This window comes from Streptomyces sp. LARHCF249, from assembly GCF_052871255.1.
In genome coordinates this window covers 148,092-263,434 of sequence record NZ_JBIXJQ010000008.1, presented here as the reverse complement: position 1 = coordinate 263,434, position 115,343 = coordinate 148,092, and the positions used below count along the sequence as shown (strand labels likewise).

Here is a 115,343-nt window from a genome sequence, read left to right as displayed (position 1 = left end):
CTGCGGGGCCAGCGACACGGCCCCGGCCGCGACCCCCGCCGACGGTGCGTCCGCGGGGCCGCCCTCGTGACCGCTGTCACCAGGGGGCAGCTCCAGACCTCCCGAGCTCACCCGTGCACCGCCTTCTGCGTCTGGACGCCCGTCTCCAGTGATCACGGAAGGGTACTCCGCGCGCGCGGCCCGATGCAGCCCGATGGCCCGTACACCGGCTGCCCGTTGACCCATTATCCGATGGCCGCACAGTCGTCCGACCCGCATATCAGCTCTCCGGGTCACCCGGAGGGAGCAACCCAAGTCCACGCGTGAGGCCCCTCTTTCGGGGAAGATCTGGCAGTGACGTGGTCCAGCCGGATCAGCCGGAGCAGGATGGGAAGAGTCGTTATCTATGCAGGTCTGGCCGGGACAGGCGTATCCGCTCGGCGCCACTTACGACGGCGCCGGGACCAACTTCGCGGTCTACTCCGAGGCCGCCCGACGCATCGAGCTGTGCCTCCTCCACGACGACGGCTCGGAGACCGCCGTGGAACTGCGCGAGACGGACGCCTTCGTCCGGCACGCGTACCTGCCGGGGGTCATGCCGGGCCAGCGCTACGGGTTCCGCGTCCACGGACCGTACGAGCCCGACCGCGGCCAGCGCTGCAACGCGGCGAAGCTGCTGCTGGACCCGTACGCGCGGGCCATCAGCGGCCAGGTCAACTGGAACGAGGCGGTGTACGGCTACCACTTCGGCCGGCCCGACTCCCGCAACGACCTGGACTCCGCACCGCACACCATGAGCTCGGTCGTGGTGAACCCGTACTTCGACTGGGCCAACGACCGGCCGCCGCGACACGAGTACCACCACACCGTGCTGTACGAGGCCCACGTCAAGGGTCTGACGATGAACCATCCCGACCTCCCCGAGGAGCTGCGCGGCACGTACGGGGCGCTCGCGCACCCGGCGGTCATCGGGCACCTGGCCAAGCTCGGGGTGACGGCGCTGGAGCTGATGCCGGTGCACCAGTTCGTCAACGACCACCGGCTGGTCAACGACGGGCTGAGCAACTACTGGGGCTACAACACCATCGGCTTCTTCGCCCCGCACAACGGCTACGCCTCGGGTGACCGCGGCCAGCAGGTGCTGGAGTTCAAGTCGGCCGTGCGGGCCCTGCACGAGGCGGGGATCGAGGTGATCCTGGACGTGGTCTACAACCACACGGCCGAGGGCAACCACCTGGGCCCGACGCTGTCCTTCCGCGGGCTGGACAACGCCTCGTACTACCGGCTGGCGGACGATCCCCGGCACTACATGGACACCACCGGCACGGGAAACTCGCTGCTGATGCGGTCCCCGCACGTGCTCCAGCTGATCATGGACTCGCTGCGGTACTGGGTCACCGAGATGCACGTGGACGGCTTCCGCTTCGACCTGGCGGCGACGCTGGCCCGCCAGTTCCACGAGGTGGACCGGCTGTCCTCGTTCTTCGACCTGGTCCAGCAGGACCCGGTGGTCAGCCAGGTGAAGCTGATCGCGGAGCCCTGGGACCTGGGCGAGGGCGGCTACCAGGTGGGCAACTTCCCGCCGCTGTGGACCGAGTGGAACGGCAAGTACCGGGACACCGTACGGGATCTGTGGCGCGGGCAGCCGCGCACGCTGGCGGAGTTCGCGGGGCGGCTGACCGGCTCCTCGGACCTCTACCAGGACGACGGTCGGCGCCCGCTGGCATCGATCAACTTCACCACCTGCCACGACGGTTTCACCCTGCACGACCTCGTCTCCTACAACGAGAAGCACAACGAGGCCAACCGGGAGGGCAACCGCGACGGCGAGACCCACAACCGGTCCTGGAACTGCGGGGTCGAGGGGCCGACCGAGGACCCCGAGGTGCTGGAGCTGCGCGAACGGCAGATGCGCAACTTCACGGCGACGCTGATGCTGTCCCAGGGCGTGCCGATGCTCAGCCACGGCGACGAGTTCGGCCGCACGCAGGGCGGCAACAACAACGCGTACTGCCAGGACAACGACCTGTCCTGGGTGCGCTGGCCGGAGCCCGGCAAACAGGCGCCCTCGCTGCTGGAGTTCACCCGGCGGATGGTGTGGCTGCGCCGCGACCACCCGGTGTTCCGGCGGCGCCGGTTCTTCCACGGGCGGCCGGTGGAGGGCACGCACGACGAGCTCTCCGACATCGCCTGGTTCACCCCGCACGGCGAGGAGATGCGGGCCCGCGACTGGCAGGCGCAGCACGCGCGGGCGCTGACGGTGTTCCTCAACGGGGAGGCGATCTCCGAGCCGGGGACCCGCGGGGAGCGGATCACCGACGACTCGTTCCTGCTGATGTTCAACGCGGGCGCCGATCCGCAGGAGTTCACCGTTCCGGCGGGGCACGGTGCGCAGTGGCGGCTGGTGGTGGACACGGCGCGGCCGGAGGTACTGCCACCCGGAACCGGACCGCAGTACGCGGCCGGGGACCGGGTGGCGCTGACAGGACGGTGCCTGGTGGTCCTTCAGCGCCCGGCGTAGGCGGAGCTCTCGCCCCCGGCCGGGAAGCCGGTCGGCCGCGCCGGGGAGCCGGTCGGCCGCGCCGGGGAGCCGGTCTGCCGCGCCGGGATGACGGCCTTGCCGTGGGTGCGTGCGGCCGGCACCCGGGTGAGGAGGGCGAGGGCCAGGCAGAGCGCGGCAGCCCCCACGGCCACGGCGAAGGCCGCGGCGGGCCCGTAGGACTCGGCGAGGCGTCCGGAGAGCGGCAGCGCGAGGGCCTGCCCGGCGACCAGGGAGCTGGCGGCGAAGGCCATCGACTCGGCGAGCCGGGCGGGCTCCACGACCCGCTCGGTGAGCGCGAACGCGGTGATCAGGTGCGGTGCGTAGGCCGCGCCGAGGATCGTGACGACCAGGTACAGCGGCCACAGCGTGTCGGTGAACAGCAGCGGCACGGAGAACACCAGTGCGGCGCCGGTGGCCACCCGCCAGCGCAGCCGCAGCCCGATGCGGGCCGGCAGCGCGCCGAGCGAGATGCCGACGACGGCGCTGACGACGCCCATGGCGGCGTACACGACGGCGGCCTGCTCGGGAACGCCCAGCCGCAGGGTGAGCGCGGCGATCCCGGCCTGGCAGGCGCCGAACATGGCGCCCTGGAGGGCGAGGGAGCCGCGGACGGCGTGCACCACGATCGGCCGGCGGACCCGGCGGTCCTTCGTACGGGCCCGCGCGGGGCCTCCGGCCGTGACGGCGGCGGTCGGGTGCAGCGCGAAGGCGGTACCGAAGACGGCGACGAGGACGGCGGCCCCGCCGAGGGCGGCCGCCGGGTGCGCGACGATCGAGGCCAGTCCGACGAGGGCCGGGCCGAGGACGAAGGAGACCTCGTCCAGGGTGCCTTCGAGCGAGTGGACGGCGCCCACCACGCCCTCCCCGGACTCGGCCCGGTGCGCCAGGGCCACGGAGCGGGTCCTGGCGAGCGGCCCGATCAGCGGGATGGAGGCACCGGCGACGGCTCCGACGGCGGCGAGCGGTGCGGTGGCGAGGTGGCCGAGGGCCCCGGCCACCAGGGCGGCGGTCGCGACGGCGTTGACCGCGGCGGCGGCCAGTACGACGGGCCGCTGGCCGTGCCGGTCGGCGAGCCGGCCCAGCACGGGTCCGAAGACCACCTGGCCGGCGGAGAGGGTGCCGCCGACGATGGCGCCGGCGGCGATCGAGCCGCTGGTCTGGGCGACCAGCACCACGCTGCCGAACTGGGACATCGCCACGGGCAGTCGGGCGAAGAAGGAGACGAGGGGGAGAAGGGGCCCGGTCAGGGCGATGACTCTTCGATAGGTGTTGACGGTTCCAACCACTTGAGGAACGCTAACCTGGCGCAGTCACTCGTATGCATGGGGTAATGGCACGGAATCCGCCTGGCTGGGTACGTACGTTCTCATGAGCCTGCCGCGGTCAGTCATCCAATCGGAATCTGATGTTCCGACACCTGTCACTCCGGCGTCGACCTACCGTCTCCAGCTGCGTCCGGAATTCCCCTTCGCGGCGGCCGAGGCAGCCGTACCGTACCTCTCCTCGCTCGGCGTGTCGCACCTGCACCTGTCCCCCGTGCTGGAGGCGGTGCCCGGCTCGGCGCACGGGTACGACGTCACCGACCACTCCCGGGTGCGCGAGGAGCTGGGCGGCGAGGGCGGCCTGCGGTCGCTGGGCGCGGCCGCCCGGGCGCACGGACTGGGGCTGGTGCTCGACATCGTGCCGAACCACATGGCGGTGCCGGCGCCGCTGCGGCTGAACCGGCCGCTGTGGGAGGTCCTGCGGGAGGGGCCGGGCTCGCCGTTCGCCCGCTGGTTCGACATCGACTGGGAGGCGGGCGGCGGGCAGGTGCTGCTGCCGGTCCTGGCCGGGCCGGTGGAGTCCTGCGAGCTGGCGGTCGACGGGCACGTGCTGCGCTACGGGGAGCAGGAGTTCCCGCTGCGGGAGGGGACGTCGGGGCTGGAGCTGCCCGAGCTGCTGGCCGCGCAGTGGTACCGGCCGGCCTGGTGGCGGGAGGCCCGGACCGGCCTCAACTACCGGCGCTTCTTCACCATTTCGGACCTGATCGGGGTCCGTGTGGAGGACCCGGAGGTGTTCACGGCCACCCACGCCAAGGTACTGGAGCTGGTCCGGGACGGGGTGGCGCAGGGGCTGCGGATCGACCACGTGGACGGGCTGGCGGACCCCGAGGAGTACCTGCGGCGGCTGCGGGCGGCGGCGGGGCCGCACTGCTGGGTGGTGGTGGAGAAGATCCTGGCGCGGGAGGAGCGGCTGCCGTCCGCCTGGCCGGTGGCGGGGACCACCGGGTACGACGCGCTGCAGCGGGTGGACGGGGTGTTCACCGACCCGGACGGGTCGGCCGAACTGGCTGACCGCTACCGCGAGTTCACCGGACTACCGGAGTGGGAGCGGACGGCGGAGGCGTGCGCGCGGGAGGTACTGACCGGCGACCTGGCCGCCGAGCTGGCCACGCTGGAACGCCTCGCCGGGGCGGAACTCGCGCCCGCCGTACGCGAGTTGCTGATCGCCTATCCGGTCTACCGGCCCTACCCCGGCGGGGCCGGACCGGATCCGCGGGCCGTGGAGCGGGCCGCTGCGGCGGCCGGTCCGGGGGCGGTGGCCGGCGTACGGGAACTGCTGCTGCGGGACCCCGCCTTCGCGGCCCGCTTCGCCCAGACCTCGGCCGCGCTGCGCGCCAAGTCCCTGGAGGACCGGGCCTTCTACCGGTACGCGCCGCTGCTGTCGGCCACCGAGGTCGGCGGGGACCCCGGGCAACCGGCGGTGTCGGCCGCGGAGTTCCACGCGTACTGCGACCGCCTGGAGCGGGAGTGGCCGCGGTCCGGGACGGTGCTGTCCACGCACGACACCAAGCGCAGCGCGGACGTCCGGGCCAGGATCTCGGTGCTGTCGCAGGCCCCGGAGCCGATGGACGGCACCGGCGGCCCCGACCCGGCGCTGGCGTGGGCGGCCCGGCAGACGGCGCTGGGGCTCGGTGAGGTCCCGCAGGCCGTGCCGCGGCTGGCGGACGCCCTGCTCAAGGGGGTCCGCGAGGCGGCCCTGCGGACCAGCTGGACGGAGCGGGACGAGGCGTACGAGGCGACCGTGGCGGGCTACGCGCCGCGCCCCCTGGAGCTGCCGCCGGAGCTGGCGGAGGCGGCCCGGGCCAACCTGCTCGGCATGACCCTGCTGCACCTGGCGATGCCGGGCGTGCCGGAGGTCTACCAGGGCGCCGAGACGGAGTACCGCGCCCTGGTCGATCCGGACAACCGGCGCCCGGTCCGCTTCCCCCGGGAGGCGCTGGCCCGGCTGGACGCGGGAGCCGCCCCGCACGGCGCGGCGGAGGAGAAACTGGCCCTCACGGCCGCCGTGCTCCGGCTGCGCCGGGACCGGCCGGGACTGTTCGCCGGGTACACCCCCCTCTCCGCCCGGGGCCCGGCGGCGGACCACTGCCTGGCCTTCGCCCGCTCCCCGGGCCTGCTGGTGGTCGCCACCCGCCTCTCGCACCGCCTGGCCCGCTCGGGCGGCTGGCGCGGCACGGCCCTGCCCCTCCCCCCGGGCCGCTGGACCCCCCACGTGGGCCGCCTGCCCGCAAGCCCGTACGAAACCGAGGCGGACCTCGCCCTCCTCCTGTCCGCCTCCCCCGTAACGCTCCTGCTCAGCGCCCCCTGACCCGGGCTCCGCGCGGCCCCCTCAGACTCCGCCCCGGGGTTTGGGGCGGGGCCGGGCCGGGGTCCGGGGAACTGCGGGGGCTGCGCAGCAGTAGGGGCCCGGCGCTGCGGGCATGGCATCCCTTGTGACCCTCCTCCGAGACATGTGCTACCCCACGCCGCACGAGCTCGCACTGGCCGCCCGCGCCCTGGCGGACGAGCACCCCGCCGAGGTCCGCCTCCGCCAGGCCGGCACCTCCCGGGCCGGGCAGCCCCTCTGGGTGCTCTCCGTCACGGCCACCAGCCGGACCACGGCGGGCCGGGACGTCCTCGTGGTCGCCGGGGCCCACGCCAACGAACCCGTCGGCGGCGCCACCGTCCTCTCCCTCGCCCGGCGGCTCCTGCGCACCCCGGCCCCGCGCACCGGCTGCGGCTGGCACTTCCTGCTCTGCGCCGATCCCGACGGCGCGGACCTGCACCGCACGCCCCGCCCGTACTCGCTCCTCGACTACCACCGGCACTTCTTCCGGCCCCCCGGCCCCGAACAACCCGAGTGGGCGCCGTCCTTACTGCCCCCGGACCGGCTGCCGCCCGAGACCCTGGCCCTGACCGCGCTCATCGACGAGCTGCGGCCCGTCCTCCAGGTGTCCCTGCACGCCACCGACCTCGGCGGCTCCTGGGTCCAGCTCACGCGGGACATACCCGGCCTCGCCGAGCCCTTCGGCAAATCGGCCGCCGAGCTGCGCATCCCGGTGGAGAACGGGGCCTCTGACGCCGCGGGCTGGCCCTCCCCCGGGCCCGGGATCTTCGTCATCCCGCAGCCGGGGAGCGAGGCCGCCGGGGCCTTCCACCCCGAGGACACCCGGCTCAGCACCTGGTACCACGCCCACCGGTACGCCGGCACCACCGCGATCGTCGAAGTGCCCATGTGGGCCTCCGACCTGGTGGACGACCCGACCCCGCACCCCGACCCGCGCGGCGCCCTGCGCATGCTGGCCGCGCGGCTCGGCGAGGACACCGCGCGCGTGGCCGCCGCACGGGACGGGATCCGCCGCGGCCCCCTGCCGTACGAGGACGCGGCTGCGGCGCCCCTGCTGCGCGCGGTGGACTGGACGCTCGCGCTGATCCCCCGGATCACCGCCGAGTGGACCGGCGACGAGGCCCCCGCCGAGGCCACCTCGGCGTACGTCGCCAGCATCGACGCATTCGGGCGGCGCCTGTCGCTGCGCGCCGCCGCGATGCTGCTGCGGGTGCTGCGCACCCAGGGCCACCCGTCGGCGCCCGGTCTGGACCGGCTGGTCACCGGCTGGTGCGAGGACTTCGCGGGCCGCTTCCGGGCCCGCTGGGTCCCGGTCGCCACCCAGGTGGAACACCAGTCCCGGACCGTCCTGGCGGCCTACGAGCGGCTCGTGGCGGCCGAGCGGTAGTCCGGCGGGGACCGATGGGGCGCCCGGGCTCGGACAGCCCCGCTCACGACCCGGCGGGGGCCACGGGCAGGCCGTACCGGCGCTTGGGCAGGCCGGTGGCGCCGAGCCGGTCGTAGAACCGGATCGCACCCTCGTTCCAGTCGGGGGTCTGCCACTGGACCTGCCCCAGGCCGAGCTCGCGCGCCAGTCCCCGCACGCCGTCCATCAGGGCCGCGCCCAGCCCGTGGCCGCGGGCGTCCTCGGTCAGGTACAGGCAGTCCATGTGCAGGTAGTGGCCGGCGTCCCAGAAGGAGAACTCGGCCGAGCAGGCGGCGTATCCGGCGACCTCGCCGTCCGGGGTCTCGGCGAGGAGCACCCACAGTCCCCCGGCCACCGCCGGGGCTGCCCCCGGGGTGTCCTCGGCGAACAGCTGCGGCCCGAGCCGCTCGGCGAGGCCGGGCGGCCGGGGCGCCGACTTCTCGTACGCGATGTGCTCCCGCATGAGTTCGACCAGGCGGGGCAGGTCCCCGGCGCGTGCGCGGCGCACGACAGGCATGTGTTCCATGCCCGCCACCCTGCACCACGACAGGGCGCGCCGGCGGGCCGGGTTCAGCTCGAGGACAGCCGGAAGGTCATCTTCCCGAAGCCGACCTGGTCGCCGTCGCGGACCACCGCGGAGCCGGTCACGCGGTGCCCGTTGACCGTGGTCCCGTTGGTGGAGCCGAGGTCCTTGAGCACCCACACCCCGTCGCGCAGGCTGAGTTCCGCGTGGGCGCGGGAGACGGTCTCGTGGCTCAGCCGCAGCCCGTTGCCGGGATCGCGGCCGATCCGCAGGCCGCCCGCGCCGGGGTGCGGCAGCAGCAGCTTGGGCAGCTTCTCGGCGGCCCAGGCGCGCCGGACACCGACCGACACGGCGGACACCCGCCCCACCCAGCCGAACAGCCGACGGGTCCAGGGGCTTTCGGGGCCCGCCCGCGTCTGGAGGTCGGCGGTGAGGACGGCGAGGTCCTCGGAACGGCGCGCCACCAGGGCGAGTTCCATCCGGCGCAGGAACGTGTCATGGGACAGCTTGCCGAGGGCAGCGCCCTCTCTGAGCTGGCCCAGCGCCCGGTCGCGCTCGGCGTCGGAGAGCCGCGGCACGGGATAGGCGGGGAACTCGAAACTCGACGTCACAGGGTGATTGTCGGCCCGTCGGGGCCGGAGTGTCCAGAACACCCCCGCCGGGCCCGGAATGATGGGCAGGATACGCATGCTGAACAGCGCCGCAGACGAGGGGAACGTCCGTGCAGTTCGAGGTGTGGGCACCGCTGACAGGTCATGTCGCCATGCGACTCGACGACGCGACGTACGACATGGCGCGCGACCCGGAGCGCGACGGCTGGTGGACCGCGCAGGCCCCGGCCGCCGACGGGAGCCGGTACGGATTCCTGCTGGACGGCGCCTCCGTCCCGCGGCCCGACCCGCGCGGCCGGCGGCTGCCGGACGGCCCCGACGGCCTGTCCGCGGTGGTCGACTTCACGGCCCTCCCCGAGCCGGGAGCCCCGGCCCGGCGGATCCCGCTCCAGGACGCGGTCCTGTACGAGCTGCACATCGGCACCTTCACCCCCGAGGGCACCTTCGACGCCGCCGCCGCCCGCCTGGGCCACCTCACCGGCCTCGGCGTCACCCACGTGGAGCTGATGCCCGTCTGCCCCTTCCCCGGCCGGCACGGCTGGGGGTACGACGGGGTCGCCCCCTGGGCGGTGCACGAGCCGTACGGCGGCCCGGCCGGGCTGGCCCGGTTCGTGGAGGCGGCCCACGCCGCCGGGCTGGGCGTGGTCCTGGACGTGGTCCACAACCATCTCGGCCCCTCCGGGAACCACCTGCCCGCCTACGGCCCGTACTTCACCGACACCCACCACACGCCCTGGGGCGCGGCGGTGAACCTGGACGCACCCGGATCCGACGAGGTGCGCGCGTACCTCCTGGGCAGCGCGCTGGCCTGGCTGCGCGACTACGGGATCGACGGGCTGCGGCTCGACGCCGTGCACGCGCTCGCCGACGGGCGGGCCCTGACCTTCCTGGAGGAACTGGCCGCCGCCGTGGACGGGCTGGCGGCCGAGACCGGCCGGCCGCTGTTCCTGATCGCCGAGTCCGACCGGTGCGACCCGCGCACCGTCACCCCGCGCGCCGACGGGGGCCTGGGGCTGCACGCCCAGTGGAACGACGACTTCCACCACGCCCTGCACTGTGCGCTGACCGGTGAATCCCAGGCGTACTACGCCGACTTCGCCCAGGCCCCGCTGGCCGCCCTCGGCAAGACCCTGACGCGCGGCTTCTTCCACGACGGGACCTGGTCCTCCTTCCGGGGCCGCAGCCACGGCCGTCCGGTGGACCGCCGCCGGACCCCGGCCCACCGCTTCCTCGGCTACACCCAGACCCACGACCAGATCGGCAACCGGGCGCTCGGCGACCGGCTCGCCGCCTCGCTCTCCCCCGGGCTGCTGGCGTGCGCCGCGACCGTCGCGCTGACCGGGCCGTTCGTGCCGATGCTGTTCATGGGCGAGGAGTGGGGTGCGGGCACGCCGTGGCAGTACTTCACCGACCATCCCGACCCGGAGCTCGCCGAGGCCGTACGGACGGGCCGCAGGCGGGAGTTCGCGGCGCACGGCTGGAAGGCCGAAGAGATCCCCGACCCGCAGGACCCCGCGACCCGCGACCGCTCCTGCCTGGACTGGGCGGAGCCGGATCAGGCGGACCACGCCCGCCTGCTGGCCTGGTACCGCACCCTCGTCGCGCTGCGCCGCTCGCACCCGGACCTGCGCGACCCGGACCTGGCGGCGGTCCGGGTCGCCCACGACGAGGAGCGCCGCTGGCTCACCTTCCGGCGGGGCGACGTACGGGTGGCCGTGAACCTCTCCCCGGAGCCGGTGACGATCGCGCTCGGGCGCAACGGGGTACGGGTGCTGGCCGCCTGGGAGCCGCTCGGACACCCGGGCCCGGACGGGCGGATCCACGTACCGGGCGAATCGGCGGTCGTCCTCGGCCCGTGACCGTGGCCCCACCCCGGCTATTCGACGATCGCGAGCTCGCGCGGGGCCTGGTTGAGGCGGCGCACGCCGTCCCCGGTGACGGTCACGATGTCCTCGATGCGGACGCCGAACCGGCCGGGCAGGTAGATGCCCGGCTCCACGGAGAAGCACATGCCGGGGACCAGGGGCTGCTCCTCGCCCTCGACCATGTACGGGGGCTCGTGAGTGGTGACGCCGATGCCGTGGCCGGTGCGGTGGATGAAGCGGTCGCCGTAGCCGAACTCGGTGATCACCGCGCGGGCCGCGCGGTCCACCTCCTGGCAGGAGACCCCCGGCCGGACCGCGGCCACCCCGGCCTGCTGGGCCTCGCGGACGATGTCGTGGACGCGCTGCTCCTCGGCGGTCGGCTCGCCCACGTGCACGGTGCGGGAGATGTCGGAGCCGTAGCCGTACCGCAGGCCGCCGAAGTCGAGGACGATCATGTCGCCGTGCCGGATGACGCGTTCACCGGCCTCGTGGTGCGGGTTGGCCCCGTTGGGTCCGGAACCGACGACGGTGAAGTCGACCTGCGAGTGGCCGTGTGCGCGCAGCAGCGCGGCCAGGTCCTCGGCGACCTCGGTCTCCCGGCGGCCCGCGAAGGGCAGGTGGACGACCTGCGCGTAGGCGGCGTCGGCCGCGGCGCCCGCCGCCGCGAGGCACTCCAGCTCCCGGTCGTCCTTCACCGCGCGCAGCATGGGCAGCGCGTCGGTGAGCGGGGCGTAGGAGGTGGTGGGCAACTCCCGCTGCAGACCGAGGAGGTGCAGGGCCCAGGTGTTGTCGCTCACCCCGAAGCGTCCGGCCGCGTCCAGCAGCGGGGCGGTGACCGCGTACGGGTCCTTCCCGTCGGTCCAGTCGCGCAGGGTCAGCGCGGCGGCGCCGGGTGCCTTGGCGGCGTCGGGGGCCTCCAGCGCGGGCACCACGAGCACCGGTTCCTGCCCGGCGGCCAGGACCAGCAGGGTGAGCCGCTCGGTCTCGGCGGTGGGGCGGTAGCCGGTGAGGTGCGTCAGGTCGGGCCCGGGTGCGATCAGCAGCCCGGCCAGTCCGGCGTCGGCGGCGGTCTGCGCGGCGGCGGCCATCCGGGCGGCGTAGTCCTCGGACGTGAAGGGTGCGGGTTCGTGGGTCATACGGGTGATCCTGCCGTGAGCCGTGCGGCGAGCGCAGCGGCCGCGCCGGTCGGAGTTCCTGGTGAGAGCAGCTCCGTACGGTGCACCAGGCGCGGCACGGACAGCGGTACGGCGACCCCCGCGGCGGCCTCGGCGACCCGGCGCGGCAGCAGGACCAGGCCGTGCCCGGCGGTGGCGAGCGCGCACAGGGCGAGCAGGTCGGTGCCGTCGTAGCGCAGGGCGGAGCGGGCGGCGGTGAGCGGGAGCCCGATGCCGGGGGCGTCGATCCAGCGCGCGTCGGCGAGGTCGTCCAGCCGGACGGCGGTCCGCCCGGCGAAGGGGTGCCCGGCGGGCAGCAGCACGGCCAGGCCCTCCTCCGCCACGCCCGTCACGGTGAGCGGGGCCACGTCGGGCAGCCGCAGCGGGTCGCTGGGCGCGGCGAGGCCGTCGACGAGGCCGAGGTCGCAGCCGCCGGTGGCGACCGCGGCGGGCACCTCCGCCGGGGGCAGCACCCGCAGGGTGACCCCGGTCGCGGGCAGCGCCGCGAGCAGCGCGGGGCCGACGGCCAGCGGGGAGGCGGCGAGCGTGACCCGGCCGGGCGGCGCGGCGGCCAGCCGCAGCACGTCGGCCCGCGCGGCGTCGAGCCGCAGCAGCAGCGGTCCGGCGTGCTCCAGCAGCCGCGTCCCGGCCGGGGTCGGCGCGACGGGCCGGCGGGTGAGCAGCTCGGTGCGGAGGTCGCCTTCGAGGGCGGCGATGTGCTGGGAGACGGCGGACTGGGTGTAGCCGAGCTCGCGGGCGGCCGCGGAGAAGGAGGAGAGCCGGGCCACGGTGACGAAGGTGCGGAGCAGGTGCGGGTCCATGGTCATCAGCGTTGCTTATCGAGCCACCAAGAACAATCGTTGGCGCTGAACCGGACCCGCCCGCCAGGATGATCCACATGACCACCGCACAGACCGCACGGCCCGCCCAGACCGCCCAGACCGCACGGATCGCGCTCGTCGGCGACCGCTCCCCGCACGTGAAGTCCCACACCCGGATCCCGCACCTCCTCGACGCCCTGGCCCACCGCGACGGGCTCGTCCTCGACGCCTACTGGATCCCCACCGGCGAGGCCGAGGCGGAGGCCGCCGCCGGGACACTGGCCCGCTTCGACGCCGTGTGGGTGCTGCCCGGGAGTCCGTACGCCAGCGAGGCCGGGGCGCTGGCCGCGGTCCGGGTGGCCCGCGAGGAGGGCATCCCCTTCCTCGGCACCTGCGGCGGCTTCCAGCACGCCCTGCTGGAGTACGCGCGTACGGTCTGCGGGCTGCCGGATGCCGCGCACGCCGAGAACGACCCGGAGGCCGCGGACCTGCTGATCGCGCCGCTCGCGTGCTCGCTCGTCGGACACGAGGGCCTCGTACGGGCCGAGCCCGGCTCGCTCGCCGAGTCCGCGCTCGGCGCCGAGCGGTCGATGGAGCGCTACCACTGCAACTACGGGCCGTCGGCCCGGCACCTGCCGGCGCTCACCGCGCACGGGCTGCGGCTGTCGGGGCACGACGAGGACGGCCAGGTGCGCATCGCGGAGCTGCCCGGGCACCCCTTCTTCCTGGCGACGCTGTTCCAGCCCGAGCTGCAGGGGGACGGGACGCGGCCGCACCCGATCCTCCGGGCCCTCGCCTCGGCCGCCGTCGCCCACGCCGCCGGGCGCGCGGACGGCCCCCCGGCCGAGCCCGCCGCCACCCCGGCCGAGCCCGCCGCCACCCCGGCCGGCAGCCGGTCCGCCGGATAACGCGTCGCGGGACCACCCTTCTGATCGGCTATGCTGTGCTTGCACATCGAACGGGTGGTCCGCCGCCCTTCGTGGTGGGTGTAGCTCAGTTGGTAGAGCACCTGGTTGTGGTCCAGGTGGCCGCGGGTTCAAGTCCCGTCACTCACCCTGTTGGTCCCGTGAGGGGTACGAGGTTTCCTCGTACCCCTCACGGGCTTTTCGCTTCCTACGCGCGCAGGAAGGCCTCGACCTCGGTCGCGAGGGCCACCGGGGTCTCGTGCGGCGGGTAGTGCCCGGCACCGGGGACGGGGTGGACGCGGCAGTTCGGGTACGAGACCTGCCAGGTGGCGCGCATCACATCGGCGGTGAGCGCGAGGTCGTACTCGCCGACCAGGACCAGCACCGGGACGGTGTTGCCCTTCACGGCGGAGGACAGGTCGAGCGGCTGCCAGCTCGCGAGGTAGCCGGCGAAGGCCTCGGGCCGGGAGGCTTCCAGGGAGTGGGCGACCATGCGGTCCAGCCAGTGGCGGCTCGCCCGGTGCCCGGTGACCAGGTCGAGGATGGTCCGGCGCTTGGCCGGGTCCTCGGCTGCGCCGTAGAAGAGGGCGTGGGTCGCGTCGTCCATCTCGTAGGGCCCGGCGGGGACCGGGTTGATCCCGACGATCTTCTCGATCCGCTCGGGGGCCCGGACGAGCACCTGCTGGGCGGCCTTGCCTCCCATGGAGTGGCCGAGGAGGGAGAAGGTGTCCCAGCCGAGCTGGTCGGCGAGTTCCAGGACGTCGTCGGCGATCTCGGGCAGGCTGTGGCGGCCGGCCACGTCCCGGCGCTCGCCGTAGCCGCGGTAGTCGAGGAAGGCGTACGAGAACCCTTCGGGGTCCAAGTAGTCCAGCACCGAGCCCCAGTTGGCACAGGTACCGAACCAGTCGTGCAGGACGATGACGCGGACGGGTCCGGTGCCGATCCTGCGGTGGGCGATGGCCATGCGCTCTCCCTCGGTGACGGGGCGGAGAAAACCGACGCCGTACCTCTGCCCAGCGGGCCTACCATCACACCGTGAAACCGACACCGGGTGCCGAGCCGTTGGCCATGGGGGACTTCTCGCGGGCCGACGGGGCGCGACACCCCCATCACCCGCGGAGCTACGCGATCAGCGACCCCGCGGAGATCGCCGAGGTGCGGGCCGCACGTCCGCCCGAACGGCACACCGATTTCGCCGGCGGCGGCGCGGTCGAGTGCATGTGCCACGGGGAATGGGACCCGCCGCCGGCCACACCCGAACTGAAGCGCCTGCTCGACCCGCTGTCCCCCGACGGGATCCCGGCCCGCCACCGCGCCCGGTGGGCGGCGGCGGCGCCCGAGGGGCTGCGGGAGTATGCCGCGGCCCTGGCCGGAGGTGAGGAAGAGCCGGACCTCCCGCGCGGGGTGCCGTTGGGCGTGGTGTTCAGCTGGCTGGGCACCGTACGCCAGGAGCCTCGGGACGCAGCGTGGCTGCTCGCGGAGCGGGGTCCGCAGCGGGTGCTGGCCGGAGTGGCCACGGAGGAACTGGCCTGGGCGGTACGGGAGACGGATCGGACGGGGCTGGACGGCGCCGTACGGTTCTTCGCGAGCGAGGAGTTCACCACCCGCCACCCCAAGCGCCGCCGGGTCCCCGACACTGCCCGTGACCTGCTGCTCCGGCACGCGCGCGGCCACCGCCCCAAGGACCTTCCGGTCCTGGAGCGGCGGCTGCTGCGCGGGGCGGAGGACCGGGTCAGACGGTCTTGATCGCCGGGTCGGAGATGCCCGGGGCGCCCGTTTCCACGTGGCCGGCGAAGCGGCGCAGGAACGTGGTGTCGGCGTCGGAGACCACCGTGATGTCGTACCAGCGGCCCGTCGTGCTCAGGTCCGCCGTGTACGCGGCCGTGCCGCCGGCCGCGACCCGCAGGGTCTGGGCCGCGCCGTTGTAGGCGTTGGCCACCGTGAGGTTGACCGCCGCCGCACCGGAGTTGGCCAGGGTCAGCTTGAGGTTTCCGGTGGTCCCGTCGTGGCGGGCCGTGACCTCGGGGCCGGCCTTCTTCGCCGGACCCTTCCAGGTGCGCAGGAAGCCGTTGGGGCCCCAGACCGAGAGGTTGATCTGGTTTCCGGTGGAGCTGCTGGTGCTCCAGGTGTCCGAGAGGGTCTTGCCCGCCTCGACCGTGTAGGGCCAGGGGCCGTCCGTGCGGTTGCCCGAGGTGCTGTGGAAGTGGGCGCCGAGGGTGGGGCCGGAGGCGAAGGTCAGGGTGAACTTGCCGGTGGAGGGGGTCGCCCGGCCGTCCACGTACGGGCTGTAGCCGAGCGCCCGGGTCGGCTTGGAGCCGGCCTCCTGCTTCGGCAGGGTGCCCGTGGCCGGCGGGGCCGGGTAGTAGGAGGGGTGGCGGTTCTTGTCCGGCGGGACGTACCCGGCCGTGGACGGCAGCGCGGCGGGCGCGGCGTCCGCCCGGGTGAAGTCGAACGCCGAGGTCAGGTCACCGCAGACCGCGCGGCGCCACGGCGAGATGTTGGGCTCCTGCACGCCGAAGCGCTTCTCCATGAAGCGGATCACCGAGGTGTGGTCGAAGGTCTCGGAGCAGACGTAGCCGCCCTTGCTCCACGGCGAGACCACGATCATCGGGACGCGCGGGCCGAGCCCGTACACACCGGCCGCGTAGCCGCCGCCGCCGCTGTAGAGGTCGCCGGTCACGCTCGCGGTGGACAGGCCCCAGGCCGAGGAGGCGGGCGGGTACGGCGGCACCACGTGGTCGAAGAAGCCGTCGTTCTCGTCGTAGGTGACGAACAGGGCGGTCTTCGCCCACACCGCCGGGTTCGCGGTCAGCGCGTCCAGGACCTGCGAGATGTACCAGGCGCCGAAGTTCGTCGGCCAGTTGGAGTGCTCGCTGAACGCCTCGGGCGCGGCGATGTACGAGACCTGCGGCAGGGTGCCGTTCACCACGTCGGCGCGCAGCCGGTCGAAGTACCCGTCGCCCGCCTTGGCGTTGGTGCCCGTGCGGGCCTTCTCGTAGAGGGGGCTGCCCGGCTGGGCGTTGCGGTAGGTGTTGAAGTACAGCAGCGAGTTGTCGCCGTAGTTGCCGCGGAAGGCGTCGTTGATCCAGCCCCAGTGGCCGGCCGCGTTCAGGCCGTCGCCGATGTCCTGGTAGACCTTCCAGGAGACGCCGGCCGCCTCCAGGCGCTCGGGGTAGGTCTTCCAGCCGTAGCCGGCCTCCTGGTTGCCGAGGACCGGGCCGCCGCCGGTGCCGTCGTTGCCCGTGTAACCCGTCCACATGTAATAGCGGTTGGGGTCGGTGGCGCCGATGAAGGAGCAGTGGTAGGCGTCGCACACCGTGAAGGCGTCGGCGAGGGCGTAGTGGAACGGGATGTCGTTCCGGGTCATGTACGACATGGTCGTGGCCGTCTTGGCCGGGACCCACTTGTCGTACTTGCCGTTGTTGTACGCCTGGTGACCGCCGGCCCAGTCGTGGTCCAGGCCCGTGAGGAACTGCATCCCGAGGTCTTCCACCTGCGGGTTGAAGGGGAGGATGTCCTTCGTGCCGTTGGACTGGTGGAAGACGGACTTGCCGTTGTCCTGGAGGACGGGCCGCGGGTCACCGAAGCCCCGGACCCCCTTCATCGCGCCGAAGTAGTGGTCGAAGGACCGGTTCTCCTGCATCAGGACGACGACGTGCTCGATGTCCTGGATCGTGCCGGTGGTGCCCTGCGCCTGGATGGCGGCGGCCCGCGCGATGCTGTCGTTCAGCATCGTCAGCGCGGCGGTGCCGCCGGCTATCTGCAGGAACCTGCGGCGGTTGAGTTCTGCCATGGGGTGACGACCTCTGCGGGTGAGGGGTGGCTTGGGGGCGCCCCAAGGACAGCGCCCCCGGTGTACCGGACGGAGATCCTTGTCTGACACCTGGCCGTACAGCCGGAGAACGGAAAGGTCACTGCCGACGGCCCGCGCGTCTGGCGAAGACGGTAAGGGAACCACCTGCCGCGCAACAGCCCCCTGAACCACTCCGCTTCGAGGTCAGCGCGCCGGCCGGGGATACTCATCCGGCCTGTGCACCGATCTGAGCATCCCTACTCAGGCCCGGGAGATGGCCGGTTGTCATGATGTGGGCATGCCCTTTCAGCCAAGTGACCCACGGCCGCGCGCCGGGATAACCGCCGTCGGCAGCCTGCTGCCCGCCGAGGCGCTCTCCTCTGACTCCCTCCAGCGGGAGGTGTCCCTGCGCAGCGGCCTCACGCTGCCGCCGACGCTGCTGAGGCAGGCCACCGGGATCGACTCCCGCCGCGTCGCGGGCGCGGACGTGTACGCCTCCACGCTCGCCGTGGGCGCCGCCCGCCGGGCGCTGGACGCCGCCGGACTGGGTCCGCTCGACATCGACCTGCTGCTCTTCGCCTCCGCCTCCCGCGACATGGTCGAGCCCGCCACCGCGCACATCGTGCAGGCGGAACTGGGGTCGCGGGCCCACGCCCTCGACGTCACCAACGCCTGCAACAGCTTCGTGAACGCGATCGACCTCGCCCGTTCGATGATCCTGGCCGGGCGGGCGCGGCGGGCCCTGGTGGTCACCGGGGAGACCCCGAGCCGGGCGGTGCGCAAGGATCCCGCCGACGTCGCCGAGTTCCGCAGCGGCTTCGCGGGGTACACGTTCGGCGACGCGGGCGCCGCCGTGGTCGTGGAGGCCGTGGAGCGCGGCGGGATCCTCGACGTGGACACCGAGACCCACTCGGAGCACTGGGAGGTCGGGGGCATCCCGGGCGGCGGTTCGCGCCACCCGCGCGGGGACGAGTACACCTACTTCCGCGGCGACGGGCACGAACTGCGCGGGGTGTTCGAGAAGGTGGGCACCGCCGTCATCGACCGGACGCTGCACCGCACGGGGATGGACTGGGACGGCTTCGCCAAGGTGCTGGTGCACCAGGTGACCGTGCCGTACCTGGAGCGGTTCGCGGAGCTGACCGGGGTGCCGGCCGGGAAGCTGGTGGTGACCGTGCCCGAGCTCGGCAACGTGGCGAGCGCGAGCATCGGGGTCCAGCTGGACCGGGTGTTCGCCGAACTGGAGCCCGGTCAGCGGGTGTTGTTCGTCGGACTCGGCGGCGGTATCAGCATCATGACGATGGTCTGGGAGAAGTCGTGAGCCAGTCGCTGTGGGTGGTCGTACCCGCGCACGAGGAGGAGGCCCGCCTCGGGCAGACCCTGCGCGCCCTCGCCGCGCAGCGGGACCGGGACTTCACCCTGCTGGTCGTCGACAACGCCTCGGCGGACCGGACGGCCGCGATCGCCCGGGAGTTCGCGGCGGGCGCGCCGTTCCCGGTCGAGGTGATCGAGGAGCCGGAGAAGGGGGTCGGCTCGGCCGTGGACACCGGCTTCCGGTACGCGATCGACCGCGGCGCGGCCCTGCTCGCCCGCACCGACGCCGACTGCCTGCCCCGGCCCGGCTGGACGCGCGCCGCACGGGCCGCCCTCACGGAGCGGCCCGGGCTGGTGTGCGGGCGGATCACCGCCCGGCGCGACGAGCACGGCCCGCTGGGCCGGGCCGGCTTCGGCCTGCTCGTGGCGCTCGCCGCGCTGTTCGGGCGGCTGCGGCCCGGGCACGCGCGCCGCAAGGGCTTCCGGGCCCCGTACCGCATGCACGCCGGGAACAACATGGCCATCACCGCCGAGCTGTACCTGGCCGTCGGCGGCATGCCCCGGCGCCCCTCGCCCACCGACCGGCTCTTCCTCAACGCCGTACGCCGCCACACCGACCGGATCGCGCACTGCCGGCAGATGGTCGTGGAGAACTCCACGCGGCGCCTGCGGGCCTACGGGATCGCGGGCACCGCCCGCTGGTACCTGGACCAGGGCAGCGGCACCCACGGAACGGATCCCCGCTGATGCTCGACCGCCTCGACCACGCGCTGCGCAGCCGCCCCGAGCGGCCGGCCGTCCTCACCGCCACCCGCACGGGCGCTGCCCGGGTCCGGGCCACCCGCGGGGAACTCGCCGAGCTGTCCGACGCGTTCGCCGCCGCCCTGCACGCGCGCGGACTGCGCGCCGGGGACACCGTCGGCGTCGCCGTACGGCCCGGGCCGCGGGCCCTTGCCGTCCTGCTCGCCCTGTGGCGGCTCGGGCTGCGCGGGGCCGTGCTCGACCCGGGTGCCGGGCCGGACGTGCTGCGCGCCCGGCTGTCCCTGGCCCGGCCCTCGCTGGTGCTGGCCGACGCGGCCGCGCAGGCGGTGGCGGGCTGGGCCCGGCCGCTGGCCCGCCGGGCCGGGCTCGCGCTGCCCGACCTGGCCGAGCTGGGTCCGGTGGCCACCGTCGGGCCCCGACTGCCGGGCTGCGCGCCCGCGCTGGACCTGGCGGCCCCCCGGGCGGGGGTCCCCGTGCACGGGGACGACGACGGGGACGGGGACGCGGTGATCGTGTTCACCTCGGGGACCACCTCCCGGCCGCGCGCCGTGGTGCACACCCGCTCGAGCCTGGCCGCCGGGATGGCCTCGGTCGCCTCCCTCTTCGACGCGGCCCCGGACCAGCCCGTGCTCGGGGGCACCTTCTTCGTCCTGGTCCCCTCGCTGACCTGCGGCGCCCCCGTCGCACTCCCGGCCCGCGACCCACGGGTGCTGGCCCGCCAGCTGCACCGGCTGCGCCCCCAGGACACCTATCTGACCCCGCCCGGGCTGCGGGACGCACTGGATGCCGGCGCCCGTTTCCACGGCCGGGTCTGGACGGGCTCGGCGCCTGCCGACGCCGCCCTGCTGGAGCGGGTACGGGGTGCGGGCGCGGCCCGGGCATGGGGGGTGTACGCGCTCACCGAACTGTTCCCGGCCGCCGCGGTCGAGGCCCGGGAGAAGTCCGCTTTCGAGGGCCCCGGCGACCTGGTCGGCACCCCGCTGCCGGGCGTCCTGGCCGAGACCGACGCGGAGGGCCAGCTGCTGCTGGCCGGGGCCGCGGCCCGCCACCGCTACCTCGGCGAGGAGCCCGACCCGTGGGTGCGTACGGGCGACCGGGCGCGGCTGGACGGCGCCGGCCGGATCGTCCTGGAGGGCCGGTGCAAGGACATGGTGCTGCGCCGGGCGGAGAACATCTATCCGGGGCTGTACGAGCCCGCCCTGCACGTGCCGGGCGTGGAACTGGCCGTGCTCGTCGGAGTCCCGGCGGGTGACGGCGACGAACAGCTCGTCGCCGTCGTACAGCCGGGGCGCGGTGTGGACGAACCCGCCCTGCGCAGCGCCCTGTCGGGCCCGCTCCACCGGATGGGCGCGGCGCGCCCCGACGCCCTCCTCTTCGCCCGCATCCCCCTGTCGGGGCGCTCGCGCAAGCCGGACCGGGCGGCGACCTCCGCCATGGCGGCACAACGCCTCGGCCCGACGGCCTGACCCGCGCCCCGGAACGCTCCCTGGCCTCCGGGCCCTCCCGGCAGACGGCTCGGGCGGCCCGCCCGCCTCCGGTTCCCGTAGTCCCGATCCCCACGAAGGTACGTACCCGATGAGCCACACGTCCCACGCCCGGGCCCGGCGGCGCGACCGCCGGGTCTACCTGGGCAGCCATCCCGTGCTGTTCGGACTGCTCGCCGCGACGCGCGGCCGGCCCGTGCGCCGGCTCGGCGGCACCCTGCTGGTGCACGGGGCGGAGGCCTACCGGGAGGCGCTGACCCGGCTGCCGCTGGACCGTACGGCGGCCGGGACGACGGGCGCCGCCGCGCGGGCCGCCCTGCCGGACGGCGCCGGCGGCGTGCTGTTCGACCAGGAGGGCGGGGCCCACCGGGCGGAGCGGCGCGGCCTCGCGGCCGGGCTCGGCGCGGCCGGGGTGGAGGAACTGCGCGCGGTGTGGCGGCCGTTGCTCGTACGAGGCGTCGCGCCGCTGGCACAAGGCGGCGAGGTGGACCTGGTCGAGCTGGCCCGGGAGCTGTCCGGGGCGGTGGTGTGCGCCCTGCTGGGCTCGCACGCCGACCCGCGGGCCCTGGCGGAAGCCGCCGCCGAGGCCGCGGCCGCCTCCGTACGCAGCCACCTGCCGGGCCCGCGCCGCCCGCGCGCCGAGGCCGCCGCGGCCCGGGCGGCGGACCGCCTGCGCCTGCTGCTGGGGCCCGGCACGGTCCCGGGCCCCGGAGCCGGAGCCGGAGCCGGCTTCGCTGAGGAAGGCCTGGCCGCGATGCTGGCGGTGGCCGCGGTCAACACCACCGTGGCCGCGCTGCCGCGGGCGGTGGCGTGGTGCGCCGATGCCGGGCTGTGGGACCAGGCCGCCGACGAGGCGCTGCGGCCGGCGCTGGCCGCCGAGCTGCTGCGGGTCACGGCCGCCTCGCCGCTGCTGCCGCGGGTGGCCGCCGCGGACGGCGCCGTCGGCGGCTGCCCGGTGCGCGGCGGCGACCGGCTGCTGCTGGTCGCCCGGCACGCCGCCGGGGCGCACCGGCGCGACCCCGATGCCCGGCGGCCGGCGGGGCCCGGGACCGCCCGGCTGGTGTTCGGCGCCGGGCCGCACGCCTGCCCCGGAGCCCGGCTGGCCGAAGTGCAGCTGGCCGACGTACTGGCGGCGCTGGCCCCCGCGCGGCCGGTGGTGACACGGGCCCGGGTGGACCGGCGGGCAGCCCTGCCGGGCTGGCGGACGCTGCTGGTGGAGGCCCGCGCATGAGCGTCCGTATCGCGGTCACGGGGGCGAGCGGCTTCTGCGGCGGGCACGTGGCCCGGGCGGCCGCCGCGGGCGGGGCGGAGGTGGTGTGCGTGGGCCGCAGGCCCGGACCGCTGGGCGAGCACCGCTTCTGGGACGCCGCCCGGGCCGAGCCGGATCTGACCGGGGTGGACCTGGTGGTGCACTGCGCGGCCGCGGTCGGCGATCCGGCACCCGGCTCGCGGGCAGAGGCGCTCATGCACGCGGTCAACGTGACCGGCACGCAGCGGCTGCTGAGGGCGGCGGGCGGCCGGCCCGTGGTCTGGGTGAGCAGTGCCAGCGTCTACGACCCGCGCCTCGACCGGGGCCTGGTCACCGAGGACCATCCGCGTGCGGGCCAGCTGAACGCGTACGGCCGCACCAAGGCGGCGGGCGAGGCCCTCGCGCTGGCCGGCGGTGCGGTGGTGCTGCGGCCGAGGGCGGTCTACGGCCCCGGCGACACCCAGCTGCTGCCCCGGCTGCTCTCCCGGGTCCGGGCCGGGACCCTGCTGCTGCCGGGCCCGGACGTGACGCTGAGCCTGACGGCGGTGGAGAACCTGGCCGAGGCCTGCCTGGCGGCGGCCGGCTGGCCCCCCGGCGCGTACAACGTGGCGGACGCCGAGCCGTACGCCCGCGACCTGGCCGTACGGGAGGTCCTGCGGGCCCACGGCGTCCGGGCCCGGATCCGGCACCTGCCGCTGCCGGTGGCGCGTGCGGCGGCCCGGTTCGCGGAGTCCCTGCCGACCGCCGAACCGGCGCTGAGCCGCTACGCGGTGGACCAGCTGGCCCACTCCGTGGTCCTGGACACGGCCAGGGCCCGGTCCCGGGGCTGGACCCCGGGCCGGACCCTGGCGGACTACCTGGCTTCGGTGGCCTGAGACGGCCCGGGGGCGGCCCGGGTCGTGCGGGGCGCCCCGGGCGGCCGGAGCGGGCGGGTCAGACCGTCGTCGCCACGGCTCCCGCCTGGGCGATGAGCCGGTCGAGGAGCGCGAGCAGGCAGGCGCGGACGTCGGTGCGGGAACGGGCGTCCAGCATGAGGACGGGGGTGTTCGGGTCGCGCAGGTGCAGCGCCGCCCCGATCTCCTCGGCGGTGTAGGACTGCTCGCCGTGGAAGCAGTTCGCGCCGACCACGAACGGCAGTCCGCGGCTCTCGAAGAAGTCGACCGCGGGGAAACTGCGGTCCAGGCGGCGCGTGTCGACCAGCACGATCGCCCCGAGGGCCCCGTTCAGCAGGTCGTCCCACATGAACCAGAAGCGCTCCTGGCCCGGCGTGCCGAACAGGTAGAGGACGACTCCGGCGTCGGTGAGGGTGAGGCGGCCGAAGTCCATCGCCACGGTGGTCACGGTCTTGGACTCGATGCCGTCGAGGTCGTCGACGCCGACACCGGCGGCCGTCAGCCGCTCCTCCGTCCGCAGGGGCTCGATCTCGGAGATCGTCTCGACCAGGGTCGTCTTGCCGACTCCGAATCCCCCGGCGACGAGGATCTTGACGGGGGCCGCTTCCCGCGGGGCGGGAATGTCATATCCGGGCAAGGTTGTCCCTGATTCTCATGAGCAGGTGGACGTCGGTGGTCTCGGCCCCGTCCAGGGGCGACCGGTGGTGGATCAGCCCGCGGTCCGCGAGTTCGCCCAGGAGCAGCGTCATCGGGGTGAGCCGGATGCGCATCCGGGCCGCTATCTCGGCGACCGCCAGGCCGCCCGGCGGCGCGCACATGGCGAGGATGGCCCGCCACTCGGTGGGCAGGCCGCCCTGCGCGTCCCCGCCGACCGCCGCCGTGATCGTGGTGTCCATGGTGAGGACGGTGTGCGGCGCGGCCGTACGCCCGTCGGTCAGGGCGTACAGCCGCGTACGGCGGCGGCGCGCGGGCTGGGGCTGGTCCTCCGGCATTACGCGGTCGGCACCTGGCCGCGCTCCGGGGTGCCCAGCCACTCGCCGAGCGCCTGGGCGGTCCGTACGGCCTCGCCGCCCAGCTCCCCGAGGCGCGCCTTGCGGGAGGTCACCACGATGAGCGTGCTGCCGTCCCCGCAGCCGACGATGCACAGGTAGCGGTCGTCCATCTCGACCAGCTGGCGGATGACGCGGCCGCCGTCGACCTCCCGGGATATCGCCTTCATCGTGGCCGCGATGCCGGAGGCCGCGGCCGCCATGCGCTCGGCCTGGGGCTCGTCCAGCAGGTAGGCGCTGAGCTTGATGCCGTCGTTGGACAGCAGCACCGCTCCCTGGATGCCGGCGATCCGGTTCAGGTTGTTGTCCAGGACGCTGTAGATCATGTCTTGCGATGAGGTAGTCATGGCCGATCCCGTCGGAGCTCTTCTTCCACTGTCTGGGTCCCGCGTTCGTAGTCCGACCAGGCGTCGGCCACTTCTTCGGGTGTCGCCGTGTCCGGCCGGAGGGCCGCCTCCGGGGCGCGGGGCGCCCGCAGCTGCTCGGCGATGTGGGTCTGCGGGACGCGCTCGGGCAGCGCCGGCCGTGTGGGGGCGGCCGCCAGGGCCGGCCGGGCCTCGGGCTCGGGCTCGGATACGGGCACGCGCGCGGGCAGCTTCGCGGGGCGGCTCGGCAGCCCGGCGGCCGTGTGCTCGACCGGCTCGGGCCCCCGTTCCACGGAAGGTCGCGGCGCCGGGAGGGCACTGGCCGGCTCCGGGGCGGCGGGTGCGGGCGGGAGCGCGGCCGCGGCCGCCGGCCGGGGCTCGCGCGGTGCTTCCCCTTCCGTCGCCACCAGCAGTTCCGCGGGGAAGATCACCACCGCGGAGGTGCCTCCGTACACCGAGCGGCGTAGGGTGACGGTCGCCCCGAGCTGGTCGGCGAGGTGGCCGACCACGAAGAGCCCGAGCCGGTGCGCGTTCTGCGCCAGGACGGAGTACGGCGGCGCCTGGTGCAGGCGGCCGTTCATCTCCTCGTACCGCTCGGGGGTCACCCGCGGTCCCCGGTCCTCGATCTCGACCGACAGCCCGTCCGCGACCATTTCGGCCCGGATGACCACCTTCGACCGCGGCGGGGAGAACCGGGTGGCGTTGTCCAGCAGCTCCGCGAGCAGATGGCTGACCTGGCTGATCGCCTGCGGTTCCACGCTGGTCTCGTCCAGGGCCTGGCGCTCGATGCGCCGGAAGTCCTCGACCTCCGCGGCGGCTTCGCGCAGCAGGTCGGCGATGCGCATGGGCTCGGTGTGCGGGTCGGGGACCTCGCCGCCCGCCAGGATGAGGAGGTTCTCGATCTGCCGCCGCATGCCCACCGTCAACTGGTCTGCGCGCATCAACTGCGCGAGCAGCGCCTCGTCGTGGCCGAAGGCGTCCTGGAGGTCCTCGGTGAGGCTCAGCTGGCGGCTGACCAGGTTTCCGGTGCGCGAGGCGATGCCCGTGGCGAACAGGCCGAACCCGTGGCGCTCGGCCGCGAGCTGCCGGTGCCCGTCGACGGATACGGCGACGGCCCGGGCGAACGCGTCGCTGATGCGTCCGACCTCGTCCCGGTCCCCGCGCACCGCCGGCAGGATCTCGTCGTCGACGGACTGCCCGCGCTGCAGCCGGGCCACGACGTCGGGGAGGGTTTCCTCGGCGACGGTCACGGTGCGTTCGTGCAGGTCGTGCAGCCGGCGGAGCAGCGAGCGCGTGGTGAGCACGACGATCACCACGACGAGCAGCAGCCCGCCGCCGCTTCCCCCGACGAGCCAGGCGACCTCGGTCTCCAGCGCCGCGGCCTTGGCCTCGCCGCGCGTGAGCACCTGCCGCGCCCGGTCGATGGTGAGGGTGGCCATCTGAACGGAGACGTTGGCGTGCGCGGACCGCCAGCCGGCCACCTCGGCGGGCATCTTGACACCGGAATCGACGTCCGTGTGATCGGAGAGGACCGCGTTCTCGATGCGTATCTTCGTCTGCCAGTCCGGCGAGGCGACGATCCGCTCGTAGAACCGCCGGTCCCGCTCGGGCAGATGCGGCGCGATCGCTGTCTCGTGCAGGTAGCGCTGGGCTCCCACGGCACTGATGAACTGGTCGAAGCCGGCCGCGCTCAGTTGTCTGGACGGCCCGGCCAGGGCCAGGATCGTGTCCTCGCGCGCCACCATCTCGCCGGCCGAGAGCATCGACACCACGGGCCGGCTCTCCTGGACGAGTTCGGCGTCCTCCGCGTGGCTGAATTCCAGCTGGTACGTCTGGATGACCGCGCCGATCACGCCGGTGTAGTAGGAGAGCGTGCTGTCGGCGCCGCCGGTACGGGCATCCGCGCGCTGGCGGTACGCGGCCAGGCCGTCGAGCCGCCGGTTCACCTCGGCGAACGCCGCGGAACCGCCCGCCAGCCCACGGAACACGGCAGCGCCCTTGTCCGTGGCCTCCCGCCGGTTGCGCAGCTCTTCCTCGGCCCCGGCGGTGCCCGCCCACAGTGCGGCGGTCACCGTCCGCTCGGCCTGCATGTCGACCATGAGCGTGTACAGCGGGGCGCCGAGCCGCTCGGAGGCGGCGACATCGGCCCGCAGGTGCTCCGACTGCGCCAGCAAACGCTGGGCGCTCACCGTCACTTGGGTGCCCATCGCCAGGGTGGGGAGCACTGCCAGCCAGATGAGCAGGGTGCGCAGGCGCACGGGGCGCCTGCGCCGGGCCTTCGACTGCCCGGGTATGCCTTCGGGTTCTACGGGAGACATCGGACCTCGGGAACGGGGCGGCGGGGGCAGCCGGGCGGCCGGACCGGGCACAACCAGTCCTGCTGCGGCGGGATGTGAGGGTGCCGATCATAACCAGCCATCCCGAGGAAACAGATAGGTGTCTTCCGCGGCCAAAGCGTGCTATTGGCGGCGGATCACCGCAGGTGGGAGACCTGATCGGAACCCAACCGCGATGTCCCCGACACCAAGGCGGGCCCTCCCGGCCGGCACAGGGGCCGGCCGGGAGGGCCCGCCAGGGGTCGCGCGGGGTCAGCCTTCGCCGGAGGCCGGGGTCAGCCGCAGCGAGATCGAGTTGATGCAGTACCGCTGGTCCGTGGGCGTCGGGTAGCCCTCGCCCTCGAAGACGTGGCCCAGGTGGGAGCCGCACGTCGCGCAGCGGACCTCGGTACGGACCATGCCGTGCGAGGTGTCGGCGATCAGCTCGACCGCTTCGGTGTCCTTCGGGTCGTAGAAGGACGGCCAGCCGCAGTGCGACTCGAACTTCTCCGTGGAACGGAAGAGCTCGGCGCCGCAGCCGCGACAGGAGTAGACGCCTTCCGTCTTGGTGTCGGTGTACTCACCGCGGAAGGCCGGCTCGGTGCCCGCGAGGCGCAGCACCTGGTATTCGGACGGGGTCAGCTCCGCCTGCCACTGCTCGTCCGTCTTCTCGACCTCGTACGACATGACTCTCCCTCCCTCTAGTTCGACAGGCGGGCGAGGATGGCCGGACCGAGGTCCGTGACGTCGCCCGCGCCCATCGTGAGAACGAGATCACCGGGCTTGGCCATTCCCGCGATGACGTCGGCGACGGCGCCCTTGTCGTGCTCGGCGGTGACGTCGGCGCCCGCGGAGCGGGCGGCGGCGATGATGAGCTCGCTGGTGACGCCGGGGAGCGGGTCCTCGCGGGCCGGGTAGATGTCCAGGACCACGGAGGCGTCGGCGAGGGCCAGGGCCTGGCCCATCTCCTTGCCGAGCTCCTGGGTGCGGGAGAACAGGTGCGGCTGGAAGACGACCAGGATCCGGGAGTCCCCGGCGGCGCCGCGGATGGCCTCCAGGTCGGCGGTCATCTCGGTGGGGTGGTGCGCGTAGGAGTCGATGACCTGGACGCCGGCCGCCTCGCCCTTGAGCTGGAGGCGGCGCTTGACCCCGGTGTACTTGCCGAGCGCGGAGGCCAGGTTGTGCGCCGGGATGCCGAGGGCGACACCGGCGGCGAGGGCCGCGACGGCGTTGTGCGCGTAGTGGCGGCCGGGCACGGAGACGGTGAAGGTGAGCATCCGCCCGTCCAGGACCACCGTGACCTCGCTGGTCAGACCGCGCGGGGTGATCTTGGTGATGCGGACGTCGGCCTCGGGCTCCTCGCCGTACGTGACGACGTTGAGGCCCTCGCGGCCGGCGACCCGGCGGGCGATCTCGGCCGCGCCCTCCTGGCCGTGGGCGACGACCAGGGTGCCGCCGGGCACGATCTTGGAGACGAAGGTCTCGAAGGACTCGTAGATCTCTTCGATCGACGCGTAGTTCGCGTGGTGGTCGAGCTCGGCGTTGAGGATGATCGCGACCTGCGGGGTGTACTTGTGGAAGGTGCGGTCGCTTTCGTCCGCCTCGGCCACGAAGATGTCGCCCTCGCCGTGGTGGGCGTTGGAGCCGGGGGCGTCCAGGTCGCCGCCGATGGCGTACGAGGGGTCCAGGCCCAGGGCCGACAGGGAGACCGCCAGCATCGAGGTGGTGGTGGTCTTGCCGTGCGTGCCGGCGACGGCGATCGGGCGCAGGCCGTCCATCAGGGCGGCGAGGGCGTCGGAGCGGTGCACGACGGGGATGCCCAGGTCGGCGGCGCGGGCCAGCTCCGGGTTGTCGGCGCGGATGGCGCTGGAGACGACGACGCAGGTGGAGTCGTCGGCGAGGTTGCCGGGGGCGTGGCCGCCGTGGACGGTGGCGCCGTGGGCGCGCAGCGCCTGGGCGGTCTCGGAGTCCCCCCGGCTGTCGCTGCCGGCCACCTGCGCGCCGCGCTGGGCGAGGATCTTCGCGATGCCGGACATGCCGGCGCCGCCGATGCCGATGAAGTGGGGCCGTTCCATGGCGGTCGGCAGGCCGGGCTTCATTCAGGTCGCTCCAGGATCGAGGGGGGTGCTTCGAGCTCTGACCGCCCCAGCCTATTCGTTGTGGGCGAAGAGCTTGAGCACCGGAACGCCGACCTTGTGGCGGGCCCGGGAGGCCCAGTCCCGGTGGAAGAACTCCTCCACGAAGTGCGGGGCGGTCAGGACGATCACCTCGTCGGCGCCGGTCTCCTCCACGACGGCCTTCAGTTTGTCGAGCGGGTGGTCCTCGATGATCTGCCCGATGACATTGGCGCCCTTGTTGCGCAGGGCCTCCATGGAATGCTCGAGGGCCCGCTCGGCGGGGCCGCGGGCGGCCTCGCCCTCGGGTACGTCGGCCTCGCGAATGGCCTCGGGGAGCTCACCGAGCGCTACGTCGTCGATGGCGCGCAGCAGTCGGTCCTGGTCGCCGCGGGGTTGCATGAGGACGACGAAGGAGACCGAGTCGTCTCCGTGCAGGGTGGTGACGAAGTCCACGTCCACCGCGGTCAGGGGCTGCTCGATCATCAATACGCTCGTGAACACGGACGCCCTCTCCTTCATGGGCCGAGGCCGGCTGGCCGGCCCCCTGCGGAAACCATCCTGCCCCGCGCTCGCGCGGGACCTTGCGCAGATATATGTGCCCAGGTTTGTGCCCGGCGGAAGCTAAGCGGAACGAGAAATTCCGCCTCCTGCTCAGATCCGACGGTAGCTGGTGAAGAGGAACCCGGCCTCTTCCAGTACGGAGGCCGGCGCGAGCCGGTGCGGAACCGTGACGGAGGGCCCGCCCGCGATCCGCTGGGCGTCACCGGCCGTGAGCACCGGCGAGATCGTCAGGCACAGCTCGTCCAGCGCGTCGGCGGCCACGATCTGGCCCAGCAGCCGGGGCCCGCCCTCGGTGAGCTGGCGGCGCAGCCCCCGCGCGGCGAGTTCCCGCAGGGCGCGGGCCGGGTCCACGGCGGCCCCGTCGCCCGCCACCACGACCTCGGCCCCGGCCGCGGCGGCCTCGGCGACCTTGCCGGCGGGCGCCGCGGCCCCGGTGACCACCAGGGTCGGCACGAGCGGGGAGGTGAACAGGGGCAGGGTGAAGTCCAGGTCCAGGCTCGCCGTGACCACGGCGATGGCGGCGGCGGGGCCCTGTCCGGCGGCTGCCCGGCGGGCGGCGAAGGCCTCACGGGCCCGGGCCGGGCGGTACCCCTCCTGGCGAACCGTTTCCGCTCCGACGACCACCACATCGGCCAGGCCCCGCAGGGTGCCGAAGATCCGCATGTCGGCCTCTCCGGAGATGGGCTGCGAGCGGCCCTCGTGCTGGGCGGCGCCGTCCAGGGTGGAGACCATGTTGGCCCGCAGCCAGTGCGCCCCGTCCTCGAGGGCGGGGTACGCGTAGGCCTCCGCGAGCTCGTCCAGCGACCACTCCCGGCCGGTCAGGGCCTGGGAAGGGGCTGATGTCTGATCGGTCACAGGGAACAGGCGTCGCATCGGTGCAGTGTGCCACGACCCGTAGAGTTGAGTGCTGTGTCAACATCACTCTCCACCTCCGGTGCCACGTCCAGTCGGCCTCAGATAGCCGACGCGGGGCCCCAGGCCCTGTGCGCCCGCGAGCCCCGGGTACCCGCCGAACGGCTGGTGGCCGAGATGGTGCCGCCGCCGCGTTTCGACTCGGTGCGCTTCGACACGTACAACCCGGACCCGGCCCAGCCGAGCCAGTCCGAGGCGGTCACCGTCCTCAGCGGCTTCGCGGCCGGCCTGGGCGGGGCGCACGCGAGCGGCGCCGGCAAGCGGCGCTGGTTCAGCAAGAAGCCGGCGCCCGCGGCCGGCCCGCGCGGGGTCTACCTCGACGGCGGCTACGGCGTCGGCAAGACCCACCTGCTCGCCTCCCTGTGGCACGCCACCCCGGCCGAGCCCGCGCTCAAGGCCTTCGGCACCTTCGTGGAGCTGACCAACCTGGTCGGCGCGCTCGGCTTCCAGCAGACCGTGCAGACCCTGGGCGGGCACCGGCTGCTGTGCATCGACGAGTTCGAACTGGACGACCCGGGCGACACCGTGCTGGTGTCCTCGCTGCTCAGCCGCCTGGTCGAGCAGGGCGTGGCGCTGGCCGCCACCTCCAACACGCTGCCCGGCAAGCTCGGCGAGGGCCGTTTCGCGGCCGCCGACTTCCTGCGGGAGATCCAGGGGCTGTCGGCGCACTTCCGGCCGCTGCGGATCGACGGGCAGGACTACCGCCACCGCGGGCTGCCGGAGGCTCCGGCTCCGTTCTCCGACGAGCAGGTCGCCAAGGCCGCGTACGCGACCGAGGGCGCGAGCCTGGACGACTTCCCCGGCCTGCTGGAACACCTGGCCCGGGTGCACCCGAGCCGCTACGGAGCGCTGACCGACGGGATAACGGCGGTCTGCCTGACCGACGTCGGCCCGGTGCCGGACCAGTCGACGGCCCTGCGGCTGGTGGTGCTCGCCGACCGGCTCTACGACCGCGAGGTCCCCGTACTGGCCTCCGGGGTCCCCTTCGACAAGCTGTTCAGTGAAGAAATGCTCAACGGCGGCTATCGGAAGAAGTACTTCCGCGCCATATCGCGGCTCACCGCGCTCGCCCGCGACGCAAAGCCCCTGGTGTCGCAGTAGGTTTGGCAGCGCCGCGCCCTTCCGGGGGCCCGGCCGTTTCCACTTCTGCGAAGGGATCCCCCATGGCCGCCACACGCAACGCACACGCCGTCTGGGAAGGCGACCTGTTCGAGGGCAAGGGCGTCGTCACCCTCGACTCGTCCGGCCTCGGCAGCTACCCGGTCTCCTGGCCCGCGCGCACCGACGAGGAGGCGAACGGGCGGACCAGCCCGGAAGAGCTCATCGCCGCCGCGCACTCCAGCTGCTTCAACATGGCCTTCTCGAACGGACTGGCGAAGGCGGGCAACCCGCCCGCCAAGCTGACCACCTCGGCCGCCGTCACCTTCGTGCCCGGCAAGGGCATCACGGGCATCCACCTCACGGTGGAGGGCGAGGTGCCGGGTCTGGACAACGACGCCTTCGTCGCCGCCGCCGAGGACGCGAAGAAGAACTGCCCCGTCAGCCAGGCCCTGACCGGCACGACGATCACCCTGAGCGCCAAGCTCGCCTGACGGCTCGCGCCGAGCTCGACGATGCGGGGCTCCGCCCCGTACCCCGCTCCTCAAACGCCGGAGGGGCTGGATTCGGTTGCGGGCCGGGTTGCCCGCAGGGCAAGTTCAGCCTCGCCGGCGTTTGAGGCGCGGGGCACGTCCCCCGCCGGGGCCGTCCGTGGGCACCCCGGCGCGGGACGCCCACGGCGGGCAGCCGGTGTGATACCACGGGCCGATGTCCGTCACCCGACGCAGCCTGGTCGCCGCCGGCGCGATCGCCTTCAGCGGCGCGCTCGGCGCCCTGTTCACCGGCCGGGCCGCCGGTGCCGCCCCGCCGACGCGCGGGTACGGGCCGCTCCTGCCCGACCCGCGCGGACTGCTCGACCTGCCCGCGGGGTTCTCGTACCGGGTGCTCTCGCGCGCGGGCGGCCCGCTGCGCTCCGGTGAGGGCGCCGTCCCGGCCAACTGCGACGGCATGGCCGCCTTCGGCGCGGGCGGCGGCCGCGTGCGGCTGGTCCGCAACCACGAGAACCGCGCCACGGCCGCCCTGCGCGTGCCCGCCGTCGCCGGGCTGACGTACGACCCCGGGGCCCTGGGCGGCTGTACCGCCCTGGAGCTCGGCCCGGACGGGCGGGTCGACGGCGAGCGGGTCGCCCTCGCCGGTACCGCCGTCAACTGCGCGGGCGGCCGGACCCCTTGGAACACCTGGCTGAGCTGCGAGGAGACCGAGGACCGGGCGGGCACCTCCGGTTACACGCGGGACCACGGCTACGTCTTCGAGGTGGACCCCGCGGATCCGCGGCGCTCGGGGGCGGTCCCGCTCACCGCGCTGGGCCGCTTCGCGCACGAGGCCGTCGCCGTGGACCCGTTCCGCGGGGTCGTCTACGAGACCGAGGACGCCTTCACCCGGCCCTTCGGGCTGTTCTACCGCTTCCTGCCCGCACGGCCGCTCGGCGGCCCGGGCTCGCTGGGGGCCGGCGGCGTGCTGGAGGCGCTGCGCGTGCCGGGGCTGGCGGACCTGGCCGTGGTGGACCGGCCCGGGGCGGAGTTCCCGGTGGAGTGGGTCCGCGTACCCGACCCCTCGGCGGACGGGACCGCGATCCGGTTCCAGGACTTCGGGCGCGGCGGGATCACCCACGCGCAGAAACTGGAGGGCTGCTACTGGGGCGGCGCCGGCGTCCACTTCGTCTCCAGCTACGCCCGCCGCGGCGAGGGCGCCGGCGCCGACCACCACGGGCAGGTGTGGTTCTACGACCCGCTGCGCGCCCGGCTGCGGCTCGACGTGCTGTTCGGCCCGGCCGCCGGCATCGAGCTGCCCGGGGACTCCCCCGACAACATCTGCCTGGCCCCGGACGGCGGGCTGATGGTGTGCGAGGACGGCGGCGGGGCCCAGTACGTCTTCGGCGTGACGGCCGGCGGCGAGGTGTACCCGGTGGCCCGCAACGCCGAGGACATCGGGCGGCCGGGCGCGCCGGAGTGGGGCGAGTTCGCCGGGGTCACCTTCTCCCCCGACGGACGCACCCTGTACGTCAACGCCTACGCGCCGGGCACCACGTTCGCGGTGACGGGGCCCTGGCAGTGACCGCGCGGCCGCTCCGCGAGCTGCTGCGCGTCCCCGCCGGCCAGCGGCTGGACCTCGGCCGCCGCGATCCGGCCGCGACCCCGGCGGGCCCCGCGGACAAGGCGGCCGGGCGCGCGGCCACCGCCGCGATGGCGCAGCCGCTCGGCTCGTTCCAGGAGCGGCTCTACGCGGCGAGCACCGCGGGCGACCGGCGCCGCTTGCTGCTCGTCCTGCAGGGGATGGACACCAGCGGCAAGGGCGGCACCGTCAAGCACGTGGCCGGCCTGTTCAACCCGTCCGGCTGCCGCATCAAGGCCTTCAAGGCGCCCACCGCCGAGGAACGCGAACACCCCTTCCTGTGGCGCGTCAGGAAGGCCCTCCCCCAGCCGGGCGAGATCGGCGTCTTCGACCGTTCGCACTACGAGGACGTGCTCATCGCCCGCGTCCGCGAGCTGGTGCCGCCCGACCGGGTCGAGCGGCGCTACGCGGAGATCAACCGCTTCGAGGAGTCCCTCGCGGACGACGGCGTGACCGTGGTGAAGGCCTTCCTGCACATCAGTTACGAGGAGCAGCGCGCGCGGCTCCTGGCGCGGCTCGACAACCCCGACAAGCACTGGAAGTTCAGCCCGGACGACATCGACGAGCGCGCCCTGTGGCCCGCGTACCAGGAGGCGTACGAGCTGGCCCTGGAGCGCTGCTCCACCGGCGCCGCGCCCTGGTTCGTCGTCCCCGCGGACCACAAGTGGTACCGCAACTGGGCGATCAGCAAGCTGCTGCTGGAGCACCTGGAGGAGATCGGTCCGCGGTATCCCCCGGGTGACTTCGACGTCGGGGAGTGCCGCGCACGCCTACTTGCCACATAGTCATATAACTTGCCCATGTGACCATTTCCGTGCGCAAAGCGGCGTCCGCCGCCGTGCTCAGTGCCGCCCTCGGCGCCGCCCTCGCGGGATGCGGGGGCGGCGCCGCTCCGCCGGACGCCGGCCGCGAGGCCCGTCTGGGGACGCCCGCGGCGTCCGCGTCCGCCGCCGCGTCCGGCCCCGCCTCCGCCCCGCCGTCCGCGGCCGGGGCCGGGGCCGCCCCGCAGGCCGGCGCCCCCGCCAAGCCCCCGACCATGGCGCCCGGCCCGAACGGCCTGACCCCGGTCTTCGAGCGGGCCAAGCAGCAGACCGACAAGACCGTGGCGCTGACCTTCGACGCCGACATGACCTCCGACCAGGGGCCGCGCGCCGCGGGCGGGGAGCGCTTCGACAACCCCCGGCTGATCACGGCCCTGCGGACCCTCCAGGTGCCGTCGACGATCTTCATGACGGGCCGCTGGGCCGAGGAGTACCCGGACCAGGCGAAGGCGATCGGCACCGACCCGAACTTCGAGGTCGCGAACCACTCGTACAGCCACCACGCCTTCACCTCCCCCTGCTACGGGCTGCCCGCGCTCGACGCCGCCGCCGCCCGCGCCGACGTGGACCGGGCCTTCGCCGCCTTCCGTACGGCGGGCGCGGTCAACACCGTCCCCTATTTCCGCTTCCCCGGCGGCTGCTACGACGACCAGGCGCTGCGCGCCCTGTCCACGGCCAAGGTCACGGCCGTCCAGTGGGACGTGGTGAGCGGGGACGCCTTCGCCACGGATCCGGACGCGGTGGCCGAGCAGGTGCTGGCGGGGGTCAAGCCCGGCTCGGTGGTGGTCATGCACTGCACGCGCAGCGCGGCGCCGGTCACCGAGGAGGCCGTCCGCAAGATCGTCCCGGAGCTGCGCAAGCGCGGCTACCGGTTCGTGAAGGTCTCCGAGCTCATCGGGAAGTAGCCGCCGGATTCAGCCGGAGCAGGCCGTGCGCTGGGCGTCCTGCCACTCGCATACCGGGCAGAGCACCCTGCCCGGGGTGGCGACCCCGTACTCCGTGGGCTTTCCGCACTCCAGGCAGTCGGCGTACGGCGGCCCCGCCACCCGCCCGGCCGGGGCGGCGGGAGCGGGGCAGTACGACGGGTTCGACGACGGGTTCGCGTCCGGCTGGTCCATGCGTACGAGCCTACCGAGAGGCCTTGCGCGCGTACTAGTAGGAAACTTTCCTTCCTGTTAGTCTCCCGGGCGGCGGCTTGGCGCGGTGCCCGACCCCTGGGCATGACGCGCTCAGCGAGAGCTCTGACCCGGCCGCCGTGCACCGCCCCCTGCCCGCCCGCGGGCCGGGGCGCGCTGCTCCGCGCCAGAGTCCAGCTCTCGCCGCCCCCAAGGCCAGGGAGTCCAGGTATGCGCCTGAACCCTTCCGCTCCGTCCCCCTTCTTCCGCAGCAGACTCCGCACCCTGCTCCTCGCAGGCGCTGCCGTACTCGTCCTCGTCGGCGGGCTCCTGCTCGCCTGGCCCGAACGGGCCGGGGCCGCCGCCGACCCCCTCATATCGCGCGGGAAGCCGGCCACGGCCTCCTCCGTCGAAACCTCGTCCCTGACCGCGAAGAACGCCTTCGACGGCGACCCGGCCACCCGCTGGGCCAGCGCCGAAGGCCAGGACCCGCAGTGGATCCGGGTCGACCTCGGCGCTTCCGCCACCGTCTCGCGGGTGAAGCTGACCTGGGAGGCGGCCTACGCGAAGGCGTACCGCGTCGAGATGTCCGCCGACGGCGCCTCCTGGACCCCCCTCGCCACCGAGGCCGCGGGCAACGGCGGCGTCGACGACTGGACCGGCCTGTCCGGCAAGGGCCGGTACCTGCGCGTCCACGGAACCGCCCGCGGCACCGCGTACGGCTACTCGCTGTTCGAGACGGAGGTGTACGGCACGCTCGACGGCGGGCCGCCGCCCGGCGGTGCCTTCACGGTGGTCGCGGCCGGTGACATCGCCGCGCAGTGCACCGCATCCGACAGCGGCTGCGCGCACCCCAAGACCGCCGCGCTCGCCCAGCAGATCGACCCGAAGTTCTATCTGACGATGGGCGACAACCAGTACGACGACGCCCGGCTCTCCGACTTCCGGAACTACTACGACAAGAGCTGGGGCGCCTTCAAGGCCAAGACCCGGCCGGTCCCGGGCAACCACGAGACCTACGACCCGGCCGGCTCCCTCGCCGGGTACAAGGCGTACTTCGGGAGCATCGCCTTCCCGCAGGGCAAGAGCTGGTACAGCTACGACGAGGGCAACTGGCACTTCGTCGCCCTCGACTCCAACGCCTTCGACCGGGCCGCCCAGACCGACTGGCTCAAGGCCGATCTCGCCGCCAACACCAAGAAGTGCGTCGCCGCCTACTGGCACCACCCGCTGTTCTCGTCCGGCGGGCACGGCAACGACCCGGTCTCCAAGCCGGTGTGGAAGATCCTCTACGCCGCCAGGGCCGACCTCGTCCTGAACGGCCACGACCACCACTACGAGCGGTTCGCGCCGCAGGACCCCGACGGCCGGGCCACGGCCGACGGGATCGTGGAGGTCGTCGGCGGGATGGGCGGCGCCGAGCCCTACCCGATCGAGCAGGTCCAGCCCAACAGCCAGAAGCGGGTCAGCGGCCCGTACGGCGTGGTGAAGCTGGAGTTCACCGACTCCGGCTACGGATGGACGTACGTCGCCACGGACGGCCAGGTCAAGGACACGAGCCCGAAGTACAGCTGCCACTGATGTACCTGGCCGCCAACGGCCGCCCGGACGCGCCGCCCCGCACCCCAGGGGCCCGGCGGCGCGTCCCCGCCGCCGTCCTCGCGCTCGGCGCGGTCAGCCTCGTCACCGACGTCTCCTCGGAGATGGTCACGGCGGTGCTGCCGCTCTACCTCGTCCTCGGCCTCGGCCTCTCCCCACTCCAGTTCGGCTTCCTCGACGGCCTCTTCAACGGCGCGACCGCACTCGTACGCCTGCTCGGCGGACGCCTCGCCGACCGCGGCGGCCGCCACAAGCGCGTCGCCGGAACCGGCTACCTGCTGTCCGCCCTGTCCCGGCTCGGGCTGCTCCTGGCCGGGGGCGCCACCGCCGGGATCGCCGCCGCGCTCGCCGCCGACCGGCTCGGCAAGGGCATCCGCACCGCCCCGCGCGACGCGCTGATCTCGCTCAGCGGGCCGCCGGAGGCACTCGGCCGGTCCTTCGGCGTGCACCGCGCCATGGACACCATGGGCGCCCTGCTGGGCCCGCTCGCCGCGTTCGCCGTGCTGTGGGCCACCGCCGACGCCTACGACGCGGTGTTCGCGGTCAGCTTCTGCGTCGGCCTGCTCGGTGTGCTCCTGCTCGTCGCGTACGTCCCCGGCGCGCCCGCGGCCGGCACCGGGCGGGCGGCTCCGGCCCGGCCCGCGGCCCGCGTCCGGACCACGGCCCTGCGCGACCCCGCCTTCCGCCGCATCCTGTACGCCGCGGCCCTGCTCGGCGCCACCACCATCGGCGACGCCTTCCTCTACCTGCTGCTCCTGCGCGGCCTCGACCTGCCGCCCGCCCTGTTCACGCTGCTGCCGCTCGGCGCCGCCGCCGTCTACCTCCTGCTCGCGGTCCCTGCGGGCCGGATCGCCGACCGGTCCGGGCGGCGGCCGGCCTTCCTGCTCGGGCACGGCGCCCTGCTCTGCGCGTACGCCGTGCTGCTCGCGCCCGTCTCCTGGCCGACCGTCGTCGCCGTACTGGCCCTGCTGGGGGTCTTCTACGCCGGCACGGACGGCGTCCTGATGGCACTGGCCGCGCCCGTGCTGCCCGCGCACGGCCGGGCGGGCGGACTCGCGGTGCTGCAGACCGGCCAGGCGCTGGCCCGGCTCCTCGGCGCCGCCGGGTTCGGGGCGGCGTGGACCCTGTGGGGGCAGCGGCCGGCCCTGTGGGCGGCGGCCCTCGCGCTGGCCGCGGCCCTCGCGGCCGCCTGGCGCGTCCTGCCCGCCCCCGATGCCTCCGCGGAGCCGTCATGAACCTCCGTCACGGGCGGCTCCGCCTCGCCCTCGTCATCGCCGCCGTACTCCTCCTCACGGGCGGCTCGCTGGGCTACGTACTCCACGCGAGGCACCGCGACCGGCCGGCCGGCGAGGCCCACCGGGCCGGAGCCGACGCCTCGTTCGGCCTTGCCGAGCCCGGCCTCTACTTCCGGGACGCGGCGACCGGGCGGGTCGCGCGCCGGCCCGGGCCCGACGCGCCCCGTGTCCCCGGCGGCCCGTCCTGCGACCGCTTCCACGCCGCCGGGGGACACGCCCTGTGCCTGCGCATGCTGCCCGGCGCCCCGGCCCGCACCGAGGCCCTCGTACTCGACCGGCAGCTGCGCGAGATCCGCCGGGTGACCGTGCCCGGCATCCCCAACCGGGCCCGCGTCTCCGCCTCGGGCCGGCTGCTGTCCTGGACGACCTTCACGACCGGCGACTCGTACAACACCTCCGCGTTCTCGACCCGCACCTCGATCCTGGACCTGCGCACCGGCTATCTGATCAAGTCGATGGAGCAGATTCCGCTGACCGTCGACGGGGCCCGGCACCACGACTCCGACGTCAACTACTGGGGCGTGAGCTTCGCCGGCGACGACAACCGCTTCTACGCCACCGTCTCCACCCGGGGCCGCACCCACCTCGTCGAGGGCGACCTGCGGAACTGGTCGGCGAAGGCGCTGCGGGAGAACGCCGAATGCCCCTCGCTGTCACCGGACGGCACCCGCGTCGCCTTCAAGAAGAAGGTCTCCGACGACCCCCGGGCACCGTGGCGGCTGTACGTCCTGGACCTGGCGACCATGCGGGAACACCCGCTGGCCGAGCCGCACAGCGTCGACGACCAGCCCGCCTGGCTGGACGAGGCGACCGTCGGCTACGGCCTCGACGGCGACATCCGCTCGGTCCCGGCGGACGGCACGGGACCGGCCCGCCTCCTGGAACCGGGCGCCTCCTCACCCGCGTACGTCCGCTGAACCGGTCAGCCTCGCCGCGCGGCGACCAGGCACGCCGCCGCGCCCGCGCCGCCCGCCAGCAGCAGCGCCCCCGCCAGGGCGTTCAGCGGCAGCGGTACGGCGCCCGAGCGCGCCCCGGTGACCAGGGCGGACAGCACGCCGCGGGCCGGGGAGCCCGGGAGGACCAGGGCCAGCAGGGAACCGAGGCCGCCCGCCGCCACGGCGTACCCGCGGCGCCGCACCAGCGGCCTGCTGCACAGCGCGCCCACGGCCGCGCCGGTCAGCGCGCACACCGCCACCGCCAGCGCCCCGGCCAGGGCCGCCCCGGCCGGGTCGAGTCCGGCCGGGTCGAGTCCGGCCGGGTCGAGTCCGGCCGGGTCGCCGAGGACCAGCGCGGCCGCGGCGGCCGCCGCCCCGGGCAGGAGCGTCCCGGCCAGCGCGGTGAGCAGGGCCGCCGCGTGCACCCGTACGGGACCGGAGGCGGCGGCCGTGCAGTCGCGGGCGGCGTCGGGCTCGCCGGTCACGCAGATCCGCACCAGCCAGGCGGCCACCGGGACCAGGCCGGCGGCCGCGTAGCCGAAGGAGTCCAGCACCGGGTCGCCGGGGCGGATCCCGATGGCCACGAAGGCGGCGTAGCCGAGCAGGGGTGCGAGCCAGCGCTGGGAGCGAAGCAGCAGGGCGCTCTGGTAGCGGAGCAGTGCGGTCACGGCAGTTCCTCCACGGCGCGGACGTGCCAGGGCGGCCGGGCGGTGAGCAGGTCGCGCAGGACTTCGTCGGAGCGCGCCCCGTCCACGGTCAGCAGGATGCCGCCGTCGGGGGCGGGCGCAGCGGCCAGGCCGGGGGGCGGTGTGCTGCCGGGCGGGCCGGACGCGTGGATCCGTACCCGGGGAGCGTCCGTCGCGGACACCGGCAGCACGGCGGCCCCCTCGACCCGGTAGCGGGCGTCGGTCGCGGCGGCGAGCCTTCGCGGATCGTGGTCGACGAACACCACGACGGCTCCGGCGGCGGTGCGTTCGGCCACGGCGAGGTCCAGCTCGGCGCGGGCGGCGGAATCCAGCCCGGTCCAGGCTTCGTCGAGGACCAGCAGACCCGGCTCGGCGAGGAGGGCCTGGGCCACGGCCACCTTCTGGCTGCTGCCCTTGGACAGTTCGGCGAGCGGGGTGCGCGCGTACGCGGCGGCGCCGAACCGCTCCAGCCACACGGCCGCCCGGCGGGCCGCCTCGGCGCGCCGCAGCCCCTGTATCCGGCCCAGGTGGGTCAGGTACGCCGCGGCGTCGAGCGGCAGCGCCGCCGGGAAGCGCTCCGGCACGTAGGCGGTGCGGCGCGGGCGGCCGCCGACGCGGCCCTCGGTCGGGGTGTCGATCCCTGCGACGAGCCGCAGCAGCGTGGACTTGCCGCCGCCGTTGCCGCCCTCGATCCGGACGAGTGCGCCGGGCGGCAGTTCCAGGGTGACCCCGCGCAGGACCCAGGGCCGGCGCGGACCGTAGCGCCGGCCCACGCCGGTCAGGTTCAGTGGGCCGCCGCCGGCTCGGTGAGCTCGCTCGGGCGGACGATGACGAAGCCCTCGCCGCGCAGCATCAGCTGGACGGCCTCGCCGGAGCCGCCGCGGATCATCGAGCCGACCGACTGGGAGCGGTGCAGGCCGGTCTCGAGCTGGGCGCTCCAGCCCACGACCGCGTCGGTGTCCACGTAGACCGGCGCCTGGGCGGTGACCGGGATGATGATCGGGTTGCCGTCGCAGACCACGGCGAGCTTGCCGGTGCCGGTGAAGAGGCTGTTGAAGAGTCCGCCGCCGGTCATTCCGGCGCCCTTGAGCATCTTGATCTCGTAGGACAGGGTCGGATCGAAGCACAGCACGTTGCGCCCGTTGAGGGTCAGCGCGTCGCCGGGCTCGAACTCGATGATGAAGCAGTTGCCCGCCTGGTGGGCGAACCAGGCCTCCCCTTGGCCCCGTACGGACATCAGCGCCAGGCCCTCGCCCGTGACGGCGCGCTTGAGCATGCCGCCGATGCCCTGCGCCTTGCGCTCGAACTGGAGGTTGCCGCGGTAGGCGACCATCGAGCCCTGGCGGGCCAGCATCTCGCCGTTGACTGCGTACTTCACGGACTTGGGGTTCTGCAGGGTCATGCCGGGCGCGACGGCCGCCTGGACCAGGTTCTCGGACGCGAAAAGGTCACTCTTCATGGCTTCGATCCTCGCCCGGCCCGGACCCCCGCGGCATCATCCTGAAGGGTGAGGCTGGCATCCTTGGCGGGATGAGCAGCCAGCACACGAACGACACCACAGACGTACCCGCGGTCGGCGCGGACAGCCCCTTCCGGCAGGAGCACGCGCTGCGCGACGAGGCCCCGCAGTTCGTCCTGCCGCTGGTGGTGCGGATCGAGAAGACCGAGCCGCCCGCCCGGACGGACGCGCTGGAGACGGCGGCCCGCGCCGTGCTGGTCCTGCTGACCGACGAGCGCTCGCGGGGCGGGGGCGAGTGGGCCGAGGCGGTGCGGGACTGGCAGGACGCGCGGATCCGCAAGGTGGTCCGGCGGGCGCGCGGGGCGGAGTGGCGCAAGGCCGGCACCCTGCCGGGCGTCACGGTGCACGGTGACGCCTCCGAGGTGCGGGTCTTCCCGCCGGTGCCCCTGGACGGCTGGCCCAAGGAGCTGGCCAAGCTCCAGGTGTCGGGCACCGACCTGGACGACCCGGAGCCGGTCGGCGCGGTCACCGAGCCGGGTCTGCCCGTGCTGTGGCTCAACCCCGCCCTCGACATGTCGGCCGGCAAGGCGATGGCCCAGGCCGGGCACGCGGCGCAGCTGGCGTGGTGGGAACTGACGGACGCGGAGCGGGGCGTGTGGCAGGCCTGCGGTTTCCGGCTGGCCGTACGGACGGCACCGCGCGAGCGGTGGGCGGAGCTGAGCGGCAGCGGGCTGCCGGTGGTCCGCGACGCCGGCTTCACGGAGATCGCACCCGGCAGCGCGACGGTGGTCGCCGACCACCCGGCGCTGCGCGCGCGGCTCTGACGGCACCTCCCGGTCCGGGCGAACTGCGGGGCAGGGTCCGGGCCGAGTTCTCCGGCGGAACCTCAAATGTTGCTCTGAACGTCCCCCCTTCGCGGTTGGCCGGACTCCACCGGGGCCATCACATCGGCACACGGTGCGATGAACCGCGCTGAAAGGGGGGCGAGGGACATGAAGCCCATGGCACACCTGGGGGTGGGCATCGGCTGGCGGCCTGAGATCGCGGACGCGGTCGAGCGGCTGCCCGGCCTGGACTGGGTCGAGGTGGTGGCCGAGAACATCTGCCCGGGCCACCTGCCCGAACCGCTGCTGAGGCTGCGCGAGCGCGGCGTCCGCCTGGTCCCGCACGGGGTCTCGCTGGGCCTCGGCGGCGCCGACCGCCCCGACCCGGCGAAGCTGGCGGCGCTCGGGGAGCGGGCGGTGGCGCTGGGGGCGCCGCTGGTCACCGAGCACATCGCCTTCGTCCGCAGCTCCTCGCCCGCGCTCGAGGCCGGCCACCTGCTGCCGGTGCCGCGCACGCGCGACGCCCTGGACGTGCTGTGCGAGAACGTGCGCGCCGCGCAGGACGCGCTGCCCGTGCCGCTGGCACTGGAGAACATCGCCGCGCTGTTCTCCTGGCCGGGCGAGGAGCTGACGGAGGGGCAGTTCCTGACGGAGCTGGTCGAGCGGACCGGCGTACGGCTGCTCATCGACGTGGCCAACCTGCACACCAACCGGGTCAACCGGGGCGAGGACCCGGCCGCCGTGCTGGACGCGATCCCGCTGGAGGCGCTGGCGTACGTGCACGTGGCGGGCGGCGTCGAGCGGGGCGGCGTCTGGCACGACACCCACGCGCACCCGGTGCCGCCGGTGGTGCTCGAGCTGCTGGCCGGACTCCGCGACCGGGTGGACCCGCCGGGCGTCCTGCTGGAACGGGACGACGACTTCCCGCCGGAGCCGGAGCTGGCGGCCGAGCTGGCCGCGATCCGCGCGGTGGTGACGGCCGGGCCGGCCGTCCCGGAGGTCCCCCGGCCCGCGGCCGGGGGTCGGGACACCCGGCACGCGCCGCCGGACGAGGCGACGCGCACCCGGGTGGGGCTCGGGCAGGCCGCGCTGCTGTCGGCCCTGGTGGCCGGGACTCCGGTGCCCGAGGGCTTCGACCGGCAGCGGATCCGGGTGCAGTCCCGGGCGCTGGCCGCCAAGCGGGCCGAGGTGGTGGCCCGGCTGGCTCCCGAGCTGCCGGACGTCCTGGGCGGCGAGGAGGCGTACCGCACGGCCTTCCTCGCCTACGCCAAGGGCCGCCCGATGACGGCCGGATACCGCCGGGACGCCCTGGACTTCGCGGAGCACCTGCTGATCCAGGACCTGCCGGCCGACCCGGCCGCCCGGCGCCGGCTCACCGTGTGGTGGCGGGACCGGGCCGGGGCACGGCCGCCCGGCCGGGTGGTGCGCTGGGCCCGGGCGCTCGTGGGGAGGGCGGCGTGAACCTGCTCGCATGGGCGATCTGGATCGCCGTCGTCACCTCCAGCGGCCTGCTGGTCCTCGGCCTGTACCGGTCCCGGCCGCGGTCGGCCGGTCCGGCGCCGGTCCTCCACGACCTGTCCGAGGCCGCGTTCATGGCGGGCGGGCCCGGCGCCGTCGTGGACACGGCCCTCGTCTCGATGCTGGGGGACGGCCGGCTGGTGGTGGGGGGCCCGGGCATCGTCCACGTACACCCCGGGGCGCGGGCGGGCGACCCCGCCGAGCGCGCCGTCCTCCAGGCCCACCGCGGTGCGCCCTCGGGATGGCTCTACCAGGTGCGGTACGCGGCCATGCTCGACCCGGCCGTCCAGGAGACCGGGGACGGCCTGGCGGCCCGCGGGCTGCTCTCGCCGCCGGGCTGGGGGCGGACCTGGCGGCGCTGGGGCCTGACCCAGGCCGCGGTGTGCGGATTCCTGGTGCCGATCTCGCTGCCGCTGACCTTCGTCGCGTTCGTCATGGATCCGGACGGCCAGGTGCCGTTCATCGCCAAGGTGCTTCCCGTGCTGCTCGGCGGGATCCTCGTGGGTGCGCTCTGCGCCGCGGCGGCCAAGCGGCGGATCACCCCGTCGGGGCGGCGGGCGCTGCGCGAGATCCGCTCCCACTACGTGAACGACCGGACCCCGCACGTGCAGACGGCGCTGTTCGGACTGCGCGGTCTGCGGGACCCGTTCCTGCGCGGGCAGCTGGTGCCCGCCGCACGCGGCACCCGGCTGGCCGCGGCCCAGTCGGGGTCCCGTCCCGCGCGCCGCTACGACTCCTCGTCCGGGTCCTCCGCCGAGCTCCTGCCGGTGCTGTGGTGCGCGGGGACCGACGGGGGCAGTTCGGGGTCCTCGTGCGGAGGGGGTTCCGGCGGCGGCTGTGGAAGCGGCAGTTCCAGCTGTTCCGGCGGGAGTTCCGGCGGTTCCGGCTGCAGCAGTTCCTCCGGTTCGAGTTGCAGCAGTTCGTCCGGTTCCAGCTGTTCCAGCAGCAGCTCCTGACGAGCCGCCACATTGGCAGCACCCTCGACGACGAGCTGAACGGGGGACGGATCCCACGGCAACGGGGGCATGGAGGCCGACACCGCCCGGTGGTCCTTTACTTCCGCGCGAGGCCCTGGTCATCTCATCGGACCATCTGCTGGGGACCCCCGGACGGAGTCCGGGGGAGGTAGCCGGGGAGAAGGGGCCGCCGTGCGGACGACACCCGTACGCCACGCAGCCGCTGCGGCGGCCCTCACCCTGCTGGCCACCGCCTCCGCCGCCCCGGCGGCAGCGGCCCCCGCCCCCGACGCCGAGTCGGCCGGCGCGGCCCTCGCCGCCCGCCGCGCCGCCGCCTCCGGCCTGGACTTCCGGACGTGCCCCGCCGTCGAGGCACTGCCCGGGCCCGTGCGCTGCGCGACCCTGCGCGTCCCGCTCGACTACGCCCGCCCCGACGGCCCGCAGATCTCCCTCACCGTCAGCCGGGTCCCGGCGAGCCGCGCCGGCGGCGCCGCCCGGCAGGGCGCACTCGTCCACAACCCCGGCGGCCCCGGCGCCTCCGGCATGTACTTCCCGCTGCTCGCGCCGCTCCCCGCGTGGCAGCGGATCGCGGCCGCCTACGACTTCGTCGGCTACGCGCCGCGCGGCGTCGGCCGCTCCGCCCCGCTGTCCTGCCAGGACCCGGCCGCCCGCGCCGCGGGCCCCACCCGGGTCCCGGTCCACCCCTCCCCCGCGGACAAGCAGCGGCGCCGCGCCGACGCCCGGGCCTACGCCCGCGGCTGCGCCGAGCGGGCCGGCGCCGCCCTGCCGCACTACACGACGCTGAACAACGTGCGCGACCTGCACGTGCTGCGCGCCGCGCTCGGCGAGGAGAAGCTGACGTTCGCGGGCGCCTCGTACGGCACCTACCTGGGCGCGGTCTACGCCACCCGGTACCCCGCCCACGTCCGCCGCATGGTGCTCGACTCACCGGTCAACCCCGACCCGGCCCGCGTCTGGTACCGCAACAACCTCGAGCAGGCGCCCGCGTTCGAGCGCCGCTGGTACGACTTCCGCGCCTGGGTCGCCCGCCACCACGCCGCGTACGGGCTCGGCAGTACCCCGGCGGCGGTGCAGACGAGCTACGAACGGGTCCGGAAGGCGGTGGCCCGTGCCCCGGCGGGCGGCAACATCGGCACGGGCGAGCTCCACGCGGCGTACCTCGAGACCGCCTACCGCGACGAGGTCTGGCCGGACCGCGCGGCGGCCCTGGCAGCCTTCCTGCGCGGCGATCCCGAGCCGCTGGCCGGCCAGGCGGCCCCGGATCCGGCCGCGGCCGCCGAGGCGGAGAACACGACGGCCGTCTACACGGCGGTGCTGTGCAACGACGCCCCGTGGCCGGGCGACTGGGAGACCTGGGACCGCGACCACACCGAACTGGCCCGCACGGCCCCCTTCGAGACCTGGTCCAACGCCTTCCTGAACCTGCCCTGCGCCTCCTGGCCGGTGCGGGCCCGGCAGCGGCCGGTGGCGGTGGGCGCCCCGCCGGCCGGGCTGCCCCGGCTGCCCCGCACGCTGATCGTCGCGGCGGAACGGGACGGGGCGACCCCGTACCCGGGTGCGCTGGAGCTTCAGCGGCGGCTCGGCGCCGAGGCCGCGCTGGTCACGGAGAAGGGGGCCGGCAGCCACGGAGTCTTCGGCGGACGCAATGACTGCGTGGACCGTCACGTGGAGCGGTATCTGCTGACAGGTGACACCTCGGGGTGGCGTGTCACGTGTGCGCCGCATCCGGAGCCCGCACCGGTGTCGCTGGACGACCGGGCAGCACGTGCCCTCGGGGCAGTGCTGCCGCCAGTCGTCTGAACTTCCGGGCGGGATCTCCGGCTGCGTCGTTTCGGGGGCAGGGCCTCCCGATCCGCCGGAGGCCGCTCTTGTGTCACGAGCAGTCCTCCGGCCCTTCCCCCCAGGGGAGGTATCAGGCGAGCCCGGCCACCAGATCGGCGACGGACTTGCGGCGTCCGGTGTAGAAGGGCACCTCTTCACGGACGTGCATACGGGCCTCGGAGGCACGCAGGTGACGCATGAGGTCGACGATGCGGTACAGCTCGTCGGCCTCGAAGGCCAGCAGCCACTCGTAGTCGCCCAGGGAGAAGGAGGCGACGGTGTTGGCGCGCACGTCCGGGTAGCCGCGGGCCATCTTGCCGTGGTCGGCGAGCATGCGGCGGCGGTCCTCGTCGGGCAGCAGGTACCAGTCGTAGCTGCGCACGAAGGGGTAGACGCTGACGTAGTCGCGGGCGACCTCGTCGGCCAGGAAGGCCGGGATGTGCGACTTGTTGAACTCGGCCGGGCGGTGCAGGGCCATGTTCGACCAGACCGGCTCCAGGGCGCGGCCCAGCTTGGTGCGGCGGAACAGGTTGTACGCGGTCTGCAGCTCGTCCGCGGTCTCCGCGTGCCACCAGATCATGATGTCCGCGTCGGCGCGCAGGCCGGAGACGTCATAGGTGCCGCGGACGGTGATGTCCTTGGCGGCCAGCTGGTCGAACAGCTCCTGGACCTCGTCGGCGTAGCCGGCGCGGTCCTCCGGGAGGACGTCCTTCAGCTTGAAGACGGACCACAGGGTGTAGCGGATGACCTCGTTGAGGTCCTTCGCCTTCTTCCCCGCGTTGGGAATCTTCTCTGGTGCAGTCATGTGCCTATTGTCCCGTGTGCTGATCAGTGGTCTGCGCCAGGGGTGCCGATCCCGGGCCGAGGGCGGCGAGCACCGCGTCCACGGCCTTGCCGGCTGCGGCGATGCACGCCGGGATGCCCACGCCGTCGTAGAGCGCGCCGCACACCGCGAGGCCCGGCAGGGCGGCGACGGCCGTGCGGATCCGGGCCACCCGGCCGAGGTGGCCGACCGGGTACTGGGGCAGCCCGCCGTCCCAGCGGGTGACGGTGGAGGCCACCGGCCGGGCCGCGAGGCCCACGGCCTCGCCGAGGTCGGCGAGCGAGACCTCGACCAGTTCCGCGTCGTCGCGCCCCAGGTCCTTCTCGTCGCCGTGCCGGCCGACGGAGGTGCGCAGCAGGAACAGCTCCGGGTCGGCCCCGGCCCAGGCCCACTTGTTGCTGGAGAAGGTGGAGGCCTTGATGGTCCGCCCGTCGACGGGCGGTACGAGGAACCCGCTCGCGCCGCCGGCGGCGATGGCAGCCGGCAGGTCGGAGCGGCGGAAGGCCATGGTGATCAGGGCCATGGAGGCGTACTCGACCCGGCGCAGCTCGGCCGCGGCGGCCGGTGCGAGCCCGTCGAGCAGCCGGGCGGCGGGTCCGGCGGGGGTCGCCAGGATCACGCCGTCGGCCTCGATGACCTCCGCGTCGGCCACGACCCGCCAGCCCTCGGGGGTACGGACGACCTCGCGGACCGGGGTTCCGGTGGCGATCCGCGCCCCGGCCGAGCGGCAGGCCCCGGCCACCGCGACCGGGAGCCGTCCGATGCCGCCCTCGATGCCGGCGAAGACCGGGCCGGCCGGCTGGGGCTGTGCCTGCGCCCGGCGCTGCAGTTCCCGTACCCCGTCGCCCAGCAGGGTGTGCGTACGGGCGGCCTCGAAGAGCTGGGGCACGGCGGCCCGCATGGAGATGCGGTAGGCGTTGCCCGCGTACACGCCGCCGAGCAGCGGTTCCACGAGCCGGTCGACGACCTCGGGGCCCAGCCGGGCGGCGACGTACGCGCCGACGGCGACGTCCTCGCCGATCTCGGCGGGCGGCAGCGCGTGCTCGGCCTCGATGCGGGCGAGGCCCTCGGGGGAGAGCACCCCGGAGGCGGCGAGCGGCCCGAGGTCGCCGGGGACGCCCATGACGTGCCCGCGCGGCATCGGCCTCAGCGCGCCCCGGGTCCACAGGTGGGCGGTGGCGGTGGCGGGCGCCTGGAGGGCCGCGCCGAGGCCCACGGCCTTGGCCAGGTCCACGGCTTCGGGGCGGCGGGCGAGCACGGATTCGGCGCCGAGGTCGACGGGGGCGCCGGCGAGCTCGCCGGCCCGCAGCTTGCCGCCGAGCCGCGGCCCGGCCTCCAGCAGCGTGACGCGGACGCCCTCGGCGAGCAGCTTGTGGGCCGCCGCGAGGCCCGCGATGCCGCCGCCGATGACGACGACGTGCCGGGTCCGGCCGGGGCGATCCGTACGCATGTCCGCTTCGTGCATGGACACATCGTCTCAGACCGATCACCGGCCGCGCGCCGAGGCCGGACCGTGACCGCATCGGGATCGGGCCGGGACCGCCGAAGTGAAACCCGCGACGGGACCCTGTACGTCGAACCGGCAACACCAGCCGAAACTCGGGGGTTTGACACGATGCATCGCTCTGCGGCGGCCCTGGCGGCCGCCCTCTCCCTGACCGGGGCGCTCGCGCTCACCGGCTGCGGCGCTTCCGGCGGGAGCCTGGACAGCGCGAACGACAAGGCGGCGGTCGCGCCCGCCCAGGACAACAAGGCCCCGGAGGGTGCCCAGGGAGCGGCGGCGGCCCCCGCCCCGGCGTCGTCTGGCGCCGACTCCGCCGCCAAGAACGGGCAGCAGCCGGTCGCCGTCCGCCCGAACGTCATCCGCACGGCGACGCTCGGCATCGAGACGGAGGACGTCCAGAAGACCCTCGCGGCGGCCCGCACCGCGGCCGACGGGGCCGGCGGCTACGTGGGCAGCGAGTCCACCAAACGCGGCGGGGACGGCCGGATGACCTCCACGCTCACCCTGCGGGTGCCGGGCGAGCGCTACGACGCGGTGCTCGGCGCCATGGAGGGCAGCGGCAAGCTCCTGCACCGCAAGGTCGACGCGCAGGACGTCACCGAGAAGGTCGCCGACATCGGCAGCCGGGTGGCGTCGCAGCAGGCCAGTGTGGCCCGGGTGCGCGAGATGATGGGCAAGGCCTCGGCGCTGAGCGAGGTGGTGATGCTCGAGAGCGAGCTGAGCCGCCGCCAGTCCGACCTGGAGTCGCTGCTGGCGCAGCAGACGGCCCTGAAGGACCGGACCTCGCTGGGCACGATCACGCTGGAGGTCTCCGAGCCGCTCGCGAAGCCGGCGGCGCAGGAGAAGAAGAAGGAGAAGGACCCGACCTTCCTGGGCGCACTGCGCGGCGGCTGGGAGGTCTTCACGAAGATCGTGCGCTACCTGACGGTGGCGGTCGGCGCGCTGCTGCCGTTCGCGCTGGCGGCCGCGCTGGCGGCGCTGGGGCACCGGCTGTACCGGAGGTTCCGGCCGGCCAAGCCGAAGACGGGCCCGGCCCCGAAGCCGGGCCCGGCCCCGAAGCCGGTCGCGGTGCCGGCGGCCCGGCCGGCGCCCGCGGACACCCCCGCCGAGGCGGACGTACACGACTGAACGCGCGTTCGCCCGTAGCGTGTTCACCATCCGGTGAGCGGCGGCGAAGGGGCGGTGCGGACGATGGCGGCGGCAAAAGAACGACTGGTGGTGGTCGGGGGTGACGCGGCGGGCATGTCCGCCGCGTCACAGGCCCGGCGGCTCAAGGGCCCGGCGGAGCTGGAGATCGTCGCCTTCGAGCGCGGGCACTTCACCTCGTACTCCGCGTGCGGGATCCCGTACTGGGTCGGCGGCCAGGTCCCGGAGCGCGACGACCTGATCGCGCGCACCCCGCAGGAGCACCGGGCCCGGGACATCGACCTGCGCACCCGGACGGAGGTCGTGGAGCTCGACCTGGCCGGATCGCGGGTGCGCGCCCGCGATCTGGACAGCGGATCCGAATCCTGGACGGGCTACGACAAGCTCGTCCTGGCCACGGGCGCCCGCCCGGTCCGCCCCAGGCTCCCCGGCATCGGCGCGCACGGGGTCCACGGCATCCAGACCCTGGACGACGGCCAGCGCCTGATGACGACCTTGCAGCTCCAGGACGGCCTCGCGCGCACGGAGGGCGGCCGGGCGGTCGTCGTCGGCGCGGGCTACATCGGTGTGGAGATGGCGGAGGCCCTGCTCGGGCGGGGCTACGACGTCACCGTCCTGCACCGGGGCGAGCAGCCGATGTCCACCCTGGACCCGGACATGGGCGGCCTGGTGCACAGCGCGATGAACGGCATGGGGATCCGTACGGTCTCCCGCGCCGAGGTGACGAAGATCCTCACCGACGAGGAGGGCCGGGCCCGCGCGGTGGCCACGGCGGCGGGCGAGGAGTACCCGGCGGACGTGGTCGTGCTCGGCATCGGCGTGGAGCCCCGTACGGCTCTGGCCCGGGCCGCCGGCCTTCCCCTCGGCTCCTCGGGCGGCATCCTCACCGACCTCTCGATGCGGGTCCGGGGCCACGAGAACATCTGGTCGGGCGGCGACTGCGTGGAGGTCCTTGACCTGGTCGCGGGCCGCACCCGGCACATCCCGCTGGGCACGCACGCCAACAAGCACGGCCAGGTCATCGGCTCGGGCGTGGGCGGCGGCTACGCGACGTTCCCCGGGGTCGTCGGCACGGCGGTCAGCAAGGTCTGCGAGCTGGAGATCGCCCGTACGGGCCTGCGCGAGCGGGACGCGCTGGAGGCGGGCCTGCGGTTCGTGACGGCCACCATCACCTCCACCACCACCGCGGGCTACTACCCGGGCGCGGCGGATATGACGGTCAAGATGCTGGCGGAGCGCCGCACGGGCCGCCTGCTGGGGGTCCAGATCGTGGGCGGCGCGGGCTCCGCGAAGCGGGTGGACATCGCGGCGGTCGCGCTGACGGCGGGCATGACGGTGGAACAGGTCGTCTCCCTGGACCTGGGCTACGCGCCCCCGTTCTCCCCGGTCTGGGACCCCATCCTGGTGGCCGCCCGCAAGGCGGTCTCCGCGGTGCGCTCGGCCGGCGTGTGACGGCCCGCCCGCCGCACCGGCGTCCGACAGGTTGGGCCCGTCGCGCTGGCGGTCGGCGGCCCGAGGCACCAGGCCCCGTCGGGGGTCTGTCCGTCGGAGATGCGAAACGTCGGCCCGTGCCCTGTCATGCAGGGCACGGTGCCGACGTTTCGATCTTGGCCGACTCGGGTTTCCGGGTCAGCGGGCCGTCTTGGTGTGGACGTAGTCCACCAGGCGGGTCAGGGCGTCCGGGTCCGTCGTCGGGAGGACGCCGTGGCCCAGGTTGAAGACGTGGCCCTCCAGGCCGGCCGCGGCGGCCAGGACCTCGTCCGTCTTGGCCTCGACGGCCTCGGGGGTGGAGAACAGCACCGCCGGGTCCAGGTTGCCCTGGAGCGCCTTGCCGGGGCCGACCCGGCGGACGGCCTCGTCCATCGGGATCCGCCAGTCGACGCCCACGACGTCCGCGCCGGCCTCGCCCATCAGGCCGAGGAGTTCGCCCGTGCCCACACCGAAGTGGATGCGGGGGATCCCGTACGAGGCCACCGACTCGAAGACCTTGGTCGACGCAGGCATCACCGAGCGGCGGTAGTCCGCCGGTGCGAGCGCGCCGACCCAGGAGTCGAAGAGCTGGACCGCGGAGACGCCGGCCTCGATCTGGACCTTCAGGAAGGCGGAGGTGATCTCCGCGAGGCGGTCCAGCAGGTCCGCCCACAGCTCCGGGTCCCCGTACATCAGGGCCTTGGTGTGTTCGTGGTTCTTCGAGGGGCCGCCCTCGACGAGGTAGCTCGCGAGGGTGAAAGGCGCACCCGCGAATCCGATCAACGGCGTGGAGCCCAGTTCACCCGTGAGCATGCCGATCGCCTCGGTGACGTACGAGACGTCCTCCGGGGTGAGGTCGCGCAGTTGTGCGAGGTCCTCGCGGCGGCGGATCGGCTGGGCCACGACGGGGCCGATGCCCGGCTTGATGTCCAGGTCGACGCCGATGGCCTTGAGCGGGACCACGATGTCGGAGAAGAAGATCGCCGCGTCCACCTTGTGGCGGCGCACCGGCTGCAGCGTGATCTCGGTGACCAGGTCGGGCCGCATGCACGACTCCAGCATCTGGGTCCCCTCGCGCACCTTGCGGTACTCGGGGAGCGAGCGCCCGGCCTGCCGCATGAACCACACCGGGGTGTGCGGCACCGGCTCCCGCCGGCACGCCTTCAGGAAGGCGGAATCGTACGTCTGACTCGGCTGGCCCGTGAAGGGGGTCTCCCCGGCGCCGGCGGAGCCGTGCGCGGGGGGAAGGTCGTTGGCGCTCACGACCCAAATCTTCGCACGTATGAAGAGTTGCCCGGCCCGGCGCGGGTGTCCCTGCGCCGTACGGGCGCCCGTTCCGCCTAGTCTTCCCCGCATGGCTGCGGCTCAGGGACGATTTTCAGATGGCGCTGACGGTATGGACAGCGCGGAGGAGAGCTCCGTCCCGCTCCCGTTCCGCCGGGCGGTCGACGGCTTGAAGAAAGCGCGGCTGCGTCCGGGGATCGAGATCGACCCGACCAAACCGCCCCAGAGACTGGCGCCGTACGCCTACGCCCTGGAGGCGGCCGTCGTCGACGGCGAGGACGACCTGGCCGACGGCCGGCTCATCCTGCTCCACGATCCGGCCGGGCACGAGGCCTGGCACGGGACCTTCCGGCTGGTGACGCTCGTACGGGCGGAACTCGAGCCGGAGATGGCCGCGGATCCGCTCCTCCCCGAGGTGTGCTGGTCCTGGCTGACGGGGGCGCTGGAGGCGCGCGGGCTGGGGTACGGGGAGGCGAGCGGGACCGTGACCATGGCGAGCTCGCACTACTTCGGCGGGCTCGCCGAGCGGCGCCCGGCGACGCAGATCGAGATCAGAGCCTCGTGGACGCCCCGTGAGGGCGTGGGCGGCGTGCCGGACACCTCGGCGCACCTGTCGGCGTGGTGCGAGCTGCTGTGCCAGATCGCGGGGCTGCCGCCGGTGGGGCCGACCGACAGCGTCACGGGCGTGGTCTCCCTGCCACAGCGGCGGGGTCCGCACCACCCGTAGCCGCGGGGCCGTACGGACGCGCGAAGAGCGGGGGAACACCCGGTCGACGCCGGCGGCGGAGTGTCGGGAACGCGGCATCCGTTGCGGGCTTCTGATCACCCTATGATCGATCGTGCGTCCGAATTGCCCGAATTGTTACTCACCAAATCGTGATCATTCCCTAAAGCCGGGCGGGTGACGTGCCGAAGGAGTCAGTGACCATCCGCACGGTTCGCACCGGCTTCCTTCCCCGAGCCGGCCGTCCCGCCACTCCCCCAGGAGGCCTAGGTGTCCGTTCTTCTCGAGCAGCCCGCAAGCCTGGTCGCCTACCGCCCGAACAAGCCGACGGCCATGGTCGTCGTGGCCGACCCGCGCGTCCGTTCCACCGTGACCCGCCATCTGTGGGCCCTCGGAGTACGTGACGTGATCGAGGCGTCGTCCATCGCGGAGGCCCGCCCCCGCGTCGGCAGCCCGCGCGACATCTGCGTGGCCGACGTACACCTGCCCGACGGTTCCGGTCTCACCCTGCTCTCCGAGACCCGCGCCGCGGGCTGGCCCAACGGCCTGGCCCTGTCCGCCGCCGACGACATCGGCGCCGTACGCAACGCCCTCGCGGGCGGAGTGAAGGGCTACGTCGTCACCGGCACGCGGACCAACATCGGGCTCCCCAGCCGGCCCGGCGCCGCCCCCATCGGCGCTGCCGCCGCCCGTATGCACCGCCGCCCCCCGGGTGCCCCGAGCCACCCGGGCGGCTACCGGGAGCTCTCCGGCCGCGAGGTCGAGGTCCTGCGCCTCGTCGCGGAGGGCCAGTCCAACAAGGCCATCGGCGTCTCGATGGGCCTGTCCGCCCTGACCGTCAAGTCCCACCTCGCCCGGATCGCCCGCAAGCTGGGCACCGGCGACCGGGCCGGGATGGTCGCCGTCGCCCTGCGGACCGGGATCATCCACTAGGACCTCCCGGTTCCGCCCCCGAGGCTCCCGGACGAATGCCGGGGAAACCCCGGGAAACGTCCGCCTTCCCCTCCCGCGCCCGTCGACGGATCGTTCCGGCGACGGGCGCATCGCATCCACGGATACCCTTGACCGGTGACCGACGCCCAAGAGACCGCAGCAGACCTGCGCACCACCACCGGGGGCGGCCCCCCGGACGACGTCGTCAGTTCGTCCGATGGGCCGCCGATTCCGTTGCTCGAACCCCGTGAGGGGATCCCCCCGGTCGTCGCCGACGCCGACGCCCTCGCCCGAGTGGTCGCGGCCTTCGCCGCGGGCACCGGCCCCGTGGCCGTCGACGCCGAGCGCGCCTCCGGATACCGCTACGGCCAGCGCGCCTACCTGGTGCAGCTGCGCCGCGAGGGCGCGGGCTCCGCGCTCATCGACCCCGTGGGCTGCCCCGACCTCTCCGCACTCGGCGAGGCCCTGTCGGGCACCGAGTGGATCCTGCACGCCGCCACCCAGGACCTGCCGTGCCTGCGCGAAATAGGCATGGTGCCCACCTCCCTGTTCGACACCGAGCTGGCCGGCCGCCTCGCCGGCTTCCCGCGGGTCGGACTGGGCGCGATGGTCGAGAGCGTGCTCGGCTACGCGCTGGAGAAGGGCCACTCCGCCGTCGACTGGTCGACCCGACCGCTCCCCGAGCCCTGGCTGCGCTACGCCGCCCTGGACGTGGAGCTGCTGGTCGACCTGCGGGACGCGCTGGAGGAGGAGCTGGACCGGCAGGGCAAGCTGGCATGGGCCCGCGAGGAGTTCGACGCGATCGCCGCCGCGCCGCCCGCGCCGCCGCGCAAGGACCCGTGGCGCCGTACGTCCGGCATGCACAAGGTGCGCCGCCGCCGGCAGATGGCGGTCGTCCGGGAGCTGTGGGAGTCGCGGGACCGGATCGCGCAGCGGCGTGACGTGTCACCCGGCAAGGTGCTGGGCGACGCCGCGATCGTCGAGGCCGCCCTGGCCCTGCCGGCGAACGTGCAGGTCCTCTCCGCCCTGCCCGGCTACGGGCAGCGCATGGGCCGGCGCCAGCTGGAGCAGTGGATGGCGGCCGTGGACCGGGCGAGGGCGCTGCCCGAGAACGAGCTGCCGCAGCCCGGGGCGACCCCGGCCGGTCCGCCGCCGCCGCGTTCCTGGGTGGACAAGGACCCGGCCGCCGCGGCCCGGCTGTCGGCGGCCCGCGCGGCCGTCTCGGCGCTGGCGGAGGGGCTGAACCTGCCCCAGGAGAACCTGATCACCCCGGACACGGTCCGCCGGCTGTGCTGGGAGCCGCCGCAGCGGCTCGAGGCGGACGCCGTGGCCGAGGCCCTGGCCGGCTACGGCGCCCGTCCGTGGCAGGTCGAGCAGGTCACCGCGGCGCTGGTCACGGCCCTGGCCGCGACCGCCTGACCGAAGCACCCGGCACCGCCGACGGGGCCCTCACTCCAGGGGAGTGAGGGCCCCGTCCGTTCCGTCGGTCGGTCCGCGGCGGGCGCCCCGGCCCCGGCCCGGCCGGTGTGACCTTCGCCGCTGTTCGGGGAGGGGGTGTGCACGAGGGTTACCCGCAAGTAGCATGGGCCGGGTGAGCGGGCGCTCAGTGACGTAAGCCGAGCATGCCCCCGCGCAGCAGTGCACACCCGCACCTGGAGGAGAGCCAACGTGCCTCGTACCGTCAGGGACGTCGTCTTCGTCGACGGCGTCCGCACCCCGTTCGGCAAGGCGGGCCCGAAGGGCATCTACAACGGGACCCGCGCCGACGACCTCGTCGTGAAGGCGATCCGGGAGCTGCTGCGCCGCAACCCGGACCTGGACCCCGCGAAGATCGACGAGGTCGCCATCGCCGCGACCACGCAGATCGGCGACCAGGGCCTCACGCTGGGCCGCACCGCGGGCATCCTCGCGGGTCTCCCCCAGTCCGTCCCGGGCTACTCGATCGACCGCATGTGCGCCGGCGCGCTGACCGCCGTCACCGCCGTCGCGGGCGGCGTGGCCTTCGGTGCGTACGACGTCGCCCTCGCCGGCGGTGTCGAGCACATGGGCCGCCACCCCATGGGCGAGGGCGTGGACCCGAACCCGCGCTTCGTCTCCGAGAAGCTGGTCGACGAGTCCGCCCTGTTCATGGGCATGACCGCCGAGAACCTGCACGACCGGTACCCGACGATCACCAAGCTCCGCGCCGACGAGTACGCCGTGCGCTCGCAGGAGAAGGCCGCCAAGGCGTACGCCGACGGCAAGATCCAGCAGGACCTGGTCCCGATCTCGGTGCGCAACACCAACGAGGCCGCGGGTGAGACGGGCTGGGGCCTGGTCACCACCGACGAGCCGATGCGCCCGGGTACCACCCTGGAGAACCTGGCCGGCCTGAAGACCCCGTTCCGTACGCACGGCCGGGTCACCGCGGGCAACGCCGCCGGTCTCAACGACGGTGCCACCGCCGCGATCATCGCGTCCGAGGACTTCGCCCGCGAGAACAACCTCCCGGTCAAGATGCGCCTCGTCTCGTACTCCTTCGCGGGTGTCGAGCCGGAGGTCATGGGCTACGGCCCGATCCCGGCCACCGACAAGGCCCTCGCCCAGGCCGGCCTGTCCATCGAGGACATAGGCCTGTTCGAGGTCAACGAGGCCTTCGCGGTCCAGGTCCTGGCCTTCCTGGAGCACTACGGCATCGCCGACGACGACGCCCGCGTGAACCAGTACGGCGGCGCCATCGCGTTCGGCCACCCGCTGGCCTCCTCCGGCGTGCGTCTGATGACGCAGCTGGCCCGCCAGTTCGAGGAGCAGCCGCACGTCCGCTACGGCCTGACCACCATGTGCGTCGGCTTCGGCATGGGCGCCACGGTCATCTGGGAGAACCCGAACTTCAACTCCGAGGGAGACTCCAAGTGAGCACCACCGCTGAGCTCCTGAAGGGCGCGGCCGAGCTGTTCCCGGACGAGGTCGTCACGTCCGCGCACGTCCGCCACCTGGACCTGCCGTTCGGCGCCGGGCGCTTCGCGCTCATCACGCTGGACAACGGCTTCGACCACACCAAGCCGACCACGTTCGGCCCGCAGTCCCTCGCCAACCTGAACACGGCGATCGACCAGGTCGAGCAGGAGGCCCTCGCGGGCTCCATCGTCGGCGCGGGCATCACCGGCAAGCCGTTCATCTTCGCGGTCGGCGCCGACCTCAAGGGTGTCGAGCTGCTGAAGAAGCACGACGAGGCGCTCGCCATCGGCAAGGGCGGCCACGACGTCTTCAAGCGTCTCGCCGCGCTCGCCGTCCCGACCTTCGCGTACTACAACGGCGCGGCGATGGGCGGCGGCGTCGAGGTCGGTCTGCACTGCACCTACCGCACCGTCTCCAAGGCCATCCCGGCCTTCTCGCTGCCCGAGGTCTTCCTCGGTCTGGTCCCGGGCTGGGGCGGCTGCGCCCTGCTCCCGAACCTGATCGGCGCGGAGCGCGCGGTCTCGGTCATCATCGAGAACTCGCTCAACCAGAACCGTCAGCTCAAGGGCAAGCAGGTCTTCGAGCTCGGCATCGCCGACGCGCTCTTCGAGGGCGCGGACTTCCTGGAGCAGTCGCTCCTGTGGACCGCGAACGTCCTGAACGGCACCACCGAGGTCGTCCGCGCAGAGATCGACCGCGGCGAGGCCTGGGACGCGGCCGTCGCCAAGGGCCGCTTCATCGCGGACTCCAAGGTGCACGGCGCCGCTCCGGCCGCGTACCGCGCGCTGGACATCATCGCCGCGGCCAAGGACGGCGACCTGCAGGCCGGCTTCGACGCCGAGGACACGGCCCTGGCCGACCTCATCATGGGCGGCGAGCTGCGCTCGGGCATCTACGCCTTCAACCTGGTCCAGAAGCGCGGCAAGCGCCCGGCCGGTGCCCCGGACAAGTCCCTGGCCCGTCCGGTCACCAAGGTCGGCGTGGTCGGCGCGGGTCTGATGGCCTCGCAGCTGGCGCTGCTCTTCCTGCGCCGCCTGGAGGTGCCGGTGGTCCTCACCGACATCGACCAGGAGCGCGTGGACAAGGGCGTGGGCTACGTCCACGCCGAGATCCAGAAGCTGCTCGGCAAGGGCCGCATCAACCAGGACAAGGCCAACCGCCTGACCGCCCTGGTGACCGGTGTCCTGGACAAGGCCGAGGGCTTCTCGGACGCGGACTTCATCATCGAGGCCGTGTTCGAGGAGATGTCCGTCAAGCAGAAGGTGTTCGCGGAGGTCGAGGCGGTCGCCCCGGCGCACGCGATCCTCGCGACCAACACCTCCTCGCTGTCGGTGTCCGAGATGGCCTCCAAGCTCCAGCACCCGGAGCGCGTGGTCGGCTTCCACTTCTTCAACCCGGTCGCGATCCTCCCCCTGCTGGAGATCGTCCGCGGTGAGCAGACGGACGAGGCCTCGCTGGCCACGGCCTTCGGTGTCGCCAAGAAGCTGAAGAAGACCGCGGTCCTCACCAAGGACGCCCCGGCGTTCGTCGTGAACCGCATCCTGACCCGCTTCATGGGCGAGATCCAGAACGTCATCGACGAGGGCACCCCGGTGGTCACGGCGGAGAAGGCCATCGAGCCGCTCGGCCTGCCGATGTCCCCGCTGGTGCTGCTGGAGCTCGTCGGCCCGGCGATCGGTCTGCACGTCTCCGAGACCCTGAACCGCGCCTTCCCGGAGCGCTTCACCGTCTCCCCGAACCTGGCTGCGGTCGTCAAGGCCGGCAAGCGCGGCTTCTACGTCTACGACTCCGGGAAGCCGGAGCTGGACCCCGAGGTCTCCGCCCTCCTGGTGCAGGGCGACGTCGTCCTGACGGAGGAGCAGGTCCGCGACCGCGTCCTGGACGCGGTGGCGCAGGAGATCGGCCTGATGCTGGAGGAGGGTGTCGTGGCCGAGGCCCAGGACATCGACCTCTGCCTCATCACCGGTGCCGGCTGGCCCTTCCACCTGGGCGGCATCACGCCGTACCTGGACCGTGAAGGCATCTCGGAGCGCGTGAACGGCAAGAAGTTCCTCGCCCCCGGCCTGGCGAGCGTCCCGGCCTAGTCCGGGTCGCGGACGGGTAATTCACGGCCTGGCCCGCCCCCTTCCGGGGGCGGGCCTCGGTCATTCGAATATCTGTCTAAGATTCACCCCCATGACGGACACGCACGCGCGGCCCAGGCGCCGCCGACGCCGCATTCTGCGGATCACCCTGCTGCTGGTCGCCGTGCTGATCCTGGGCGCGGCCGGGGCCGGCTGGTGGGCGTACAGCCACCTCGACGGCAACATCTCCAGCGTCGACCTGGATCAGGCCATCGGCGACAACCGGCCGCCGAAGGTGGTCGCGAACGCGCAGAACATCCTGGTGCTCGGCTCCGACTCGCGGGCCGGGGCCAACGGCGACCTCGACCACGGCGACGTCAGCGGGGCCCGCTCGGACACCGCGATGCTGGTGCACATACCCGAGGGCCGGACCAAGGCGACCGCGGTGAGCATCCCCCGCGACACGCTGGTCACCCGGCCCGAGTGCAAGAAGGACGGCAAGACCCTGCCGTCGGCGAAGCGGGTCATGTTCAACTCCGTCTACTCGCTGGCCGGTCCGGCCTGCGTGGTCAACACCGTCGAGCAGCTGTCCGGCGTCCGCGTGGACCACTTCGTCGAGGTGGACTTCGCCGGCTTCAAGGGGCTGGTCGACGCGCTGGGCGGGGTCACCGTCACCCTGGACAAGCCGATGAGCGGCGCCAAGGGCGGCCTGAAGCTGGACGCCGGCACGCACCGGCTGAACGGCACCGACTCGCTCAGGTTCGTCCGTACCCGCTACGGCTACGGGGACGGCAGCGACCTCGGACGCATCGGGCTCCAGCAGCAGTTCATGATGGCGATGCTGTCCGAGATAAAGAAGCAGGACGCCTTCGGCAACCCGGCACGCCTGTACAAGCTCGCCGACGCCGCGACCAAGTCGCTGACCACCGACCGCGACCTGGCCTCGCTCACCGCGCTCTCCGACTTCGCGCAGAGCATGAAGGGCGTGGACCCGGAGACGATGGAGACCATCATGCTGCCGGTCGCCTACGACAAGGTGGACCCCAACCGGGTGGTCGTGGCCGAGCCGCAGGCGACCCGGCTGTGGGAAGCCCTCCGCACGGACCAGAAGATTCCGGCCTCCGCGAAGGACTCCCCCGCCAAGGGCTGACGCCGGTCTAGTACTTCGCGTCGGCGCCGAGCCGGCCCAGCCGGCTGTGGCGGCGTCCGTACGCGTAGTAGACGACGATGCCGACCGCCATCCAGATGCCGAAGCGCACCCACGTCTCGGCCGGCAGGTTGAGCATCAGCCAGACCGAGGCGGCGATCGACAGGATCGGCACCACGGGCACCCACGGGGTGCGGAAGGACCGGTGCAGGTCGGGGCGGGTGCGGCGCAGGATGATCACGCCGAGCGCCACGACCACGAAGGCGAACAGCGTGCCGATGTTCACCAGCGTCGCCAGTTCGTTGATGCTGGTGAACCCGGCGACGATCGCGATGATCACGCCGAGCAGGATCGTCGGCCGGTACGGGGTACGGAACTTCGGGTGGGTCACCGAGAAGAAGCGCGGCAGCAGGCCGTCTCGGCTCATCGCGAAGAACACCCGGGTCTGGCCCAGCAGCAGGATCATGCAGACCGTGGTGAGTCCCACCGCGGCGCCGAAGCTGATGATGCCGCCGTACACGGGATGCCCGGCGGATTTGAAGGCGTCGGCCAGCGGTGCGCTCACCGACAGCTCGCTGTAGTGCTGCATGCCGGTCACCACGAGCGAGACGGCCACGTACAGCACGGTGCAGATCAGCAGCGAGCCGAGGATGCCGCGCGGCATGTCCTTCTGCGGCAGCTTGGTCTCCTCGGCGGCCGTGGCGACCACGTCGAAGCCGATGAAGGCGAAGAACACGACGGAGGCCGCGGTGAAGATGCCCATGATGCCGAAGTTGGTGGGCTCGTAGCCGAAGATCAGCTGGACCAGCGGAGCGTCGAGCCCCGCGCCGCCCTCCTGTTTCACCGCCTCCGGGATGAAGGGCTTGTAGTTGCTGCCCTTGATGAAGAACAGGCCCGCGATGATGACGATGAGCACCACCGTGACCTTGATCGCGACGACGATCGCCGTGATCCGCGCGGACAGCTTCACCCCGACGACCAGGATCGCGGTGAGCACCAGCACCAGCACGAACGCCAGCAGGTCGAAGCTGCCGCCCGGGGTGTCCGGCCCTTGGAGCGAGACCGGTAGATGGATCGCGGCGTTGTCCATCAGCGAGCGGACGTAGCCCGACCAGCCGACGGCGACGACCGCGGTGCCGAGGGCGAACTCGAGTACGAGGTCCCAGCCGATGATCCAGGCCGGCAGCTCGCCGATCGAGGCGTACGAGAAGGTGTACGCGGAACCGGCGACGGGGACGGTCGACGCGAACTCGGCGTAGCAGAGAGCGGCGAGCGCGCACACCACGCCCGCGGCCACGAAGGCCAGGGCGGTGGCGGGGCCGGCGGTCTCCTTGGCGACCTTGCCGGTGAGGACGAAGATGCCGGTGCCGATGATGACGCCGACGCCGAAGACGGTCAGGTCCCAGGCCGAGAGCGACTTCTTGAGCGCGTGTTCCGGCTCCTCGGTGTCGCGGATGGACTGCTCGACCGACTTGGTCCGGAATGGACTGTTCAGATCCGTACTCACCAACGCACCTCCGACAAGGTGACGCACGCGAACGGGCCGGGAGGCCCACCCCTTCAAGGGTGATCTCCCGGCCCGTGACGTGCAACCGCGCGTGGATCCGGTGGCCGGTGCCCGTCCTAGTCGACGGCGGCGGCCGGCTCGCTGTCGTAACGCCCGTCCAGCTTGGCCACCAGGCCGGTGACCTGCCGGGCGATGTCCGGAGCGGTCAGCCCGATCTCGGCCATGACCTCCTTGCGGGTGGCGTGGTCGAGGAAGCGCTGCGGGATGCCGAAGTCGCGCAGCGGCACGTCGACCCCCGCGTCCCGCAGGGCCTGGGCGACGGCGGAACCGACGCCGCCGGCGCGGCTGTTGTCCTCGACGGTGACGACCACGCGGTGGCGGTCGGCGAGCGGGGCCAGCGCCTCGTCCACCGGCTTCACCCATCGGGGGTCCACGACGGTGGCGGAGATGCCCTGCTTGTCCAGCAGGTCGGCGATGTCCAGGCACATCGGGGCGAGTGCGCCGACCGAGACGAGCAGTACGTCCGGCCGGGTGACCTCGGGGGCCGGCGCGCGCAGGACGTCCATGCCGCCGATGCGGCCGACGGCCGGAACGGCCGGGCCGACGACGCCCTTGGAGAAGCGCACCACGGTCGGCGCGTCCTTGACCAGGACGGCCTCGTTCAGCTGGGCGCGCAGCTGCTCCGCGTCGCGCGGGGCGGCCAGGCGCAGGCCGGGGACGACCTGGAGGATGGACATGTCCCACATGCCGTTGTGGGAGGCGCCGTCGGTGCCGGTGACACCGGCGCGGTCCAGGACGAAAGTGACCCCGCACTTGTGCAGGGCGACGTCCATCAGGACCTGGTCGAAGGCGCGGTTGAGGAAGGTGGCGTACACCGCGAAGACCGGGTGGGCGCCGCCGGTGGCCAGGCCCGCCGCCGAAGTGGCGCCGTGCTGCTCGGCGATGCCGACGTCGAAGATCCGGTCGGGGTAGGCGTCGGCGAACTTCTTCAGGCCGACCGGCTGGAGCATGGCCGCGGTGATCGCGACGATGTCCTGGCGCTCCTTGCCGAGCTTGACCATCTCGTCGGCGAAGACGGAGGTCCAGCTGGCGGCGTCGGTGGAGACCGGCAGGCCGGTGTCCGGGTGGATGACGCCGACCGCGTGGAAGCGGTCCGCCTCGTCCTGGACGGCGGGCTCGTAGCCGCGGCCCTTCTGGGTGAGGCAGTGCACGATGACCGGGCCGCTGAAGCGCTTGGCGCGCTGCAGGGCCGACTCCAGGGCCTCGATGTCGTGGCCGTCGATGGGGCCGATGTACTTCAGGCCCAGGTCCTCGAACATGCCCTGCGGGGCGATGAAGTCCTTGAGGCCCTTCTTGGCGCCGTGCAGGGTCTCGTAGAGCGGCTTGCCGACGACCGGCGTGCGCTCCAGGAGGTCCTTGCCGCGGGCCAGGAAGCGCTCGTAGCCGTCCGTGGTGCGCAGGGTCGCCAGGTGGTTCGCGAGGCCGCCGATGGTGGGGCCGTACGAGCGCTCGTTGTCGTTGACGACGATGACCAGCGGGCGGTCCTTGGCGGCGGCGATGTTGTTCAGCGCCTCCCAGGCCATGCCGCCGGTCAGCGCGCCGTCGCCGATGACGGCGGCGACGTGGTGGTCCTCGCGGCCGAGCACCTCGTTGGCCTTGGCGATGCCGTCGGCCCAGCCCAGCACGGTGGAGGCGTGCGAGTTCTCGATCACGTCGTGCTCGGACTCGGCGCGCGAGGGGTAGCCGGACAGGCCTCCCTTGGCGCGCAGGTTGCCGAAGTCCTGGCGGCCCGTGAGCAGCTTGTGGACGTAGGCCTGGTGGCCGGTGTCGAAGAGGACCTTGTCCTTGGGCGAGTCGAAGACCCGGTGCAGGGCGATCGTCAGTTCGACCACCCCGAGGTTGGGGCCGAGGTGCCCGCCGGTCTTGGAGACGGCGTCGACGAGGAAGGACCTGATCTCGGCGGCGAGCTGGTCGAGCTCCTCCTGGCTGAGCCGGTCCAGATCGCGCGGTCCCTTGATGCGGGTCAGCAGCACCCGTGCCTCCTTGCAGTTGCTTGCTGGTCTGTCGAGTCTAATGTTCCGTCGGCGGGCGCGGGCATCGGGCCGTCCCGGGAGGGTCACACCTTTGTCATACATGTACGCACCGCCCCGGGGTCACACATCACAAACGGGCGTATACCCGCACAGGCGTACGCGACTTGCCGGCATCCGTGCACGCACGATGCCCGGCGCCACACGAAGTGGCACCGGGCACTGTGACGGGTCTTACCGGCGACCCGGGCGACCGGGTGGGCGTCAGGCCCGTCCGGCCGTCTTCTGGGTCTTGCGCGTGACCGAGTCGATGACCACGGTGGCCAGCAGCACGGCACCCGTGATCATGTACTGGATCGGAGTCGCGATTCCCTCCAGGGCCAGACCGTACTGGATCGAGGTGATGACCATGACGCCGAGGAGGGCGTTCCAGGTCCGGCCCCGGCCGCCGAAGAGGCTGGTGCCGCCGATGACGGCCGCCGCGATCACGTTCATCAGCAGGTCGCCGGCGCCGGCGCTCTGGTTGGCCGCCGCGATCTTGGAGGCCCAGAAGAGTCCGCCGATGGCGGCGAAGGTTCCGGCGATGGCGAAGACCGTGATGCGGATCCCGGTGACGTTGATGCCCGCGCGGCGGGAGGCCTCGACGCTGCCGCCGAGTGCGAAAACGTTTCGGCCGAAGGTCGTGCGGCGCAGCACGAAGTCCGTGGCGACCAGGGCCAGCACGAACAGCACCACCGCGAGCGGCAGGCCCTTGTACTGGTTGAACACGATCGCGGGGCCGAAGGTGAACACCGCGAGCAGGCCGGTGCGCAGCAGGATCTCACCGAGCGGCCGGGACGGCACCCCGGCGGCCTCGCGGCGGCGGTTGTCGAAGAAGGTGGCGAGGAAGTACCCGGCCACCGCGACCGCCGCCAGGCCGTAGCCGACGGCCACCTCCGAGAAGAAGTACGTGGTCAGCTGCCCGACCACACCCTCGGAGTCGAGGTTGATCGTGCCGTTGCTGCCGAGGATCTGCAGCATGGCGCCGGACCAGAAGAGCAGGCCCGACAGGGTGACCGCGAAGGCCGGGGCGCCGATCCTGGCGAAGAAGAAGCCGTGGATGGAGCCGATCAGGGCGCCGCCCGCGATGGCCGCGAGGATGGCCAGCCATTCGTTCACGCCGTTGGTGACGGCGAGGACGGCGACGATCGCGCCCGAGACGCCGCTGACCGAGCCGACCGAGAGGTCGATCTCGCCGAGCAGCAGCACGAAGATGATGCCGACGGCCATCATGCCGGTGGCGACCATCGTGATCGCGATGTTGGTCAGGTTCTCCGGGGAGAGGAAGTTCGAGTTCAGGCCCTGGAAGATGGACCAGATGATGATCAGGCCGAGGACGACCGGTACGGAGCCCAGGTCGCCGGCCTTCAGCTTGCGGCCGAACTCGGTCACGTAGCCGCCGAAGCCCTGCTCGCGCACCAGCAGGCGGGGGTCCACCGCGGGGATGGCGTCCGCCGGGGCGGCGGGGTTCGCCAGGTCCGCGACCGCTTCGGCGTGCGCGTGGTGCTTGTCGGTGGCTGGATTCTCGGTGCTCACTTGCCGGCCTCCCCGGTGCGGGCCGCCCGGCGGGTCACGGCGTTGTCCGTGGCTCCGGTGATGGCGGAGATGATCTCTTCCTGCGAGGTCTCGGCGACCTTGAAGACGCCGTTGTTGCGGCCCAGCCGCAGGACCGCCACCTTGTCGGCGACGGCCTTCACATCGGCCATGTTGTGGCTGATGAGGATGACGGCGTGGCCGCGCTCGCGCAGCCGTTCCACGAGGTCGAGGACCTGTGCGGTCTGCTCGACGCCGAGGGCGGCGGTGGGCTCGTCGAGGATGACGAGCTGGGGCTCGCCCAGCATCGACCGGGCGATGGCCACGGTCTGGCGCTGACCGCCGGAGAGCGAGGCGATGGGGATCCGGACGCTGGGGATCCGGATGGACAGCGTGGTCAGGAGCTCGCGGGCACGGCGCTCCATCTCCACCTCGTCCAGGACACCGCGGCGCTTGAGCTCGCGGCCGAGGAAGAGGTTGCCGACGACATCGATGTTGTCGCACAGGGCGAGGTCCTGGTAGACCGTCGCGATGCCCAGGTTCTGGGCGTCGTGGGGCTTGCTGATGGAGACCGGGCGGCCCTCCCACTCGATGACGCCGTCATCGATGGGGTGCACGCCGGCGATCGTCTTGACCAGCGTGGACTTGCCGGCGCCGTTGTCGCCGACGAGGGCGACCACTTCACCGGAGTGGATCTCGAGTTCTACGTCGGTCAGGGCCTGAACGGCGCCGAACCGCTTCGAGACCCCTCGCAACGCCAGCACGGGCGCAGCGGACACATGAACCATCTCCTTCGCCGCCTGACCGGCGGGGATGTCGTGCAAAAGAGCAGGAGCGGGGCGAATGGGGGAAATAAAGGCTTAGGGAGAACGTTTCTGCCCGGCGCCCCGCGGGTGGCGGGGAAGAAGGTGCGGGGCGCCGGTCAGGCACGGGGGCCGCCTCGTGGGCGACGGGGGCCTTACTTGAGGCCGAGGGTGGCGCAGGCGGCCGCGTACTTGTCGGTGCAGATCTCGTCGGCCGTGTAGACGCCGTCCTTGATGACGGTGTCCTTGATGTTGTTCTTGGTGAGCGAGACGACCGGGATCAGCACGGACGGAACGCCCTTGGTGGTCGGGCTGTCGACCGTGGAGGTGGTGACGCCGGTGACCTTCTCGCCCTTGGCGAGGGCGACGGCCATCTTCGCCGCGGCCGCGGCCTCGGGGGCGTACGGCTTGTAGACGCTCATGAACTGCTCGCCCGCGACGATGCGCTGGACACCGGCGAGTTCGGCGTCCTGGCCGGTGACCGGGGGCAGGGTGGACAGGCCGGCGGCCTTGAGGGCGGTGATGATGCCGCCCGCCATGCCGTCGTTGGCGGAGTAGACGCCGATGACCTTGTCCTTGCCGAGCGCCGAGAGGGCGGCCGCCATGTTGGTGTTGGCGTTCTCCGGCTTCCACTCGACGGTGTCGTACTCCTTGCCGATGTTCACCTTGCCGTCGAGGACGGAGTGCGCGCCGGACTTGAAGAGCTTGGCGTTCGGGTCGGTGACCGAGCCGTTCATCATGACGATCTGGCCGTCCTTGGCCTTGTCGCCCAGCGCCTCGAGCAGCGCCTTGCCCTGGACCTTGCCGACCTCTTCGTTGTCGAAGGAGGTGTAGGCGTCGATCGGGCCCTCGGCCAGGCGGTCGTAGGCCACGACCGGGATGCCGGCGTCCTTGGCCTTCTTGACCGAGCCGGCGATGGCCTTGGAGTCCACCGCGTCGACGATGAGGACGTTCACCTTGTTGGTGATCATCGTGTCGACCTGGGAGTTCTGGGTGGTCGCGTCCTGCTTGGCGTTGGCGTAGACGACCTCGCCCTTGCCGCCGGTGAGGTCCTTGACCGTCTTCTCGATGAGCGGCTTGTCGAACTTCTCGTAGCGCGCGGTCTGGTTCTCCGGGAGCAGGAGACCGACCTTGATCGCATCACCCGCCGCGGCGCCGGTCTCCTTGGTCTTGTCTCCGGCCTCCTTGGCGCTGCCGCAGGCGGCGAGCGAGACGGCCATGGCACCGGCGGCGACGGCTACAGCGGTTCTGCGCATACGCGTGTTCATTACTTGAACCTCCCTGACGAGGCCGCAACGCTGCGGCCGAGGTGGGTGTGAGTCAACCCCGGCCGCAAGTTTGCCGTCAAGGAGTGAATCCTTAACGAGATGACAACGGTGCCATCCGTTATCTAACTGAAGACATGGCGGCTGGAGTTCGCACTCCACCTCCATGATCTGACAAAAGCGTCGAATCGCCCATCTCACTGAGCACGAGGGCGAGTGCGCCCAGCACCTCGGCCCGACCGCCCAAAGAGCCCGTGAGCACCGAAAGCTGGCGGGCCGCGCTGGGGATCGCGTACCTCCCCACTGATTCACGGATGGGAGCCAGGACCAGTTCACCCGCCTCCGCGAGAGAACCGCCGAGGACCACCCGGCTCGGGTTCAGGAGGTTGCAGAGGCTGGCCACGCCGCTGCCCACGTGACGGCCCACGTCGGTGACGACCCGACGGCAGCCCGGGTCCCCGTCGCGGGCCAGCTCGACCACCCGTTCCATCGTCAACTCCGGTCCGTGGCTGCCCTGGAGCAGCGGGAGCACGTACCGGGCCGCGGCGAAGGTCTCCAGGCAGCCGCGGTTCCCGCAGCGGCAGACCGGGCCGGATTCGTCGAGGGTGATGTGCCCGATCTCGCCCGCCGTGCCGCCCGGGCCGCGGTAGATCTGACCGTTGATCACCAGCCCGGCACCGACGCCGCTGGCCACCTTGATGTAGGCGAGGTCTTTCACTCCCCGCCCGCTCCCCCATACGAGTTCACCGAGGGCCCCGAGGTTGGCGTCGTTGTCCACGTACACGGGCACGCCGAGGCGCCGCGAGAGCTCCTCGCGCGGGTTGATCCCGGCCCAGCCCGGCAGGATGGCGGTCGAACCGAGGGTCCCGGACTCCACGTCGATCGGGCCGGGGACGCCGAGGCCGACGCCGATGGCCTTGTCCAGGCTCACCCCGATGCCCGCGATCAGCCGTCCGACCAGCGCTTCCGCCCGGTCGAAGCCGTCCACCCAGGAGGCGTCCACGTCCAGCGGCTCGGCCTCCTCGGCCAGCACCTGGTGGGCGAGGTTGCCGACGGCCACCCGCAGGTGCGTGTGGCCGAAGTCCACGCCGATGACGATGCCCGCGTCGCCGCTGAGCGACACGCTGCGGGCCCGCCGGCCGCCCGCCGAGGTGTCGGTGACCTCGACGGTCCCGCCCTCCTTGAGCTCACGGACGATGTTGGAGACCGTGGCCGCCGACAGTCCGGTCGTGCGGGCGATCTCCGCCTGGGTCAGCGAACCCGCGAGCCGCACCGCTCGCACGACCCGTTCGAGATTCGCGCGATGCAGCGAGGACTGCGATCCGGGAGTCTGCACGACTCATCCACTCCTGCCCATAAGCGACGGCCAGCCGTCGCCCCCCGGCCGGGGGAACGGCTTCGCGCTCCGAGACCCCGGCGTCTCTCCAACTTGTGAACCTTAAGTCGAGCCTTTGCGCATCCAGACGTCAAGAGGCTGACACAGCACCAAACCGTCACGATCAACCACAAGAGGGAGAGAACGGTCGTCGAGATCGTGTTACGGTCGCTGAGGCGCCGGTCCTCTGCGGCCTTACGGCCGGACCGCGCCCCGTCATGACAGCGCGATGCGAGGAGGTGTTCGGGATGAGTCCCGATCGAAGTCCTTGCCGCGCTCTCGCCCTCGTCGGCTGATCTGTCGATCTGCTGATCAATCGGCTTTCCCTGAGCGCGCACGGCCGCGGTGATCCACCGCGCCTCCGTGCGTTTCGCGTTTCCGGCTCTCCCCCTTCCTTCCGCATGTCCTGATCCTTCTGTCAGGCATACGTCATCCATGCCCTCGGCGCATCCCGGGCCCGTCCGCGGCACCGTGCGCCGACCCATGATCACTCCACGTGACCGGGCGGCTTCGCGCTGCCCGGACGCCGTGGAGGGAGGTATTCGTCATGACCATGCTCGCCCCTCGTACTCCCGCGAAGCTCGCGCCGCCGGGCCGGACCCGCCGCGAGCGCAAGGCCGCCGAGCTGGAGTCCCGTACCCTCCTCGTCGGCGAGCGCCTCGCCGGTCTCAGCACCCGCCCGGGCACCCACGCACTGCAGTCCGTGGACGCCTCCCGCAACGGCCTCACCCACGCCGAGGCGGCGCTGCGCCTGGAGCGGCACGGCCGCAACGCCGTCGCCCAGGACCGCGCCCCGCTCTGGTTCGTCCAGCTGGGCAAGGCGTACTGGAACCCCTTCATCGGCGTCCTGGCCTTCCTGGCCGCCGTCATGTACTGGCAGGACCCGGCGGACCCGGGCGTCGTCATCCTCTCCGTGATGATGGGCATCAGCGGGCTGCTGCGCTTCTGGCAGGAATACCGCTCGGGCCGCGCCGCCGACGCGCTGAGGAAGCTCGTCACCACCACCTGCGCGGTCCAGCGCCGGGCCGGCAGCGGCTCCGGGCCCACCACCTTCGAAGTGCCGATGGACCAGGTGGTCCCGGGTGACGTGGTCAAGCTGGCGGCCGGCGATCTGATCCCGGCCGACCTGCGGCTGATCGCCTCCAAGGACCTGATGGTCAGCCAGGCCGCGCTGTCGGGCGAGTCCCTGCCGGTCGCCAAGGCCGACACGCGGACGGAGGACCTCGGCCGGCAGAGCACCACGGACCCGGTCGAGGCCGACAACCTGTGCCTGATGGGGACCTCGGTCACCTCCGGCACCGCCACCGGCGTCGTCGTCGCCACCGGCGCCGACACCTACTTCGGCTCGATGGCCGGCTCGCTGGTCGGCGAGCGCCCGCAGACCAACTTCGACAACGGCGTGCGCAAGGTCAGCTTCCTGCTGATCCGCTTCATGCTGGTGATGGTCCCGGTGGTCTTCATGGTCAACGGCCTCACCAAGGGCGACTGGAACGAAGCCTTCCTCTTCGGTATCGCCGTCGCGGTCGGCCTGACCCCCGAGATGCTGCCGATGGTGGTCTCCGCCAACCTGGCCCGCGGCGCGGTCGCCATGTCCCGGCGCAAGGTGGTCGTCAAGCGGCTCAACGCCATCCAGAACCTGGGCGCCATGGACGTGCTCTGCACCGACAAGACCGGCACCCTCACCGAGGACCGGATCGTCCTGGACCGCTACCTGGACGTGCACGGCGACGAGGACGACGAGGTGCTGGAGTACGGCTACCTCAACTCGCGCTACCAGACCGGCCTGAAGAACCTGATGGACCAGGCGGTCATCGACCGCGTGGGCGAGGCCGAGGAGGTTGTCGTCGACGCACGGTTCTCGATGGTCGACGAGATCCCCTTCGACTTCGCCCGGCGGCGGATGTCCGTGGTCCTGGGCCGCAACAGCATCGTGGGCGACCCCGGCCGCTCCGACCACGTCATGATCACCAAGGGTGCGGTCGAGGAGGTCCTGGACCTCTGCACGCACATGACCGACCGCGGCGAGACTGTCGAGCTGACCGGGCAGCTGCGCCGGCACGTCACCCGCATCGCCGAGGACAACAACCGCAAGGGCCTGCGGGTCCTGGCCGTCGCCACCCGCACGATCGCCGCGCCGCGCGACACCTACACGGTCGCCGACGAGGACGGGCTGACGCTGATCGGCTTCCTCGCCTTCCTCGACCCGCCGAAGGCCGACGCCGCCCGGGCCCTGCAGGGCCTGGCCGACAAGGGCATCGCGGTCAAGGTCGTCACCGGCGACAACGACCTGGTGGCCGCCCGGGTCTGCGCCGACGTCGGCATCGACGTGGGCCACGTGGTGCTCGGCTCCGAGATCGACGGCCTCGACGAGCCGGCGCTGCGCGCACTGGCCGCCCGTACGACGGTCTTCGCCAAGGTCAACCCGGTCCAGAAGGCCCGTATCGTGCGGGCCCTGCAGGCCGGCGGACACACCGTCGGGTTCCTCGGCGACGGCATCAACGACGCGGCCGCGCTGCGCGACTCCGACGTCGGCATCTCGGTCGACACCGCCGTCGACATCGCCAAGGAGTCGGCGGACATCATCCTGCTGGAGAAGGACCTGACCGTCCTGGAGCAGGGCGTGGAACAGGGCCGGACCACCTTCGGCAACACGATCAAGTACATCAAGATGACGGCGTCGTCGAACTTCGGCAATGTCTTCTCGGTGCTGGTGGCGAGCGCCTTCATCCCCTTCCAGCCGATGCTCGCGATCATGCTGCTGGTGCAGAACCTGGTCTACGACATCTCCCAGCTGGCGACGCCCTGGGACCGGATGGACGAGGAGTACCTGCGGCGGCCCCGCAACTGGGACGCCAAGGGCATCTTCCGCTTCATGGTGACCATCGGCCCCGTCAGCTCCGTCTTCGACATCTCGATGTTCCTGATCATGTGGAACGTCTTCGGCGCCAACAGCGAGGCCGGTGCGTCGCTCTTCCAATCCGGCTGGTTCATCGAGGGCCTGCTCTCGCAGACCCTGGTCGTCCACATGATCCGTACCCGCAAGATCCCCTTCGTCCGGTCCCGCGCCTCCTGGCCGGTGATGGCGATGACGGTCCTCGCGGTGCTGACCGGCCTGTACCTGCCGTTCTCCCCCCTGGCCGCCCCGCTGGGCTTCGTGGCCCTGCCGGCGAGCTACTTCCCGTGGCTGATCGGCGTGCTGCTCGCGTACTGCACGCTCACCCAGCTCGTGAAGACCTGGTACATCCGCACGTTCAACACCTGGCTCTAGGAAGCCCGCCCGAGCCGGGCCGGCCGGGCCGCGCGCTACTTGAGGGTGGCGGAGGTCAGGCCGGCCTGGATCTGCCGCTGGAAGGACAGGTAGACCGCCAGCATCGGGATGATCGCGATGGTGGCTCCGGCGAACAGCACCGGCAGGTCGGTCTCGTAGCCCATCTGGTACTGGAGCTGGACGAGCCCCTGCGTGAGCATGTAGCGCTCGGGCTCGCCGCTCGTCTGCGGCTGCATCAGCACGGCGGGCAGGATGTACTGGTTCCACTGGCCCAGCACGTTGAAGATCCCGACGCTGATCAGGCCGGGCTTGGCCATCGGCAGCATCACCTGGAAGAAGATCCGGGTGTCGGAGGCCCCGTCGATGACCGCCGCCTCGTGGATGGCCGTGGGCAGCGTCCGGAAGAAGGAGTGCATGAAGAAGACGGTGAACGGCATCGAGTAGGCGACGTACACCAGGATCAGACCCTGGTAGGTGTTCAGCATGTCGAAGCGCTTGACCATGAAGAACAGCGGTACGAGCGCCAGGAACACCGGGAACATCGCCCCGCTGACGAAGAAGTAGTAGATGACCCGGTTGCCCTTGAAGGGGTAGCGGGCCAGTACGTACGCGGCCATCGAGCCGAACAGCATGGTCAGCGGCACCGAGAAGACGAGCACGACGAGGGTGTTGGCGAAGTAGCCGCCGATGCCCTTGTCCCAGGCCCGGCCGAAGGCGTCGAAGTGCCAGTTGGCGGGCCAGCTGAGGGCCGAGCCGCCGATCTGGGCGTCGGTCTTGAAGGCGCCGAGCGCGAGCCAGATCAGCGGAAGCACGATCATTATCGCCCAGAGGACGAGGAACCCGTGCGAGAAGACGTTGAGGACCACGCCCTCGGAGCGGCGCTCGTCCCCCTCCCCCGTCCGGCCGGGCTTCCCGGACCGCTCCGCGGCCTTGTCGCCCGGATCCTTGATCACTGTGGTCTGTGCAGCCATCGTGGAACTCCGCTCAGAACTCGATGCGCTCGCGGCGGGTGGCACGCAGCGTGATGACGGACAGGATCATGGTCAGGACGAGCATGACCACGCCCATGGCGCAGGCGTAGCCGCTCTTGCCGAAGTACAGGAAGTTGCGCATCAGCACCGTCGCCATGACCTCGCTGTGGTGGTCGGGTCCGCCGCCGAACTGGCCCGAGGTCATGGTCGACACGAGGACGAACATGTCCATCGCGGCAATGCCCAGGTAGACCGCGGAGGTCTGCACAGAATCCCACAGCAGGGGCAGCGTGACCTTGAAGAAGGTCTGGGCGCGTCCGGCGCCGTCGAGCAGGGCGGCCTCGTAGATGTCCTTGGGGACGGACTGCATGGCCGCCGAGAACAGCACGAGGTAGAAGCCGACGCCGTGCCAGACGACCACGAACAGCAGGCACCAGAGCACGAAGTTGGGCTCGTTGAGCCACTCGACGGGGTGCTGTGCGGAGATCAGGCCGGTCTTGACGAGGAAGCCGTTGAGCAGGCCTCCCTCGTCGCTGCGGTAGATCGCGCCGAACAAGACGGCGAGGATGGCGAGGGAGAGGACCTGCGGGAAGAAGTAGACGATCTTGTAGAAGCGCGAGCCGCCGACGCCCTGCACGCCGCCCGCCCCGCTGCGCCCTCCCGCGTTCACCATGAAGGCGAAGAAGAGGGCGAGCAGGATGGTGATCACCGGGACGAACACCAGGAGCAGCAGGTTGTGCCAGAGCGCGCCGCGGAAGACCTCGTCCTGCAGCAACGTCGCGTAGTTGTCCAGGCCGACGAAATCGAACGTCGGGGACTGCCCCGTCCAGTTGGTGAAGGAATAGCCGAACGTCTGCACGTACGGCCAGATGACGAAGGTCAAGTACAGCGCGAGGGGCGCGAAGAGGAAGCCGGTGATGAAACCGGCCCTCCCCCTGCTCCGGGCTACGTGGCTCATGGTGTCCGTCCCTGCGGTGTCAGCTGCGGCGGTTGTTCTTGGCGTTCGGGTCCTTGGCCGCCTTGTCTACCGCAGCCTGGGCCCGCTTGATCCACTCCTTTGGCTGGATCCGCTGCGCCATCAGCTCATTGGACGCGTTCTGGATCTCCGTGTCCATTTCGCTGTACCAGTCGGGGTAGCGGTAGCTGAAGGTGTTGGTGCCCGCGGCCTTGAGCGCGTCCACCGCGGACTGGGTGCCCGGCCGAAGTTTGACGCTCGGGTCCACGCCGTCCTTGACGACGGTGAGCGAGTTGGCCTGCTGGGCGAAGATCGTCGACCATTCGCGGGAGAGCATGGAGCGGAGGAACTCCAGGCCTCCGGCCTTGTTGGCGGCCTTCTCGGGGACGATGAAGGGCTCGTCGACGCCGGCCCGGATGGCCTCGAAGGGCAGCTTGCTGTCGGCGAGCAGGGGCATCGGCAGGAACTTCATGTCGAAGTCCTCCGGGGTCTGCTTCAGCTGCTCGTTCTCCAGCCAGGAGCCGGAGGGGATGAAGGCGGCCTTGTACTGGTTCCAGGCGGTCTGGGACTCCGTGTGGGTGAGGCCGTTGGTGCCGGGCATCAGCAGGCCCTTCTCCACCACCTCGTAGACAGCCTCGACCGCGGCGAGGGCGGCCGGGTTGCCCTCGAACGCGTTCGGCTCGAGGTGGTCGATCGCCTTCATGGCGTCCAGACCGCCCTTCTTGGCGATCAGGTCCATGATGACCACGTTGATGTAGTACGGGTACTTCCCCTGGTGGGCGAGGCCGCCGATGCCCGCCTCCTTGGCCTTGGTGCAGACGGCCAGGAACTCGTCCCAGGTCTTCGGCGGCGTCCAGCCCTTCTCCTTGAAGAGCTTGCCGGAGTACCAGAAGCCGAACACGGCGTACACGTACTTCAGCGTGACGAACTTGCCGCCCAGCATGCCCTGTTCGACGGCTCCGGCGACCAGGGTGTCGCGGACCTTCTTGGTCGGGTCGTCGAGGGAGGGCGCGTCGAGCACGGCGGTGAGGTCGGCCAGCTGGTTGCCCTTGGCGAGGACGTCCAGCTTGATCTGCTGGGCGCCCGAGTCGTCGACGACGTCCGGCGGGTTGCCGCCGTTGAAGCGCGGCTGGAGCTTCGCGGTGATCTCCTGGGTGCCCAGGTGGGAGCTGGTGGTGCCCCACTTCTTGTCGAAGGCGGCCTCCCAGGCCTTGGCGTAGTCGTCGCCGAACCCGCCCTTGAAGACGACGACGTCCAGCTTGCTGCCCTTGGCGACGCCGAAGGGGTTCTCCTTGGAGACGACGCCCTTGTCGGGGCCCTTCGTGCTCTGCTCGCCGCCGGAGGCGCAGGCGGACAGGAAGCTCATCGTCGGCACCGTGATCAGTCCGAGTGCTGCCGAGCGCTTGATCAGATCACGGCGCCCGAGGCCCTCACCAGTGGATCCCATGCTCATGTCCTCGCCTTCGTCAGAAGTGTGAAGGAGGCCGGGACGGCACGGCGGTTGCCGTACGTGCGGTCATCACCGCAGGTCCCCGCCCATCCCCCCGGTCCGGGCCGCTCGTCGCGCGATGATCCGGACGGGCACAGGTATAGTCCACTTCCGCTCACGTGAGCAAGATCATGCACACGGATGGCGGTCAGCTTTTCCGAGTTGAGACCTGGCCGTCACCTGCGCCGGCCGCCGGAAAGGCGGAAGGGCCGCATCCCCTTGGCGGGGATGCGGCCCTCTGGCGCCGGTGGAACCGGCCCGCGGTGGTGCTTAGCCGCGGATCAGGTTGCGCAGCACGTACTGCATGATGCCGCCGTTGCGGTAGTAGTCCGCCTCACCCGGCGTGTCGATGCGGACGACCGCGTCGAACTCCACGCCCGTGTCGGTGGTGACCTTGACGGTGCGCGGGGTGGTGCCGTTGTTCAGCTCCTCCACACCGGTGAAGGCGAAGGTCTCCTCGCCGGTGAGGCCCAGGGAGGCCGCCGTGGCGCCCTCGGGGAACTGCAGGGGCAGGACGCCCATGCCGATCAGGTTGGAGCGGTGGATGCGCTCGTAGGACTCGGCGATGACGGCCTTGACGCCGAGCAGCGCGGTGCCCTTGGCCGCCCAGTCGCGGGAGGAGCCGGAGCCGTACTCCTTGCCCGCCAGGATGACCAGCGGGATGCCGGCGGCCTGGTAGTTCTGCGAGGCGTCGTAGATGAAGGAGACCGGCGCGCCCTCGACGGTGAAGTCGCGGGTGAAGCCGCCCTCGGTGCCCGGCGCGATCTGGTTGCGCAGGCGGATGTTGGCGAACGTACCGCGGATCATGACCTCGTGGTTGCCGCGGCGGGAACCGTACGAGTTGAAGTCGCGGCGCTCGACGCCGTGCTCCGTGAGGTACTTGCCGGCCGGGGTGTCGGCCTTGATCGCACCGGCCGGGGAGATGTGGTCGGTGGTGACCGAGTCGCCCAGCTTCGCCAGCACGCGGGCGCCGGCGATGTCGGAGACCGGGGTGGTCTCCATCGTCATGCCCTCGAAGTAGGGGGGCTTGCGGACGTAGGTGGACTGCGGGTCCCACTCGAACGTGTTGCCGGTCGGGATCGACAGCGCCTGCCACTGGGCGTCGCCCGCGAAGACGTCCTGGTAGGACTTGCTGAACATGTCCTCGCCGATGGCGTTCGCCACGACGTCGTTGACCTCGGCCTCGGAGGGCCAGATGTCCTTGAGGAAGACCGGGTTGCCCTCGGTGTCGATGCCGATGGCCTCGGTGGTGATGTCCACCTTCATGGAGCCCGCGATGGCGTACGCGACGACCAGCGGCGGGGAGGCCAGGTAGTTCATCTTGACGTCGGGGTTGATGCGGCCCTCGAAGTTGCGGTTGCCGGAGAGCACCGAGGTGACCGCGAGGTCGTGCTCGTTGATCGCCTTCGAGATCTCCTCGTCCAGCGGACCGGAGTTGCCGATGCAGGTGGTGCAGCCGTACCCGACGAGGTTGAAGCCCATCTTGTCGAGGTACGGGGTCAGGCCGGCCTTGTCGAAGTAGTCGGTGACGACCTTCGAGCCCGGGGCCAGGGTGGTCTTGACCCACGGCTTGCGGGACAGGCCCTTCTCGACCGCCTTCTTGGCCACGAGCGCCGCGGCGACCATGACGTAGGGGTTCGAGGTGTTGGTGCAGGAGGTGATCGCGGCGACGGTGACGGCGCCGTGGTCGATCTCGAAGGAGGAGCCGTCGGCCAGGGTGACCAGCGTCGGGCGGGTCGGCACGCCGTCGGTGGCGGCCGGGGCGTCGGAGGCCGGGAAGGACTCCTTGCCCGCCTCGTCGTCGTCCTCGACGTAGTTGCGCACGTCCTGGGCGAACTGCTCGGCGGCGTTGGCGAGGACGATGCGGTCCTGCGGGCGCTTCGGGCCGGCGATGGAGGGGACGACCGTGGAGAGGTCGAGCTCCAGCTTCTCGGAGAAGTCCGGCTCGGCGGCCGGGTCCAGCCACAGCCCCTGCTCCTTGGCGTACGCCTCGACGAGCGCGACCTGCTGGGCGTCGCGGCCGGTCAGGCGCAGGTACTTCAGCGTCTCGTCGTCGATCGGGAAGATCGCGGCGGTCGAGCCGAACTCCGGCGACATGTTGCCGATGGTGGCGCGGTTCGCGAGGGAGGTGGCGGCGACGCCCTCACCGTAGAACTCGACGAACTTGCCGACGACACCGTGCTTGCGCAGCATCTCGGTGATGGTCAGCACCAGGTCGGTGGCGGTGGTGCCGGTCGGCAGCTCGCCGGTCAGCTTGAAGCCCACGACGCGCGGGATCAGCATGGAGACCGGCTGGCCGAGCATCGCGGCCTCGGCCTCGATGCCGCCGACGCCCCAGCCCAGCACGCCCAGGCCGTTGACCATGGTGGTGTGCGAGTCGGTGCCGACGAGGGTGTCGGGGTACGCCTGGCCGTTGCGGACCATGACGGTGCGGGCCAGGTGCTCGATGTTGACCTGGTGGACGATGCCGGTGCCCGGCGGGACGACCTTGAAGTCGTCGAAGGCGGTCTGGCCCCAGCGCAGGAACTGGTAGCGCTCCTTGTTGCGGCCGTACTCCAGCTCGACGTTCTGCGCGAAGGCGTCCTTCGTGCCGAACTTGTCGGCGATGACCGAGTGGTCGATGACCATCTCGGCGGGCGAGAGCGGGTTGATCTTCGCCGGGTCGCCGCCGAGGGCCTTCACGGCCTCGCGCATGGTGGCGAGGTCCACGACGCAGGGGACGCCGGTGAAGTCCTGCATGATCACGCGGGCCGGCGTGAACTGGATCTCCTCGCTGGGCTGGGCCTGGGAGTCCCAGTTGCCGAGCGACCGGATGTGGTCGGCGGTGATGTTCGCGCCGTCCTCGGTACGGAGCAGGTTCTCCAGCAGGACCTTCAGGCTGTAGGGAAGGCGCGCGGCGCCCTCGACCTTGTCCAGCCGGAAGATCTCGTAGGACTCGTCGCCCACCTGCAGCGTGCTGCGGGCGTCGAAGCTGTTCGCCGACACGACAGTCTCCTTCATGCATGAATTTCGCGCGTATGACCGCATCCTGCCGCCACGCCCCTTGGCCAATCCGCTAAGGTAAGGCTAAGTTAGGTAACCCTTACCAGCGAGGGCGGCTGCGGTTCGCCTTCGGCAGATATCTCGATGTCGAGATAACTCTAGTACATGTCCGGGGGCAGGGACGAGGCACGCACCCGTAGCGATGCGGGGACGGTGCGCTGTCCCGGTGATTCCGCATGCCCGGATTCGATCCGCATGACCAGCGCGGACACCGCCACCTCGGCAATCCGTTCGGGGTTGAGGGTGACAGTGGTCACGGGAGGTTCACCCGCCGCGTACCCCGGGTCCTCGCTCGCACACACCAGCAAGAGGCCTCCGGGCGTACGGATTCCATGGCGCGCGGCGGCTGCCAGCACCTGGCGGCCGCCCGGATCGTAGAGGCTGTAGACGGCGTCGGGGCGGCCCGGCGCGGCGAAGGCGCGGTCGAAGGCGCGGCCCTGGGCGTCCTCGGGATGGAAGGGGATCACGAGCGGGCGTTGACCGCGCTGCGAGCACCAGTGCGTGTAGGCGGAGGTGACGGCGGCCGTGTAGCACTCCCGGCCGAAGGCGGAATGCAGGGCCGTGCGGCGGGCCCCGGAGGCGGCGAGGTGGTCGAGCACCTCGCGGGTGGTGGCCTCGTGGTCGTTGTCCACCCACACGTCGTCGGGCCGGGGGTCGGCGGGCCGCCCGTCGAAGACCACGGGCAGGCCGCGCGCCCGCAGGGCCCGGAGCACCGGATCGCCCTCCGGGCTGTCGAGCAGCAGCATCCCGTCGACCGCGAGGGTGTGCCACAGGGGCTCCGCCGCGCGGTCGGCGGGCAGGCTGGTCAGGGCGTAGCCGTGGGAGTGGGCGACGGAGGTGGCGGCGGTGAGCAGCCGGGAGAAGTAGGCCACACCCGCGAAGTCCCAGGCCCAGTCGGCATGGGTGGTGACGGCGAAGCCGAGGGTGCGGGTGCGGGCGCCCCGGTGGGTGCCGTAGCCGAGGGCGGCGGCCAGCTCCCGGACCCGGCGGCGGGTGCCGTCGCCGAGGCGGCCGGTGCCGTTGAGGGCGTGCGAGACGGTCGCGGTGGAGACCTCCGCGGCGCGCGCGATGTCGGCGATGGTCGGTCCGGGCACGCGGGCCATCGTACGGATTCCGTCGTTCGGGGCGGGTTCTGGTTACGGGGTTAATCAAAGAGTGTCCTGGCCACATCGACGATCGGATGGGCCATGACGCCTTCTTCTCCTTCTTCCCTGTCCCGAAGGGGGCTGCTCGCGGCGGCCGGGGCCGCCGGGGCCGCGGGCCTCCTCGGCGCGGCGGCCGGCAGCGCCTCGGCTGCGCCGCCCGGCGGGCGCGGCCCGGCCGCCCTGGTCATCCACAACGCGCGGGTGTTCGGCGGGGCCGGGCGGGGCCGGCCGGCCGAGGCGGTGGCCGTGGGCCGGGACGGGAGGATCCTGGCCGCCGGGGAGGGCCCGGCGCTGCGCCGGTTCGTGGGCCGGGACACCGAGGTGGTGGACGCGGGCGGCAACACCGTGATGAGCGGCATCCACGACGGGCACGTGCACCCGCTGGGCGCCGGCGACCGCTCGCTGCGGCCGTCGCTGCAAGGGGCGGAGACCACCGAGGCCGAACTGCGCGAGATCCTCACCGGGTTCCTGGCCGACACCGACACCGACACCGGGACCGGGGGTGCGCGGGCGGAACCGGACCGCTGGCTGGTGGTGGAGGACTGGAATCCGGTCGGGCTGCTGCCGACGGGCACCGTCCCGCACCACTCGATGCTGGACGCGCTGGCGACCCGCCGCCCGATCGCCCTGGTCGGCGGTGACGGGCACAACCTGTGGGTCAACCAGCGGGCGCTGGACGTCGCCGGGATCACGTCGGCCACCCCCGACCCGGCGGGCGGCCAGGTCGTGAAGGGGCCGGACGGGCAGCCGACGGGTGTGCTCAAGGACGACGCGCAGGGCCTGGTCAAGCGGCACATCCCCGAGCCCTCCCGGGCCGAACTGGTCGCGGCCTGCGCCCGCGTACTGGACCTGGCTGCCGCCTCCGGGATCACCACGATGATGGACGCCCTGGTCGGGCGGCACGAGCTGGAGCTCTACCAGGCCCTGGCGGAGGCCGGGAAGCTGCCGCAGCGGATCGTGCCCGCGATCCGGCTGGACGCCGAGCAGGCCAAGGACCCGGCGGGCGCGCTGGAGTACGCGCGGGCGCTGCGGCGGGAGTTCGAGGGCGTGCCCGGACTGCGCTTCGGGATGGTCAAGGTGTTCCTGGACGGGGTGATCGAGTACCCGGCGCAGACCGCCGCGCTGCTGGAGCCGTATCTGGACGGAAGCGGCAAACCAAGCCAGAACCGCGGGGAGCTGTACACCTCGGCGGCCGAATACGGCAGGCTGACCGCGGCCTTCAACCGGGCGGGCTGGCAGATGCACGCGCACGGGCTGGGCGACCGGGCGGTGCGCACGGCCCTCGACGGGTACGCGTACGCGCGCCGGGCCACCGGGCAGCGCGACCCGCGCAACGCCGTCGCCCACCTGCAGCTCGTGGACCCGGCCGACCTGCGGCGGTTCGCGCAGCTGGGGGTGGCGGCCTGCATGCAGCTCCAGTGGGCGGCGCAGGACACGTGGACGATGGAGGCGCTGCTGCCGTACATCGGGCCCGGGCGGCACCGGTGGATGTACCCGGCGCGCAGCCTGGAGAAGGCGGGCGCCCGGCTGGCGGGCGGCTCCGACTGGCCGGTGGACGCGCTCCAGGTGTGGAACCAGCTCCGTACGGCGATCGACCGGCAGGGCGCCGAGCGCGAGGGCGGGCTGTACCCGGAACTGGAGGGCCTGGGCCGCACGTCGGCCCTGCGGATGCACACGGCGGGCACGGCCTGGCAGCTGCGCCAGGAGGGGCTGACGGGCACGGTGGAGCAGGGCAAGGCCGCGGATCTCGTGATATTGGACCGGGACGTGACCCGCTGCCCGGTGGCCGACATCAGCGGCACGGAGGTACGGATGACCCTGGTCGGCGGCCGGGTGGTGCACGACGCGCGGTCCGCGACGGGCCGGGCGGCTGCGGCGCGTCTCGAACGGGCGGGATCCGGGCCGCGCCCGGCCTCGTACACGGCGGTGCACGGCGGCCGGCACCGCGCGTGCGGGTGCGGAGGCGGTTCCTGACCGGGGGCTGCCCCGGGGGCTGCCCCGGGGGCTGCCGGGGCGGCCGCCGGGGCAGGCCTCCGTACACGCGCGGCGATGGTCCACTGATAGGCCAAATGGTGCAGACTGCTGCAAATGACACCATGCGCACACCAGCCCCACCGCGGGATCTGACGGTCGGTAACACCCGTTCGGCCTACCCCGCGCGATCAACATCTCATATCTGAGATACGGTGCAGCCATGGCAGACGACTACCTCGTACGCATCGGCAAGCTCATCCGTGACGCCCGGCAGCACCGGGGCTGGACACAGAGTCAGCTCGCGGACGCACTCGGCACCAGCCAGAGCGCCGTGAACCGGATCGAGCGCGGCAACCAGAACATCAGCCTTGAGATGATCGCCCGCATCGGCGAAGCGCTCGACAGCGAAATCGTCTCTCTCGGCTACGCCGGCCCGATGCACCTGCGCGTCGTCGGAGGCCGTCGGCTGTCCGGTGCCATCGACGTCAAGACGAGCAAGAACGCCTGTGTCGCCCTGCTGTGCGCCTCGTTGCTCAACAAGGGCCGTACGGTGCTGCGGCGCGTCGCCCGCATCGAGGAGGTCTACCGCCTCCTCGAGGTCCTCGGCTCCATCGGCGTCCGCACCCGCTGGATCAACGACGGCGTGGACCTCGAGCTGATCCCGCCGGCCCGCCTGGACATGGAGGCGATGGACGCGGACGCGGCGCGCCGGACCCGGAGCATCATCATGTTCCTGGGCCCCCTGCTGCACCGCATGGACCAGTTCCGCCTCCCCTACGCGGGCGGCTGCGACCTCGGCACCCGCACCATCGAGCCGCACATGATCGCCCTGCGCCGCTTCGGCCTGGACATCACCGCGACCGAGGGCATCTACCACGCACAGGTCGCGACCGGGGTCTCCCCCGACCGCCCGATCGTGCTGACCGAGCGCGGGGACACGGTCACCGAGAACGCCCTGCTGGCCGCCGCCCGGCACGACGGCGTCACGGTCATCCGCAACGCCTCCTCCAACTACATGGTCCAGGACCTGTGCTTCTTCCTGGAGGCGCTGGGCGTCAGGGTCGACGGCATCGGCACCACCACCCTGACCGTCCACGGCATCCCGAACATCGACGTGGACGTGGACTACTCCCCCTCCGAGGACCCGGTCGAGGCGATGAGCCTGCTCGCCGCCGCGGTGGTCACGGAGTCGGAGCTGACCATCCGCCGGGTCCCGATCGAGTTCATGGAGATCGAGCTCGCGGTCCTGGAGGAGATGGGCCTGGACCACGACCGCTCCGCGGAGTACAGCGCCGACAACGGCCGCACCCGCCTGGTCGACCTCACGGTGCGCCCGTCCAAGCTCGAAGCCCCGATCGACAAGATCCATCCGATGCCGTTCCCCGGGCTGAACATCGACAACGTCCCGTTCTTCGCGGCCATCGCCGCCGCGGCCCAGGGCCAGACCCTGATCCACGACTGGGTCTACGACAACCGCGCCATCTACCTCACCGACCTCAACCGCCTCGGCGGCCGCCTCCAACTCCTGGACCCCCACCGGGTCCTGGTCGAGGGCCCCACCCGCTGGCGCGCGGCAGAGATGATGTGCCCCCCGGCCCTGCGCCCGGCGGTGGTCGTCCTCCTCGCGATGATGGCAGCGGAGGGCACCTCGGTGCTCCGCAACGTCTACGTCATCAACCGCGGCTACGAGGAACTGGCCGAGCGCCTCAACTCGGTGGGCGCCCAGATCGAGATCTTCCGCGACATCTAAGACGGTTCGAAGGAAAGCCCCGCACCCTATCTGACCTGCGAAATCGCGAGTCAGATGGGGTGCGGCGGTGTCTGTGGGGCTTCTCCGGGTCCTTGGTCGCTTCCTGGTCGGAAGAGCGCAGGGGTTGTGCCCCTGCCGACCTGCGACCTGCCTGAAGGGGCAGCGGGGTCCGCCCCCGGCGACGGCCGAACGTCCCTGGCGGCGGCGGGGCGCGGCCGGAACGATGAGCGGGCATTCGGTTCATGCAGTGCCGGAGAGGAACCCCACCCCGTGACCAACAGCGCCACCCCGTCCCGGCCGATCAGCGGCACCTGTGCCGACTGCGGAGCCGCGACATCGTCGGACCACACATTCTGCGCGGAGTGCGGCACCTTCCTCGACTGGTCGGCCGAGCCGGACGGCGGGCCGGAGCCGGACGGCGGGCCGAGGCCCCCGGCCGGCCGGACCCGGCCCGGCGGTACCGCAGACGCCGGGGCGGACAGCGCGCGGGACAGCGAACCGGACACCACCGAGATCCCTCCGGTCCAGGAGAGCCCGTCGCTGGTCTCCGAGCGCGCACGTGCGCTGATCGTTCCCGTCGAGGAACCCGCCGCGGCGGCCGACCCGGCGGTCTCCCCCGTACGTCCCGGCCGTCCGGAGGACGAGCGGCCCCGGGTCCGTACGTCCGGGGACGACGTGGTCCAGGACGGCACCGAATGCCGCTGGTGTGCCACGCTCAACGCGCCGGAGCGGCGATTCTGCCGGCGCTGCGGCGCCCAGTTCGCCACCGCCGGCGAGCCGGGCGGCGCGCCCGCTCCGTGGTGGCGGAGGCTGCGGAGCCGGGACGGCGAGCCGCGGTGGGCCGGGCAGCGTCCGCGTCCCTTCCGCGGCCTCGGCCGCGGCGGCACGGCGGCCCTCACCGTGCTCGTCGTCCTCGTGGTGCTCGTCGCGTCCCTCGTGTGGGGCGGTCGCGCCCTGGACGCGGTCACCGCACGGTTCGCCACCCGGGTGCCGATCGACCCCGTGTCGGTGTCCGCCTCCCGCTCCTATGCCGCGCACGGCCCCGAACTCACCGTCGACAAGGTCTCCAACTCCTGGTGGGGCACCGGCGTCGAGGGCGACAGTGCCGGCCAGTGGCTGGAGGCGGACTTCGGACGCCCGGTCCGACTGCTCGACCTGCTGGTCACCCCCGGCGCCGCCGCCGACCCCGCCCAACAGCTCACCCAGGCCCGCCCGCACGCCTTCAACGTCGTCCTCACCACCAGCGACGGGAAGACGGAGACCCGGCACTGCGAGCTCACCGCCGACGGCGCCCAGCGGGTCGCGCTCCGCGCCGACCGGGTGACCAAGGTGCGGATCGTGCTGCGCAGCGCTTACGGTGCCGCGGCCGGCAAGCAGGTGGCCGTCGCCGAACTGGAGTTCTTCGGCCGCAAGGGCTCGGGGACGCTGTGATCCACGAGGTGGACGAGGCCCTCGCGGAACTCCTCGGGGACGAGGTCCTCGGAGCGGGCGGCATCGAGGTCCTCTTCGACGCACCCACCCGTGAATGGGCCGCCCGGCGCAACGCGCCGACCGTCAACGTGTTCCTGTACGACATCCGCGAGGACCTCGCCCGCCGCGAACACGGCCGGCGCCGGGAGTACGGGGTTCCCCGCGGCGAAACCGTCGCCGAGCACGCCCCGCCGCGCTGGTTCACCCTCTCCTACCTGGTCACCGTATGGACCAAGCGGCCCCAGGACGAGCACCGGCTGCTGTCAGCGCTCCTCTCCGGGCTGATCGCCCGCAACGCCCTGGAACCGGACCGGCTGCGCGGCCGGCTCGCCGAGCTCGGCCTGCCTCTGCCGTACACGGTGGCCTGCCCGGCCGGCGAGCACCGCTCCCTCTCCGACATCTGGTCCGCACTGGGCGGGGAACTCAAGCCTTCTCTGGACCTCGTCGTCACCGCCCCCGTCGCCGGCACCCGCCGACTGCCTGCCGCCCTGGTCACCGACGCCCTCGTCCTCGATCTCGGCGGGGTGGAGGAGAGCGGCCCGTCCGAGACCCGCCGCCTCCGCTACGAGAGCGAGCCCGAGCGGTCAACGCGCCCGGCCGAGCCCGTGGGGGCGCGGCGGGTCCGCGGCGGCGCCGGACGCCCCGGCACCGGTCAGGCCTCGCCCGGGGGGATCAAGAGGTCGGGGCGGTGAGCCGCCGCGTCGCCGTGCTCGACCTCGCACACCGCCTGGAAATCCTCGGGCAGAACGTCCGCCGGGCGCTCGCCGCCCGCCGCGCCCTCGACCCGTCCCCCGACGACCCGCACCTCGGCCTCTACCTCTCCGCCGACGCCGCCGACCGGCTGCTGGACCGGCCGGCGGCCGCGGAATCCGCCGCCCCCGCCGACGACCCCGGTGCAGCCCCCGGCGCAGCCCCCGCGCCGGGCACGCCCTGCCTCCCGGAAGGACTGCCGCTCTCCCGGCTGGCAGCGCACTTCGCGCTCGACGCACTGGACGTCGAGCTGCTGCTCGTCGCGCTTCTCCCGGACGTGGACCAGCGGTTCGAGAAGCTGTACGGATACCTCAATGACGACCTCACCCGGCGGCGCGCCGGAGCCGCCCTCGCGTTCGAACTCCTCGGCCTCAGCCCCCTCGATGCCGACGCACGGCGCCGGCTCTCCCCCGGCTCCGCCCTGGTCGACGGCGGCCTGCTGGAAGTGGAGGAGCCCGAGCGGCCCTTCCTCAGCCGGTCCTTGCTCGTCCCCGACCGGATCGTCGCCCACCTGCTCGGAGACGACACCCCCGATGCCTGCCTGCACGGCCTGCTCTCCCTCAGCGCCGAGAGCTCCTCGGCGTCCGTGCCCGTGCTCGGTGCGGAGCGCCTCGCCGGGACGCTGAAGTCCGGTGTCCGGCTGGCCTACCTGCGCGAGCGGCCCGGCGGATCGGCCGCCGCCACGGCCGTCGCGGCGCTCGGCGCGGCCGGGATGCCGGCCTGCCGTCTGGACCTGACGGTGTTGGCGGCTTGTCCTCATCCGGAGCGGCTGCTGCAGGCCGCCGCCCGCGAGGCGCGGCTGCGCGGCGGCGGCCTGGTCGCCGGGCCCGCGGAGGCCCTCACCCAGCCGCTGTTGCGCGAGCTGACACGGCTGCCCGTCCCCGTCCTGGTCACCGGCAGCGGCGGCTGGGACCCGCAGTGGTCCGACCGGACCCCGCTGATCACCGACGCCGAGCCGTTCGCCACCGACGAGCGCGCCGCCCGGTTCCGTACCGCCCTCGAAGGCGCCGGCCTGGCACCGGACCTCGACCTCGCTGCCGCCGTCGCTCCGTACCACCTCACCCCCGACCAAGTGGGCCGTGCCGCCGCGGGTGCGTGCGCCCAGGCGCTGCTGGACGGCCCGGGCACGCCCGTCGCCGCCCGGCACGTACGCAGCGGCGTCCGCGCCCAGAACGCCGCGGGCCTGGAGCGCCTTGCCCGCCGTATCGAACCGGCCGTCGGCTGGTCCGACCTGGTCCTGCCCGACGCCACCCGACAGGAACTCGCCGAACTCGCCCTCCGCGCCCGTCACCGCGACCGGGTGCTCGGGGGCTGGCGGATGCGACCCGGCGGCGGGCGCGGGCGCGGAGTGATCGCCCTGTTCGCCGGTGACTCGGGCACCGGCAAGACGATGTCCGCCGAAGTCGTCGCCGGGGAGCTCGGCCTTGACCTGTACGTGGTGGAACTGTCCACCGTCGTCGACAAGTTCGTCGGCGAGACGGAGAAGAACCTGGAGCGCATCTTCACCGAGGCGGCCGGAGTCAACGGCATCCTGCTCTTCGACGAAGCCGACGCGGTCTTCGGCAAGCGCTCGGAGGTCAAGGACGCCCACGACCGCTACGCCAACATGGAGAGCGCCTACCTGCTCCAGCGGATGGAGTCCTTCGACGGGATCGCCGTCCTCACCACCAACCTCCGCGCCAACCTGGACGAGGCCTTCACCCGCCGCCTCGACGTCATCGTCGACTTCCCGGTCCCCGAGGCCGACCAGCGCCGTGCCCTGTGGGATCGCTGTCTGGGCACCGAGCTGCCCCGCGCCGACGATCTCGACCTCGCCTCCTGCGCCCGTTTCGAACTCGCCGGCGGCTCCATCCGCGCCTGCGCCGTCACCGCCGCCTACCTCGCCGCCGAGGCGGGCCGTCCGCTCACGACGGCCGACCTGGCGACCGCCGTACGGCGCGAGTACCGCAAGCTGGGACGGCTGGTGCTGCCGGAGGAGTTCGGGGCCTGGGCGCGGTGACGGCCCGGTCCGCACTGCAATCCGACAAGGAGTCTCACCATGCGCGCCCGCGACGAGCAACAGGAGCAGCACCCCGCCCAGCCGGCCAGGCCGCCGGCGGCCACGGGTCCGGCCGCCGCACTCCAACGCAGCCTCGGCAACGCCGCGGTGGTCCAGCTCATGGAGTCCGACCGCCACGTCCACGACCAGTCCTGCGGGCACTCGTCGGGCGCCACCCCGGTGCAGCGCTCGGCCGTCGAGGGGGTGCTGGGCAGCTCCGGCGGCAGCCTGCCGCAGACCATCCAGGCCAAGTACCAGGGTCACTACGGGGTCGACCTGTCCTCGGTCCGGGTCCACACCGGGCCGACGGCGAAGGCCGCCGCCGACAGCGTCGGCGCCAGCGCGTTCACCTCCGGCCGGGACATCGTCTTCGGCAGCGCATCGCCGACGGACGAACACGTGGTCAACCACGAGCTCAAGCACGTCGAACAGCAGGCCGCCGGCCCCGTCGCCGGCACCGACAACGGCTCGGGACTGCGGGTCAGCGACCCGTCGGACCGTTTCGAGCGCGAGGCCGAGAGCCATGCGCAGCGCGTGGTGTCGGCGCCTGTGCAGCGCGTCGGCGGGAGCACGGCGACGGCCCCCGCTCCCGGAGGCCGCCCGGCCACGCCGGCCGGCGCACGGGGAATCCAGCGGGCGGGTGGCCGGAGCGTCAACCCGCACGTCGACGGCAAGCAGACGCACGACAACTGGGAACTCACCGCTCACCACATCATTCCCCACTCCACGCTGACGAAGGCACTGGACCAGTTGAGCCCCGCGGACCGGGAGGCGATCCTCATCGAGGCGGTGCCCGACACCCTCACGTCCGCGATGCTCGGGCGCCTGGGGGCCAAGGGGAATCCGGAGACCATCAGGAAGAAACTGACGAACCCGGCGATGGCCGGGGATCAGGAATGCGCTCCGGGCGTCACGTGCGAGGAAGCCCGTCTGGCGTTCTTCGAATGGCAGGGAGGAAATCAGTTCCTCGGCCCGAACACCAGCATTCGGGCGGAGCCCGGAAAGAACAAGGACGACATCGACACCGACGGACGGTATTTCGTACCGCCGACGGCCCCCGCCTTGCGCCAGCAGTTCGACCGGCTCGTCGCGCTGGGAGGCGACCTCAAGCAGGCGACGCGTGAGAACGGACCGGATCAGGGTGCTTCGGTGGCGGCGATTCTGCGAGAAGTCCTGCCGCTGACGAAGAATGCCGTCCCGGCGGGCTTCGACCTGGAGAACTGGACGGAGATCACCGATCCCGAAAGGGTGGAGGAACTGGCCGAGCACCAGGGGCTGAACCGGGGTCATCTCAAGCAGTACGCCTTCTTCAAGATCGCCAGCGCCGAGATCGAGCAGGTGTGCCCGAAGATCCTCAGAAAGGACGGCACGTTCTTCGAGCGGGAGGGGTCGGGTGATTCCGATTTCAACTGGAGTACCCACGACGGGGAGGCGAAGAAGCCCATCCATCCGTCCCTGCTGCAGGTCAAGGGCACCTTCACGTACCTCAACGTGAACACGGTGGCCAGTAGCCACCCGGATCTGTACCGGTTCCTCCAGCGGAGGAAGGTGTCGACGTCCACCTACCTTCCGAAGCAGCTCTACTCCGCCCTGAACGACCGCTGAGGCGCCCCCGAAGGGACGGCCCCCTGCCCGAACGGGCAGGTGAGCCTGCCCCCGCCCAGTGACCGGCGGCCGTTTCGGAGGCGGGGTTCCCACGGGAGGGTGGTGGTGAAACGGATTCGCCGTCGGAGGAGCGCTGAGCATGCCGCAGTACCTGTCACCCGGGGTGTACGTGGAGGAGGTCCACAGCGGACCCCGGCCGATCGAGGGAGTGGGGACCTCGGTCGCGGCCTTCGTCGGGTTCGCCGAGAAGGGGCCGTTCCACGCGCCGAGTCTGGTGACGACGTGGAGCCAGTTCGTGCAGCTGTTCGGCGGATTCGTCGAGGGCTCGTACCTGGCGCACTCGGTGTACGGGTACTTCGCCAACGGGGGCGGCATCGCCTACGTCGTGCGGGTCGGCGCCGAAGTCGGTGGCGCCGCCCCGCGCAAGGCCGTGGCGGCCGGGAGGGACAAGGCACCGGCCATCGGTGAGCCGGTGGCACTCGGCGCGTTCCGTATCGCCGCGCGGGCAGGGGTCGAGGGCGAGATCACCGTCGAAGTGGCGGACGCCGAGGGCGAGAACCCGTCCGAGGACCGCTTCCGCCTGGTGGTGCGACAGGCCGGCAAGCCCGTGGAAACCTTCGACGTCTCCGCGAAGAAGAGCGCCCGCAACTACGTGGTGGCACAGGTCAAGGAGCGCTCGGCGCTGGTCCTGGTGGAGGAGGCCGAGGGCGCGTCGGGCGCGCTGGCCCGGCCCCAGAAGCAGACGCTGACCCTGTCCGTCCCGGCCACCCCCGCCGAGGTGGTGCCGGCCGGGATCTCGCCCGCCGAGTACGTGGGCGACGCGGATGCCCGGACCGGGTTCGCCGGCCTGGAGGCGATCGACGAGATCACCATGCTGGCTGTGCCGGACCTGATGGCCGCGCACCAGCAGGGCCTGATCGACGAGGAGGGCGTGAAGGCCGTCCAGCTGGCGATGATCGCGCACTGCGAGCTCATGGGCGACCGGGTCGCCGTGCTGGACCCGCTGCCCGACATGACGCCCCGCGAGGTCCTCGGCTGGCGGCAGGAGGGTGCCGGCTACGACTCCAAGTACGCGGCCCTCTACTACCCGTGGATCAAGGTTTTCGACCCCTCCAGCGGACAGAACCGGTTCGTCCCGCCGAGCGGCCACATGCTGGGCGTCTGGGCGCGCAACGACAACGAGCGCGGCGTGCACAAGGCGCCCGCCAACGAGGTGGTGCGCGGGGCGATCGACCTGCAGACCAAGGTCACGAAGGGCGAGCAGGACCTGCTCAACCCGAACGGCGTGAACTGCGTGCGGGCGTTCCCCGGCCGCGGCATCCGGGTGTGGGGCGCGCGGACCCTCTCCTCCGACCCGGCGTGGCGGTACATCAACGTCCGCCGACTGTTCAACTACCTGGAGGAGTCGATCCTCCTCGGTACCCAGTGGACGGTCTTCGAGCCCAACGACCAGCTGCTCTGGATCAGCATCCGCCGCGACATCTCGGCCTTCCTGATGGAGGAATGGCGCCGCGGCGCGCTGTTCGGCGCCACCGCCGAGCAGGCGTTCTACGTGAAGTGCGACGCCGAGACCAACCCGCAGACCTCGGTCGACCTCGGCCAGGTGGTCTGCGAGATCGGCATCTCGCCGGTGAAGCCGGCCGAGTTCGTGGTCTTCCGCCTGTCCCAGTTCTCGGACAGCACCAGCCTGGTCGACGAATGACCGCCTGGGCTTCCGTCCCGTACGAGTCCCAGCACCAGCAGTAGACAGAGCAGAGAGGCGGGGTTCCGCGCATGGCAGACACAGCCGGAATGGCGATCGCGACACACATCTTCACGGTGCAGCTCGGCGCGTACGAGGTGGAGACCGTGCAGGAGGTCAGCGGTCTGTCCTTCGAGTTGGACTCGATCGACCACTACGAGGTGACCAAGACCGGGCAGTTGCTCGTCCGCAAGCTGGCGGGCGCCCGCAAGGGCGGTGAGGTGACGATCGCCCGCGGCCTCGGCCAGAGCCCGACGTTCACCAAGTGGCTGGACGACTCCTTCCTCAAGGGCGACGTGGCCACGGCGAGGCAGTCGCTGTCGATCGTGGTCAAGGACTCGGCCAACAAGCCGGTCCGCACCATCAACCTGAAGAACGCTTGGGTGAAGAAGTGGGAGGGCCCGAACCTGAAGGCGGGCGACTCGCAGCCCGCCCTGGAGAAGGTCACCATCGTCTTCGAGGACGTCGAGCTCCAGTGAGGCGCCGGACCCTGAACGGCGCGCCCGCGGCGGTGCAGGACGCGGCGGAGGATCCCGAGCCCGAGGTCGCGGCCGCACCGATCCCCCGGGCCGCCGCGCCGGAGCGCTTCCGGACCGACTACGAGTTCGAGCTGCCCCGCGGATACCTCGACCCGGCGGGCGTCCTGCACCGGCACGGCACGATGCGGCTCGCCACCGCCCGGGACGAGCTGATGCCGCTGGTCGATCTGCGGGTCAAGAACAACCCGGCCTATCTGACGGTGGTGCTGCTCGGCTCCGTGGTGACCCGGCTGGGCGCGCTCACCGACCCGGGCGGCGCGGTGATGGAGGAGCTGTTCGCCTCCGACCTCGCGTTCCTGCAGGACTTCTATCGGCGCATCAACGCGGAGGGACACACCCGGGCCGCCGTGACCTGCCCGGCCTGCGAATCCCCCTTCGAGGTCGATCTCGCCGGGGGCCGCCTGGGGGAATCGTGACGTACGCGGCCGACCGTCTCTACGAGGAGATCGCGTACATCGCCTACCACTTCCACTGGGAGCAGGACCGGCTGCTGGACCTGACGCACGCCGAACGCACCCGGTGGGTCGGTGAGATCGGCCGCATCAACACACGCATCAACGACGTATGAGGAGGAACTCGTGGCACTGCGGGACTGGTTCGGCGGGGGACGCCGGGAAACCCCGCGCCCTGCGGCCGAGCCGTGTGCCACGGGCCTCCTGCCGGAGACGGGGACCGGGGCCGGGGCGGGCGGCGTGTCCGCGGCGGGCCAGTGGCGGCTGCTCCCGCCCATCCAGCGAACCGCCGGACCGGGCTCGCCGCTGATCGCCGACCCGCCCGCCTTCGAGCGCGGTCTGGTGACGCGGCAGAGCCTTCTGCTGCACGGCGCCATGGGCCACCGGGTGAGCGCGGACGCGCCGTCCGGCGTGCTCCACGGGCTGCTCACCCCCGCCCCCGGGGTCGCGGTCCAGCGCTCGGCGGCAGCGGGGCTGCCGCTCCCGCCGCGGCCGGCGATGGGCGGAGCGGAAGATCCCTGGGATGCGGCGGGCACGACCACCGGGGGCCATGCGGGTGCCGGTGCCGGTGCCCAGGCCGGTCCGGGGGCCAGTGCAAGTGCCGTCACCGCTCCCAGCGTCAGTCCCGGTACCGGCTCCCGTGCCGGCGCCGGTGCCGGTCCCAGGGCCAACGCCGACCCCAGGGCCAATGCCGGTACCGGCCCCCGTGCCGGTGCCGGCGCCCACACCGGCACTGGTGCCACGGCCGGCCCCAGTGCCGGTGCCCGTGCCAACGCCGGTCCCCGTGCCAATGCCGGTCCCAACGCCGGTGCCGGTGCCACGGCCGGCCCCCATGCCGGTGCTGGCGCCACGGCCGGCCCCGGTGCCGGTGCCCGTGCCAACGCCAGTGCCAACGCCAGTGCCAGCGCCGGTGCCGGTGCCAGCGCTGGCCTCAAGACGTCGGGGAGCGGGGAACCCCCATCCTCGCTGCCCCGACCGCTGGTGTCCCGGGCGGCCGTTCCGTCCGGGACGCCGGCGACCCCCGCGCGGCCGCTCACGGCGGCGGCACGGCCCACACCGATGCAACCGCGCCGGCTGACCGTCACGACGCCGTTGCAGCGCAAGGCGGTCGACGGACTGTCCGACTCGTCCACAACCGTGCCTCCCGCCCGTGGGCAGGCACCGGCACCGGTGGTGTCGCCGACCGCGGGGCACCGCGGCCCCGCCGTCCCCACTCCCGTCCCCACTTCCGGCTCGGGCTCCGGCCCCGGCCCGGTCGCGCACCCTGCGGCCCCTGGTGAGGGTCCGGGGTCCGCCGAGGGTCCGGCCGTCCTCGGCACGATGCCGACTGCGGCTTCCGGCCGGGTCCGCAGGAGCGGCCTCGGCGGACCGATCGACGCGCTGCCGCCGACGGCCCGCCCGCACGGCGCCGCACCGTCGCGGCCTGCTCCCCTGCAGCGTTCGGTCGCGGCGGCGCCGAAGGGGGCCGCACCCCGAGTACCCGTACCCGTACCCGTCGCCCTGCCCTTGGTCCGGCCGGATTCGGGCGCGTCGCCTGTGCCGCCGACCGGCGGACCGGAGACGGTCGTTCAGCCGCTCGCCGCACGGCCGCTGGCCCCGGTGTCGGCAGTGGCGGAGCACGGCATCGGCCATGCGGTGCCCACACCCGGTCCTGCGGCGATACCGCTGCGCTGGACACAGCCCGGCGCCCCGGCCTCGCCGGTGCAGCGAGCGCAGGCGACGGCCGAGCCGAGTGGCCGAGGGCAGGTCCAGCGATCCGCCGCGGCCGGGCCTGCGGCGCGAATCCCCGCGCGGGACGGCCGGGCGCCGGTCCGGCGTCGGTCGCCCGAGCAGGGCAAACCGACCCGCCGCCGGGCAGAACCCGCGGGCGCGGTGCGGATGCCCGGTACGACGGCCGACGCGGGCGCGGCCGCGGCGAAGCCGCCGACCCGGCGCACGGCCGAACGGGTGGCCGCGATGGTTCAGCGCCTCCGACGGCCGGGTGCGGCCCACGGCGGCCGGGAACCCCAGGAACGCTCATCCCCCGAGAGGGGCGGAGGCAAGGCGGACAGCGGCAACGGTCCATCCGCCCGACCCCACCCACCGGAACGGGGCGACGCCCCCACCCCCGTACCGGCCATCGCCGGAAAGGCCGGGACCTCCGCACCCCTCCAGCGCCGCACCACGACGACGGTGCCGACCACGCCCGCCCCCGCCGCGCGGGCCACGGGCACGGACAGCCCCGTGCGTGCGGGCCGGACAGCGGCGCCCGAGGCACGGCGCGCCGGTGCGGAGCCTGCCGAACCGCCGACTCGCGCGCAGCCGACTGCACCCCCTGCCGGAAAGACCGGTCCGAGCGAACCGCCCCCCGTACAGCGGCACTCCGACGGTGCCCGGCGGTCCGGGGTTCCGATCGCGCACCCACTGAGCGTGCCGCCGGTCGGCGGGCCCCGGCCCCCCGGGACCCCCGCACCCCCTGCCGCGGTGCAGCGCAGGGCGCAGGCCGCTCCTGCACTGCCGGCGGTCCCCCTGGAGGCACCCGCGAACCGCCCTGTGCCCGCGCGGACCGCCCCGCCGACGCTCCAGCGCGCGACCACGGCCGGGAACCCCCCTGCCGTGGGTCCGGAGTCGACCCCGGTGACCCGCGGGCCGGCGGCCGCACCAGCCGTGTCCGCCCCGCCGCCCGCGCCGGTGGTACGGCCCGTGGAGACCGTGGCCCGACGGACGGCCGCGGGCGGCTTGCCCGTCGTCCCGGCGGTGCAGCGGTCCGCGGCCGCCACGGCTGCCCCGGCTGCCCCGGCTGCCCCGGCTGCCATGAACGTACGGGCGCAGGCGCCGGAACCGCAGGCGGCAGTGCAGCGGAAGGCGGCCGCGACGACCGTCGAGCTCTCGGGCACACCATCGGCCATGCCGACGGGAGCCGTCGGACCGGCAGCGGCGACGCACGATCCCGCCCGGCCTCCCGCCGCACTCCCGGACGCGTTGCTCGACTCCTTGGAGCGCAGGCATCTGGACGACCTGGCCCGGCGGCTGGCCGAGCCGATCGGGCGGATGCTGCGGGCGGAGCTGCGCACGGGCCGGGAGCGGGCCGGTCGCTTGCTGGACGGCGGCCGGTGAGCCGGCGAGGGGACAGAACAGGAAGAGGTGTCAGGTGAGCGTGCCGTACCCCGGTACGACGGTCCATTTCCGGTTGCAGGTCAGCGGGTTCGACCTGGGTGACTTCAGCACGTGCAGCGGGCTGGGCGCCGAAGTGGAGGTGGAGCAGCGCCGCGAGGGCGGCAACAACGGCTTCGTATGGCAGCTGCCGACCAGGATCTCCTACCCGAACGTGACGTTGAGCCGCGGCCTCGGCCCCGACACCGCGAAGGTGGCCCGCCTGCTGGCGCAGCTGCCGACGCAGGTGACCCGCGGCACGGCGCAGATCACCGCGCTGACGCCCGCGCTGGACTCCGGCCCGGTGCTGGCGACATGGGCGCTGCGCGATGTGCTGGTGGTGCGCTGGACGGGGCCGTCGTTCGATCCGGCGCGCTCGGAGGTGGCGACCGAGAGCATCGAGCTCGCCCACCACGGATTCCTCTAGGCCGCGCCCCCACCACGGCGAGACCACGACCAGAGCACGACCCACGACGCGCGAAGGAAAGGAGAGCGAGGTGCCCAGTACCCCGACCAAGGCGAGCCTGTCGGCCTTCGAGCCGCCCGCGCACGCGGGCGCTCAGCCGGGCGGCCGGATCGGGCCGGAGCTGCGGTTCCGCTTCAACCCGCATACTCTGCAGCTCAGCAAGGGCGCCCAGTGGACCAAGAACGTGGTCCGTGCCGGCCGGCCGACGGGCGTCCCCGAGTTCGGAGGGGCCGAGCCCCGGCAGCTCTCCGTGGAGCTGTTCCTGGACGCGACCGACACCCGGGACGATTCGGTGGCGCGTTCCGCGGAGACCCTGCTCGGCTGGTGCACTCCCACGGCGGCGAGCATCGCCGCGCAGGCGCCCTGTGCGCCGCGCGTCATGTTCGCCTGGGGCTCGTTCGAGAGCGTGAAGTTCTTCGCCTACCTGTCGAACGTCAGCGTCACGTACTCGCTGTTCGATCCGAACGGCAGGCCGCTGCGTGCCACCTGCCAGGTGCAGCTGATCGAGTCGGGCGATCCGGTACCGGGCCAGAACCCGACCTCGGGCGCGCTGAACGCCCGCCGGGTGCACCGGCTGGTGAGCGGCGACAGCCTGGAGATGCTGGCGTTCCGCGAGTACGGGGACGCGACCGCCTGGCGGCTGATCGCGGAGGCGAACGGGATCGACGACCCGATGCGGCTGCGTCCGGGAGTGGAGCTGCTGGTGCCGGCGGCCAACGAGTTGAGGGCGGGGTAGCGGGCGATGTCCCTGGGCGCGAACACCAACACTTTCGTCGTCGGCTGTCCCGGCCCGTTGCCGGAGGCCTGGGCGACGGCCGCACTGGAAGTGCAGGTACGGGAGTCGGGCGGTCTGCCGGCCATGGCCTCGGTACGGTTCTCCGACCCGGAACGGGAGCTGCTGGCTCGGTGCGGGATCGTCATCGGCACGCCGTTCACGGTGCAGGTGCGGCCGGGTGACGAGACGGCGGCCGTCGCGCTGTTCACGGGTGAGGTGGTGGCTCTGGAGTCGGAGTTCGACGGCTCCGGCAGCTCCACCACCGTACGGGCGCTGGACCGCTCGCACCGGCTCCAGCGCGGCCGCCGGATCGCCGGCTACCGCAACTGCACCGCCTCCGAGGTGGTGACGCAGCTCGCCGCGGCCGCCGGGGTCGCGCTCGGCACGGTCGACGCCACGTCCACCGCATACGAGTACCTGACCCAGCCCAACGTCTCCGACTGGGAGTTCATGCGCACGCTGGCTCTGGAGAACGGCCGCGAGCTGGTGATGGCCGAGGGCCTGCTGCACTTCCGCGACGCCGTCCCGGCGGCGGGTGCGCCCTCGCTCTCCGCCCGGCCCGAACAGAGCCCGTACGTGCTGGAGCTGGACCAGAACGTGTACGCGGTGCGGGCGGCCGTCTCCTCGGTGAACCAGGTCTCGGACGTCGAGGTTCGCGGCTGGGACGTCGCCGCCAAGCGGGCCGTGGTAGCCCCCACCCCGGTGACCGCCGTCCCTGAGCTGCGGATCGGCCTGACGCCGCAGCAGGCGGTACGGGCGTTCCCGCCCGCCCGGATGCTGGTCGCGGACGTCCCGTACCGCAACGCGGCCGAGGCCACCGCAGTCTCCGCGGCGATCGCGGGCGACTGCGCCGCCGCACTCGGCGAGCTGGAGATCACCGCGCGCGGCAATCCGCACCTCCGGGTGGGCGTGCCGGTGGCGGTCACCGCGGCCGGAGCCCCGTTCGACGGCCAGTACACGGTGACCGGGGCCGTTCACGTGGATGTACCGGGCTACGGGTACGAGACCCGGCTCACCGTGAGCGGACGGCAGGACCGCGGTTGGTACGGGCTGACCGCCGGCGCCTCGGCCGCCGCCCGCTCGCCCCGCATCCCGTCGGTGGCGAGCGCCGTGGTCGTGGATGTGATGAAGCCGGGCGACGTACCGCTGGACGGCTATCGCGGCCAGGACGAGCAGGGCTGGGTGAAGCTCGTCTTTCCGTGGCTCGCCGATGAGGAGGGCGGCGCCGAGGCGTACGTCAGCGACTGGGTGCGCACCGTGCAGTTCGGCGGAGTGCGCGGTGGCGGCCTGCTCTGCCCGGAGATCGGCGACGAGGTCCTGGTCGCCTTCGAGCAGGGCCTGCTGGAACGGCCGTACGTGATCGGCGGCCTGTACAACGGCAAGGACCGGCCCTCGGCGGACGGCCTGCCGCTCACCGACGGCTACGGCCGCGTCAACCGGCGCTCGGTCGCGTCGCGTTCGGGCGACCGGATGGAGCTCCTGGACAGCGCCTTCGCCGAGCAGGGCGTCCGGCTGCGCACCGGGGACGACCGGCTGACCGTCCACCTGGACCGGCAGCGCACCGAGATCACGGTGCACAGCGACGGCACGGTGAACATCACCGCCGACCAGGAGATCGCCGTCCGCGGCAGGGGCATCACCCTGGACGCCGGCAGCGGTGAACTGCGGCTCACCGGACGCAGCGTGGACATCAGCGGCACCACCGACGTCACCGTCAAAGCAGCCACTATCCACCTCAACTGACCCGCCGACCCCCCAGGAGGAGAGCACCGATGCCGCAGGCGGCCAGGCTGGGCGACACCACCAGCCACACGTACACCCCCGTCCTTCCGGGCCTGCCCACCGGCACGGTCGGACCGCCCTCGAGCGGCCTGCTGCCTCCGCTGCCGGCCGCGCCCGGCCCGCTGCTGGGGGTCCCCTCGGTGCGGATCGGCGGGCAGCCCGCCGCCGTCGTCGGCAGCCTGCACGCCTGCTCGCTGCACATGCCGCTCACCCTCCTGATGACGAACCTGGTGCTCCCCCAGCCCGCCGCGACCGGCGGCGGCGTGCTGGTCGGCGGCTTTCCGGCGGCCCGCAAGGGCGATCGGCTGACCTGCCAGGCCTCGATCAGCTCCGGGGCCCCGAACGTCCTGATCGGCGGGCGCTGACGATGCCCGAGCAGTTCGTCGGCGCCGGATGGGCGTTCCCGCTGCGGACCGACGCCACCGGCGCCATCGCCCTGGTCGACCAGGACCGCGAGATCAGCGAGTCCATCCACCTCGTCCTCGGTACCGCTCCGGGTGAGCGCCCGATGCGGCCCGAATTCGGCTGCGGCATCCACCAGTACGCCTTCGCACCGGGCGACTCCGACACCGCCGGCCGGATCTCCCACGCGGTACGGCGCGCCCTGGACCGCTGGGAGCCGCGGATCGCCGTCGACGCGGTCGACGTCTCGCTGGACGGCGCGGACGACGGGGTCCTCTACATCTCGGTCCGCTACACCGTCCGCGGGACCAACAACCCGCGCAGCCTCGTCTTCCCGTTCTACGTCATCCCCTCGCACGACTCCGCCCCGGCCTCCGGCGCGGGTGGCGCGCACCTCCAGGAGCACTGATGGCACTGCCCTCGCCCGACCTCGACGACCGGCGCTTCCAGCACCTCGTGGACGAAGCCAAGCGCTTCATCCAGCAGCGCTGCCCCGAATGGTCGGACCACAACGTCTCCGACCCCGGAGTCACCCTGGTCGAGGCATTCGCCCATATGACCGACCAGCTGCTGTACCGGCTCAACCGGGTGCCGGAGAAGAACTACCTCGCCTTCCTCAACCTGATGGGAGTCGCCCCCTTCCCCGCCACGGCGGCCCGTGCCGACCTCACCTTCTGGCTCTCCGCCCCGCAGCCCGCGGCACTGCGGCTGCGCGCCGGTACGGAAGCCGCCACCCTCTCCACCGGCCACGACGACCGGACCGTCTTCGCCACCACCGAGGAACTCGCCATCGTGCCCTGCGAGTTCACCCATCTGCTGCGGCGGCCCGCGGACGGGACACGCCCCACCGACCTCACCGAAGAACTGCACACCGGCCGGCACGTGCGCTGCTTCGCCGAGGCCCCGCAGGTCGGTGACGAACTGCTCGTCGGCCTCTCCGACGCCGTACCGCACTGCGCCGTGCTGCTGCGCCTCGACAGCCGCGTCGAGGGTGTCGGAGTCGACCCCCGCCAACCGCCGCTCGTTTGGGAGGCCTTCGACGGCGATGCCTGGCTGCCCTGCGAGGTCGACCGGGACGGCACCGGCGGCCTCAACCGCCCCGGCGAGGTGGTGCTTCACGTGCCCGCCGGCCATGCCGTGGCCACCGTCGGCGGGCTGCGGGCGGGCTGGCTGCGCTGCCGCACCGTTTCCAGCAGACCCGGCCAGCCGTTCTACGCCGCCTCGCCGACCGTCCGCGCCGCCTGGGCCGCCACGGTCGGCGGCACCGTCCCGGCCGTCAACGCCCGCGCCGTGGACGGCGAGCACCTCGGCGACTCGGACGGCACGCCCGGCCAGAGGTTCACCACCGCACACCGCCCGCTGCTCGGCGGCGACGGCCCGCTCACCGTCAGGGTCTCCGCCGGTGACGGCTGGCAGGAGTGGCAGGAGACCGGCTCCTTCGCCGACCTCACCGACGCGGACCGCTGCTTCACCGTCGACCGCACCGGCGGCGAGATCGCCTTCGGACCTGCCGTCCGGCTGCCCGACGGCACCCTGCGCCGGTACGGGGCCATCCCGCCCAAGGGCGCCAGGATCCACCTCGACGGCTACCGCGTCGGCGGTGGCCGCGGCGGCAACGTGGCCCGCGGTGCGGTCGCCGTGCTGCGCAGTTCCGTCCCGTACGTCACTCGGGTGGAGAACCGGGAGGCCGCCACCGGCGGAGTCGACGGGGAGGGCACGGCCGCCGCCCTGGAGCGCGGCCCGCTGGTCATCCGTACCCAGGACCGGGCCGTCACCGTGGCCGACTACGAGCTGCTCGCCCGGCAGGCCGCCCCCTCCGCCGCCCGGATCCGCGCCCTGGCGGCCGGCGACGGCGCGGACGAGGGCGGAGTACGGGTGCTGGTGGTGCCGGCGGCCGTCGCCGACCCCGGCGGGCGGCTGCGCTTCGAGCAGATGGTGCCGCCGCAGTCCATGCTGGCCGCCATCGCCCGGCACCTGGACGAGCGGCGTCCGATCGGTGCCCGTCTCAGCGTCGAGCCGCCCTTCTACCAGGGTGTCACCGTGGTGGCCCGGCTGATGGCCCGGCGCGGTACCGCGACCGGGCAGGTCCGCGAACGGGCCCTGGACGCCCTCCACAGCTACCTGAACCCGCTCACCGGCGGCGCCGACGGGCGCGGCTGGCCGTTCGGGCGCCCCGTGCAGGCCGGCGAAGCGTACGCGGTCCTCCAGCGTCTGCCCGGCGTCGAACTCGTCGACGACGTCAAACTGTTCCCCGCGAACCCGCTCACCGGTGAACGGGGTGCCGCCGCCGACCGGGTCAACCTCGAGCGCAATGCGCTGGTGTTCTCGTACCGGCACCAGGTCAAGGTCGACGAGCTGTGACGCGCCGTGCCGGGCGGGCCGCCGTCCCCGGACTCGCCAGTCCCCACCCGTTCGCGGGCAGGCTGCCCGAGGTGTACGCGGAGTCCGACTTCGCCGTCCGCTTCACCGCTGCCTTCGACGACTTGCTCGCGCCCGTCCACGTCACCCTGGACTGCCTCGACAGCTACTTCGATCCGCGCCTGGCACCCGTCGACTTCCTGGACTGGCTGGCCGGCTGGGTGCTCGCCGGGGACACCGCGCAGCTGTCCGAGGAACGCCGCCGTACCGCGGTCGGCGAGGCCCTCACCGCGCACCGCCGCCGCGGCACGCTCGCCGGGCTCACCGCCCGTCTGAGCCTGCTGGGCATCGACGCCGAGGTCCGCGACTCCGGCGGCACGGCCTGGTCCGCCACCCCGAACGGTCCGCTGCCCGGGACAGCCCGCGGGCCCCTGGTGGTCCGCCCGCGTCTGCCCGAGGACCCCGCCGGCTGTCTGCGCGTGGTCGCGTCCGTGGTGGACGAGCACCGGCCGGCGCACGTCCCGTGCCTGATCGAGCCGGCCGGGGAGCGGTGAGGCCGCGGCCGCCCGTACGGGCGGGCAGCCGCCCCCGTACGGGCGAAAGCCCCGTCACGGCCGCCCGTGGGCGGCCGTGACGGGGCTTTCGCGTGTGCCCGGCGGGAGGGTGCGGGACAGGTCAGGGCCTGGGCCAGGCGGCGGCCCCGACGGAGCCGGGGGTGGACGGCTGCTTGACCCAGCCGGAGATCAGCGCGGTCAGGGCCTGGGAGGCGCTGCCGGCCGCCACCGGCTGGTCGGTCTGGTACTGCCCCAGGCGGTTGACCACGGACGAGTGGGCGGCGGTCGGGAAGGAACCACCGGACCAGGCGGTGAGGGCCTGGCGGGCATGGGTCTCGGCGTTGGTGAGGTTGCCGCCGTCGAGCGAGACCTGGTCCGCCCAGACCAGCGCGGCACGAGTGCTGTAGATCTGCCAGTTGTCCTGTCCTGAGCCGACCTTGCCGGTGTTGCCGACGACGTCGAACATCCACAGGGAGGTCATGGTGGCGCGGCCGAGGTTGCCGGCCCCGTCGGAGGCGATGAGGTTGCCGGCCGGGGTGCGGTCATGGCGGTCGGTGCCCTGTTGGAAGCAGGTGAGCTTCTCAACGGTGGCGGTGTCCATGACGCCGCGGGCGACCGGTGAGGTGAGCCGGCAGGAGTTGCCGCTGGACAGGCGCCGCAGCCTTTCCTGGGCGAACGCGACGAAGAGGTTGGGCACCCGGTCACCGGCCTTGATCGGCAATGTCGGCCTGGCCGCCGGCTGCCCTCCGGGGGTGGTCGAACCGCCACCGCCACCGCCACCGCCACCGCCACCGCCGCCTCCTGCGCCGGAGCCGCCCGAGCCGCCCGAGCCGCCCGCACCGCCCGCGCCGTCTCCTGCGCCGCCCGGCACCGGAGGCGGTGGGACGTCACCGGGCGCCCCGCCGGGAGGCGGTGGCGCCGACGGGGCCGGCGCCACTGGCACCTCGGCGGCAGCGGGGCCGGCCGACACGACGGCGGGCTTGGCCCGGCTGGCGACCGAGGGCGCGGCCGCGAGCCAGAGCGCGAGTCCGGCCGCCGCCAGCACGGCGCACACTCCGCCGACCCCGGCCAGCCATCCGGGGAGGAGCCCGGAGCCGGTGTACCCCGCGTTCAGGTCCAGCGGCGCCGCGCCGGGGGACTGCACGGTCACGGTGACCGGCACCGCCTCCTTGCCGCCGAACCACCGGAACTGCCGTGATGCGACCCGGACTTCGCCGAACACCGCGCGCCCCGGCGGAATCTGGGCCGAGGACGGACGCAGCGTGCAGTCGAGTTGGTCGCCGGAGTCCCGGGCGGAGAGCCCGACGGTGGCCGGGGTGTTGCCCAGGTTGTCGACGGCGATCTTCGTACGGCCGCGCAGCCTGCCTCGGAAGTCCGGCGGCACGAGCGTGGCGTGGATCTCGCTGAACGGGGCGACGGCGACGACACCCTCGACGACGGTGGTCGCCTCCCGGTCCTCGGCCGGGGCCACCTGTACCGCGTACGGGTGCGGACCGGCCGCCGCATCGGGGGAGCGGGGCGGCGCCACGGTGATGTCCACGGTGCCCGTGGTGCCCGGGTACAGGGTGAGGGCGGCCGGCTCGACCGTGATCCACCGGGCTACCTCTCCGAGCGGTGCTATCCGGTATTCGTCGACGATGTCGCCGGTGTTGCGGACCCGCAGGGTGACTGTGGCGGACGCGCCGGCCTCGACCGTGCACGACGAGGGCTCAAGAGATGTCCAGATACTCACCAGCGGAGGCTAGGCCGCCGGCCGACCGCGGGTCAGCGGGCGTCCGGACAGTTCAGGGGGCACTCCTGCCTGCCCGAGCGGGCAGCGCCGACGGCGGTGGCGCGGCGTCCGGCTCGGGGGCGAGCCGCCCGAACAGCTCCGAGCGCCGGCGCACGCCCAGCTTGCGGAAGCTGTTCGTCAGATGGGTCTCCACCGTGCGCACGGCCACGTGCAGCATGCCCGCGATCTCCGGGTTGGTGTGGCCCTGTGCGGCGAGCCCGCAGATCCGGCGCTCGCTGCCCGTGAGGGCATGGGTACCGGTCCGCGGGGCGGAGCCCAGGCGGGCCCCGGCGTCGGCGAGCAGACCGGTGGCGATACCGCGCAGGCGGGCCGCGCCGATCGTTTCGGCGTACCCGGCCGCCTCCCGCAGCACCTGGCGGGCAGCCGACCGGCGACCGGCCTCGGTGAGCATCCGACCGTGGGTGATCAAGGCCGGGACGAGTTCGGGGGTGATGTCCGCGGTGCGCAGCAGGTCGACGGCCTCTCCGGTGGCCTCGAGACCGGCCCGGCCGCCCGTGGCGGCGCCGAACGCGCGCAGGGCCCGTCCGACGGTGCGGGGCGTACCCCAGCGCCGGGCGGCCTCCAGCTCCTCGGCCGCGAGGTCGGCGCCCGCGCCCGCCCGGCCGAGCATCAGGTGGCAGTCGGCGGCCGCGGAGCGCCAGGGGGTGACGATCGGGCTGACCACCTGACGCTCGCTCTGCCTGCGCCCGCAGGTCAGCAGGTCGTCGAGCGCGGACTGCGGGTCGCCCGCGGCGAGCCTCAACAAGCCTCGGGCGTAGAAGAGTTCGCTCCACTCCCAGGAGTCGTGCGAGTCGTCCGGGCCTGGCGTGCCCGCCGTCTCCGGCGCATCCACCGACCGGGCGAGCCGTCGGGCCTCGTCGAGCCGCCCCTGCTCGGTGAGCGCGATCACGGCCATCGCGACCAGGTGCACATTGCCAGGGCCGATGGGAAGCGGCCGACCGCTCGGACCGACGCCCTCCAACAGCTCCCGGTAGCGTGCGCGCATCACCAGGCTCTCGGCGTGCACGCTCAGCAGGCTCTGGTACCCCGGGTCGACCAGCGGGCCGTCGTGCCCGGTCGTTCCCTCGTCCACGAGCCGGTCGGCGAGGGCGAGTTCGTCCGCCCACTGTGCGAGCGTGGCGGCGGAGGCCAGTACGTACGTCCGGGAGAACCGGTCCACCGGCTCGGCCGCCACCTCGCGGGCGACCGCGGCCGCCTCGGCGGCGGACAGCCGACCGCTGGTGGAGTCGAACTCGGCGAAGAGGGCGCGGACGACGGGTGCCGGCCGCCGCCCCGTGGAACGGGCGACCAGCCGGCGCAGCCCGTCCACGACCTCCAGCCAGCTGCGGCCGTCGTGCGAGGCGATCAGCGCCGCCGCGCCCTGCACCGCTGCGGCCAGTTCGGGGCGGTCGACGAACCGGTCCGCGAGTTCGTCCATCACCTCCAGTGCGGTCCGGGTCTGGCCCCGGGCGGCGAGTGCCGCGCCGAGCGCGTTCGCCGCCTTGAAGACGCCCGTGTCGCACTGGTGGAGGCGCACCGACTCGGCGAGATGCCGTACGCCCGCGGCCCGCTCGGCAGGTCCCAGCATCAGTTCCAGCCCGCCGAGTTCGGTCAGCGCGGCGCCGCGGCGCCCGGCGGGCAGGGGCTCGGCGAGTGCCCGCCGCAGGAAGGCGACAGCCTGCTCGGGTCGCCGCTCGCGCTGCGCGGTACGGGCCGCGCTCAGCAGCGTCTCGGCCGCCCAGCCGGGCCCTGCCTGCCCGCCGGCCGCCACCAGGTGTCCGGCCACCGCGTCGTCCGGTGCCCCACGGCGGTGCAGCGCGTCGGCGGCGGCCCGGTGCACCTCGGCCGCGCCGAGCGGGGAGCGCACCGCCCGCACCGCCCGACGCAGCAGCGGGTGGGCGAAGCCGGGCCAGGTCTGCGGCGCGGACGGGCGCAGCACACCGAGTCCGGCCAGCTCGCGCAGCCAGCCCGCCGCGTGCTCCGGCTGCAGGCCGCAGAGCGTGCCGAGCAGGCCGACCGGGTCGGCGCCGGTGGGCCCGGCGGGCGCGCCGTCCAGCTCGGCCAGCACGCGGGCCGCGCCGACGAACTCCTCCCCCATGCCGTGAAGCCAGTGGTCCACCGACTCGACGTACGCCTCGGCGGGCAGCGTCGTCCAGTCCGCGGTCGGTTCGATCGCGTCGGCGCCCGCCCCGGCCAGGTCCGTGACGAGTGCGGCCAGCAGGGCCGGAACACCGCCCGTCGCCTGCAGGCAGACGTCGACGAGCGCGCGCGGCGGCGACAGCGGGGCCAGCTGTTCCCCCAGCAGCTGCTCGACGGCCGCAGGGGTCAGCGGTGCCAGCCGGACCGTGCGCCCCAGCGCCGGGGAGAGCGTCCAGCCGAAACGCCCGGCGGGCGCCACGGACCCGTACGGCCGGTACTCGCTGACCATGAGCAGCAGGGGCAGCCGGTCCGCACGGCGGGCGAGTTGAAGCAGCCAGCGCCGGGACGCGTCGTCGGCGCTCTGCACATCGTCGACGACCAGCAGCAGCGGCCCCTCGGCCGCGTGCCCGCTCAACTGCCGCCACAGCTCGGACTCCACGTCCGCCGGGTCCGATTCCCACGGGTGGCGGCTGCTCCCGCCGTCCGGAGTCGTCCAGAAGAGCTGTCGCGCCGCCGCGTACGCGCGGTGCGTCTCGTCCGCGGCGCAGCGCGCCCTGAGGACCGCCACACCCTGCCGTGCCGCCAGGCCGGCGACGGCGCCGAGCAGGGACGTACGTCCGCTGCCGGGACCGCCGGTGAACACCAGCACGCCGCCCGAGCCCTGCGATGCCCCCTGCAGCAGAGCTGCTGCCTGGGACAGCGGCGCCTCACGATCGACCAGCCGTGGTGTGGTTGTCATGTGCACTGATCCACTGTCACACCTCGGCCGGGATCCACCGCGCCGTTCCTCCGGACCTGACCGGAATACCCCCTGTGATCTGCATCGCAGCCTTTCCTGCTGATCTCGTGGTGCTCCACGATGGCCTCTCCGGTCCCGGCTCTCGCACCATGAGGGCACCAGAGGAAGGCCGACGGTCCGTGCCGTCGGCGACCGGAGGGGAAGAACACCGATGACTGTTTCGGGCGACACGAGGGTCCGGGTGCACGTGCACGCGGCCGACCCGATCACGCGGGCGGGGGCGGTCAGCCAACTGGGCCACCACCGCGGCCTGGAGCTCGTCGACGGGCTGAGTGCGGACGCCTCCGGCACCGTCACGGTACTGATCGCGGAGACCGTCGACCCGCAGGTCCTCGCAGCCCTGCGCCGGCTCAGCCGCACCGCGGGTGCGCGCATCGTGCTCGTGGTGGAGCGGATGCGGGAGGCGGAGCTGCTCAGCACCGTCGAATGCGGTGTCGCCGCGATCCTCTGGCGCCGCGAGGCCACCGCCACCCGCCTCTCCGAGGTCGTACTCGCCGCGGCTCGCGGCGACGGGGATCTGCCCGCCGATCTGCTCGCCAAGCTGATCAGCCAGATGGGGCGGCTTCAACGCAGCATCCAGGGACTGCCCGGCTTCACCCCGCCGGGCGTCTCCCCGCGCGAGGCCGACGTACTGCGTCTTCTGGCGGAGGGCTGTGACACGGCCGAGATCGCCTCGCAGCTCGCCTACTCCCAGCGCACCGTGAAGAACGTCCTGCACGGCATGACCAGCCGCCTGCACCTGCGCAACCGCGCGCACGCCGTCGCGTACGCACTGCGCGAGGGCTACATCTGACGTGACCCTGCCGCGACGCTCTCGGCCACTCGCGCAGGCGCCCGCGGAGTCGGCCAGTCGGCATGCGGCCGGAGCGCATCCGCCGGCGGACTGACGGTGCGCAGGCGCGCCACGAGGCGCAGGCCACCGACCTGAAGCGGCGGTGGCGGATGTCCTCGACCGGCTGCCGGCGGCGGTCGCGGACGGCTCGGCGGGCTCCGTCCCGACGTTGCAAGGCCCGCGGCGCCGGGCTGCTCAAGGCGACGCCAGTGTCCGGCCGGCTGAACGGTGCACCGCCTTCCTCCACCTCGCGGACAGCGTGGCGGCGGCAAGGACATCGAGGGTGCCGAATCCGGACTGCGCCCACCCCCCGGGCGGGGTCCTTGGCGTGAAATCATCTGGATCATCCGGGCAGAACAGGCATCCTTCACAGAGGCACTGACGGTGCCTCAGAGCTGAAGGGGTGGGGGATGGGGCTTCCGGAGCCGGTGGGACGGCAGTCGGACGTGGCGTACTTGCCAGCGGCCGGCCATCACGTGGTTCTCGGTACGGCGGGAACCGGCAAGACCGTGATGGCGATGCTGCGGGCGCTGTATCTATCGGACCCAGGCGTGGCAGGATCCGGCAGGACTCTGCTCGTGACCTACAACAACGCGCTCGTCGCCTACCTCAAACACCTCGCCGCCGAAACCGACCGGCTCGACATCCGCACCTATGCCCTGTTCGCCCGCGGCTTCCTGAACCACCACGGGGCGATGAAGGGACAGGCGATAGTTCAGTCCGCCAAGCGCCGCGAGCTGATCCAGTCCGCGCTCCAGACAGTGGCCTCGAAGTACAAAGCGCACAAGTTCTTCGAGAGGGATCCCGGATGGTTCGAGGACGAGATCATCTGGATCTCCGGGATGGGCCTGCGGACTTGGGGGGCATACGAGGCCGTTGACCGCCTGGGGCGCCGAACTGCGCTCAGCGTATCGCTGCGCAAGGTCGTCTGGGAGATCGCCGAAGAGTACCGGCTGCGGCGGGCTGCGGCGGGCCATTCGTACGACTGGCACGACCTGGCCGCCTCCGTCCGCGATCACCAGACCGCCGACGACGGCCCGCGCATGTACCGGCACGTGATCATCGACGAAGGCCAGGACCTCTCACCGGAGGAGATCCGCTCGCTCGCGGAGGTCGTTGACCCCAAGGGCTCCGTGACCTTCTTCGGCGACTACGCTCAGCAGATCTACGGGCAGGGGATGTCGTGGCGGGCGTGCGGCCTGAAGGTGGCCCGGGTCGAGATGTTCAAGGACAACTATCGCAATTCGACCGCGATCGCCGAGTTCGCCATCGCCCTCAGCGAGATGCCCTTCTTCGGCAGGACCGACGAGCTCGTGCCCCCGGTCGCCCCACGCTCCAAGGGTTCACTGCCCACGCTGGTCGCGTGCGCCGACCGCTCGCAGGAGGTAGCGGTGATCCAGTCGATCGCCAGGCAGCGGGGCCAGGTGGGGACGGTGGCCGTGATCGGCCGTACCTGGGCCGATGCGCATGAGGCCTGCGCGGGCATGACGGTCCAACGGATCAAGAAGGACGCGCGGTTCGTCTGGAATGACGCGCCGGGCGTGTATTGCACCACCTATCACTCCGCGAAGGGGCTCGAGTTCGACACCGTGCTGATGCCCTTCTGCTCCGAGGACACCGTGCCCCTCCCGGAGGTGGTGAAGGCCTTGGGTGTGGACGACGCGGACGAGCGGGAGTCGAAACTGCTCTACGTCGGCATCACCCGCGCCAAGTCGGACCTGGTCATCACCTACAGCGGGACGAAGACCCACCTGCTGCCCGAGGGCGCCGGCCTGTGCGCGGAGGTGCAGCCGTGACCCGCACCGACGGCCTCACCCTGGCCGAGGCCCTAAGGAGGAGCAAGGCCACGAGGCTCGCCCATTTCACCCCTGCCCGCAGCTTCCCGCACATCCTGCGCGACGGGGCGATCCGCAGCAGCAAGGACCTCGCGGAGGTGGCTCCCGAGCAGTTCACCCCCACCGATCGCGACCGGTTCGACCGCCAGCCCGACAAGGTCTGCTGCACCTTCCAGTTCCCCAACGGCTACTACCTGGCGGAGGCCCGGAAGAAGCCCGACCACCAGAGCTACCCGGACTGGATCTGCCTGTTCCTAGACGTGGAACTTGCTCTGCGCGAAGGCACGCTCTTCGCGCCCTGCAACGCGGCGAAGCAGAACGGCGCGCGGCTGCGCCCGGGCCCGGAGGCGCTGCTGGAACTCTTCGCCGCGACGAGCGACAACTGGCCTCGCGGAGCGGGCCATCTCCAGGGGGCCGCCACCAACTTGCAGGCGGAGGTCCTCGTACCCGGCCCCATCGAGTTGAAGCACGTGCTGGCCGTCGCGATGCCCAGCCATGAGGCGGTGAACAACGAGCTGGCACGGCTTCGCGTCCTCAAAGCAGAAGTACCGCCTTTGCCCTGGCTCGTGGAGCCGGTGCTGTTTGATAGGAATCGACTGAGCAGCCGCGTGCGCTACGGGCCTCCCCTCACCGAGTCCGTTTGGGTGCCACCGCAGAGTGATGGGGAGAACCGGTGACCGGACAGAAGCCGGCAGACCTGTTGGACCGGACCCGCGGCCTGCTGTTCGGGGCGGCCGTCGGTGACGCCCTGGGCTGGCCACAGGAGCAGCGCAGCGGCATCGTCGGAGGCCAGGCCTCACGCACCACGGCCCCCGCTCTCGCCTTCCGCCCGTGGCTGCGCTGGGCCGGCGGCCAGTACGCCCGCTACCGGGACCCGGTTGGTGCGGGCGAGTACAGCGACGACACCCAGCTGCTGCTCGCCACGGCTCGCGCCTGCGTGCACGGAGACGACTGGCTGAGCCGGCTCACCAGGGTCGAGCTCCCGGCATGGCCGCTCTACCAGCGCGGTGGCGGGCGGGCAGTGCTCAGCGCGTGCCGCAGCTGGCAGGCCGGCACCCCTCCTTGGCAAGGCCAGCGCACGAAAGTCGGCGCCTACTTCAACGCCGGTGCCAATGGCGTGGCCATGAGGATCGCGCCCCACGCCATCCACACACTGGCCGACGCCTCCCCCGAGCGGCTGATGTCGCGTGTGGTCGCCGACGGGGTGCTGACCCACGGACATCCGCGCGCGCTGCTCGGCGCGGTGGTCTACGCCTTGGCCGTCCGGCATACGCTCCGGCAGCAGGGCGCCGGCGAATACGGGGACGTCGTGCTCGCCGTCGCCGACATGCCACAGTGGCGCGACCCCGTTCTCGCGCGCGCCGCCCTTCCCGAGGGCTGGTCAGCCGCCTTCGCGGAGGCCACCGGTGATGCGTTTGACACTGCGTGGACCGACACCGCTCGGGAGATGGACGAGCTGCTCGCCACGGCGCGGGCATCCCTGGAGCGGGCTGCCCTTGCCGACGACGCGCAGACCCTCGCGGCACTCGGCTGCTTCGACAAGAAGCGCAACGGCGCGGGAACCGTCTCGGCGGTCGCCGCCTGCTACCTGGCGGCGCGTTCCTCCGTACGCCCGACCATGGGGCTGCTCAGGGCTGCATTCCTGGACCATGCCGACACCGACACGCTCGCCTCGATGACCGCCGCGCTGCTCGGCGCCCTGCATGGCACGGACTGGATTGCGCCGCTCATGCGCGAGGTGCAGGACGACGCCTGCCTCTCGCGCACGGCCGCCGCGTTGATCGAACCGCTCCCTGCCGCGGATGTGACCGAGAAGGAGCGCCCGGAGGTGCAACAGGCCCAGTGGCTCAGCTCCCTTGCGGAGAACGGGAGCACGGAGCGGTTCGTTGACGGCCGCGCTGTGACGCAGGTGCGGCACTACAGCCTGGACAGCAAGAGCCAGGACGTCACGCGCTTCGCACTGACCCTGGACGACGGCCAGTCGCTGTACGTGGACCGGGCGGTGAAGCGAGGAGAGCCGTTGGCCCCCGTACGGCAGGATCCGCCCGGCACACCTGCCGCGACGGTGACCCGTATGGCCATCCATGTACGCAACCTTGCGGAGACGCGGAAGTTCTACGGCGAGGTGCTCGGGCTTGCGGTGCAAGACAGGGGGCCGGTGCTCTATGTGACCCCCTGGCTGGCCCTGTTGGAGATGTCGGGCCCCCTGGACACTCCCACGGCAGGACCGTTGCAGTTCACCGTGCAGACCTCTGACGCGGCACGCATCACCGCCATGGTCGAGAAGTACAACGTTCCGGTTACCCCGCGAGGCCCCCGCGACATCCCCGGTTCCCTGCGGGTGATCGACCCGGACGGCCACGAGGTCCTGGTGTGGCCGGTGGAAGGGCGTCCCGTGGCGTAGCTGGACCGGGTGGCCGATATTCGGCCTCAAGGGAGACAGGTCCTCGCCATGCGCGGCGGTGACCACGCAAAATCAGGCCGACGGGTACGGAAACGAGGGGTAGTCGTGGTGGTTGGAGCGGGCACTGGCGCGGGTGCGGAAGTTCCTGCTCTGGCGGGGGTGCCGCTGGTGGGGTCGCTCTTCGAGTTGAAGTCGGACTCGCTCGGGACCTATCTGCGGGCCCGGCACGAGCACGGGGACGTCGTGCGGATCGTCGCCGGGCCGCCCGGGCTGCGGGCCGAGCTGTACTGCGTGTTCTCCGCGGAGGGGGCGCAGCAGGTGCTCGCCTCGGAGTCGGCCAACTTCCGCAAGGACAACCCCTTCTACCAGGAGATCCGGGACTCGTTCGGCAACGGGCTGCTGACCAGCCAGGACGAGGACTACCTGCGCCAGCGCCGGCTGGTCCAGCCGCTGTTCACCCGGCGCCGGGTGGACGGCTACGCGGGGGCCGTCGCCGCCGAGACGAAGGCGGTCGTCGCCGCCTGGGAGCAGGCCCCGGACGGCGTGCTCGACGTCTCCGACCAGATGATGCACCTGGCCCTGCGCGCGGTCGCCCGGATCCTGTTCGGCACCGACGTGGAGGCCACGGTCGACGTCGTGGACCGGTGTTTTCCGGTCATCACGGACTACGTGCTGCGCCGCGGCTACTCCCCCGCCAACGTCCCGCGCAGCTGGCCGACCCCGGCCAACAGGCGGGCGGCCGCGGCGATGGACGAGCTCTACGCGGTCTGCGACAAGATCATCGGCGAGCGGCGCACCGCCCCCGGCGCCGGCACCGCGGACGGTTCCGGCGACGGCCCCGGCGAGGACCTGCTGACGCTGCTCGCCGCCGCCAAGAGCTCGGACGACGGCGAGTTCGACGTCTCCGAACTGCGCGACCAGGTGCTGATCTTCCTGCTCGCCGGGCACGAGACGACCGCCACCTCCCTCGCCTTCGCCCTGCACCTGCTGGCCCGCCACCCCGAGGAACAGGACCGGGCCCGCGAGGAGATCACCCGTGTCCTGGGCGACCGTACGCCCGAGGCCGCCGACCTGGACCGGCTCCCGTACCTCACGCAGGTCCTGAAGGAGACGATGCGGCTCTACCCGGCGGCCCCGGTGATCGGCCGCAACGCCGTCGCCGCCACCGAGATCGACGGCCACGCCATCCCCGCCGGCGCGAACGTGATCCTGGCGCCGTGGGTGACGCACCGCCATCCGCTGCACTGGCCGGACCCGGACCGCTTCAACCCGGAGCGCTTCACCCCGGAAGCGGAGGCCGGCCGCCCGCGCTACGCCTGGTTCCCGTTCGGCGGCGGGCCGCGCGCGTGCATCGGGCAGCACTTCTCGATGCTGGAGTCGGTGATCGCGCTGGCGGTGATCCTGCGGGCGTACGAGTTCGAGGCCGTGGACACCGAGATCCCGGTCAGCGCCGGCATCACCCTGCGGCCGAACGGTCCGGCGCGCTGCCGGGTACGCCGCCTGGACGGTTAGCGGGGGATATCGGCCATCATGGCCGGATGGACGAGGAGCTTCCGGGGAGACTGTCCCCTGGTGTACGGCGGCCCGCGCGGGCGAAGCTGCCCGGATCGCCCGCCCCGCAGCGGCTGGTCCACCGGATCGGCGGCTTCTTCCTCTTCCGCTTCCTGGCGGCCCTGCCCGACGACCTGGCCGACGCGGTGTCCGCGCTCGCCGACCCCTTCGAGCGGGCCGCCCGGCTGGTCGGCCGGCTCTTCCACGGCCCGGCCCTGCGGGGCGGCTGGGAGAGCGAGGCCGGCCGCCTCGCCCTGGCCCTGCACGGCTTCCACTGGACGCACTGGCGCACCGAGACCGTGGGCCCGTACGGCACGTTCGCCGCGACGGCGGGGAAGGTCGTGGTCCGGCCGCCCTGGGGCCGCGGCGACCCGGCCCGCGAGTCGTACACCGCCGCCTGCGCGGTGCGCCGCGTGCCGCGGCTGCGCCGCCGGCCGTGCCGGGTGGACCTGGTCTTCGCGGACGGCTCCTGGGTGGCCCTGCGGATGAACACCCGCGCGGACGCGGCCCGGCTGCGCGACGCCCTGCGGGGTTAGGCCGTCCGACGGCCTAGCGGCCGACGTACGACTCGAGCGTGCCGCGGCGCCGGACGTCGAGTGTGGCGCAGTGGAACGAGCCCGCGAACGGCGCGTAGTGCAGCAGGTCGCACGGGATCGGCTCGAACCCCCACGTCTCCAGTGCCCGCAGCATGCCGGTGTGGTGCCGCTCCGCGATCACCCGGTGCCCGTCGATCACGAGGACGTTCATGCTGAGCCATTTGCCGCACATCGACGTGATCTTCAGCAGGCGCTCGTCGATCGGGTCGGGCTCGGGGGCGACCAGGACGTCCCACGAGCTCAGGACGTCCGGCAGCCGGTCGACGTCGATGTATTCGGGATTGACCAGTACCTTGCCGGGTGCGAGCGGGACGAACGTCGTGTCGATGTGCATCGGCGTGCGGCAGCGGCTCTCGATCTCGTGGATGCGGTAGCCGGGTCCGAGATGGCGGCGCAGCCAGTCGATGCCCATCAGGTTCGTGACGTTGCTCCGCGTCACGAACAGGTCGCGTCCCGCCCGTACGAAATCCGCCGCGTCGAAGACCGGCTCGAATTCGGTGAGGATGTAGCGCATCGGCTCGCCGGCCCCGGGCGTGCGGAACTCCGCCTCGAAGAGTTCGTCCGTGAGCTGCGGTCTGGGCGCCGCCGTCCAGCGCGCGCCGCGCCGGAAGTAGTCCTTGAGGATCGCGCGGTAGGCGTGGGTCTCGAAGTACCGGCACGGCCATGCCATCGGGGTTTCGATGATCTCGTCGCCGATCACGAGCATGCTGTCCCGCGGACAGGTGCTGGTGAATCCGCGTGAGGACCAGTCGGGAGTGCCGAAGCGCCGCCCGTGGTCGAGGGCGTCCGGGCGCCTGACCGTGACGCCGAGGTCCTCCAGCAGGGTGACGAACTGATCGAGCTCGCGCTGCGCCGGCTCGATCAGTACGCGCGGATACTTCATGCCGGCGGCGAGCCCCTGCAGCCGCGCCCCCCACGGCGGGATGTTGCAGGCCACGACCGGGTGTTTGGAGGGGATGGTCGCGCCGTCGAGCCGCCCGACGAGGACCTCCTCGAGGGGGTCCCACTCGTTGTGCGAGCTGACCGGCGAGGTGAGGGGTTCCGCCGGTTGCCCCGGTTCCATGGGGTCCGTCGGTTTCGCGAGTTCCGTAGCCACGGGCTAGACCTTGCTCGGTGTGTGGTTGCCCTGCAGACGTTCGAGGTCGGAGGGCCGGACTTGGATGGCGAACAGCGCGATCGCGGCCCCGACCAGGGTGAACAGTGCCGCCACGATGAAGGCCGCGCTGATGCCCGAGGTGAGCACCTGGTCGCTCCAGGGTTTCGGGAACTGTCCGGTGCGCTCGAAGTACGCCTTCTGTTCGGGGTCGGCCGTCCGCAGGAAGCCCGGCACCTGGTCCTTCGCCTCGTTGCGGCTGGCCGTGCCGAAGACGGTCACCAGGATCGACAGGCCGAGCGAACCGCCCACCTGCTGCATCGTGTTGAGCAGTCCGGATGCCGCGCCGGACTCGCGGTCGGGGACGTTGGACAGGGCCATCAGCGTCAGCGAGACGAACTGCAGTCCCATGCCGAGACCGAAGATCAGCAGCGGCCCGAGGATGCTGCCCAGGTACGTCGAGTGGACGTCCGTCTGCGTCAGCCAGGCAAGTCCGACCGCTGAGCACAGCGCGCCACCGACCATGAACGGCTTGGGGCCGTACTTGGGCAGCAG

Annotated in this window: 94 protein-coding genes and 1 tRNA gene (2 of these 95 cut by a window edge); 57 read left to right on the top strand and 38 right to left on the bottom strand. The window is 72.9% G+C overall.

What is annotated here, in order from left to right; all coding sequences use genetic code 11:
- Window positions 1-111: the beginning of an SAV2148 family HEPN domain-containing protein gene (locus ACIPUC_RS24500; protein WP_446592146.1), read on the bottom strand. 1,140 nt of this gene lie to the left of the window's left edge; only the first 111 of its 1,251 coding nucleotides appear in the window; the start codon lies at window positions 109-111; its stop codon lies off the left edge, out of view.
- Window positions 112-385: 274 nt separating this feature from the next.
- Between ACIPUC_RS24500 and glgX the strand changes: the two genes are divergently transcribed.
- Window positions 386-2,500 carry a glycogen debranching protein GlgX gene (glgX, locus tag ACIPUC_RS24495; protein WP_446592145.1) on the top strand — a complete coding sequence of 705 codons (2,115 nt, stop codon included), beginning with the start codon at window positions 386-388 and terminating at the stop codon, window positions 2,498-2,500.
- Here the strand turns inward: glgX and ACIPUC_RS24490 are convergent.
- On the bottom strand, window positions 2,485-3,807 hold the full coding sequence (locus tag ACIPUC_RS24490; RefSeq protein WP_446592144.1) for an MFS transporter: 1,323 nt from the start codon (window positions 3,805-3,807) through the stop codon (window positions 2,485-2,487). The genes glgX and ACIPUC_RS24490 overlap by 16 nt on opposite strands.
- Window positions 3,808-3,889: 82 nt before the next feature.
- Here ACIPUC_RS24490 and treY point away from each other — a divergent pair, with 82 nt between their 5' ends.
- Together treY and ACIPUC_RS24480 are read left to right on the top strand one after the other, a co-directional pair.
- Window positions 3,890-6,151, top strand: a complete 2,262-nt coding sequence (gene treY, locus ACIPUC_RS24485) for a malto-oligosyltrehalose synthase (protein WP_446592142.1) — start codon at window positions 3,890-3,892, stop codon at window positions 6,149-6,151.
- 124 nt (window positions 6,152-6,275) lie between these two features.
- On the top strand, window positions 6,276-7,556 hold the full coding sequence (locus ACIPUC_RS24480; protein ID WP_446592279.1) for a M14 family zinc carboxypeptidase: 1,281 nt from the start codon (window positions 6,276-6,278) through the stop codon (window positions 7,554-7,556).
- Window positions 7,557-7,599: 43 nt separating this feature from the next.
- Here the strand turns inward: ACIPUC_RS24480 and ACIPUC_RS24475 are convergent, their stop codons facing one another.
- Window positions 7,600-8,100, bottom strand: coding sequence for an N-acetyltransferase family protein (locus ACIPUC_RS24475; RefSeq protein ID WP_446592141.1), 501 nt, complete (start codon window positions 8,098-8,100; stop codon window positions 7,600-7,602).
- A 44-nt stretch (window positions 8,101-8,144) separates the two neighbouring features.
- Complete coding sequence (locus ACIPUC_RS24470; protein ID WP_446592139.1) at window positions 8,145-8,708, bottom strand: FHA domain-containing protein; 564 nt, start codon at window positions 8,706-8,708, stop codon at window positions 8,145-8,147.
- A 110-nt stretch (window positions 8,709-8,818) separates the two neighbouring features.
- Here ACIPUC_RS24470 and treZ point away from each other — a divergent pair, with 110 nt between their 5' ends.
- The gene (treZ, locus tag ACIPUC_RS24465; protein ID WP_446592138.1) at window positions 8,819-10,567 is read left to right on the top strand and encodes a malto-oligosyltrehalose trehalohydrolase; all 1,749 of its coding nucleotides are present in this window, start codon (window positions 8,819-8,821) and stop codon (window positions 10,565-10,567) included.
- Window positions 10,568-10,584: 17 nt separating this feature from the next.
- On the opposite strand, the gene ACIPUC_RS24460 is transcribed toward treZ, so the two are convergent.
- Window positions 10,585-11,709, bottom strand: a complete 1,125-nt coding sequence (locus tag ACIPUC_RS24460; protein ID WP_446592136.1) for a M24 family metallopeptidase — start codon at window positions 11,707-11,709, stop codon at window positions 10,585-10,587.
- Window positions 11,706-12,548, bottom strand: coding sequence for a LysR family transcriptional regulator (locus ACIPUC_RS24455; protein ID WP_446592278.1), 843 nt, complete (start codon window positions 12,546-12,548; stop codon window positions 11,706-11,708). Before ACIPUC_RS24455 ends, ACIPUC_RS24460 begins: the two co-directional genes overlap by 4 nt.
- Window positions 12,549-12,625: 77 nt before the next feature.
- Between ACIPUC_RS24455 and ACIPUC_RS24450 the strand changes: the two genes are divergently transcribed.
- Window positions 12,626-13,456 carry a CTP synthase C-terminal region-related (seleno)protein gene (locus tag ACIPUC_RS24450; protein ID WP_446592135.1) on the top strand — a complete coding sequence of 277 codons (831 nt, stop codon included), beginning with the start codon at window positions 12,626-12,628 and terminating at the stop codon, window positions 13,454-13,456.
- Window positions 13,457-13,530: 74 nt separating this feature from the next.
- Window positions 13,531-13,603, top strand: a tRNA-His gene (locus ACIPUC_RS24445).
- A 58-nt stretch (window positions 13,604-13,661) separates the two neighbouring features.
- Here the strand turns inward: ACIPUC_RS24445 and ACIPUC_RS24440 are convergent.
- Window positions 13,662-14,417 (bottom strand): alpha/beta fold hydrolase, encoded by a 756-nt coding sequence (locus ACIPUC_RS24440; RefSeq protein WP_446592134.1) that lies wholly within the window; start codon window positions 14,415-14,417, stop codon window positions 13,662-13,664.
- Window positions 14,418-14,488: 71 nt separating this feature from the next.
- Between ACIPUC_RS24440 and ACIPUC_RS24435 the strand changes: the two genes are divergently transcribed.
- A complete protein-coding gene (locus ACIPUC_RS24435; protein WP_446592132.1) occupies window positions 14,489-15,199 on the top strand; it encodes a hypothetical protein in 711 nt (236 codons plus the stop codon).
- Here the strand turns inward: ACIPUC_RS24435 and ACIPUC_RS24430 are convergent.
- Window positions 15,186-17,246: a phosphocholine-specific phospholipase C gene (locus tag ACIPUC_RS24430; protein ID WP_446592130.1), complete on the bottom strand. Its 2,061-nt coding sequence runs from the start codon at window positions 17,244-17,246 to the stop codon at window positions 15,186-15,188. The two genes, ACIPUC_RS24435 and ACIPUC_RS24430, sit on opposite strands and share 14 nt — an antisense overlap.
- Window positions 17,247-17,544: 298 nt before the next feature.
- On the opposite strand from ACIPUC_RS24430, the gene ACIPUC_RS24425 reads away from it, so the two are divergent.
- The 5 genes from ACIPUC_RS24425 to ACIPUC_RS24405 all read left to right on the top strand — a co-directional run bounded on the left by ACIPUC_RS24425 (window position 17,545) and on the right by ACIPUC_RS24405 (window position 22,930).
- Window positions 17,545-18,567 carry a 3-oxoacyl-ACP synthase III family protein gene (locus tag ACIPUC_RS24425; RefSeq protein ID WP_446592129.1) on the top strand — a complete coding sequence of 341 codons (1,023 nt, stop codon included), beginning with the start codon at window positions 17,545-17,547 and terminating at the stop codon, window positions 18,565-18,567.
- Window positions 18,564-19,307, top strand: a complete 744-nt coding sequence (locus ACIPUC_RS24420; protein WP_446592128.1) for a glycosyltransferase — start codon at window positions 18,564-18,566, stop codon at window positions 19,305-19,307. Before ACIPUC_RS24425 ends, ACIPUC_RS24420 begins: the two co-directional genes overlap by 4 nt.
- Window positions 19,307-20,788: a class I adenylate-forming enzyme family protein gene (locus tag ACIPUC_RS24415; protein WP_446592127.1), complete on the top strand. Its 1,482-nt coding sequence runs from the start codon at window positions 19,307-19,309 to the stop codon at window positions 20,786-20,788. Before ACIPUC_RS24420 ends, ACIPUC_RS24415 begins: the two co-directional genes overlap by 1 nt.
- A 109-nt stretch (window positions 20,789-20,897) precedes the next feature.
- Window positions 20,898-22,037, top strand: coding sequence for a cytochrome P450 (locus tag ACIPUC_RS24410; protein WP_446592126.1), 1,140 nt, complete (start codon window positions 20,898-20,900; stop codon window positions 22,035-22,037).
- The gene (locus ACIPUC_RS24405) at window positions 22,034-22,930 is read left to right on the top strand and encodes an NAD-dependent epimerase/dehydratase family protein (RefSeq protein ID WP_446592125.1); all 897 of its coding nucleotides are present in this window, start codon (window positions 22,034-22,036) and stop codon (window positions 22,928-22,930) included. The genes ACIPUC_RS24410 and ACIPUC_RS24405 overlap by 4 nt, the downstream gene beginning before the upstream one ends.
- A gap of 58 nt (window positions 22,931-22,988) precedes the next feature.
- On the opposite strand, the gene ACIPUC_RS24400 is transcribed toward ACIPUC_RS24405, so the two are convergent.
- From ACIPUC_RS24400 to ACIPUC_RS24365, 8 genes are all read right to left on the bottom strand, one after another.
- A complete protein-coding gene (locus ACIPUC_RS24400) occupies window positions 22,989-23,585 on the bottom strand; it encodes a GTP-binding protein (RefSeq protein WP_446592123.1) in 597 nt (198 codons plus the stop codon).
- Complete coding sequence (locus ACIPUC_RS24395) at window positions 23,572-23,940, bottom strand: DUF742 domain-containing protein (RefSeq protein ID WP_446592121.1); 369 nt, start codon at window positions 23,938-23,940, stop codon at window positions 23,572-23,574. Before ACIPUC_RS24395 ends, ACIPUC_RS24400 begins: the two co-directional genes overlap by 14 nt.
- Window positions 23,940-24,344: a roadblock/LC7 domain-containing protein gene (locus tag ACIPUC_RS24390; RefSeq protein ID WP_446592120.1), complete on the bottom strand. Its 405-nt coding sequence runs from the start codon at window positions 24,342-24,344 to the stop codon at window positions 23,940-23,942. The genes ACIPUC_RS24395 and ACIPUC_RS24390 overlap by 1 nt, the downstream gene beginning before the upstream one ends.
- Window positions 24,341-26,680 carry a nitrate- and nitrite sensing domain-containing protein gene (locus ACIPUC_RS24385; RefSeq protein ID WP_446592119.1) on the bottom strand — a complete coding sequence of 780 codons (2,340 nt, stop codon included), beginning with the start codon at window positions 26,678-26,680 and terminating at the stop codon, window positions 24,341-24,343. Before ACIPUC_RS24385 ends, ACIPUC_RS24390 begins: the two co-directional genes overlap by 4 nt.
- Before the next feature lie 270 nt (window positions 26,681-26,950).
- Window positions 26,951-27,364 carry a peptide-methionine (R)-S-oxide reductase MsrB gene (gene msrB / locus ACIPUC_RS24380; RefSeq protein WP_446592118.1) on the bottom strand — a complete coding sequence of 138 codons (414 nt, stop codon included), beginning with the start codon at window positions 27,362-27,364 and terminating at the stop codon, window positions 26,951-26,953.
- A 14-nt stretch (window positions 27,365-27,378) separates the two neighbouring features.
- Window positions 27,379-28,776: a UDP-N-acetylmuramate--L-alanine ligase gene (gene murC, locus ACIPUC_RS24375; RefSeq protein WP_446592116.1), complete on the bottom strand. Its 1,398-nt coding sequence runs from the start codon at window positions 28,774-28,776 to the stop codon at window positions 27,379-27,381.
- A gap of 51 nt (window positions 28,777-28,827) precedes the next feature.
- The gene (locus ACIPUC_RS24370; protein ID WP_446592114.1) at window positions 28,828-29,295 is read right to left on the bottom strand and encodes an indole-3-glycerol phosphate synthase; all 468 of its coding nucleotides are present in this window, start codon (window positions 29,293-29,295) and stop codon (window positions 28,828-28,830) included.
- 150 nt (window positions 29,296-29,445) lie between these two features.
- Window positions 29,446-30,228 carry a pyrimidine reductase family protein gene (locus ACIPUC_RS24365; RefSeq protein WP_446592112.1) on the bottom strand — a complete coding sequence of 261 codons (783 nt, stop codon included), beginning with the start codon at window positions 30,226-30,228 and terminating at the stop codon, window positions 29,446-29,448.
- Between the two features lie 84 nt (window positions 30,229-30,312).
- On the opposite strand from ACIPUC_RS24365, the gene zapE reads away from it, so the two are divergent.
- The 5 genes from zapE to ACIPUC_RS24340 all read left to right on the top strand — a co-directional run bounded on the left by zapE (window position 30,313) and on the right by ACIPUC_RS24340 (window position 35,203).
- A complete protein-coding gene (gene zapE, locus ACIPUC_RS24360) occupies window positions 30,313-31,368 on the top strand; it encodes a cell division protein ZapE (protein ID WP_446592277.1) in 1,056 nt (351 codons plus the stop codon).
- A 62-nt stretch (window positions 31,369-31,430) separates the two neighbouring features.
- Window positions 31,431-31,859 (top strand): OsmC family protein, encoded by a 429-nt coding sequence (locus ACIPUC_RS24355; RefSeq protein WP_267752865.1) that lies wholly within the window; start codon window positions 31,431-31,433, stop codon window positions 31,857-31,859.
- Between the two features lie 214 nt (window positions 31,860-32,073).
- Window positions 32,074-33,420 carry an alkaline phosphatase PhoX gene (locus ACIPUC_RS24350; protein WP_446592111.1) on the top strand — a complete coding sequence of 449 codons (1,347 nt, stop codon included), beginning with the start codon at window positions 32,074-32,076 and terminating at the stop codon, window positions 33,418-33,420.
- Window positions 33,417-34,262 (top strand): PPK2 family polyphosphate kinase, encoded by an 846-nt coding sequence (locus tag ACIPUC_RS24345; protein WP_446592109.1) that lies wholly within the window; start codon window positions 33,417-33,419, stop codon window positions 34,260-34,262. Before ACIPUC_RS24350 ends, ACIPUC_RS24345 begins: the two co-directional genes overlap by 4 nt.
- Window positions 34,263-34,279: 17 nt before the next feature.
- On the top strand, window positions 34,280-35,203 hold the full coding sequence (locus ACIPUC_RS24340) for a polysaccharide deacetylase family protein (RefSeq protein WP_446592107.1): 924 nt from the start codon (window positions 34,280-34,282) through the stop codon (window positions 35,201-35,203).
- Between the two features lie 9 nt (window positions 35,204-35,212).
- Here the strand turns inward: ACIPUC_RS24340 and ACIPUC_RS24335 are convergent, their stop codons facing one another.
- A complete protein-coding gene (locus ACIPUC_RS24335; RefSeq protein ID WP_446592105.1) occupies window positions 35,213-35,416 on the bottom strand; it encodes a hypothetical protein in 204 nt (67 codons plus the stop codon).
- Window positions 35,417-35,644: 228 nt separating this feature from the next.
- On the opposite strand from ACIPUC_RS24335, the gene ACIPUC_RS24330 reads away from it, so the two are divergent.
- The 3 genes from ACIPUC_RS24330 to ACIPUC_RS24320 are packed head-to-tail and all read left to right on the top strand — an operon-like array spanning window position 35,645 to window position 39,224.
- Window positions 35,645-36,994, top strand: a complete 1,350-nt coding sequence (locus tag ACIPUC_RS24330) for a discoidin domain-containing protein (protein ID WP_446592104.1) — start codon at window positions 35,645-35,647, stop codon at window positions 36,992-36,994.
- Window positions 36,994-38,247 (top strand): MFS transporter, encoded by a 1,254-nt coding sequence (locus tag ACIPUC_RS24325; RefSeq protein WP_446592102.1) that lies wholly within the window; start codon window positions 36,994-36,996, stop codon window positions 38,245-38,247. Before ACIPUC_RS24330 ends, ACIPUC_RS24325 begins: the two co-directional genes overlap by 1 nt.
- The gene (locus tag ACIPUC_RS24320) at window positions 38,244-39,224 is read left to right on the top strand and encodes a hypothetical protein (protein ID WP_446592101.1); all 981 of its coding nucleotides are present in this window, start codon (window positions 38,244-38,246) and stop codon (window positions 39,222-39,224) included. Before ACIPUC_RS24325 ends, ACIPUC_RS24320 begins: the two co-directional genes overlap by 4 nt.
- Window positions 39,225-39,229: 5 nt before the next feature.
- Here ACIPUC_RS24320 and ACIPUC_RS24315 read toward each other — a convergent pair whose 3' ends face one another.
- The 3 genes from ACIPUC_RS24315 to ACIPUC_RS24305 are packed head-to-tail and all read right to left on the bottom strand — an operon-like array spanning window position 39,230 to window position 41,387.
- Window positions 39,230-39,910 (bottom strand): ABC transporter, encoded by a 681-nt coding sequence (locus ACIPUC_RS24315; protein WP_446592100.1) that lies wholly within the window; start codon window positions 39,908-39,910, stop codon window positions 39,230-39,232.
- Window positions 39,907-40,716: an ABC transporter ATP-binding protein gene (locus ACIPUC_RS24310; RefSeq protein ID WP_446592276.1), complete on the bottom strand. Its 810-nt coding sequence runs from the start codon at window positions 40,714-40,716 to the stop codon at window positions 39,907-39,909. Before ACIPUC_RS24310 ends, ACIPUC_RS24315 begins: the two co-directional genes overlap by 4 nt.
- Window positions 40,713-41,387, bottom strand: a complete 675-nt coding sequence (locus ACIPUC_RS24305) for an AIM24 family protein (protein ID WP_446592098.1) — start codon at window positions 41,385-41,387, stop codon at window positions 40,713-40,715. The genes ACIPUC_RS24310 and ACIPUC_RS24305 overlap by 4 nt, the downstream gene beginning before the upstream one ends.
- 71 nt (window positions 41,388-41,458) lie before the next feature.
- Here ACIPUC_RS24305 and ACIPUC_RS24300 point away from each other — a divergent pair, with 71 nt between their 5' ends.
- The 4 genes from ACIPUC_RS24300 to ACIPUC_RS24285 all read left to right on the top strand — a co-directional run bounded on the left by ACIPUC_RS24300 (window position 41,459) and on the right by ACIPUC_RS24285 (window position 46,506).
- Window positions 41,459-42,211, top strand: a complete 753-nt coding sequence (locus tag ACIPUC_RS24300; RefSeq protein WP_446592097.1) for an aminoacyl-tRNA hydrolase — start codon at window positions 41,459-41,461, stop codon at window positions 42,209-42,211.
- 177 nt (window positions 42,212-42,388) lie between these two features.
- Window positions 42,389-43,672 carry a DUF692 domain-containing protein gene (locus ACIPUC_RS24295; RefSeq protein WP_446592275.1) on the top strand — a complete coding sequence of 428 codons (1,284 nt, stop codon included), beginning with the start codon at window positions 42,389-42,391 and terminating at the stop codon, window positions 43,670-43,672.
- A complete protein-coding gene (locus ACIPUC_RS24290; protein ID WP_446592096.1) occupies window positions 43,669-44,685 on the top strand; it encodes a TIGR04222 domain-containing membrane protein in 1,017 nt (338 codons plus the stop codon). The genes ACIPUC_RS24295 and ACIPUC_RS24290 overlap by 4 nt, the downstream gene beginning before the upstream one ends.
- A gap of 192 nt (window positions 44,686-44,877) precedes the next feature.
- A complete protein-coding gene (locus tag ACIPUC_RS24285; RefSeq protein ID WP_446592095.1) occupies window positions 44,878-46,506 on the top strand; it encodes an alpha/beta hydrolase in 1,629 nt (542 codons plus the stop codon).
- Between the two features lie 112 nt (window positions 46,507-46,618).
- Here ACIPUC_RS24285 and hemQ read toward each other — a convergent pair whose 3' ends face one another.
- The gene (gene hemQ, locus ACIPUC_RS24280) at window positions 46,619-47,332 is read right to left on the bottom strand and encodes a hydrogen peroxide-dependent heme synthase (RefSeq protein ID WP_446592094.1); all 714 of its coding nucleotides are present in this window, start codon (window positions 47,330-47,332) and stop codon (window positions 46,619-46,621) included.
- Between the two features lie 4 nt (window positions 47,333-47,336).
- Entirely contained in the window at window positions 47,337-48,815 is a 1,479-nt protein-coding gene (hemG, locus tag ACIPUC_RS24275) for a protoporphyrinogen oxidase (RefSeq protein WP_446592092.1), read from the bottom strand.
- 150 nt (window positions 48,816-48,965) lie between these two features.
- Here hemG and ACIPUC_RS24270 point away from each other — a divergent pair, with 150 nt between their 5' ends.
- Together ACIPUC_RS24270 and ACIPUC_RS24265 are read left to right on the top strand one after the other, a co-directional pair.
- A complete protein-coding gene (locus tag ACIPUC_RS24270) occupies window positions 48,966-49,982 on the top strand; it encodes a DUF4349 domain-containing protein (protein WP_446592091.1) in 1,017 nt (338 codons plus the stop codon).
- A gap of 63 nt (window positions 49,983-50,045) precedes the next feature.
- Window positions 50,046-51,452 carry an FAD-dependent oxidoreductase gene (locus ACIPUC_RS24265; protein ID WP_446592089.1) on the top strand — a complete coding sequence of 469 codons (1,407 nt, stop codon included), beginning with the start codon at window positions 50,046-50,048 and terminating at the stop codon, window positions 51,450-51,452.
- 177 nt (window positions 51,453-51,629) lie between these two features.
- On the opposite strand, the gene hemE is transcribed toward ACIPUC_RS24265, so the two are convergent.
- The gene (gene hemE / locus ACIPUC_RS24260; RefSeq protein ID WP_446592274.1) at window positions 51,630-52,637 is read right to left on the bottom strand and encodes a uroporphyrinogen decarboxylase; all 1,008 of its coding nucleotides are present in this window, start codon (window positions 52,635-52,637) and stop codon (window positions 51,630-51,632) included.
- Window positions 52,638-52,824: 187 nt separating this feature from the next.
- On the opposite strand from hemE, the gene ACIPUC_RS24255 reads away from it, so the two are divergent.
- The 6 genes from ACIPUC_RS24255 to ACIPUC_RS24230 all read left to right on the top strand — a co-directional run bounded on the left by ACIPUC_RS24255 (window position 52,825) and on the right by ACIPUC_RS24230 (window position 60,561).
- Window positions 52,825-53,481: a DUF3000 domain-containing protein gene (locus tag ACIPUC_RS24255; RefSeq protein ID WP_446592088.1), complete on the top strand. Its 657-nt coding sequence runs from the start codon at window positions 52,825-52,827 to the stop codon at window positions 53,479-53,481.
- A 267-nt stretch (window positions 53,482-53,748) separates the two neighbouring features.
- Window positions 53,749-54,411 carry a helix-turn-helix transcriptional regulator gene (locus ACIPUC_RS24250; RefSeq protein ID WP_069922445.1) on the top strand — a complete coding sequence of 221 codons (663 nt, stop codon included), beginning with the start codon at window positions 53,749-53,751 and terminating at the stop codon, window positions 54,409-54,411.
- Between the two features lie 135 nt (window positions 54,412-54,546).
- A complete protein-coding gene (locus ACIPUC_RS24245; protein ID WP_446592086.1) occupies window positions 54,547-55,830 on the top strand; it encodes an HRDC domain-containing protein in 1,284 nt (427 codons plus the stop codon).
- A 249-nt stretch (window positions 55,831-56,079) separates the two neighbouring features.
- Window positions 56,080-57,306: a thiolase family protein gene (locus ACIPUC_RS24240; protein WP_446592085.1), complete on the top strand. Its 1,227-nt coding sequence runs from the start codon at window positions 56,080-56,082 to the stop codon at window positions 57,304-57,306.
- Window positions 57,303-59,432 carry a 3-hydroxyacyl-CoA dehydrogenase NAD-binding domain-containing protein gene (locus tag ACIPUC_RS24235; protein WP_446592084.1) on the top strand — a complete coding sequence of 710 codons (2,130 nt, stop codon included), beginning with the start codon at window positions 57,303-57,305 and terminating at the stop codon, window positions 59,430-59,432. The genes ACIPUC_RS24240 and ACIPUC_RS24235 overlap by 4 nt, the downstream gene beginning before the upstream one ends.
- A 91-nt stretch (window positions 59,433-59,523) precedes the next feature.
- Window positions 59,524-60,561 carry an LCP family protein gene (locus ACIPUC_RS24230; protein ID WP_446592082.1) on the top strand — a complete coding sequence of 346 codons (1,038 nt, stop codon included), beginning with the start codon at window positions 59,524-59,526 and terminating at the stop codon, window positions 60,559-60,561.
- A 7-nt stretch (window positions 60,562-60,568) separates the two neighbouring features.
- On the opposite strand, the gene ACIPUC_RS24225 is transcribed toward ACIPUC_RS24230, so the two are convergent.
- The 6 genes from ACIPUC_RS24225 to ACIPUC_RS24200 all read right to left on the bottom strand — a co-directional run bounded on the left by ACIPUC_RS24225 (window position 60,569) and on the right by ACIPUC_RS24200 (window position 69,071).
- The gene (locus ACIPUC_RS24225; RefSeq protein WP_446592080.1) at window positions 60,569-62,065 is read right to left on the bottom strand and encodes an amino acid permease; all 1,497 of its coding nucleotides are present in this window, start codon (window positions 62,063-62,065) and stop codon (window positions 60,569-60,571) included.
- A gap of 116 nt (window positions 62,066-62,181) precedes the next feature.
- Window positions 62,182-64,098: a 1-deoxy-D-xylulose-5-phosphate synthase gene (gene dxs, locus ACIPUC_RS24220; protein ID WP_446592079.1), complete on the bottom strand. Its 1,917-nt coding sequence runs from the start codon at window positions 64,096-64,098 to the stop codon at window positions 62,182-62,184.
- A 261-nt stretch (window positions 64,099-64,359) separates the two neighbouring features.
- The gene (locus ACIPUC_RS24215) at window positions 64,360-65,670 is read right to left on the bottom strand and encodes a sugar ABC transporter permease (protein WP_446592078.1); all 1,311 of its coding nucleotides are present in this window, start codon (window positions 65,668-65,670) and stop codon (window positions 64,360-64,362) included.
- Complete coding sequence (locus ACIPUC_RS24210; protein ID WP_446592077.1) at window positions 65,667-66,455, bottom strand: ATP-binding cassette domain-containing protein; 789 nt, start codon at window positions 66,453-66,455, stop codon at window positions 65,667-65,669. Before ACIPUC_RS24210 ends, ACIPUC_RS24215 begins: the two co-directional genes overlap by 4 nt.
- A gap of 170 nt (window positions 66,456-66,625) precedes the next feature.
- Entirely contained in the window at window positions 66,626-67,726 is a 1,101-nt protein-coding gene (locus ACIPUC_RS24205) for a sugar ABC transporter substrate-binding protein (RefSeq protein ID WP_446592076.1), read from the bottom strand.
- A 130-nt stretch (window positions 67,727-67,856) separates the two neighbouring features.
- Window positions 67,857-69,071, bottom strand: a complete 1,215-nt coding sequence (locus ACIPUC_RS24200) for an ROK family transcriptional regulator (RefSeq protein WP_446592074.1) — start codon at window positions 69,069-69,071, stop codon at window positions 67,857-67,859.
- 586 nt (window positions 69,072-69,657) lie between these two features.
- On the opposite strand from ACIPUC_RS24200, the gene mgtA reads away from it, so the two are divergent.
- Window positions 69,658-72,378, top strand: coding sequence for a magnesium-translocating P-type ATPase (gene mgtA, locus ACIPUC_RS24195; RefSeq protein WP_446592073.1), 2,721 nt, complete (start codon window positions 69,658-69,660; stop codon window positions 72,376-72,378).
- A gap of 35 nt (window positions 72,379-72,413) precedes the next feature.
- Here mgtA and ACIPUC_RS24190 read toward each other — a convergent pair whose 3' ends face one another.
- From ACIPUC_RS24190 to ACIPUC_RS24170, 5 genes are all read right to left on the bottom strand, one after another.
- Window positions 72,414-73,349: a carbohydrate ABC transporter permease gene (locus ACIPUC_RS24190; RefSeq protein ID WP_446592072.1), complete on the bottom strand. Its 936-nt coding sequence runs from the start codon at window positions 73,347-73,349 to the stop codon at window positions 72,414-72,416.
- Between the two features lie 13 nt (window positions 73,350-73,362).
- A complete protein-coding gene (locus ACIPUC_RS24185) occupies window positions 73,363-74,307 on the bottom strand; it encodes a carbohydrate ABC transporter permease (protein WP_446592070.1) in 945 nt (314 codons plus the stop codon).
- 19 nt (window positions 74,308-74,326) lie between these two features.
- Window positions 74,327-75,751, bottom strand: a complete 1,425-nt coding sequence (ngcE, locus tag ACIPUC_RS24180; protein WP_446592273.1) for an N-acetylglucosamine/diacetylchitobiose ABC transporter substrate-binding protein — start codon at window positions 75,749-75,751, stop codon at window positions 74,327-74,329.
- A gap of 312 nt (window positions 75,752-76,063) precedes the next feature.
- Window positions 76,064-78,778 carry an aconitate hydratase AcnA gene (acnA, locus tag ACIPUC_RS24175; RefSeq protein WP_446592069.1) on the bottom strand — a complete coding sequence of 905 codons (2,715 nt, stop codon included), beginning with the start codon at window positions 78,776-78,778 and terminating at the stop codon, window positions 76,064-76,066.
- A gap of 155 nt (window positions 78,779-78,933) precedes the next feature.
- Window positions 78,934-79,938: a LacI family DNA-binding transcriptional regulator gene (locus tag ACIPUC_RS24170; protein WP_446592067.1), complete on the bottom strand. Its 1,005-nt coding sequence runs from the start codon at window positions 79,936-79,938 to the stop codon at window positions 78,934-78,936.
- Between the two features lie 84 nt (window positions 79,939-80,022).
- Between ACIPUC_RS24170 and ACIPUC_RS24165 the strand changes: the two genes are divergently transcribed.
- The 18 genes from ACIPUC_RS24165 to ACIPUC_RS24080 all read left to right on the top strand — a co-directional run bounded on the left by ACIPUC_RS24165 (window position 80,023) and on the right by ACIPUC_RS24080 (window position 101,768).
- A complete protein-coding gene (locus ACIPUC_RS24165; protein WP_446592065.1) occupies window positions 80,023-81,954 on the top strand; it encodes an amidohydrolase in 1,932 nt (643 codons plus the stop codon).
- A gap of 220 nt (window positions 81,955-82,174) precedes the next feature.
- Complete coding sequence (locus tag ACIPUC_RS24160) at window positions 82,175-83,704, top strand: helix-turn-helix domain-containing protein (RefSeq protein WP_446592064.1); 1,530 nt, start codon at window positions 82,175-82,177, stop codon at window positions 83,702-83,704.
- A 270-nt stretch (window positions 83,705-83,974) separates the two neighbouring features.
- Window positions 83,975-85,135, top strand: coding sequence for an NADase-type glycan-binding domain-containing protein (locus ACIPUC_RS24155; protein ID WP_446592062.1), 1,161 nt, complete (start codon window positions 83,975-83,977; stop codon window positions 85,133-85,135).
- Entirely contained in the window at window positions 85,132-85,866 is a 735-nt protein-coding gene (locus ACIPUC_RS24150) for a DUF4255 domain-containing protein (RefSeq protein ID WP_446592061.1), read from the top strand. Before ACIPUC_RS24155 ends, ACIPUC_RS24150 begins: the two co-directional genes overlap by 4 nt.
- A complete protein-coding gene (locus ACIPUC_RS24145; protein WP_446592059.1) occupies window positions 85,863-87,923 on the top strand; it encodes an ATP-binding protein in 2,061 nt (686 codons plus the stop codon). The genes ACIPUC_RS24150 and ACIPUC_RS24145 overlap by 4 nt, the downstream gene beginning before the upstream one ends.
- Window positions 87,924-87,962: 39 nt before the next feature.
- The gene (locus ACIPUC_RS24140; RefSeq protein ID WP_446592058.1) at window positions 87,963-89,567 is read left to right on the top strand and encodes an eCIS core domain-containing protein; all 1,605 of its coding nucleotides are present in this window, start codon (window positions 87,963-87,965) and stop codon (window positions 89,565-89,567) included.
- Between the two features lie 139 nt (window positions 89,568-89,706).
- Window positions 89,707-91,269, top strand: a complete 1,563-nt coding sequence (locus ACIPUC_RS24135; protein ID WP_446592057.1) for a phage tail sheath subtilisin-like domain-containing protein — start codon at window positions 89,707-89,709, stop codon at window positions 91,267-91,269.
- Window positions 91,270-91,340: 71 nt separating this feature from the next.
- Window positions 91,341-91,787, top strand: a complete 447-nt coding sequence (locus ACIPUC_RS24130; RefSeq protein ID WP_446592056.1) for a phage tail protein — start codon at window positions 91,341-91,343, stop codon at window positions 91,785-91,787.
- Window positions 91,784-92,263, top strand: a complete 480-nt coding sequence (locus ACIPUC_RS24125) for a hypothetical protein (RefSeq protein WP_446592054.1) — start codon at window positions 91,784-91,786, stop codon at window positions 92,261-92,263. The genes ACIPUC_RS24130 and ACIPUC_RS24125 overlap by 4 nt, the downstream gene beginning before the upstream one ends.
- Window positions 92,260-92,415 (top strand): DUF6760 family protein, encoded by a 156-nt coding sequence (locus ACIPUC_RS24120; protein WP_446592053.1) that lies wholly within the window; start codon window positions 92,260-92,262, stop codon window positions 92,413-92,415. The genes ACIPUC_RS24125 and ACIPUC_RS24120 overlap by 4 nt, the downstream gene beginning before the upstream one ends.
- 2,575 nt (window positions 92,416-94,990) lie before the next feature.
- Window positions 94,991-95,395 (top strand): hypothetical protein, encoded by a 405-nt coding sequence (locus ACIPUC_RS24115; RefSeq protein WP_446592052.1) that lies wholly within the window; start codon window positions 94,991-94,993, stop codon window positions 95,393-95,395.
- 34 nt (window positions 95,396-95,429) lie between these two features.
- The gene (locus ACIPUC_RS24110; protein ID WP_446592051.1) at window positions 95,430-95,858 is read left to right on the top strand and encodes a phage tail protein; all 429 of its coding nucleotides are present in this window, start codon (window positions 95,430-95,432) and stop codon (window positions 95,856-95,858) included.
- A gap of 70 nt (window positions 95,859-95,928) precedes the next feature.
- Window positions 95,929-96,633 carry a CIS tube protein gene (locus ACIPUC_RS24105; RefSeq protein ID WP_446592050.1) on the top strand — a complete coding sequence of 235 codons (705 nt, stop codon included), beginning with the start codon at window positions 95,929-95,931 and terminating at the stop codon, window positions 96,631-96,633.
- A gap of 6 nt (window positions 96,634-96,639) precedes the next feature.
- The gene (locus ACIPUC_RS24100) at window positions 96,640-98,415 is read left to right on the top strand and encodes a VgrG-related protein (RefSeq protein WP_446592048.1); all 1,776 of its coding nucleotides are present in this window, start codon (window positions 96,640-96,642) and stop codon (window positions 98,413-98,415) included.
- A gap of 29 nt (window positions 98,416-98,444) precedes the next feature.
- Window positions 98,445-98,819: a PAAR domain-containing protein gene (locus tag ACIPUC_RS24095; RefSeq protein WP_446592046.1), complete on the top strand. Its 375-nt coding sequence runs from the start codon at window positions 98,445-98,447 to the stop codon at window positions 98,817-98,819.
- A gap of 2 nt (window positions 98,820-98,821) precedes the next feature.
- Window positions 98,822-99,265, top strand: coding sequence for a GPW/gp25 family protein (locus ACIPUC_RS24090; protein WP_446592045.1), 444 nt, complete (start codon window positions 98,822-98,824; stop codon window positions 99,263-99,265).
- Complete coding sequence (locus ACIPUC_RS24085) at window positions 99,265-101,217, top strand: putative baseplate assembly protein (protein ID WP_446592044.1); 1,953 nt, start codon at window positions 99,265-99,267, stop codon at window positions 101,215-101,217. The genes ACIPUC_RS24090 and ACIPUC_RS24085 overlap by 1 nt, the downstream gene beginning before the upstream one ends.
- On the top strand, window positions 101,214-101,768 hold the full coding sequence (locus tag ACIPUC_RS24080; protein ID WP_446592042.1) for a phage tail protein: 555 nt from the start codon (window positions 101,214-101,216) through the stop codon (window positions 101,766-101,768). Before ACIPUC_RS24085 ends, ACIPUC_RS24080 begins: the two co-directional genes overlap by 4 nt.
- A 121-nt stretch (window positions 101,769-101,889) precedes the next feature.
- Here the strand turns inward: ACIPUC_RS24080 and ACIPUC_RS24075 are convergent, their stop codons facing one another.
- The gene (locus ACIPUC_RS24075) at window positions 101,890-103,500 is read right to left on the bottom strand and encodes a COG1470 family protein (RefSeq protein ID WP_446592040.1); all 1,611 of its coding nucleotides are present in this window, start codon (window positions 103,498-103,500) and stop codon (window positions 101,890-101,892) included.
- 52 nt (window positions 103,501-103,552) lie between these two features.
- Complete coding sequence (locus tag ACIPUC_RS24070; protein WP_446592039.1) at window positions 103,553-106,417, bottom strand: AAA family ATPase; 2,865 nt, start codon at window positions 106,415-106,417, stop codon at window positions 103,553-103,555.
- Between the two features lie 211 nt (window positions 106,418-106,628).
- On the opposite strand from ACIPUC_RS24070, the gene ACIPUC_RS24065 reads away from it, so the two are divergent.
- The 6 genes from ACIPUC_RS24065 to ACIPUC_RS24040 all read left to right on the top strand — a co-directional run bounded on the left by ACIPUC_RS24065 (window position 106,629) and on the right by ACIPUC_RS24040 (window position 113,635).
- Entirely contained in the window at window positions 106,629-107,270 is a 642-nt protein-coding gene (locus ACIPUC_RS24065; RefSeq protein WP_446592038.1) for a response regulator transcription factor, read from the top strand.
- A gap of 449 nt (window positions 107,271-107,719) precedes the next feature.
- Window positions 107,720-109,105 carry a 3'-5' exonuclease gene (locus ACIPUC_RS24060; RefSeq protein WP_446592037.1) on the top strand — a complete coding sequence of 462 codons (1,386 nt, stop codon included), beginning with the start codon at window positions 107,720-107,722 and terminating at the stop codon, window positions 109,103-109,105.
- On the top strand, window positions 109,102-109,821 hold the full coding sequence (locus ACIPUC_RS24055; protein WP_446592036.1) for a DarT ssDNA thymidine ADP-ribosyltransferase family protein: 720 nt from the start codon (window positions 109,102-109,104) through the stop codon (window positions 109,819-109,821). Before ACIPUC_RS24060 ends, ACIPUC_RS24055 begins: the two co-directional genes overlap by 4 nt.
- On the top strand, window positions 109,818-111,548 hold the full coding sequence (locus tag ACIPUC_RS24050) for an ADP-ribosylglycohydrolase family protein (protein ID WP_446592034.1): 1,731 nt from the start codon (window positions 109,818-109,820) through the stop codon (window positions 111,546-111,548). The genes ACIPUC_RS24055 and ACIPUC_RS24050 overlap by 4 nt, the downstream gene beginning before the upstream one ends.
- A gap of 168 nt (window positions 111,549-111,716) precedes the next feature.
- Window positions 111,717-113,060, top strand: coding sequence for a cytochrome P450 (locus ACIPUC_RS24045; RefSeq protein WP_446592033.1), 1,344 nt, complete (start codon window positions 111,717-111,719; stop codon window positions 113,058-113,060).
- Between the two features lie 26 nt (window positions 113,061-113,086).
- Window positions 113,087-113,635 carry a hypothetical protein gene (locus ACIPUC_RS24040; protein WP_446592032.1) on the top strand — a complete coding sequence of 183 codons (549 nt, stop codon included), beginning with the start codon at window positions 113,087-113,089 and terminating at the stop codon, window positions 113,633-113,635.
- A gap of 13 nt (window positions 113,636-113,648) precedes the next feature.
- Here the strand turns inward: ACIPUC_RS24040 and ACIPUC_RS24035 are convergent, their stop codons facing one another.
- Window positions 113,649-114,758, bottom strand: coding sequence for an amidinotransferase (locus tag ACIPUC_RS24035; RefSeq protein WP_446592272.1), 1,110 nt, complete (start codon window positions 114,756-114,758; stop codon window positions 113,649-113,651).
- A gap of 36 nt (window positions 114,759-114,794) precedes the next feature.
- On the bottom strand, window positions 114,795-115,343 hold the final stretch of the coding sequence (locus tag ACIPUC_RS24030; RefSeq protein ID WP_446592031.1) for an MFS transporter. The gene runs 999 nt beyond the window's last position; 549 of the gene's 1,548 nt are visible here — the last part of the coding sequence; the start codon falls outside the window, past its right edge; it ends in the stop codon at window positions 114,795-114,797.

Coding starts and splice junctions, on each gene's coding strand:
- glgX (WP_446592145.1), top strand. CDS start 386: ATGCAGGTCTGGCCGGGACAGGCGTATCCGCTCGGCGCCACTTACGAC.
- treY (WP_446592142.1), top strand. CDS start 3,890: ATGAGCCTGCCGCGGTCAGTCATCCAATCGGAATCTGATGTTCCGACA.
- ACIPUC_RS24475 (WP_446592141.1), bottom strand. CDS start 8,100: ATGGAACACATGCCTGTCGTGCGCCGCGCACGCGCCGGGGACCTGCCC.
- ACIPUC_RS24460 (WP_446592136.1), bottom strand. CDS start 11,709: ATGACCCACGAACCCGCACCCTTCACGTCCGAGGACTACGCCGCCCGG.
- ACIPUC_RS24455 (WP_446592278.1), bottom strand. CDS start 12,548: ATGGACCCGCACCTGCTCCGCACCTTCGTCACCGTGGCCCGGCTCTCC.
- ACIPUC_RS24450 (WP_446592135.1), top strand. CDS start 12,626: ATGACCACCGCACAGACCGCACGGCCCGCCCAGACCGCCCAGACCGCA.
- ACIPUC_RS24440 (WP_446592134.1), bottom strand. CDS start 14,417: ATGGCCATCGCCCACCGCAGGATCGGCACCGGACCCGTCCGCGTCATC.
- ACIPUC_RS24430 (WP_446592130.1), bottom strand. CDS start 17,246: ATGGCAGAACTCAACCGCCGCAGGTTCCTGCAGATAGCCGGCGGCACC.
- ACIPUC_RS24425 (WP_446592129.1), top strand. CDS start 17,545: ATGCCCTTTCAGCCAAGTGACCCACGGCCGCGCGCCGGGATAACCGCC.
- ACIPUC_RS24415 (WP_446592127.1), top strand. CDS start 19,307: ATGCTCGACCGCCTCGACCACGCGCTGCGCAGCCGCCCCGAGCGGCCG.
- ACIPUC_RS24410 (WP_446592126.1), top strand. CDS start 20,898: ATGAGCCACACGTCCCACGCCCGGGCCCGGCGGCGCGACCGCCGGGTC.
- ACIPUC_RS24405 (WP_446592125.1), top strand. CDS start 22,034: ATGAGCGTCCGTATCGCGGTCACGGGGGCGAGCGGCTTCTGCGGCGGG.
- ACIPUC_RS24395 (WP_446592121.1), bottom strand. CDS start 23,940: ATGCCGGAGGACCAGCCCCAGCCCGCGCGCCGCCGCCGTACGCGGCTG.
- ACIPUC_RS24390 (WP_446592120.1), bottom strand. CDS start 24,344: ATGACTACCTCATCGCAAGACATGATCTACAGCGTCCTGGACAACAAC.
- ACIPUC_RS24385 (WP_446592119.1), bottom strand. CDS start 26,680: ATGTCTCCCGTAGAACCCGAAGGCATACCCGGGCAGTCGAAGGCCCGG.
- msrB (WP_446592118.1), bottom strand. CDS start 27,364: ATGTCGTACGAGGTCGAGAAGACGGACGAGCAGTGGCAGGCGGAGCTG.
- murC (WP_446592116.1), bottom strand. CDS start 28,776: ATGAAGCCCGGCCTGCCGACCGCCATGGAACGGCCCCACTTCATCGGC.
- ACIPUC_RS24365 (WP_446592112.1), bottom strand. CDS start 30,228: ATGCGACGCCTGTTCCCTGTGACCGATCAGACATCAGCCCCTTCCCAG.
- ACIPUC_RS24355 (WP_267752865.1), top strand. CDS start 31,431: ATGGCCGCCACACGCAACGCACACGCCGTCTGGGAAGGCGACCTGTTC.
- ACIPUC_RS24350 (WP_446592111.1), top strand. CDS start 32,074: ATGTCCGTCACCCGACGCAGCCTGGTCGCCGCCGGCGCGATCGCCTTC.
- ACIPUC_RS24335 (WP_446592105.1), bottom strand. CDS start 35,416: ATGGACCAGCCGGACGCGAACCCGTCGTCGAACCCGTCGTACTGCCCC.
- ACIPUC_RS24330 (WP_446592104.1), top strand. CDS start 35,645: ATGCGCCTGAACCCTTCCGCTCCGTCCCCCTTCTTCCGCAGCAGACTC.
- ACIPUC_RS24325 (WP_446592102.1), top strand. CDS start 36,994: ATGTACCTGGCCGCCAACGGCCGCCCGGACGCGCCGCCCCGCACCCCA.
- ACIPUC_RS24320 (WP_446592101.1), top strand. CDS start 38,244: ATGAACCTCCGTCACGGGCGGCTCCGCCTCGCCCTCGTCATCGCCGCC.
- ACIPUC_RS24305 (WP_446592098.1), bottom strand. CDS start 41,387: ATGAAGAGTGACCTTTTCGCGTCCGAGAACCTGGTCCAGGCGGCCGTC.
- ACIPUC_RS24300 (WP_446592097.1), top strand. CDS start 41,459: ATGAGCAGCCAGCACACGAACGACACCACAGACGTACCCGCGGTCGGC.
- ACIPUC_RS24295 (WP_446592275.1), top strand. CDS start 42,389: ATGGCACACCTGGGGGTGGGCATCGGCTGGCGGCCTGAGATCGCGGAC.
- hemQ (WP_446592094.1), bottom strand. CDS start 47,332: ATGACTGCACCAGAGAAGATTCCCAACGCGGGGAAGAAGGCGAAGGAC.
- hemG (WP_446592092.1), bottom strand. CDS start 48,815: ATGCACGAAGCGGACATGCGTACGGATCGCCCCGGCCGGACCCGGCAC.
- ACIPUC_RS24270 (WP_446592091.1), top strand. CDS start 48,966: ATGCATCGCTCTGCGGCGGCCCTGGCGGCCGCCCTCTCCCTGACCGGG.
- ACIPUC_RS24265 (WP_446592089.1), top strand. CDS start 50,046: ATGGCGGCGGCAAAAGAACGACTGGTGGTGGTCGGGGGTGACGCGGCG.
- ACIPUC_RS24255 (WP_446592088.1), top strand. CDS start 52,825: ATGGCTGCGGCTCAGGGACGATTTTCAGATGGCGCTGACGGTATGGAC.
- ACIPUC_RS24230 (WP_446592082.1), top strand. CDS start 59,524: ATGACGGACACGCACGCGCGGCCCAGGCGCCGCCGACGCCGCATTCTG.
- ACIPUC_RS24210 (WP_446592077.1), bottom strand. CDS start 66,455: ATGGTTCATGTGTCCGCTGCGCCCGTGCTGGCGTTGCGAGGGGTCTCG.
- ACIPUC_RS24205 (WP_446592076.1), bottom strand. CDS start 67,726: ATGCGCAGAACCGCTGTAGCCGTCGCCGCCGGTGCCATGGCCGTCTCG.
- mgtA (WP_446592073.1), top strand. CDS start 69,658: ATGACCATGCTCGCCCCTCGTACTCCCGCGAAGCTCGCGCCGCCGGGC.
- ACIPUC_RS24190 (WP_446592072.1), bottom strand. CDS start 73,349: ATGGCTGCACAGACCACAGTGATCAAGGATCCGGGCGACAAGGCCGCG.
- ACIPUC_RS24185 (WP_446592070.1), bottom strand. CDS start 74,307: ATGAGCCACGTAGCCCGGAGCAGGGGGAGGGCCGGTTTCATCACCGGC.
- ngcE (WP_446592273.1), bottom strand. CDS start 75,751: ATGGGATCCACTGGTGAGGGCCTCGGGCGCCGTGATCTGATCAAGCGC.
- ACIPUC_RS24170 (WP_446592067.1), bottom strand. CDS start 79,938: ATGGCCCGCGTGCCCGGACCGACCATCGCCGACATCGCGCGCGCCGCG.
- ACIPUC_RS24165 (WP_446592065.1), top strand. CDS start 80,023: ATGACGCCTTCTTCTCCTTCTTCCCTGTCCCGAAGGGGGCTGCTCGCG.
- ACIPUC_RS24160 (WP_446592064.1), top strand. CDS start 82,175: ATGGCAGACGACTACCTCGTACGCATCGGCAAGCTCATCCGTGACGCC.
- ACIPUC_RS24140 (WP_446592058.1), top strand. CDS start 87,963: ATGCGCGCCCGCGACGAGCAACAGGAGCAGCACCCCGCCCAGCCGGCC.
- ACIPUC_RS24135 (WP_446592057.1), top strand. CDS start 89,707: ATGCCGCAGTACCTGTCACCCGGGGTGTACGTGGAGGAGGTCCACAGC.
- ACIPUC_RS24130 (WP_446592056.1), top strand. CDS start 91,341: ATGGCAGACACAGCCGGAATGGCGATCGCGACACACATCTTCACGGTG.
- ACIPUC_RS24100 (WP_446592048.1), top strand. CDS start 96,640: ATGTCCCTGGGCGCGAACACCAACACTTTCGTCGTCGGCTGTCCCGGC.
- ACIPUC_RS24095 (WP_446592046.1), top strand. CDS start 98,445: ATGCCGCAGGCGGCCAGGCTGGGCGACACCACCAGCCACACGTACACC.
- ACIPUC_RS24090 (WP_446592045.1), top strand. CDS start 98,822: ATGCCCGAGCAGTTCGTCGGCGCCGGATGGGCGTTCCCGCTGCGGACC.
- ACIPUC_RS24085 (WP_446592044.1), top strand. CDS start 99,265: ATGGCACTGCCCTCGCCCGACCTCGACGACCGGCGCTTCCAGCACCTC.
- ACIPUC_RS24070 (WP_446592039.1), bottom strand. CDS start 106,417: ATGACAACCACACCACGGCTGGTCGATCGTGAGGCGCCGCTGTCCCAG.
- ACIPUC_RS24065 (WP_446592038.1), top strand. CDS start 106,629: ATGACTGTTTCGGGCGACACGAGGGTCCGGGTGCACGTGCACGCGGCC.
- ACIPUC_RS24060 (WP_446592037.1), top strand. CDS start 107,720: ATGGGGCTTCCGGAGCCGGTGGGACGGCAGTCGGACGTGGCGTACTTG.
- ACIPUC_RS24040 (WP_446592032.1), top strand. CDS start 113,087: ATGGACGAGGAGCTTCCGGGGAGACTGTCCCCTGGTGTACGGCGGCCC.
- ACIPUC_RS24035 (WP_446592272.1), bottom strand. CDS start 114,758: ATGGAACCGGGGCAACCGGCGGAACCCCTCACCTCGCCGGTCAGCTCG.